General features: G+C 47.9%; 118 protein-coding genes, 2 tRNA genes and 1 riboswitch (1 of these 121 only partly in view). Of the genes, 49 read left to right on the forward strand and 71 right to left on the reverse strand.

All coding sequences use genetic code 11. The annotated features are described in order from the left end of the window. Positions 1-103 precede the first annotated feature (103 nt). The 3 genes from GM173_RS05900 to GM173_RS05910 all read right to left on the reverse strand — a co-directional run bounded on the left by GM173_RS05900 (position 104) and on the right by GM173_RS05910 (position 5106). On the reverse strand, positions 104-1408 hold the full coding sequence (locus GM173_RS05900) for an McrC family protein (protein ID WP_203570444.1): 1305 nt from the start codon (positions 1406-1408) through the stop codon (positions 104-106). Beyond that, positions 1408-3984, reverse strand: a complete 2577-nt coding sequence (locus GM173_RS15935) for a DUF8426 domain-containing protein (protein ID WP_239078402.1) — start codon at positions 3982-3984, stop codon at positions 1408-1410. Before GM173_RS15935 ends, GM173_RS05900 begins: the two co-directional genes overlap by 1 nt. Positions 3985-4068: 84 nt before the next feature. Next, the gene (locus GM173_RS05910; protein ID WP_203570445.1) at positions 4069-5106 is read right to left on the reverse strand and encodes a DUF4917 family protein; all 1038 of its coding nucleotides are present in this window, start codon (positions 5104-5106) and stop codon (positions 4069-4071) included. A 984-nt stretch (positions 5107-6090) separates the two neighbouring features. Between GM173_RS05910 and GM173_RS05915 the strand changes: the two genes are divergently transcribed. Next, entirely contained in the window at positions 6091-6543 is a 453-nt protein-coding gene (locus GM173_RS05915) for a DUF6998 domain-containing protein (protein WP_203570446.1), read from the forward strand. Between the two features lie 33 nt (positions 6544-6576). Here GM173_RS05915 and GM173_RS05920 read toward each other — a convergent pair whose 3' ends face one another. From GM173_RS05920 to GM173_RS05940, 5 genes are all read right to left on the reverse strand, one after another. Continuing rightward, on the reverse strand, positions 6577-7797 hold the full coding sequence (locus tag GM173_RS05920) for a hypothetical protein (protein WP_203570447.1): 1221 nt from the start codon (positions 7795-7797) through the stop codon (positions 6577-6579). Positions 7798-8276: 479 nt separating this feature from the next. Next, positions 8277-9473: an NnrS family protein gene (locus tag GM173_RS05925; RefSeq protein WP_203570448.1), complete on the reverse strand. Its 1197-nt coding sequence runs from the start codon at positions 9471-9473 to the stop codon at positions 8277-8279. Positions 9474-9500: 27 nt separating this feature from the next. Continuing rightward, on the reverse strand, positions 9501-9785 hold the full coding sequence (locus tag GM173_RS05930) for a DUF2249 domain-containing protein (protein WP_203570449.1): 285 nt from the start codon (positions 9783-9785) through the stop codon (positions 9501-9503). A 231-nt stretch (positions 9786-10016) separates the two neighbouring features. Next, the gene (locus tag GM173_RS05935) at positions 10017-10469 is read right to left on the reverse strand and encodes an RrF2 family transcriptional regulator (protein WP_203570450.1); all 453 of its coding nucleotides are present in this window, start codon (positions 10467-10469) and stop codon (positions 10017-10019) included. 203 nt (positions 10470-10672) lie between these two features. Next, positions 10673-11572, reverse strand: a complete 900-nt coding sequence (locus GM173_RS05940) for a LysR family transcriptional regulator (RefSeq protein WP_203570451.1) — start codon at positions 11570-11572, stop codon at positions 10673-10675. Positions 11573-11700: 128 nt separating this feature from the next. Between GM173_RS05940 and GM173_RS05945 the strand changes: the two genes are divergently transcribed. From GM173_RS05945 to GM173_RS05970, 6 genes are all read left to right on the forward strand, one after another. Further along, on the forward strand, positions 11701-12237 hold the full coding sequence (locus GM173_RS05945) for a carboxymuconolactone decarboxylase family protein (RefSeq protein ID WP_203570452.1): 537 nt from the start codon (positions 11701-11703) through the stop codon (positions 12235-12237). 84 nt (positions 12238-12321) lie between these two features. Next, positions 12322-12819: a YHS domain-containing (seleno)protein gene (locus GM173_RS05950; protein ID WP_203570453.1), complete on the forward strand. Its 498-nt coding sequence runs from the start codon at positions 12322-12324 to the stop codon at positions 12817-12819. Between the two features lie 91 nt (positions 12820-12910). Beyond that, positions 12911-13186 (forward strand): glutaredoxin 3, encoded by a 276-nt coding sequence (grxC, locus tag GM173_RS05955; RefSeq protein ID WP_203570454.1) that lies wholly within the window; start codon positions 12911-12913, stop codon positions 13184-13186. Positions 13187-13243: 57 nt separating this feature from the next. Continuing rightward, positions 13244-13492 (forward strand): BufA1 family periplasmic bufferin-type metallophore, encoded by a 249-nt coding sequence (locus GM173_RS05960; protein ID WP_203570455.1) that lies wholly within the window; start codon positions 13244-13246, stop codon positions 13490-13492. Positions 13493-13767: 275 nt separating this feature from the next. Continuing rightward, positions 13768-14217 (forward strand): DoxX family protein, encoded by a 450-nt coding sequence (locus GM173_RS05965; RefSeq protein ID WP_203570456.1) that lies wholly within the window; start codon positions 13768-13770, stop codon positions 14215-14217. A 226-nt stretch (positions 14218-14443) separates the two neighbouring features. Next, a complete protein-coding gene (locus GM173_RS05970; protein ID WP_203570457.1) occupies positions 14444-15508 on the forward strand; it encodes a hypothetical protein in 1065 nt (354 codons plus the stop codon). 324 nt (positions 15509-15832) lie between these two features. Here GM173_RS05970 and GM173_RS05975 read toward each other — a convergent pair whose 3' ends face one another. After that, the gene (locus GM173_RS05975; protein ID WP_203570458.1) at positions 15833-16726 is read right to left on the reverse strand and encodes a LysR family transcriptional regulator; all 894 of its coding nucleotides are present in this window, start codon (positions 16724-16726) and stop codon (positions 15833-15835) included. A 97-nt stretch (positions 16727-16823) separates the two neighbouring features. Between GM173_RS05975 and GM173_RS05980 the strand changes: the two genes are divergently transcribed. The 4 genes from GM173_RS05980 to GM173_RS05995 all read left to right on the forward strand — a co-directional run bounded on the left by GM173_RS05980 (position 16824) and on the right by GM173_RS05995 (position 19411). Continuing rightward, a complete protein-coding gene (locus GM173_RS05980; RefSeq protein WP_203570459.1) occupies positions 16824-17588 on the forward strand; it encodes an SDR family NAD(P)-dependent oxidoreductase in 765 nt (254 codons plus the stop codon). Positions 17589-17656: 68 nt separating this feature from the next. After that, positions 17657-17947 carry a putative quinol monooxygenase gene (locus tag GM173_RS05985; protein WP_203570460.1) on the forward strand — a complete coding sequence of 97 codons (291 nt, stop codon included), beginning with the start codon at positions 17657-17659 and terminating at the stop codon, positions 17945-17947. Between the two features lie 135 nt (positions 17948-18082). Further along, the gene (locus GM173_RS05990) at positions 18083-18682 is read left to right on the forward strand and encodes a hypothetical protein (RefSeq protein WP_203570461.1); all 600 of its coding nucleotides are present in this window, start codon (positions 18083-18085) and stop codon (positions 18680-18682) included. Between the two features lie 39 nt (positions 18683-18721). Beyond that, on the forward strand, positions 18722-19411 hold the full coding sequence (locus GM173_RS05995; RefSeq protein ID WP_203570462.1) for a helix-turn-helix transcriptional regulator: 690 nt from the start codon (positions 18722-18724) through the stop codon (positions 19409-19411). 83 nt (positions 19412-19494) lie between these two features. Here the strand turns inward: GM173_RS05995 and GM173_RS06000 are convergent, their stop codons facing one another. Further along, complete coding sequence (locus GM173_RS06000) at positions 19495-20379, reverse strand: LysR family transcriptional regulator (protein ID WP_203570463.1); 885 nt, start codon at positions 20377-20379, stop codon at positions 19495-19497. Between the two features lie 78 nt (positions 20380-20457). Between GM173_RS06000 and GM173_RS06005 the strand changes: the two genes are divergently transcribed. From GM173_RS06005 to GM173_RS06020, 4 genes are all read left to right on the forward strand, one after another. Continuing rightward, positions 20458-21141 (forward strand): glutathione S-transferase family protein, encoded by a 684-nt coding sequence (locus tag GM173_RS06005; RefSeq protein ID WP_203570464.1) that lies wholly within the window; start codon positions 20458-20460, stop codon positions 21139-21141. 230 nt (positions 21142-21371) lie between these two features. After that, positions 21372-22949 carry a 2Fe-2S iron-sulfur cluster-binding protein gene (locus GM173_RS06010; RefSeq protein WP_203570465.1) on the forward strand — a complete coding sequence of 526 codons (1578 nt, stop codon included), beginning with the start codon at positions 21372-21374 and terminating at the stop codon, positions 22947-22949. Positions 22950-22977: 28 nt separating this feature from the next. Continuing rightward, positions 22978-23592: a glutathione S-transferase family protein gene (locus GM173_RS06015; protein ID WP_203570466.1), complete on the forward strand. Its 615-nt coding sequence runs from the start codon at positions 22978-22980 to the stop codon at positions 23590-23592. Between the two features lie 19 nt (positions 23593-23611). Further along, the gene (locus GM173_RS06020; RefSeq protein ID WP_203570467.1) at positions 23612-24085 is read left to right on the forward strand and encodes a nuclear transport factor 2 family protein; all 474 of its coding nucleotides are present in this window, start codon (positions 23612-23614) and stop codon (positions 24083-24085) included. Between the two features lie 209 nt (positions 24086-24294). Here GM173_RS06020 and GM173_RS06025 read toward each other — a convergent pair whose 3' ends face one another. From GM173_RS06025 to GM173_RS06075, 11 genes are all read right to left on the reverse strand, one after another. Then, entirely contained in the window at positions 24295-24657 is a 363-nt protein-coding gene (locus tag GM173_RS06025; RefSeq protein ID WP_203570468.1) for a hypothetical protein, read from the reverse strand. A gap of 151 nt (positions 24658-24808) precedes the next feature. Then, the gene (locus tag GM173_RS06030; RefSeq protein ID WP_203570469.1) at positions 24809-25576 is read right to left on the reverse strand and encodes an ABC transporter ATP-binding protein; all 768 of its coding nucleotides are present in this window, start codon (positions 25574-25576) and stop codon (positions 24809-24811) included. Beyond that, entirely contained in the window at positions 25573-26568 is a 996-nt protein-coding gene (locus tag GM173_RS06035; RefSeq protein ID WP_203570470.1) for a FecCD family ABC transporter permease, read from the reverse strand. The genes GM173_RS06030 and GM173_RS06035 overlap by 4 nt, the downstream gene beginning before the upstream one ends. Next, the gene (locus GM173_RS06040) at positions 26565-27437 is read right to left on the reverse strand and encodes a cobalamin-binding protein (protein WP_203570471.1); all 873 of its coding nucleotides are present in this window, start codon (positions 27435-27437) and stop codon (positions 26565-26567) included. Before GM173_RS06040 ends, GM173_RS06035 begins: the two co-directional genes overlap by 4 nt. A gap of 14 nt (positions 27438-27451) precedes the next feature. Next, a complete protein-coding gene (locus tag GM173_RS06045; protein WP_203570472.1) occupies positions 27452-28726 on the reverse strand; it encodes a cobyrinic acid a,c-diamide synthase CobB in 1275 nt (424 codons plus the stop codon). Continuing rightward, positions 28727-29572, reverse strand: a complete 846-nt coding sequence (locus GM173_RS06050; RefSeq protein ID WP_203570473.1) for an NYN domain-containing protein — start codon at positions 29570-29572, stop codon at positions 28727-28729. It abuts the gene before it with no gap. 362 nt (positions 29573-29934) lie between these two features. Then, a complete protein-coding gene (gene cobO, locus GM173_RS06055; protein WP_203570474.1) occupies positions 29935-30531 on the reverse strand; it encodes a cob(I)yrinic acid a,c-diamide adenosyltransferase in 597 nt (198 codons plus the stop codon). 1 nt (position 30532) lies between these two features. Further along, positions 30533-31318, reverse strand: a complete 786-nt coding sequence (locus GM173_RS06060; protein WP_203570475.1) for an ABC transporter substrate-binding protein — start codon at positions 31316-31318, stop codon at positions 30533-30535. A 13-nt stretch (positions 31319-31331) separates the two neighbouring features. Next, a complete protein-coding gene (gene cobD, locus GM173_RS06065; RefSeq protein WP_203570476.1) occupies positions 31332-32351 on the reverse strand; it encodes a threonine-phosphate decarboxylase CobD in 1020 nt (339 codons plus the stop codon). Next, positions 32348-33292 carry an adenosylcobinamide-phosphate synthase CbiB gene (gene cbiB / locus GM173_RS06070; protein ID WP_308439581.1) on the reverse strand — a complete coding sequence of 315 codons (945 nt, stop codon included), beginning with the start codon at positions 33290-33292 and terminating at the stop codon, positions 32348-32350. Before cbiB ends, cobD begins: the two co-directional genes overlap by 4 nt. Positions 33293-33307: 15 nt before the next feature. After that, positions 33308-35191, reverse strand: a complete 1884-nt coding sequence (locus GM173_RS06075; protein WP_203570477.1) for a TonB-dependent receptor domain-containing protein — start codon at positions 35189-35191, stop codon at positions 33308-33310. 153 nt (positions 35192-35344) lie between these two features. Then, positions 35345-35732, reverse strand: a riboswitch (cobalamin riboswitch). Between the two features lie 188 nt (positions 35733-35920). On the opposite strand from GM173_RS06075, the gene GM173_RS06080 reads away from it, so the two are divergent. The 6 genes from GM173_RS06080 to GM173_RS06105 all read left to right on the forward strand — a co-directional run bounded on the left by GM173_RS06080 (position 35921) and on the right by GM173_RS06105 (position 43173). Beyond that, complete coding sequence (locus GM173_RS06080; RefSeq protein ID WP_203570478.1) at positions 35921-36481, forward strand: GbsR/MarR family transcriptional regulator; 561 nt, start codon at positions 35921-35923, stop codon at positions 36479-36481. Between the two features lie 4 nt (positions 36482-36485). Further along, the gene (locus GM173_RS06085; protein ID WP_203570479.1) at positions 36486-37820 is read left to right on the forward strand and encodes a cytochrome ubiquinol oxidase subunit I; all 1335 of its coding nucleotides are present in this window, start codon (positions 36486-36488) and stop codon (positions 37818-37820) included. A 1-nt stretch (position 37821) separates the two neighbouring features. Further along, complete coding sequence (locus tag GM173_RS06090; protein WP_239078403.1) at positions 37822-38847, forward strand: cytochrome d ubiquinol oxidase subunit II; 1026 nt, start codon at positions 37822-37824, stop codon at positions 38845-38847. 172 nt (positions 38848-39019) lie between these two features. Further along, complete coding sequence (locus GM173_RS06095; RefSeq protein ID WP_203570480.1) at positions 39020-39499, forward strand: DUF4231 domain-containing protein; 480 nt, start codon at positions 39020-39022, stop codon at positions 39497-39499. Further along, positions 39500-39961 carry a DUF1353 domain-containing protein gene (locus GM173_RS06100; RefSeq protein WP_203570481.1) on the forward strand — a complete coding sequence of 154 codons (462 nt, stop codon included), beginning with the start codon at positions 39500-39502 and terminating at the stop codon, positions 39959-39961. 497 nt (positions 39962-40458) lie between these two features. Next, positions 40459-43173, forward strand: coding sequence for an HAD-IC family P-type ATPase (locus GM173_RS06105; protein WP_203570482.1), 2715 nt, complete (start codon positions 40459-40461; stop codon positions 43171-43173). A gap of 156 nt (positions 43174-43329) precedes the next feature. Here the strand turns inward: GM173_RS06105 and GM173_RS06110 are convergent. The 27 genes from GM173_RS06110 to tpiA all read right to left on the reverse strand — a co-directional run bounded on the left by GM173_RS06110 (position 43330) and on the right by tpiA (position 67190). Continuing rightward, positions 43330-43406 (reverse strand) — tRNA-Pro (locus GM173_RS06110). Positions 43407-43433: 27 nt separating this feature from the next. Beyond that, a complete protein-coding gene (locus tag GM173_RS06115) occupies positions 43434-43802 on the reverse strand; it encodes a MerR family transcriptional regulator (protein ID WP_203570483.1) in 369 nt (122 codons plus the stop codon). Next, positions 43768-44106 carry an integration host factor subunit alpha gene (locus GM173_RS06120; RefSeq protein ID WP_239078404.1) on the reverse strand — a complete coding sequence of 113 codons (339 nt, stop codon included), beginning with the start codon at positions 44104-44106 and terminating at the stop codon, positions 43768-43770. The genes GM173_RS06115 and GM173_RS06120 overlap by 35 nt, the downstream gene beginning before the upstream one ends. Then, positions 44106-46460, reverse strand: coding sequence for a phenylalanine--tRNA ligase subunit beta (gene pheT / locus GM173_RS06125; RefSeq protein ID WP_203570485.1), 2355 nt, complete (start codon positions 46458-46460; stop codon positions 44106-44108). The genes GM173_RS06120 and pheT overlap by 1 nt, the downstream gene beginning before the upstream one ends. Positions 46461-46474: 14 nt before the next feature. Continuing rightward, on the reverse strand, positions 46475-47470 hold the full coding sequence (gene pheS, locus GM173_RS06130) for a phenylalanine--tRNA ligase subunit alpha (RefSeq protein WP_203570486.1): 996 nt from the start codon (positions 47468-47470) through the stop codon (positions 46475-46477). Positions 47471-47606: 136 nt separating this feature from the next. Then, positions 47607-47966 (reverse strand): 50S ribosomal protein L20, encoded by a 360-nt coding sequence (gene rplT, locus GM173_RS06135; RefSeq protein WP_203570487.1) that lies wholly within the window; start codon positions 47964-47966, stop codon positions 47607-47609. Positions 47967-47981: 15 nt separating this feature from the next. After that, on the reverse strand, positions 47982-48179 hold the full coding sequence (gene rpmI, locus GM173_RS06140; RefSeq protein WP_203570488.1) for a 50S ribosomal protein L35: 198 nt from the start codon (positions 48177-48179) through the stop codon (positions 47982-47984). A 148-nt stretch (positions 48180-48327) separates the two neighbouring features. Then, on the reverse strand, positions 48328-48858 hold the full coding sequence (gene infC, locus GM173_RS06145) for a translation initiation factor IF-3 (RefSeq protein WP_314900860.1): 531 nt from the start codon (positions 48856-48858) through the stop codon (positions 48328-48330). Between the two features lie 42 nt (positions 48859-48900). Next, entirely contained in the window at positions 48901-50805 is a 1905-nt protein-coding gene (gene thrS / locus GM173_RS06150; RefSeq protein ID WP_203570489.1) for a threonine--tRNA ligase, read from the reverse strand. A 169-nt stretch (positions 50806-50974) separates the two neighbouring features. Beyond that, a tRNA-Val gene (locus GM173_RS06155) sits at positions 50975-51051 on the reverse strand. A 63-nt stretch (positions 51052-51114) separates the two neighbouring features. Beyond that, positions 51115-51414, reverse strand: coding sequence for a DUF2818 family protein (locus GM173_RS06160; RefSeq protein WP_203570490.1), 300 nt, complete (start codon positions 51412-51414; stop codon positions 51115-51117). 4 nt (positions 51415-51418) lie between these two features. Further along, complete coding sequence (nuoN, locus tag GM173_RS06165) at positions 51419-52879, reverse strand: NADH-quinone oxidoreductase subunit NuoN (RefSeq protein ID WP_203570491.1); 1461 nt, start codon at positions 52877-52879, stop codon at positions 51419-51421. Positions 52880-52907: 28 nt separating this feature from the next. Next, the gene (locus GM173_RS06170; RefSeq protein WP_203570492.1) at positions 52908-54413 is read right to left on the reverse strand and encodes an NADH-quinone oxidoreductase subunit M; all 1506 of its coding nucleotides are present in this window, start codon (positions 54411-54413) and stop codon (positions 52908-52910) included. Positions 54414-54476: 63 nt separating this feature from the next. Further along, positions 54477-56507 (reverse strand): NADH-quinone oxidoreductase subunit L, encoded by a 2031-nt coding sequence (gene nuoL / locus GM173_RS06175; RefSeq protein ID WP_203570493.1) that lies wholly within the window; start codon positions 56505-56507, stop codon positions 54477-54479. Between the two features lie 32 nt (positions 56508-56539). Beyond that, entirely contained in the window at positions 56540-56845 is a 306-nt protein-coding gene (nuoK, locus tag GM173_RS06180) for an NADH-quinone oxidoreductase subunit NuoK (RefSeq protein WP_203570494.1), read from the reverse strand. 29 nt (positions 56846-56874) lie between these two features. Beyond that, complete coding sequence (locus GM173_RS06185; RefSeq protein WP_203570495.1) at positions 56875-57513, reverse strand: NADH-quinone oxidoreductase subunit J; 639 nt, start codon at positions 57511-57513, stop codon at positions 56875-56877. A gap of 9 nt (positions 57514-57522) precedes the next feature. Next, positions 57523-58014: an NADH-quinone oxidoreductase subunit NuoI gene (nuoI, locus tag GM173_RS06190; RefSeq protein ID WP_173533770.1), complete on the reverse strand. Its 492-nt coding sequence runs from the start codon at positions 58012-58014 to the stop codon at positions 57523-57525. 18 nt (positions 58015-58032) lie between these two features. Further along, positions 58033-59103 (reverse strand): NADH-quinone oxidoreductase subunit NuoH, encoded by a 1071-nt coding sequence (gene nuoH, locus GM173_RS06195; RefSeq protein ID WP_373309357.1) that lies wholly within the window; start codon positions 59101-59103, stop codon positions 58033-58035. Positions 59104-59110: 7 nt separating this feature from the next. Further along, on the reverse strand, positions 59111-61420 hold the full coding sequence (gene nuoG / locus GM173_RS06200; protein ID WP_203570497.1) for an NADH-quinone oxidoreductase subunit NuoG: 2310 nt from the start codon (positions 61418-61420) through the stop codon (positions 59111-59113). A 62-nt stretch (positions 61421-61482) separates the two neighbouring features. Continuing rightward, the gene (gene nuoF, locus GM173_RS06205; protein ID WP_203570498.1) at positions 61483-62769 is read right to left on the reverse strand and encodes an NADH-quinone oxidoreductase subunit NuoF; all 1287 of its coding nucleotides are present in this window, start codon (positions 62767-62769) and stop codon (positions 61483-61485) included. Then, positions 62769-63257, reverse strand: coding sequence for an NADH-quinone oxidoreductase subunit NuoE (nuoE, locus tag GM173_RS06210; RefSeq protein WP_203570499.1), 489 nt, complete (start codon positions 63255-63257; stop codon positions 62769-62771). Before nuoE ends, nuoF begins: the two co-directional genes overlap by 1 nt. Next, the gene (locus GM173_RS06215; protein WP_203570500.1) at positions 63257-64510 is read right to left on the reverse strand and encodes an NADH-quinone oxidoreductase subunit D; all 1254 of its coding nucleotides are present in this window, start codon (positions 64508-64510) and stop codon (positions 63257-63259) included. Before GM173_RS06215 ends, nuoE begins: the two co-directional genes overlap by 1 nt. After that, positions 64503-65099, reverse strand: a complete 597-nt coding sequence (locus tag GM173_RS06220) for an NADH-quinone oxidoreductase subunit C (protein ID WP_203570501.1) — start codon at positions 65097-65099, stop codon at positions 64503-64505. The genes GM173_RS06215 and GM173_RS06220 overlap by 8 nt, the downstream gene beginning before the upstream one ends. A 9-nt stretch (positions 65100-65108) precedes the next feature. Then, positions 65109-65579, reverse strand: a complete 471-nt coding sequence (locus GM173_RS06225) for a NuoB/complex I 20 kDa subunit family protein (protein ID WP_027467718.1) — start codon at positions 65577-65579, stop codon at positions 65109-65111. A gap of 5 nt (positions 65580-65584) precedes the next feature. Next, the gene (locus GM173_RS06230) at positions 65585-65953 is read right to left on the reverse strand and encodes an NADH-quinone oxidoreductase subunit A (RefSeq protein WP_203570503.1); all 369 of its coding nucleotides are present in this window, start codon (positions 65951-65953) and stop codon (positions 65585-65587) included. A gap of 169 nt (positions 65954-66122) precedes the next feature. Further along, a complete protein-coding gene (secG, locus tag GM173_RS06235; RefSeq protein ID WP_203570504.1) occupies positions 66123-66443 on the reverse strand; it encodes a preprotein translocase subunit SecG in 321 nt (106 codons plus the stop codon). A gap of 36 nt (positions 66444-66479) precedes the next feature. Beyond that, on the reverse strand, positions 66480-67190 hold the full coding sequence (gene tpiA / locus GM173_RS06240; protein WP_203570505.1) for a triose-phosphate isomerase: 711 nt from the start codon (positions 67188-67190) through the stop codon (positions 66480-66482). Positions 67191-67456: 266 nt separating this feature from the next. On the opposite strand from tpiA, the gene pstS reads away from it, so the two are divergent. The 5 genes from pstS to GM173_RS06265 all read left to right on the forward strand — a co-directional run bounded on the left by pstS (position 67457) and on the right by GM173_RS06265 (position 72994). Then, positions 67457-68497 (forward strand): phosphate ABC transporter substrate-binding protein PstS, encoded by a 1041-nt coding sequence (gene pstS, locus GM173_RS06245; RefSeq protein ID WP_239078408.1) that lies wholly within the window; start codon positions 67457-67459, stop codon positions 68495-68497. Between the two features lie 111 nt (positions 68498-68608). Next, positions 68609-69565 carry a phosphate ABC transporter permease subunit PstC gene (gene pstC / locus GM173_RS06250; RefSeq protein ID WP_203570506.1) on the forward strand — a complete coding sequence of 319 codons (957 nt, stop codon included), beginning with the start codon at positions 68609-68611 and terminating at the stop codon, positions 69563-69565. A 21-nt stretch (positions 69566-69586) separates the two neighbouring features. Beyond that, complete coding sequence (pstA, locus tag GM173_RS06255; protein WP_203570828.1) at positions 69587-70429, forward strand: phosphate ABC transporter permease PstA; 843 nt, start codon at positions 69587-69589, stop codon at positions 70427-70429. A gap of 26 nt (positions 70430-70455) precedes the next feature. Then, entirely contained in the window at positions 70456-71223 is a 768-nt protein-coding gene (gene pstB, locus GM173_RS06260; protein WP_203570507.1) for a phosphate ABC transporter ATP-binding protein PstB, read from the forward strand. 193 nt (positions 71224-71416) lie between these two features. Next, the gene (locus tag GM173_RS06265) at positions 71417-72994 is read left to right on the forward strand and encodes a methyl-accepting chemotaxis protein (RefSeq protein WP_203570508.1); all 1578 of its coding nucleotides are present in this window, start codon (positions 71417-71419) and stop codon (positions 72992-72994) included. Between the two features lie 63 nt (positions 72995-73057). Here GM173_RS06265 and glmM read toward each other — a convergent pair whose 3' ends face one another. From glmM to rlmE, 4 genes are all read right to left on the reverse strand, one after another. Continuing rightward, positions 73058-74416 carry a phosphoglucosamine mutase gene (gene glmM, locus GM173_RS06270; protein WP_203570509.1) on the reverse strand — a complete coding sequence of 453 codons (1359 nt, stop codon included), beginning with the start codon at positions 74414-74416 and terminating at the stop codon, positions 73058-73060. Positions 74417-74443: 27 nt separating this feature from the next. Further along, the gene (folP, locus tag GM173_RS06275; protein ID WP_203570510.1) at positions 74444-75268 is read right to left on the reverse strand and encodes a dihydropteroate synthase; all 825 of its coding nucleotides are present in this window, start codon (positions 75266-75268) and stop codon (positions 74444-74446) included. Positions 75269-75329: 61 nt separating this feature from the next. After that, complete coding sequence (gene ftsH / locus GM173_RS06280; protein ID WP_203570511.1) at positions 75330-77246, reverse strand: ATP-dependent zinc metalloprotease FtsH; 1917 nt, start codon at positions 77244-77246, stop codon at positions 75330-75332. A 48-nt stretch (positions 77247-77294) separates the two neighbouring features. Further along, a complete protein-coding gene (gene rlmE / locus GM173_RS06285; RefSeq protein ID WP_203570829.1) occupies positions 77295-77918 on the reverse strand; it encodes a 23S rRNA (uridine(2552)-2'-O)-methyltransferase RlmE in 624 nt (207 codons plus the stop codon). Between the two features lie 42 nt (positions 77919-77960). On the opposite strand from rlmE, the gene yhbY reads away from it, so the two are divergent. Further along, the gene (gene yhbY / locus GM173_RS06290; protein WP_203570512.1) at positions 77961-78281 is read left to right on the forward strand and encodes a ribosome assembly RNA-binding protein YhbY; all 321 of its coding nucleotides are present in this window, start codon (positions 77961-77963) and stop codon (positions 78279-78281) included. Between the two features lie 90 nt (positions 78282-78371). On the opposite strand, the gene GM173_RS06295 is transcribed toward yhbY, so the two are convergent. The 5 genes from GM173_RS06295 to GM173_RS06315 form a co-directional block, all read right to left on the reverse strand. Further along, positions 78372-78824, reverse strand: a complete 453-nt coding sequence (locus GM173_RS06295; protein ID WP_239078409.1) for a DUF4149 domain-containing protein — start codon at positions 78822-78824, stop codon at positions 78372-78374. A 43-nt stretch (positions 78825-78867) separates the two neighbouring features. Further along, positions 78868-79350 (reverse strand): transcription elongation factor GreA, encoded by a 483-nt coding sequence (gene greA / locus GM173_RS06300; RefSeq protein ID WP_203570513.1) that lies wholly within the window; start codon positions 79348-79350, stop codon positions 78868-78870. Between the two features lie 97 nt (positions 79351-79447). Then, positions 79448-82669 carry a carbamoyl-phosphate synthase large subunit gene (gene carB, locus GM173_RS06305; RefSeq protein WP_203570514.1) on the reverse strand — a complete coding sequence of 1074 codons (3222 nt, stop codon included), beginning with the start codon at positions 82667-82669 and terminating at the stop codon, positions 79448-79450. A gap of 141 nt (positions 82670-82810) precedes the next feature. Continuing rightward, on the reverse strand, positions 82811-83968 hold the full coding sequence (gene carA / locus GM173_RS06310; RefSeq protein WP_308439582.1) for a glutamine-hydrolyzing carbamoyl-phosphate synthase small subunit: 1158 nt from the start codon (positions 83966-83968) through the stop codon (positions 82811-82813). 153 nt (positions 83969-84121) lie between these two features. After that, the gene (locus GM173_RS06315; RefSeq protein ID WP_203570515.1) at positions 84122-84610 is read right to left on the reverse strand and encodes a glutathione peroxidase; all 489 of its coding nucleotides are present in this window, start codon (positions 84608-84610) and stop codon (positions 84122-84124) included. Positions 84611-84675: 65 nt separating this feature from the next. Between GM173_RS06315 and GM173_RS06320 the strand changes: the two genes are divergently transcribed. Together GM173_RS06320 and GM173_RS06325 are read left to right on the forward strand one after the other, a co-directional pair. Beyond that, complete coding sequence (locus tag GM173_RS06320; RefSeq protein WP_203570516.1) at positions 84676-85689, forward strand: FIST N-terminal domain-containing protein; 1014 nt, start codon at positions 84676-84678, stop codon at positions 85687-85689. Between the two features lie 163 nt (positions 85690-85852). Continuing rightward, entirely contained in the window at positions 85853-86287 is a 435-nt protein-coding gene (locus GM173_RS06325) for a DUF1841 family protein (RefSeq protein ID WP_203570517.1), read from the forward strand. A 53-nt stretch (positions 86288-86340) separates the two neighbouring features. Here GM173_RS06325 and GM173_RS06330 read toward each other — a convergent pair whose 3' ends face one another. Together GM173_RS06330 and GM173_RS06335 are read right to left on the reverse strand one after the other, a co-directional pair. Beyond that, the gene (locus GM173_RS06330; protein ID WP_203570518.1) at positions 86341-86940 is read right to left on the reverse strand and encodes a DUF1294 domain-containing protein; all 600 of its coding nucleotides are present in this window, start codon (positions 86938-86940) and stop codon (positions 86341-86343) included. Between the two features lie 95 nt (positions 86941-87035). Continuing rightward, positions 87036-87278: a DUF1289 domain-containing protein gene (locus tag GM173_RS06335; protein ID WP_203570519.1), complete on the reverse strand. Its 243-nt coding sequence runs from the start codon at positions 87276-87278 to the stop codon at positions 87036-87038. Between the two features lie 131 nt (positions 87279-87409). Here GM173_RS06335 and GM173_RS06340 point away from each other — a divergent pair, with 131 nt between their 5' ends. Together GM173_RS06340 and GM173_RS06345 are read left to right on the forward strand one after the other, a co-directional pair. Further along, the gene (locus GM173_RS06340) at positions 87410-88216 is read left to right on the forward strand and encodes a UDP-2,3-diacylglucosamine diphosphatase (RefSeq protein ID WP_203570520.1); all 807 of its coding nucleotides are present in this window, start codon (positions 87410-87412) and stop codon (positions 88214-88216) included. A gap of 63 nt (positions 88217-88279) precedes the next feature. Next, positions 88280-89338, forward strand: coding sequence for a glycosyltransferase family 4 protein (locus tag GM173_RS06345; protein ID WP_203570521.1), 1059 nt, complete (start codon positions 88280-88282; stop codon positions 89336-89338). Positions 89339-89399: 61 nt separating this feature from the next. On the opposite strand, the gene GM173_RS06350 is transcribed toward GM173_RS06345, so the two are convergent. The 4 genes from GM173_RS06350 to GM173_RS06365 form a co-directional block, all read right to left on the reverse strand. Further along, complete coding sequence (locus GM173_RS06350; protein WP_203570522.1) at positions 89400-89825, reverse strand: DUF411 domain-containing protein; 426 nt, start codon at positions 89823-89825, stop codon at positions 89400-89402. A 109-nt stretch (positions 89826-89934) separates the two neighbouring features. Then, entirely contained in the window at positions 89935-90192 is a 258-nt protein-coding gene (locus GM173_RS16375; protein WP_203570523.1) for a multicopper oxidase domain-containing protein, read from the reverse strand. 58 nt (positions 90193-90250) lie between these two features. Further along, on the reverse strand, positions 90251-90610 hold the full coding sequence (locus GM173_RS06360) for a hypothetical protein (protein ID WP_203570524.1): 360 nt from the start codon (positions 90608-90610) through the stop codon (positions 90251-90253). A 121-nt stretch (positions 90611-90731) separates the two neighbouring features. Further along, positions 90732-93071 carry an extracellular solute-binding protein gene (locus GM173_RS06365; RefSeq protein WP_203570525.1) on the reverse strand — a complete coding sequence of 780 codons (2340 nt, stop codon included), beginning with the start codon at positions 93069-93071 and terminating at the stop codon, positions 90732-90734. A gap of 238 nt (positions 93072-93309) precedes the next feature. On the opposite strand from GM173_RS06365, the gene GM173_RS06370 reads away from it, so the two are divergent. The 8 genes from GM173_RS06370 (at position 93310) to GM173_RS06405 (ending at position 100756) form a co-directional block, all read left to right on the forward strand. Beyond that, positions 93310-94122 (forward strand): M90 family metallopeptidase, encoded by an 813-nt coding sequence (locus GM173_RS06370; RefSeq protein ID WP_203570526.1) that lies wholly within the window; start codon positions 93310-93312, stop codon positions 94120-94122. Next, positions 94119-94901, forward strand: a complete 783-nt coding sequence (locus GM173_RS06375; RefSeq protein WP_203570527.1) for a class I SAM-dependent methyltransferase — start codon at positions 94119-94121, stop codon at positions 94899-94901. Before GM173_RS06370 ends, GM173_RS06375 begins: the two co-directional genes overlap by 4 nt. A 155-nt stretch (positions 94902-95056) precedes the next feature. Then, entirely contained in the window at positions 95057-95737 is a 681-nt protein-coding gene (locus GM173_RS06380) for a DUF3313 domain-containing protein (RefSeq protein WP_203570528.1), read from the forward strand. 219 nt (positions 95738-95956) lie between these two features. Beyond that, on the forward strand, positions 95957-96547 hold the full coding sequence (locus GM173_RS06385) for a TetR/AcrR family transcriptional regulator (protein WP_203570529.1): 591 nt from the start codon (positions 95957-95959) through the stop codon (positions 96545-96547). Between the two features lie 150 nt (positions 96548-96697). Then, positions 96698-97855: an iron-containing alcohol dehydrogenase gene (locus GM173_RS06390; protein WP_203570530.1), complete on the forward strand. Its 1158-nt coding sequence runs from the start codon at positions 96698-96700 to the stop codon at positions 97853-97855. A 149-nt stretch (positions 97856-98004) separates the two neighbouring features. Continuing rightward, positions 98005-98559 (forward strand): isochorismatase family protein, encoded by a 555-nt coding sequence (locus GM173_RS06395; RefSeq protein ID WP_203570531.1) that lies wholly within the window; start codon positions 98005-98007, stop codon positions 98557-98559. Between the two features lie 36 nt (positions 98560-98595). After that, positions 98596-99498: an EamA family transporter gene (locus tag GM173_RS06400; RefSeq protein ID WP_203570532.1), complete on the forward strand. Its 903-nt coding sequence runs from the start codon at positions 98596-98598 to the stop codon at positions 99496-99498. A gap of 313 nt (positions 99499-99811) precedes the next feature. Then, on the forward strand, positions 99812-100756 hold the full coding sequence (locus tag GM173_RS06405; protein WP_203570533.1) for a GlxA family transcriptional regulator: 945 nt from the start codon (positions 99812-99814) through the stop codon (positions 100754-100756). An 89-nt stretch (positions 100757-100845) separates the two neighbouring features. Here GM173_RS06405 and GM173_RS06410 read toward each other — a convergent pair whose 3' ends face one another. From GM173_RS06410 to GM173_RS06420, 3 genes are all read right to left on the reverse strand, one after another. Beyond that, positions 100846-101061, reverse strand: coding sequence for a hypothetical protein (locus GM173_RS06410; RefSeq protein WP_203570534.1), 216 nt, complete (start codon positions 101059-101061; stop codon positions 100846-100848). A gap of 80 nt (positions 101062-101141) precedes the next feature. Beyond that, positions 101142-101618 carry an LEA/WHy family protein gene (locus GM173_RS06415; protein WP_203570535.1) on the reverse strand — a complete coding sequence of 159 codons (477 nt, stop codon included), beginning with the start codon at positions 101616-101618 and terminating at the stop codon, positions 101142-101144. Then, on the reverse strand, positions 101619-102038 hold the full coding sequence (locus GM173_RS06420) for an acyl-CoA thioesterase (RefSeq protein ID WP_203570536.1): 420 nt from the start codon (positions 102036-102038) through the stop codon (positions 101619-101621). It lies immediately after the preceding gene. Positions 102039-102237: 199 nt separating this feature from the next. Here GM173_RS06420 and GM173_RS06425 point away from each other — a divergent pair, with 199 nt between their 5' ends. From GM173_RS06425 to GM173_RS06450, 6 genes are all read left to right on the forward strand, one after another. Next, positions 102238-104553: an AsmA family protein gene (locus GM173_RS06425; RefSeq protein ID WP_203570537.1), complete on the forward strand. Its 2316-nt coding sequence runs from the start codon at positions 102238-102240 to the stop codon at positions 104551-104553. Continuing rightward, on the forward strand, positions 104553-105608 hold the full coding sequence (gene mutY, locus GM173_RS06430; RefSeq protein WP_203570538.1) for an A/G-specific adenine glycosylase: 1056 nt from the start codon (positions 104553-104555) through the stop codon (positions 105606-105608). Before GM173_RS06425 ends, mutY begins: the two co-directional genes overlap by 1 nt. 221 nt (positions 105609-105829) lie before the next feature. Further along, positions 105830-106729 carry a glutamate/aspartate ABC transporter substrate-binding protein gene (locus tag GM173_RS06435; protein WP_203570539.1) on the forward strand — a complete coding sequence of 300 codons (900 nt, stop codon included), beginning with the start codon at positions 105830-105832 and terminating at the stop codon, positions 106727-106729. Positions 106730-106851: 122 nt separating this feature from the next. Beyond that, entirely contained in the window at positions 106852-107598 is a 747-nt protein-coding gene (locus tag GM173_RS06440; RefSeq protein WP_203570540.1) for an amino acid ABC transporter permease, read from the forward strand. Further along, complete coding sequence (locus GM173_RS06445) at positions 107598-108263, forward strand: amino acid ABC transporter permease (protein WP_203570541.1); 666 nt, start codon at positions 107598-107600, stop codon at positions 108261-108263. Before GM173_RS06440 ends, GM173_RS06445 begins: the two co-directional genes overlap by 1 nt. Next, positions 108260-108988: an amino acid ABC transporter ATP-binding protein gene (locus GM173_RS06450; protein WP_203570542.1), complete on the forward strand. Its 729-nt coding sequence runs from the start codon at positions 108260-108262 to the stop codon at positions 108986-108988. The genes GM173_RS06445 and GM173_RS06450 overlap by 4 nt, the downstream gene beginning before the upstream one ends. A gap of 122 nt (positions 108989-109110) precedes the next feature. On the opposite strand, the gene GM173_RS06455 is transcribed toward GM173_RS06450, so the two are convergent. Next, a complete protein-coding gene (locus GM173_RS06455) occupies positions 109111-109443 on the reverse strand; it encodes a DUF2325 domain-containing protein (protein ID WP_203570543.1) in 333 nt (110 codons plus the stop codon). A 226-nt stretch (positions 109444-109669) separates the two neighbouring features. Here GM173_RS06455 and GM173_RS06460 point away from each other — a divergent pair, with 226 nt between their 5' ends. From GM173_RS06460 to GM173_RS06475, 4 genes are all read left to right on the forward strand, one after another. Continuing rightward, positions 109670-110866: a Re/Si-specific NAD(P)(+) transhydrogenase subunit alpha gene (locus GM173_RS06460; RefSeq protein WP_203570544.1), complete on the forward strand. Its 1197-nt coding sequence runs from the start codon at positions 109670-109672 to the stop codon at positions 110864-110866. A gap of 75 nt (positions 110867-110941) precedes the next feature. Continuing rightward, positions 110942-111250, forward strand: coding sequence for a proton-translocating transhydrogenase family protein (locus GM173_RS06465; protein WP_203570832.1), 309 nt, complete (start codon positions 110942-110944; stop codon positions 111248-111250). Then, positions 111243-112610, forward strand: coding sequence for an NAD(P)(+) transhydrogenase (Re/Si-specific) subunit beta (locus GM173_RS06470; protein ID WP_203570545.1), 1368 nt, complete (start codon positions 111243-111245; stop codon positions 112608-112610). The genes GM173_RS06465 and GM173_RS06470 overlap by 8 nt, the downstream gene beginning before the upstream one ends. Positions 112611-112736: 126 nt before the next feature. After that, positions 112737-112946 carry a Lar family restriction alleviation protein gene (locus GM173_RS06475; RefSeq protein ID WP_203570546.1) on the forward strand — a complete coding sequence of 70 codons (210 nt, stop codon included), beginning with the start codon at positions 112737-112739 and terminating at the stop codon, positions 112944-112946. Positions 112947-112992: 46 nt separating this feature from the next. Here the strand turns inward: GM173_RS06475 and GM173_RS06480 are convergent, their stop codons facing one another. From GM173_RS06480 to GM173_RS06495, 4 genes are all read right to left on the reverse strand, one after another. Continuing rightward, positions 112993-113469, reverse strand: coding sequence for a DUF3592 domain-containing protein (locus GM173_RS06480; protein ID WP_203570547.1), 477 nt, complete (start codon positions 113467-113469; stop codon positions 112993-112995). Positions 113470-113504: 35 nt separating this feature from the next. Next, complete coding sequence (locus tag GM173_RS06485) at positions 113505-114011, reverse strand: DinB family protein (protein WP_203570548.1); 507 nt, start codon at positions 114009-114011, stop codon at positions 113505-113507. Positions 114012-114023: 12 nt separating this feature from the next. Next, positions 114024-114989 (reverse strand): NAD(P)H-quinone oxidoreductase, encoded by a 966-nt coding sequence (locus tag GM173_RS06490; RefSeq protein WP_203570549.1) that lies wholly within the window; start codon positions 114987-114989, stop codon positions 114024-114026. A gap of 238 nt (positions 114990-115227) precedes the next feature. After that, a protein-coding gene (locus GM173_RS06495) for a GNAT family N-acetyltransferase (RefSeq protein ID WP_203570550.1) crosses the window boundary here: on the reverse strand, positions 115228-115343 show its 3' portion. 340 nt of this gene lie beyond the right edge of the window; 116 of the gene's 456 nt are visible here — the last part of the coding sequence; its start codon lies beyond the right edge, outside the window; the stop codon is at positions 115228-115230.

The raw sequence follows: 115343 nt of genomic DNA on the forward strand, positions 1-115343 counted from the left end.
ATTCTCATTGTCTAAGTCATTCACCAGCAGCTCGTCGGCAGCTCGGCCAAAAAACCACATATATTTCAAATTGGTACTCGTCTATCGCGCCAAATTAGTTGCGTTAAGCTGCCTCGGCAATTGTTGCATTACTTGGCTTCATCAGTTGAGCAATTAATTTTTTTGCGGCCTCTGCATCATCCAAATCAAAAGGCAGTACACGCAGGTTCATCTTTGCATCAAACTTAAAATCAGCAATCGGCTGTGATGCATCAAACTTGGCCCATGCCGGATAAATCAGCACCAGCTCGCCACTTCCACCCAAATACTTATGCCCATAGGCATAGAGCTGATAAAAATCCGCTTGGCTCAAGCCGTATTTATTGCTGCGGTCTGCCGCATCCAATAATTTCCACTTGGTATCCAGCACAATGGTTTGCCCAGCGTGATTCAGTAGCAAGTCTGGTTTTAATTGGAAAATACGTTCGCTACCGTGATTGCAAAGGTATTCAGACTGCACCTGACTGCGCAATGAAGCACCTTTGGGCAGCGCCATCCGCAACTGCTGCTCAACGTAGCTTTCAAATAGCTTTTCCATCGGAAACAGCATGCTAATGCCGCGATACTCCCCAGCCACCGCCAAGGGCATTTGCTGGTGCAAAATCAATTCACACCACGGCTTAATGCCTTGATAGTGGGCCATCAACCTATCATTGCGCCAGAGCCGGAAATCCTGCTCAACATCACGACTGGCCGGTAAATCATGCAACAGCCCCATCAACTCATGCGCAAGCCGCCAGTTTTCAGCCTGTTGCGCAGTGCGAGCCACCAGCGCTAGTGCCGATTTCAATAAGCGATTTTCAGGTCGGTCGGGCAAAAACACATCGTGGCGAATCTGGAAAAAATGCGCGCGCCCCGGCGGTTGGCGCATCTGTTTCACCACATCGAGCTGCCCGCGCAAATAGCGCTGCTCTTCCTCAATGCGCAGATAATCAAAGCGCAGACCACGCTTAAACAGATAATCAAGCTCGGATAAAAACTGCTGCATCACCCATTCAGCCAGTGGCGCATCGTAAAGCTCTAAACTGGCCACCTCGGTCTGCCGAGCTGACATTTGCAACGCTGAGCTAATCAGCTTTTGCATCAAGCGACGCGCCTCAAGCACGCAATCGCCTTCGTTTCGATGCTTGGGCAGGACTTCAATCACCTGCCCACATGGGCTTTCCAGTACGCCAACAAAGTTATCCAGTTTCAGCCAGCGTCGACCATCGACTTGCAGCAACGATGCGCCCGAGGCACGAAAACGCCCAGCCAGCTCGCATAGCCAGTCAAAAGCGGTTTCGCTCACTTGGGCCTCATCAAGCGTTGGATGGGGCACCTCACTGGTTGTTAGCCGCGCATATTCGCGCACGATAATCGGAGCCTGCATCAAGCCAGCCCCAGTTCATCCGCTGTTGCTTCAGCTCTGCCAATACCACGGAAAGCCTCGATGGACTCGAAGGCCTTACGATTCACCCTCCATCGTGGTATTGGGCGCAATTTATCCGGTACATTGGTAAAAAGCTGGCTCACGTTCAGTTCTTTATCTTCGACGATAAATGCCCCATCACCCTTGTTCTGGTCGTTTAGCACCCAGCGGATACGCTCCCAATCCTCAAAGAAACACTCTTGCAGCAGCGGGATAATATTTTGTTCGAAAATCTCCGCCAGCTTCGCCAAGGTATTACCACCCTCAGCCGCCAACGGCATAAAGTAGGCATGGCCTAAGCAATGGTCGCGGTCGAGTAGCACGGCAATACGCTGATTCATCACACGCAGCATCGCGCCAATATCAATGCCCTCCACCAATATGCCATCCAGTAGCACGGGCTTTGGTGGCATTTCTTTGAAGGTAAAACGGCGGCGCAATGCAATATCCAATCCTGCCAACGAACGGTCGGCGGTATTCATGGTGCCAATGAGGTAAACATTATTTGGTACGCTAAATGGTTCTTTGGAATACGGCAGAATCACTGATAGCTCTTCATCAGCACCAGCGCGTTTGCTTGGCTCAATCAGCGTAATCAGCTCACCAAAGATACGCGAAATATTGCCTCGGTTAATTTCATCAATAATCAACACATATGGCAAATGGGCTGCTGCGCTCGAAATTTCTGCACCAACTTCGGTTTTGGCTCCGCTTTTCAAAATTGCATCTAGCAAAATTGGCCACTTGAAACGATGCAGTTCGTAAACCGTTTTTTGGGTAAAAATCTTGCCATCGTTCAATGCACGCGCGGGTAAGGCGAGGTCTTTGTAGAGCCAATCTACCCCAATCGCATGGGGGTAGTGATTATCTGCCACCTCGGGCAACTCAGCGTAAAAATACGGCTCGGTGACTACACCAATAGCACCAATCGCATCCTGACCATTGATGCTCACAATGACATCACCCACTGCAATTTCTTTGGCAAAGGCCATTGCTGTATTTCGGTCATTGCTGCCCAGCGAATCAAGATACTGGCGGCCATGCTCATCCAATTTGCGCATATCACCCAATTCAGACCAGCCGATACGTGCTTGACCATGTCGCAAGCAATAGTCTTTCAGCGGAGAATTGCCCGTGCCACCTATTGATACTTTCCAGATGCGCGCATCGTCAGACACATTGATAGTCGAGCGTCCTGCTACCTCGATATGGCTGGCATCGCGTGCGAGCTGTTTCAGCACCCCGTTTTCAACTTTGTAACGTAAGTGCCCACTATCATCAGGCTCAGCGCGCAGCCCTTCGACGAAATCTTCGTAGCTAAAACTCTGGTGGAAAGTCACAAAACGAATCCGCTTCTCTTCCACTAATTCATCAAAACGGCACTTTAATTTTGTACGCGATTCTGGCTCTGAATTGGCCAGCAGAAAATCAGGCTCAAGAATTCGCAGCGCTTCGTTAATCGTGTGATAGGTTTTGCCGGTACCCGGCGGCCCGAAGAGAATCTGATTCAAGGGGGAAGTAGTCTGCTCACTCTGGTTCATTGCAACCTCGGTATTGTCTTGGGGCGTCAGTACAAGCTGCTCGTTAGCACGGACAAAGCGCAGGCGATATGACCCATCATCCAGTAAAGAGATAATCGCCCGGTCATTTTCAACCAGCTGTTCAGTGGCAAACAGGCTGTTAAAGCGCTTTTGCAGACGCTTTCTGTTGCGGAGTACCTGCGTTTGCACTGCACTACCATCTGGCAGATGTAGGGTCAGTAGTTTGGAGGCGGGCTTATCTTCCTCACCCAAATACTCTTCGCCAAAAACTTGCTGTGTTTTCGGAATGGCCAAATAACCGTTACGAATAGCGCCATCGGTAAGCGTAATCACCAAATGCCCGCGCATGTGTTCATAATCATCGGGCCAATAGGCAGCGCGGTTCACTAACTTGCTTAAACGGGGGTCACTGCCCAAGCGCTCTACCAGAGTTGAAGCAGCCTCAGCACTCAATGGTAGCCAAGTCACATCTTCTCCGGTATTGAGGCGATAGACTAAGCCCTGATGTGCCAGCTTCATTTCCAGCACCACGGCACTGGCCCATATCATCGGGTGCTCAGTTCGCCCAGCTCGAATTTCCCCATTTCCAACAATCCACCAATCCGCACTGCATTGATGCAAATCCTCAGCCAGCGCGCAGAACAACGCCGTTTGTCCATGCTCATTCAGCTGCTTGGCAAGTTCTGGTACGGAAGCAAAGTGCGCCAGCACAGACTCATAACCGGCCTCAAGGCTCACAACATAATCACGCCAGTGGCGCAGCGCATTACTGGCCGCCCAATTGCCATACTTGCCATGCTCTTCATCTGCACCGCCTTGGATGTAGCGCGCCAGCAAGGCATTGAGCTGCTGAACGTCCGTTAGAGCAAAGAGGTCTTGCCCACAATGGCTCGACAAATGGTTCAAGCCCGAGCAATAGCTGTTAATTGTGTTGTCGGCCAACTTTTGCTGCTGCGCGAGATAAGTGCGAAACCCGTCCTTAGATGCAAGGCTCATGCGCAGGACTCCATAATCCATACTTTGAACTGCCAGCATCCACCGGAGAATTGTCTGGGCAAACCGTTATCCGATTGAATGTGTTCAAACGACATCAGCGACAACCTCCTCAGCAACAGGATTATTCCAACTTCCAGCACTTCTGGAGTCAAAAAAGACAATATTCTGAATACCAAGCTGATTTAGCTGTTGCTCTATGTTCTGGGCAATTTGCATATGCAGCTCTTCACCGGTGTAAACAGATACAGCTACGCGAGCAGGCGCAGCACGCTTAATTTGGTCGAGGATGTGCTGTTCTTGCTCACCCATTCTCCAGCCATAAATTACCAATGAGTCACCAATATCAGTGACTGCATTGAAGTAAATATCAGATAAGTAGCTAGAGGAGCGAATCGCATCGCGTTTTTGTGGGCTTGTACCTTCGCTAACAAAAATCGGAATTACATCGTCACGCTGCCATTCAGCAATAATCCCTTCCAGCAAAGTCGCTCCATCATTCGCGTGAACTTTTCGCTCAAGCTGAGAAGGTGTTCGAACTAAAGCGAGGTTCCCATGTGGATAAAAGAACATCGTTACTGTTTGGTTTGCCCTCAGAGGTTGGCGCAACCTTGGCCAATCGTCGTCGAGTACACCACCAATCAACCCATCTTTAAAACGATGATTTCCATCTAACTCATTATTTCCAAGCATTGCCGCCCAATACACAATCAAATCATAATTGAGCGACAGTACGGTTTTGAAGCGCTTCATGAATTGATAAATTGGCGTGAGCTGGCCTAGAACTTCATCGCGTGTAACATGCGTCGCTTGAACCGTTTTTATCAGCGCTAACCGTACTTGCGCATAAGCTTCTTCAACTGCGCCAGCCTCAACCCCCAGGGCCTCATTCACTAGTTTTGCCTGCCAGAGCTTGCGAAGGACATACTCAAAATCTGTGGAATTACTAAAGCGGGCAAAAATTTCCTGCACTGGCTGCGTCAGACTACCTGCATCTCTTGCTGCAGCAAACAAGGATGAATAGTTAAAACGGCCATCGACAGCAATACTCGCGCCATTACCTAGCAATAAGCTATCAGTAAACTGTTCCTTAATATCATGCCATTGGCGAATTTCAATCGGCATCACACAACCTCCACCAGCGCTGCTTCGGATTGGCGGAGCTGACGGAGATGAGGCGTGGCAGCGTGGTTTCGGCAGCGACCCTGAGATTTTTTTTGATGTCTTGGAGCATTATTATTGGTGTTGTCATCTGAAAGAGGTTTGTCAGATTATACGTAGATTATCAAATACCCAGCTCATCCTTGTTGAGAAATACCTATCCAAGCAACTCAATATTTCAATATTTTTCCAGAGTCTGCATTGGCACTTAGCGCGCCACCAAAGACAATGGTTTTGATATGTATGGCATGAATAGCGCAAGATTTAAACCAACATGCCAGCGCGAATTTGTATCAAAAAAAGCGGGGATTAGAGTACGCACCCGCGAAAGTAGCCTAGGGGTGCGTAGTGCTGTAAGTGTACGCAATTAAAGAACTGCCAACGAAACAGTAATTTAGAACCTGGGCAAGATGGCGGCCCCTCAGCGGGCTGTTTTTTACAATCGGCTATGAATGCAACAAAACTAATACCTTCACATTATTTCGTGCGGTGTCGTCTCCTCATTCATTCTTATGCAAAAAGTAATTCTTTCAAGTGCTCCATCAATCATGCGATATGTCTAGCCTATACTTTATGCGAGCCTTGTTATTAAGGTGCGCCGCATGATTGGTCGGTTTGAAAACGGCAGCATTCATGGGAAACCTCAGACTGTGGGATAGTCTTTAGAACTGAGGCAGAGTGGCGAAGCTAGCGCTCTGAGACGAAAGGCTCGCGGGTGAACGCCGGCTCGGAGTGGCATGACCGAGTGGGTGAGCTGAAGGCCTCTAATCAAGTGATTGGGAAGGCTGGGCTCATCCTCTCAAAATAGCATGTATGAGCATATGCTCAGGTTTTCAAACTTGAGCGTATTAAACAAGCAGGATAATCCATCTGTTTTTTGGATTATCCAAATAAAAATTATTTTTATAAAATGCAATAAAGGAAAAATTCGCACTAGCGAAAGATGATATGAGTTCTAGCACAATCAGTAACTATCGCGTATCTGCCGACTTAATCAAAGCTTCAAGAGATGCAGTCTTAAATATGACTGGTAAACGACTAAATCTTTTAGCAGACTATGCCGAGCTTGATTTGTGTGCACGTTTCAATATGGAGCTGTGCCTAAAAACGAATAATCCCGGTTACGATGCGGTCGACAGCAGTGGAAAATGCGTACAAATAAAGGCTCGAGCCCAAGGCAAGTCCACAAAGCCCCATACAATCAATAGCACACCTGACCATCAAGAATTCGATTACTACTTATTTGCGTTTTATGACAACGAGTACAACCTGGTAGAGGTATGGAAAATGGCACGTGATAAACAATCTGAAGTTTTTCCTGATGGAGCAAAACATGGGAATAGAAACCGAATGGAACAGGTTTCAGAGTGTTTATTTAGCATCAGCAGCCCTACACATTGAAAAAGCCCGCGTTTGCGGGCTTTTTCATTCGTACTATTCTTGACTCTTCTGGATGTTGGCAAACATAACTTCTGCTGCCTCGAGCGCTTGTTTGTTCAGTTCCTCCTCAATACTCGGCATGTAAACGCCCTCGTCGCCTGCAACATAAAGTGCGCCGCCGTAGTCATCATCATATTCTTGACCATCGTACATGCCACCATCGTGATAGGCTCTAAGCGTAGACTCAGTAAAATCTGTACCAAGCAGCAACGCTAAATGGTGCCAAGTCCAAGCTTCTTGGTGGTTCGCGTCAAGCTCACGCTCAATTAAAGCCCGGATTGCCGCCAAATCACCCAGCTCCCCAAGTCTTTTTAAGGCCCAATATTCACCTGACTCAGCCAGCTCTTCAAGAGCATCATAAGAGCCTTCTTCAGCCGCTTTTTTGAGCCAAACTTGGCTTGATTCGTAAAACCCTAAGCTGGCGGCAACTTCTGACATTCGCAATGCGTTTATGTCGCCATCCATCTTCTCTGCAAGAATATAAAACTCGTCGTCATCAAATGTTGTTGCATATTCAAGTGCAGCCGCACGGCAACCATTCAGTGCAGCAACTTTCAAATGATGCTGATATTTTTCGTAAATTGGTTTTTGCACCAAGTATTCATCAACCCATTGGCGCTCTATAGATGTAAGTTTTCTACCCCGCAATGACTCTTCATACAAGTAGCTAGTAGGCTCGGGAATACGATAGATGATTGCCAGCGCATAATTGGCATCAGGATGACTCTGCGACGCTAATTGTTGCAAACTCTCCATCAAAATTGGTGAATTAGCAAAATCAATGTCGGTATCGACTTCTACTTGGGCGTCTTCCTCATCAATATCGTCATAGAAGTCATCATCTTCATACTCGTCGTAATATGGGTCTCTAGATTTCTCAGCCTTAGGAGGGGCAAGCAGAGCAAGCAAATCTCGTATTTTAATAAACGTGATGCTGCACTCGGCTAGTTTGTCGGCAAAGCACTTTGCAACGTTAGATGCGTGCTCACCTGGATAACCTAGTTGAATAACTCGGCCAACGAGGTCAGCAGTATTGTTATTTGCAGCACTGCCAATTTTCGAGTCCACAAAAATAGCTTCGGAGCTAAAAGCAGCAAATGATTTGTAACCGAACGAAGCAGAAATCAGCTCATAGATATGAGCACGTTTGAACTGGGAACTTGTGGTGGTTTGGATGTGTTGCTGGGTAGTGAATGCAAACTCTTTGATAGTCATAGTTACTTCCTAAAATAAGCCCCGTCGATTCGAGTTAAGGCACACGTTTAAGACCTCGACGATGAGGCTCCAAAAGGAGAGTAATTTATGCAAATAGGATGCAGATAGAATTTGGTAATGCAGGCCGTTTTTTACTCGTGTGCAAGTAGGGTGGGCACCAGAGCAAAATTTACTCTATCGACATGAAGGAAGTCAAGATGCGTGAACTTCACGTCCAGGCTTACGCGCAGTGATGAGTCTGATTAGGATTTGGGTTCAACTCCTTCTGCGCTGGACGTGAATGAGGGCTCAAGTGCCTTTTTATGACAAAAAGTCCGCTTAAAATATGACCATATTTTAATGACACTTTATGCTTTATTTTTTATCGTTCTGCCACTTTATGCTTTATTGCCTATCACATCCCATGCCGTCCTGCCCAATACCATTGTTTTAGGGATACGTTTAGGGGTACATTATGCAAATACCCCAAAATAAACAACTTATCCAGCCGCCCCATCGACCCTCGCCTGCCAATACATCGGCAAATACACACGGCTCCACGCGAATAAAGCCAGCAAAGCCAACAGTACAGCCAGCGCATACGCGGCAGCCTGATTCACCGGCAAGACCTCACCCAGCACGCGCGCTAATGCCACGCCGTGCATAGCCCAATAACAAGTCCACACCATGCCGCCCGCAATCAAAGGGCGCCCCGAATGCCCCAGCGTCACGCGTGTCACAAACGCCAGCAACATGCAGCAGAAAAAACCCAAGGTCAGCGCGTGCAGCGGTGCAAAGCCTAAACCATGGTGGCCAAATAGCTTGAGCGCCTCGCTCATCGTAGCAAGCAACATCGCCACGCCCGCCCACGCAAAAGCGGCGTGCAACATTGCCAGCAGTTTGACTCTAAATGATTGATGCAAATCCCAACGCCAGGTTGTATACAGTAAAACACCCGCCATAATGGCATCAACCAAAACCGTATTGATCTGCAAGCCAATCAATACAATGCGCAACAATGAACACCCCACTAATGTATATAGCCACCAGCTTGGCCGCCACGGGCGATATGGCTGCAGTACACTGCCGGAGAAAAACGGAATCATTCGGTGACTCACCGCCAAAAATACCGGCAATAGCAAGCCCCAAACGCCAATCTGCACCGACCACAACCACGCCATTGTATTTCCCGTTACCGCCCAAAGCAGCGCAAGGAGCATGCCAATCCATCCCAGCGCAAACGCCAAGGCGATCAATCGCGCATGCAATTGATCTTTCACATGGCTGTGCTTGATCGCCAGCAACCAAACGCAAAGCGCTGCCAGCCAAGCCACCGCCTGTACACTCACACCCAACATCAACATTGATGTATTAAATGCTGAAGCAATGACAGCAATACCGCCAAGTAAATACCCTAGCATAATTGGCAAATATCGATGCAGCCTAGGGCTAGGCACACTCAGCCAGCGCGGCCCAGCGGTGTAAATAAACCCCAGCATAAACAGCGGGAAAAAGCAGTACGTCATGCTGTAGCCATGCAAAAACATCGGCAGCACCGCACTAGGCAACACCACACCTTGCCAGCGCCCCAGCATGTGCGCTCCCCACCAAATAAAGCACAATAACAGCAACCCGCTCCCGGCCAAAAAGCCCAGTCGATGCGGTGCGGCAATGCTTTGTTTTAACGCTGTTTTCATAGCGAGCTCCTTCTGTATCAATCTCGATTAGCCGTTGCAATGCCCGCAACATGGCGCGCCGATTGTGATGGCTGCGACCTTATCGATCTTGACCTGCCACTGCAGCGGCCCCTCTTGCAGATAAACCCAAGCAAAAGCCCCCGCAAATCGCGCGGCAAATTGCGCCTGTAAAGGACTTGGCCGATGCTCTGTCAGCAACTCGATCGCTTCACCGACTTGCAGCGACTCAAACGTTTTGAAAATCAGCGCATGCCGATCTGCTGGTGCAATAGTACGAACGTCAATGCGGCTAATCGTGTTGGCTACTTTCATCTGGTAATCCTTGCTGAGCTTGAATATGTAAATTATATACATATTAAAATGCCGCGACGGGTAAATCAATCCTTTCGAAGTTGCTTTGCAACGATGCTGAGCCAGATCAAAAACGCTTAATCAAAGAAAAACCGCGATGCCTGCACCACAGACACAATCAATAATAGGCTTTCAGCGGCGTGCCTTCGCTCAACAATCAGCAAACACCACCAATTTGCGCGGCGTAATTATTTAACGGCGACGCTCTGGAACAGGAATACGGAACACGGCATTCAGTTCAACTGGGTTACTGATTAAATCTGCCAAGCTATAGCGATCCAGCACCAGATACAAAGCCTGCATCGCTTCATTCAAAATCCCTTTCAATCGGCAGACCGCAACAATACTACAGGTCGAATGCTCACGATCAAAACACTCCACGATTGGACTATCCGCTTCGCTCAAACGAACCAAAGCACCGACACTGATATCGTTCGCAGCACGCGCCAAGCGCATGCCGCCACCTTTTCCCCGCGCCGTTTCAATAAAACCATTGCGCGATAAAAAATTCACAACTTTCATCAAATGATTGTCAGAAATATCATACGCGCTGGCAATCTCACTGCGTGTGACGATACCACCGTCTTGCACGCCGACATAAATCAGCGTCCGCAGACAATAATCAGTAAATACATTCAAGCGCATCGCCAGAGGCTCCCTTCATCATTTGTGCAGCGTCGGTCTATTCAGAATGAACTCATCGTTATTTGGTTCAGACCACGAATTTAAAAACTTAATGGCACAATCATCAGATTCACCTAAAGTATATTTTATGGGTATATTATCAATCAGCTTACTTTTAAAGGTCTACAAAGAAATACCTTACTTTTTTGATTTTATACCCCTACTCAATTGAGGGCGCTATTTTCTTTTAAGGCTTGCGCCATAAAATCGACAAAAGCGCGAATCTTGGCTGAACCGTGCCGTCCTTCTCGATGCACAATATGGATCGGTAATGGTTTAGGCTCAAATTCACCCAATACGGTTTTTAATTCGCCAGTTTGCAATAAACCCGCCACTTGATACGACAACAAGCGTGTGATTCCTCCGCCGTGGCGCACTGCGGCAATCGCACCGTCATTGCTGGTTACAGTCATTCGGGGTTTGATACGAATCGCCTTGGCGGTTTCGTCATCGCCAAACTTCCATTCAATATTGGGACTGATGCTGCTCGCAGCCACAATTTGATGTTGCAGTAAATCACTCGGTGTTTGGGGTATGCCATATTTTGCCAAATAGGCAGGTGATGCGCACAGCACTCTACGTACCTGACCAACCCGTATTGCTCGCATTGAGCTATCTGGCAAAGCGCCGATACGAATACCTACATCAACCCCCTCTTCCAGCATATTCACCACGCGATCTAAAAACAGAGCCGATACATCGACATCGGGATAACGCTGCAAAAATCCAACCACACTGGGCATCACAAATAAATGACCAAATAACACCGGCGCGGTCACGACCAAATGCCCGCGTGGCTCGGCATTGACGCCAGCGGCGACTTCATCAGCCTCTTGCACTTCAGCCAAAATCCGCCGCGCATCATCCAGATACCGCAATCCGGCATCAGTGGCGCGTACGTAACGCGTGGTGCGATTAAGTAATTTCACGCCCAGTTCTTCTTCCAGCGCAGCCACGGCTCGGGTTACTGCCGGTGGCGACATGCCGAGTTTGCGCGCGCCTGCGGCAAAGCTTTCTGTTTCTGCGACCGCAACATACACGCTCATTTGATGAAATCGATCCATGGCTTTTATTCCAAATTTAGCAACAATCTATTGTGATGCATGAGTATTCTTCTTTCAAGTGGTGTTCGGCACAATGCACTCATTCGCTCAACACCGAGTGAACTTCTTAAATCAAAAAGGAAAACATCATGAGCCGCATTAACGTCGTTACTACCGAAACTGCCACTGCCGAACAGCAAGCATTGTTCAACGCAATTCACGCACAACTGGGCGTGGTGCCCAATTTCTTGAAAGTATTTGCCAACTCACCCGTGGCTCTACGTTCATTCCTTGGTCTTCATGGTATCGCCAACGGCGGTAGCTTGGATTTACAAACTCGTGAACGTATCGCCTTGGCTTTGGCGCAGCAAAATTCTTGCGAATATTGCCTCTCTGCCCATACCGCGATTGGCAGTAAAGCGGGCCTAAATGGCGATGAAATCGCGGCCAATCGTGCCGGTACCAGCCAAGATGCCAAAGCTGCGATTGCTGTGAAATTAGCCCGCTCACTGGCAGAGCACAATGGTGACATCACTACCGCTGAATTGATCGAGGCACGCAATGCCGGCTTTAGTGATGGCGACATCGTTGAAATCATCACTCACGTTGGTATGAATATTCTGACCAATATTTTGGGCAAAGCGTCGCGCCTTGAAATCGACTTTCCAAAAGTGACTTTGGCTTAATTAATTTACCGAACTCTGTGCGGCGCAAGGCAAGTGCAGGCGCCGCCGAACTACAACTCCATCAAACTAAAAAGGAACTACACCATGTTTAACTTTCGCAAATCGATCGTCTCTATCGCTCTAATTTCAGGCTTTGCCACTTTCGCTGCCTTGCCAAGCACAGCGATGGCCTACGACGAAAACTCAACGGCAGCCATCAACGTGGATGCGCAAGGCGTGGGCTTGCAAGGCTTTGACCCTGTTGCTTATTTCACCGTCAAAGCACCGACATTAGGCAACGCAGCATATACCGCGAGCCACAACGGCGTGACATATCACTTTGCCAGCAAGGCCAACCGCGACCAATTCACCGCGAATCCTGCCCAGTACGCTCCGCAATTTGGCGGTTTCTGCGCGATGGGCGTGGCACTCGACAAGAAACTCGATGGTGATCCACAAGCGTGGAAAGTAGTCGACGGCAAGTTGTACTTGAACGTGAACAAAGAAGTGCAGAAAAAATGGTCTGAAGACATTGCTGGTAATTTGAAAAAGGCCAATATGCAATGGCCGACCATTAAAGATAAAGCCCCAAAAGACCTCTAATTAAATCAATGGGTATATTGATCTACCTGTTTTATAAAAATAGCTAGAACGATATACCCAAACACATCCTGAAAAGGAAAAGGATTTAGCAATGTCAACCATCACCATGTATAGCACTCGCTCTTGCCCATTTTGTGTGCAAGCCGAAAACCTGTTGCAGCGCAAAGGCTTGGCTGTGAATAAGATTTTGGTCGATCAAAATCAGGATGACTTTGTCACGATGGTCGAACGGACGGCACGTCGTTCGGTGCCACAGATTTTTGTAGGCAATCGGCATGTCGGTGGTTTTACCGATCTGGTGGCACTTGAGCAATCAGGGCAGCTCGATGAATGGCTGAAAGTGGTGGAACAGCATGAATCCGTGTAATACCCCACTCGTACCCTTGGAAGCGCTTTTACTCGAACACGCATTAAAGGACTAAACATGAACACTCAATCATTGATATTAGCCAGTGCAATAACTGCCGTACTTGCGCTGGCCGCTCAACCTACGTTGGCTGCGGACGCCAGCAAAGAGAAGTGTTTTGGCATCAGTAAAATCGCTGGCAACGATTGCGCTGCCAACGGTCACTCTTGTGCTGGTATGGCGAAAACAGCCAACGATGGCAAAGAGTGGAAGCTCGTCGCCAAAGGCACCTGCCTTGATTTAAAAGGCTCGCTAACAGCCCGTTAAAAAACAACTGCGAGACTCAAATTCTGCGTTAAAAAATGGCTCAAAATCCTCATTTACGACCTGTAAACTCCGGTTTTTCGCCATTTCTTGCCTTGCCTTTGAGCCTCTCGCTACCTTTTTCAACGGACTGCTCACTGCCCGATAAATCTCGTTTTATGTTGTGAGTTCTCCTCCTGTGGTATTGCCCCTGCAATTGATTTTGCAGGGGATTTTTTTAGCTTTTAAAAGTATCAATTTTTCAACAACGCACTCAAATCATTCTAAGGATCCTTGCTATGTCTCTATTGCTGCGTCTGCAACGCCTTGCAGAAGTAAAGCCGCTGAATGCGCTCGCGCCCAGTGCCGATTTACTTGTGCGCCTTTATATTGCCAAGATATTTTTTCTCTCCGGTCTAAGCAAGATATCCAATTGGGAAAACACGCTCTATTTGTTTAGCGATGAGTATCATGTTCCGCTGTTGTCTCCACAGCTGGCTGCTATCGCGGGCACAGCGGGTGAGCTCATCTTGCCGATTTTACTGGTACTGGGTTTGTTTACCCGTTTGTCAGCCGTCGGGCTCTTTGCGCTCAATCTGGTTGCGGTGGCCGCGTATTACCATGTACTCAAAGACATGCCCGCTGCGCTACAAGACCATCTGGAGTGGGGCTTGATTATTTTTAGCTTGGCGGTTATCCCACTGCGTCGCTGGGGACTAGACACGCTGCTATTGCGTCGCAGCGTTTAAAGTGAAAACACGCAATTGCAATGAACAAAGCATCGTTTTGCCGCCAGCCTTCGCGCTGGCAGCCTGCATGGTGGCTGTTCTCAGAAGTGCTGTGATTGCTAGCCTATAGCAATAGGCAAACCATAATTGCAAATATTGAAACAATAAATTGCAAAATATCGATATTCTTTCTTTTTTTATTCATAGGCAAAATGTCATCAATCTAATCATTTCACTGCCCATCACCATGACTCTGCACGCTCAGCCTCCCTCCCAAGCTCAACTCGGTGAACTCGTCATGCCATTGGCACCGAGTGTTGTTCTGAACAATGGCCAGCAATATATTCCGCAGCACTATCTGCGCTATCAACACACGCTAAAGAGCATTACGCAAATTGTTAGCCAAATCGATTTTGACGATCACACACCCATTTTTGCCGGGCAAGATCACAGTGGCCTGTATATTCAGATTGGTTTAATTGGCCGAGAAAATTATGACCGCAGCAATACCCTTAGGCCGCATAAGCTGGTATACGGCCGTAAATGGCGCATTGATACCGATACCCCTACATCAGAGATTATTCAGACGGTTTTTCTCGCCATTAAAAAAGCCCGCGAACACGAAGTGCGCGAGCTGCTCACATTACGCAATGCCGAAGGGAAAACCAGTGTGGTGTTGAGCAATCATCACGACTTGCCACTGATGGCGCAACAGCGCGAACAGCTCCTTAGCGAAAAACCAGTGATCAGCGATCCGCATGGTTATCTGCGCAAGCAGCTGGCCAGTCTGCGTTTTGCCCAACGGCAGATTAAACTCTTCAGCATCGAACAGCGAGCCAATCAAAGCTACTTAATTGATCTGCAACTCGGCGCAGCACCACTGGCTCGCCAATTAGAAGGCGATTTTAGCGAGTTTGATCAGCTGGCCATCACGCTGATTCTGCGGCACGATCAATTACATCAGTTGGCCTATGCACTGATGGACGAATTAATTGCCCACAGCGATCGCCATGTAGAGGAGCAATTTCGCTTTCAAGCTTATCCCCGTTTCAGCCGCAACAACGATTTAATGGCCATCGCCAATCTCTCAATCCAAACACGACCGTATGCGCGAGATATGGCGAACACATCATTCGAGCGCGTTTTTCGTGCTAGCAATTACGATGTCGATGCTTCCCGCGCACCAGCGCTAGGGTACGGTGAATTGGGGCAAAAAAATCGCCAGTTAATTGATGGATTTACCGATCTGCTTGGCCATTTACCGCAAGGCTATTTAGCAGCATCACCTGCTCAGGCAGTAAAAACGGCATAGACTATTGTTATCTTTTGACCTGCCGCCGAGGATATAGGCAGTGAAAAAAACGATTCACCTCCTCGCCATCTTTGGCAGCCTGCGCGCAGCATTCACTGAGTGTGCTGAGCGGCAAATCGTGACGAGCAGTTAAGCAACTAATGGGTATACTGATAAAAGCAATTTCAATAAATAGCCACTATCAAATACCCCTATAAAGTGACTTAGATTGATTCCGCTCTGACGCCTGCAAAATCTCGGCTATCCGCAGCAAAACTGCGGCTGTTCGCTCAGATTTGATGTTCTAACAAACTGCGTTCTTCTAGATTGAAATTCACTCACCAATTAGCGCTGATGTTTTGCGGAAAAGAAATCAATCACCGCGCGCAATGCGGCCGGCATATTACGATTACTTGGATAATACAAGTAAAAATATTCAGGCGCGGGCTGCCAAGCGCTGAGCACGTATTGCAATTTCCCAGTTTGCACTAACGGTGCCAGCATCTCATCGTAGCAATAACAAATCCCTGCGCCATCCACCGCCGCCCGCAATAGCACAGATAAATCATCGCTCACCAGTGCACCTTGCGTTGCAACAGTGATGTTTTGCTCGCCTTGGGCAAATTCCCATTGGTACTGCACACCACTCGGAAAACGAATTTGCAAACACTGATGCGCTAGCAAATCTGCAGGCCTCTCAGGCTCACCTGCTGCCGCCAAATAAGCTGGCGCTGCCGCCACGGTGAAATGAATCGCGGCGCCGATGCGCACTGCAATCATGTCTTGCTGCACTTGCTCACCAAAACGAATTCCAGCATCAAAGCGTTCAGCGACAATATCAACCAACGCATCGTTGCAGACAATTTCCAGCTCAATATCGGGATATTGCCGTCTAAACTCAGCTAACTTAGGCGCTAAGCGCAATTGCGCGGCGGCGCGCGGCACATTTAGTCGCACTCGCCCAGCGGGACGTTGGCGAGCGTCATTTAACCCTTCCATCGCCTGCGCAATCTCGCCTAAAGCAGGACTTAAACGCAATAACAATTGTGCTCCAGCCTGAGTAGGACTCACGCTGCGCGTGGTGCGATTGAGTAAGCGTACACCCAAAGCCTGTTCTAATTTACGCAAGGTATGACTCAATGCCGATGGTGTGAGCTGTAATTCTTGCGCCGCTTGGCGAAAACTACCGCATCGTGCCACATGCACAAAAGCGTTTAAATCATTCAGATCAGTCTTCATTGATGAATAATATTCAATAGTTTAGTGAACATTGGCTAGATTGTTGCATTAATCAAAAATTGCAATACTGCTGTTTCTACTTTTCGAGGACCACCTCATGAACTCAGCACAATCTTTCCATAATAAAGTCATTCTCGTCACTGGCGCATCCTCTGGGATTGGTTTTGCCAGCGCGCAAGCCTTTTTGGCTCAAGGCGCTCGGCGCGTGTACATGACGGGACGCGATGCCAGTAAGCTCGCCACGGCTGTTGCCACCTTGGGTGAAAACGCGATTGGCGTAGTGGCCGACGTAGCCGATTTAGCGCAAATCGAATACCTCAAAACGGCAATTACGGAGCGAGGCGACACCCTCGACATTATTTTTGCTAACGCTGGCGTGGCGCATCACAACATCATGGGCACCAGCAGCGAAGCCGATTTCAATACGATTTTTGACATCAATGTTAAAGGCGTCTTTTTTACCGTACAAACCTTACTACCGCTGCTCAACCACGGCGGCAATATCGTGCTCAACGCCTCAGTGGCAAGCAGCAAAGGTCTGCCTAATCTGAGTTTGTACAGCGCATCTAAAGCAGCGGTGCGCTCGTTTGCTCGCTCATGGGCAAATGACTTAAAAGGCCAACAAATTCGCGTCAATGCAATTAGTCCTGGGGTTACTAGAACCCCGATTATGGAAAATGGCTTACAAATGAACGAAGAACAAATCGCTCAATTTGCCGCCTATTTAGTCGATGCAGCACCAGCCGGACGGATGGCACAAACCGATGAAATTGCAGCTGCAGTCTTATTTTTAGCCTCAAGTGCCGCAAGCTATATCAACGGCATTGAGCTCAGTGTCGATGGAGGATTTACCCAAATTTAAAGCGCGCAGCCATCCGGTTCATTTCAACGCTAAGCAAGCTCTATGACCCAAACAAAGGAAAAACAAGCATGTTCACCAGTGGGTACTACATCACCGCAGAGTTGAGAGTTAAAAACAGCAGTCAAATTCAAACGGCAAAACACGCGCTGATGATGCTTTGTGAAAAAACGTTAACTGAACCGGGCTGCTCGATCTTCACTCTGCACCACGACCCAGCAACGCCAACTCGCTTCCTACTCTGGGAGCGTTTTGATGATGAAACGGCATTCAAAAACCACTTTGACATGCCTCACACGCAGGACTATTTCTCGCAAAACTTGACCGAACTAGTCCAGTTTTTTCAAACCAACATCGACTAACAAATCATTACCGCAGGCTAGATAAGATGCGGCAACTTTGCTTTCTGATTCAATCCTACTGACATCCGCTGACATTGAGTGCACTCAAAATAGATCGCGTGCATAACCGCACGTTATCTACCTAGGGAGTTCACTATGAGCCAAGTGATGGAATTAGTTGTTTTTCAATTAAAAACAGGTGTAAATCACGCAACATTTTTGCAAGCCAATGAACAAGTCAATGATTGGGTTAAAACTCAGCCCGGCTTTGTTTCGCGAACACTAACGCACAATGAGGCAGTTTGGTATGACGTGGTTTTTTGGCAAGATGAGACCAGTGCTCATTCAGCGGCTAAGCAATTTATGCACGATTTATGCAGTAGTGATTTTATGGCAATGATAGAGCCGAGTAGCGTTGAAATGTCACATAGCATGGTACAAACCACCTGCCCTGCTCCCAATTTTAATGGTTGTGAATTTTCAACCTTCCGCGCCAAAGAGGGCGTTTCCGATGAGCAATTGATTGCTGCGAGCCTAAAAATGGAACAAGAATTTTTAAAAACAGAGTCAGGCTTTATTCATCATACCTTACTAAAAGGGGATCATGGCGCATGGGCAGATACAGTTTTTACACATTCCAAAAGCGCCGCCGAGCAAATCTGCCAAAACTTTATGAGCAATCCAGCTTGCCTTGAATATTTGCAGCTAATTGAAGATGGCAGTGCCAGCCTGACATTCTGGAGTCGTGCGCATTAGCTAATGTTGCGGGGAATTCTGTCCGTGTAAACTACCGCAATGAATAAAGCCGAACGCCTTTTTAACTTAGTCAATTTGCTGCATGGGCGGCGGACTGCGCTCACCGCGCAGCAAATGGCCGAACAGATGCAAGTCTCGGTACGCACGATTTATCGCGACATTCAAGCCTTGGTCGCTGCCGGTGTGCAAATCGAGGGTGATGCTGGTGTCGGTTATTTACTGCGCCCCCACTCCCACTTACCTCCATTAATGTTCAGTGCCGATGAGGCGCTGGCTTTATTGCTGGGCAGCCAGATGGTGCGCGCCTTTACCGAGCCGCAATTGGCCGCCGCCGCACAATTAGCCGAACAAAAAATCCGCGCTATTTTGCCGCCTAGCTTACAGCGCCAAGCCGAGCAACAAGTCTATCGTATCCCCGTTACCGAAAAAGATCAGCCCCTGCGTGAACGGCATGGTTTGATTCGCTGGGCATGTGAACAGCATTTCAAAATTAATCTGAGCTATTCCGACCATGCAGGACAAGCCAGTCATCGCATCATTTGGCCGCTAGGGATTATTGGCCTACATGGCACGTGGTTATTATTGGCGTGGTGTGAGTTACGGCAAGACTACCGAATGTTTCGCTTTGACCGAATTATTGAGTTATCGATTTGTGAGCAAACCTTCCAAACAGCAAAAGGCCTCAATCTGCAACACTATCTTAGTAATATATTGGGTATCCAAAACTAACAGCCACAGAAATCATATTGCTTAAGCTAGAACCCAACCCGCGTGATTCATAAACAAAACGCGCAAGAAAATAGAGCCCCCACTTAATCCAACTGAATGCTGTGTGCCAAGTGCCCAAACACCGTGGCAACTCGGCGTAGATGGCGTGATTCTGGATGAGTCAATAGCCACAAATCGGTCGTACATTCATCCAATACATGAGTCAGCGCGCGCAAATTGGGTCGCGTCGCGGCTAAAAATGTTGGCACCATACCAACCCCCATGCCGCGCTCAATTAATTCCACTACAGTCAAGATGCTGTTCACCCGATACCGCGGCATGATCTTAGGAAAATTCTTCTTCCGCCATATGACGGTCGGGTGGTCAGGCAAAGCATCGTCAGGCGCAATCCACGGCGCGTGAAATTCAATCACCGCAGGCAAATCGCGCCAAGAACTGTTTTGCGCGGCATACAGCGCCACTTTGATACTGCCAAGGTGTTTGCCAACCAAATGCTGTGGCGGCTTGCGAGTGGCTCGCACTGCAATATCCGCGTCGCGACGAGTTAAATTCGCTAACTCATTTCCGGTGTGCAAATCAAAACTCAGCTGCGGATGCTGCGTAGAGAGGACATCGAGTTCGGGAGCGACCAGACCGTGCAAAATAGAATCAGTGGTCGTGATCCGTACGCTACCAGCCACGTCTTCGGGCTGTAATTGTGCAGCCGAGCGAGCTGATTCCAGCGCAAGTTCTACTTGTTCAGCATGAATAGCCAAAGTCTGCGCCATTTCCGTAGGGAAGTAACCCGCTTTGCTGCGCTCGAACAAGCGCTGCCCTAGCCCTTTTTCGAGGCGTTGGATACTGCGAAATACCGTTGACGCATCCACACCCAAGCGTTCCGCTGCCGCAGCCAAAGTACCACTTCGCGTAATTGCCAACAGAAACTCTAGGTCTTGACTACCCAAATGATATTGCGTTTTTGCATTCATAGTCTGCAACTCTGCTTATGTTTATTGCAATAAAGCAAGTCTACACTAACTCAAATTGCAACCAAGCGAGAAAACAACATGTCGCAGCCCATCGTCCTAGTGAGTCATTTACTTTGCCCTTACGTGCAACGAGCCGCCATTGTATTACTGGAAAAAGGCGTGCCATTTGAGCGAAGAAACATCGATTTAGCCAACAAACCGGACTGGTTTCTAGCCATATCACCGCTAGGCAAAGTGCCAATCTTGCAAGTAGGTAAGACCGCTATTTTTGAATCAGCAGTGATTTGTGAATATCTGGATGAAACGCTGCCGCCTCCACTGCATCCACCACACCCACTGCAGCGTGCACAACACCGCGGCTGGATGGAATTGGGCTCGGCTATTTTGGCGGATATTGCGAGTTTTTATTCGGCGAAGGATGAAGCCACGCTAGAGCAAAAAGCGCTACAGTTGCAGCACAAATTCGCGCAAATCAATGCCGTCCTCGGCGAAGGCCCTTATTTTGCAGGGAAGCAATTCACACTAGTCGATGCGGTGTTTGCGCCTATTTTCAGATACCTCGATGCCTTTGATGCGATAGCTGATTTTGGCCTGTTAGCCCAATCGCCAGCAGTTCAGGCTTGGCGGCAAGCCTTGGCTCAGCGGCCATCAGTGCAACGGGCCGTGGTCATAGAATATCCTCAGCTTTTGAACGCATTTCTCAGTAGTCGAAATTCTGCGCTCAGCCTGCACATGCAAGAACATACGCCAAGGTTCTCCTAGCTTTTTTAGACACGTATATAGCCGTAAGCATTAAATAAATTGATACCTAACCTCATACCCTTCCTTATTGAAAAGAAAGCATTGAATTTCAATAGGAATTGAATCGGAACGAGTCAATTTATTCCATTTTACGGAATATTCAATTCAAGCGCATGGTGATTCTCTAGTCTGCCTGAGGCAGACATACTGCTGGCATCAGATCGAGTTTGCCTACGTTGAGGAGCTTCACCATGCCACGCGCTTTTGCCGCTATTAGTTTTACCGACAGTGTCAAAGCTGCCCAAACCCGTTACCACAGCCGCGATAGCAACCGCGGTTTTGAGTTGGCCGAAGATACACGCAGTGAGATGACGGAGCGCGAAGCGGAGTTTATTGCGGCACGTGATAGTTTTTATATGGCAACCGTCGCTGAAAATGGCTGGCCGTATGTGCAACACCGCGGCGGACCTGCGGGCTTTTTGAAAGTGCTCGACGCCAATACGCTGGGCTTTGCCGATTTTCGCGGCAATGTGCAGTATTTATCGGTTGGTAATCTGAATGCCAACGATAAAATCTCAATTATCCTGATGGACTATACCAACCGTCGCCGCCTCAAAATTTGGGGGCGAGTGCGGATCGTGCATGAGTTGGAAAACCCCGAGTTAATCGCCGCGCTAGAAGACCCTACCTACCGTGCCCGCATCGAACGCGCGATGGTGATTACCGTCGAGGCTTGGGATTGGAATTGCCCACAGCACATCACCCCGCGCTATACCGACGCCGATATCGAACAACTAATCGCGCCATTACACGCCGAACTCAAAGCGTTGCAGGCCAAACCCTTAGCATCTGCGCCAATCACAGCACTAGGTGAAGGTCCGCTGGAACTGGTCATTAGCGGCATTCGCCAGCTCACGCCGCAAGTGCGGGCGTATGAGTTACGCCACCCTGCTGGCAAAGATTTGCCCATCGTTACGGCGGGCTCACATCTGAAAGTGCCAGTCATATTGAAAAATGGCCAAACCGACGTACGCAATTATTCCATCGCATCAAACCCGGCTCGGCGCGATATTTATGAAATCGCAGTGCTGCGCCAAGATGAAGGCGACGGCGGCTCCAGCTTTGTGCATCAACATTATCAACTCGGTATGACACTACATTGCGGCCTACCGCAAAATGATTTTGCGCTCATTGACAGCGACGCTCCGGTCATTCTGATTGCAGGTGGCATCGGCATTACGCCGATCAAGGCCATGGCGCAAACGCTAAAAGCGCAAGGGCGCGCATTTCATTTGCACTACGCCGCGCGCAGTCAGCGTGATATGGCGTATGGCGATCGCTTGCAACGTGATTTGGTCGGGCAAATGACGAGCTATTTCAACTCAGAGGGACAACAACTCGATCTTGCCTCTGTTCTACGCCATGCTGGCAATACGTCCGAGGTGTATGTGTGTGGACCCTCCGGTTTAATTAGTGCAGTGCAAGATACTGCAAAAGAACTCAATATCAGCGCCGAACAGATTCATTTTGAACGTTTCTCCGCTGCACCCCATGGCGAGGACGTTGCTTTTGAAGTGGTGCTACGCAGATCGCAAAAGATTATTCCAATTGCTGCTGATCAAACCGTTTTGGCCGCAGTGCAAGCGGCAGGTATTGATACGCTATCGGATTGTGGCGTGGGCAATTGCGGCACCTGTGCGGTGAAAGTGCTCGCGGGTGAAGTTGAGCATCGCGATAGCGCGCTCAATCAAAATGAGCGTGAACGCGCTGGGCTGATGTGCATCTGTGTATCGCGCGCCAAATCGGCGCGGATTGAACTCGATTTGTAATGTCATTGAATTCATCTAGGAAAAAATCATGATCCAACTCTATGAATTTGCTGCATCAGGTAATTGCCACAAAGTAAGAATGATGCTGTCTTTGCTTGATATACCCTATCAATCCATCATGGTGAACGGCGCGACACGCGAACATAAGTCAGCGGACTATCTAGCGATGAATCCGCTTGGCCAAGTACCGGTATTAGTCGATGGCGACGTGGTCTTGCGTGATAGCCAAGCGATTTTGGTCTATTTAGCGCGGCAATATGGTGCGGAGCAAGCGGATTTCTGGTTACCCAATGAGCCAGCAAATTTAGCACAAGTGGTCGCGTGGCTAGCGACTGCCGCGAATGAAGTGACTCGCGGGCCAAATGCATTGCGTTTACATCATAAATGGGGCCGTGCGATTCATCTCGCCGAAGCCGAAACCATTACCGAACAACTACTCACGATGCTCAATCAACACTTAACACAATCAGCATGGTTAGCAGCAGCGCATATCACCATCGCCGATATCGCCATCTACCCCTATATCGCTCTCGCAACCGAAGGCAAAGTTGATTTGCACGGCTACCCAGCTGTTGTAGCTTGGATAAAGCAAATCCAAAGCTTGCACGGTTACGTCAGCATGGCTGGCATTGATACTTATTAAATTCAAGCAAGGATTAACGATGAAGCCCGAACTACGCCCACCACTCCCCCCATTTACCCGCGAAACAGCAGTGCAAAAAGTACGCCTAGCCGAAGACGGCTGGAATTCACGCGACCCACAGCGCGTCGCACTGGCCTATACGCCCGATACGATTTGGCGCAATCGCGATCAATTTCCGCGTGGCCGTGAACAAGTGATTGAATTTCTCACTCGCAAGTGGCAACGCGAGGTGGAATATCGCCTAATCAAAGAGCTTTGGGCACACGACGACCATCGGATTGCAGTGCGTTTTGCCTATGAATGGCTAGACCAAAACGGCCAGTGGTATCGCTCATACGGCAATGAAAATTGGGAGTTTGATGCCCAGGGCTTGATGCATCGCCGCTTTGCCAGTATCAACGATTTAGCTATCGCCGAATCCGAACGACTATTTCATTGGCCACAAGGCCGCAGGCCAGATAATCACCCAAGCTTGAGCGAACTCGGTTTGTGATCATGGTTTCAATTGTGATCAAACAAAATAACTCTACTATCGGCGGCTATTGGTAATACTGGCATCACACCAAAGATATAAAAACTGCAAATAGCGCCCAAACTTAATACAAAAATAAAGCCACTTAGACTTTCCAAGTGGCTTTATTGCTCGAGTTCAATACGACAAGCTAATACTGATTTCAAACTGCTTCAAAAAAATTGACCGAACTACTTAAGAAAAAAAGATCGAATACGTTTAAACATCGAGAGCACACATGATTCGGGCTGACTATTTTTTATTCTTCGCATGGCATCATCGATATTGATATCCGCCTCAGAAAAGCTATATGCGACATAGTGTTTGGTTCTGATATGCAGGTATTTATTACGCGGTGACTTATTTTTCCTACTTCGCAAAAATGAACTCACTAGCCCTGCAGAGAACAAAGAAAACACGCTCCCTAAATAATGATGATCTTGATAGTAGTATCTGATTTTCTTTTCTTCAGGAGACTCGGAGTCAATCCAAAATTGCTGTATATCCAAAGCATTAAAATTAACGCCGCCAATTTCAATTTGGTTTTTATTCATTTGCACACCTTAAAGATGACTTTAGATCCGAGTTTAGGCGCGCACAGTCAAAATAAACATCAACTTTAATCGAAAGCAGCCTCAGCCTTAAACTGATGCTGCGAATCAGTAGCATGAATCAAATTTCATTCGAAATATATCACAGTAAAATCTAGGACAAAGGAACAAACCAGCGATGACCCTCTTGCTGCATCTCAAATACAGGGTAATGGTATAGCTTGCTAAGCATTTCTGCATTGAGCACATCAGCTAATACCCCAGTCCTCCATTGGCCATTCCCGAATAAAAGCAAGGCATGCGTGGCAAATTGTCTGGCGTGATTTGGATCATGACTAACCATGACGATGCTACGACCTTGTTGCAGTTCTTCACGGAGCACGCCTAGCGCTTGCTGCTGATGGCGCAGATCGAGTTGCGATAGCGGCTCGTCGAGCAAGAGCAGCGGCGCTTGCTGAGTCAGCGCGGTGGCAAGCGACACGCGGCGGCGCTCGCCGCCCGATAAACTGGCCAAATCGCGCGCGCCAAAATCGGCCAAATCAAGCCGCGCCAATTGCTGCTGCGCCAGCGTCACATCAGCGCCGCTTTCCCACTGCCAACGACTCAAATACGGATGGCGACCGGTGAGTGTTTTTTCAAGTACGGTCATTGGAAATGGACATTCGTCTTGCTGAACTTGCCACGCCATCACACGAGCGCGCTGTGCAGGAGCGAGCTGCGTAATAGCTTGGCCGCCAAGTAAAACGGTTCCAGCACTTGGCTTAAACCAAGCTGCCAAGCTAGCGAGCAGAGTACTTTTTCCGCAGCCATTTTCGCCTAACACAATCCACGCTTCACCCGCGCCGATCGTTAGATTCAGATCAGTAATCAGTACGCGATCACCTTGTTTGAGGCTCAAATTTTGGGTTTGTAATAGACTCATCGCTGCGCCCTTTTACTGAGTAGAAACAAGAATACCGGCACACCGAGCAAGGCCATCACCACGCCCACAGGCAATTGCTGCGGCGCAATCAATGTGCGCGCCAGAATATCGGCAATCAACAACACAATCCCGCCAGCCAAACTCGCGGCGGGCAGTAAGAGCCGCAAATCTTGACCGATCAACAATCGCAATGCATGTGGCACGATCAAACCAACAAAACCGATCATCCCCGCTGTGGTCACAGCTAGAGCACAAGCAATCGCTGAAGCAAAATACAGCGCCCAGCGTAGATGTATATGACTCAAGCCAAGACCATGCGCTGATTCAGCAGCCATACCCATGACATTGAGCTCACGCGTCAACGGCCAAATCACGCACAGTAAAATCAATAATGTCACCGTAGCCGATTGCCAATGCGCGCCCGCCAAATCACCCATCAGCCAAAATATCATCCCGCGCAACAAGCCATCGGGCGCCATGCTCAGTAGCAACGACGATAAGGCACCACAAAATGCCGCCAGTGCCACGCCAGTGAGTAACAGTCGAGTTTGCGTGGCCGAGTGATCGCGCCCTGCTAATAAAAACACAATCACAATACTCAGTAAGGCCCCTATTCCTGCCGCCGCATTGACGCCCAAAGTACCTACCCCCAGTAATAGCGCGGAAAGCGCACCAACACTTGCTCCGCCAGACGTACCCAGGATGTATGGATCAGCTAATGGATTTCTAAGTAGCACTTGTTGCAGTGTGCCCGCCAAAGCCAGCAAGCCACCGACCGCCAACGCAGCAAAAGTACGCGGCAAGCGCAATTCAAGCACCACATCCCGCGCGAGCGCTGCCTCGGCGCTACCATTCCACAATTGCCACGGGCGATAATTGGTACTGCCAAAACACAAGCTGGCCGCCACCGCGAGCAGCATCAGCAACACGAGCGCAGCCAGCGTCAAGATCACTTTTTGCGGCGTTAAGCGAGGAGCACTAGGCAAACTCATCGGCGCACCTGATCCACCGCCTCACACATCGCCCGCGCGCCGTCCACCAAGCGCGGCCCCATTCGGTTGACCGAGTCTTTGGGCAACACAAAGAAATGACTATTCTTGCTCGCTTTTAAATTTTTCCATTTTTGCCAAGACGCCAACCAATCGGTTTTTACCCCCGGCTCGCCGCTGGTCATAATCGCATCCGGATTGGCCGCCAACACCGCTTCGACATCAACGGTAGGCGTCAAATCAGGCAAATGGCCAAACACATTCACCGCGCCACAGGCACGCATCGCATCAGAGATGATTTGCGTGTTATTGATCGTCATCAGCGGTCTATCCCAGATTTGGTAAAACACCCGCACCGGCTTGCGATGCGCGTAGGTTTTTTCCAAAAGCGCCAATTGATCGCGAAAGCTTTTTGCCGCCACCGCTGCACCCGCCTGATGAGCGGTCAACTCACCCAAACGCTCCAATACGCCTGGCACATCGCTCATTTTTTTAGAGAAGGTTAAAAACACCGGAATACCCAATGATTTGATTTGATCGAGTTGCCGCTGCGGATTGCCCGTGGCCCAGCCGATGATTAAATCAGGTTTCAACGCACGAATTCGCTCCAAATCAAAGCCGTTGTAACCGCCAATGCGCTCGATTTGATTGGCTTCGGGCGGATAATCACTGTAATTGACCGCCCCGACAATCAATTTACCCGCGCCAATAGCGAATAAATCCTCGGTCACATGCGGAGCAAGACTGATAATGCGCTTGGCGGGCTGCGCCAAGGTAATCGTGCTGCCAACATCATCTTTAACGCTAACGGCTGCCTGCGCTAGCGAACCCACGCATGCCAGCAACAAAGCTAGTTTTAATTTCAAATCCATCGTGATTCCAATTTTTAAACCGCACCAAACAAAGCAGCCGTCGCCACTGGATGACTCATAAACCAAGCATGAATATACGACGCCTTGATATACCCATGCTGGTATAGTGCTTCACCGCCTGATCCTAAGCGGCATGGCGAGCCATACCCAACGGGCATCAATTCTGTCGTCAGTTTTGAATAATGAAACGTATGCCCGCGAATCTGACCCGACCCCAAATCAAAACTTTGTGCGCCCAGCGCAGCCAAGCGCGTTTGCATCGCTGCTTGTGCGGGCAGCAAGCCCCACATCGGTGCAACAGAACCATCGAGCAAAGTCAGGCTCTCGCAGAGGGCCAGCATGCCACCGCATTCAGCCCAAATGACTTTTCCTACCGCCACATGCGCCGCCAACTCAGCTCGAATACTCGGATGCGATGCGAGTTTTTCAGCATGCAGCTCTGGATAGCCCCCCGGCAACCAAAGGGCGTCGCACTCGGGCAATGGCTCATGCGCCAGTGGGGAGAAAAACTGCAGCTCCGCCCCCAAGGCAATCAAGCACGTCAAATTAGCGGGATAAATAAAGCAAAACGCCGAATCGCGCGCGATGGCAATCCGTTTACCCGCCAGCAAAGGCTGAATATCACTAGCAATCGGCGCAGTGAATTGAACAGAATTGGCCAAATTGGCAATCGGCTGAGTCTCCAGCGCATCAGCCACCGCATCGAGCTTGGCGGCTAAATCGGGGATTTCTTCGGGCAGCGCCAAGCCCAAATGCCGTTCGGGTAGCGGTTCAACTTTGCCAACCCAACCCATCCAGTGTTCGGCGGGAGCAGATTCCTGCAACATCTGCGCATGCCGCTCGCCCGCCACTTTATTGGCCAGCACACCATAAAAAGGCAAATCAGCACGGTAATGCGCCAGGCCAAACGCCAGCGCGCCAAAGGTCTGCGCCATCGCGCCTGCATCAATCACCGCCAATACAGGCAAGCCAAACTTCACCGCCAAATCAGCGGTGCTCGGCTCGCCATCAAACAGCCCCATTACCGATTCGATCAAAATCACATCAAAATCACGCGCCGCCTCAGCGAGCATTTGGCGACATAAATCTTCGCCAACCAGCCATAAATCCAAATTATCAACGGGAGCGCCGCTAGCAAAACCCAGCATCAAGGGATCAAGAAAATCAGGGCCACATTTAAACACTTTAACGCGTTTGCCTTGACGACGATATAGCCAAGCTAGACCCGCAGTGATGGTGGTTTTGCCAGAACCGGATGAAGGGGCTGCAATGAGAAGTACAGAAGCCAATTACTTTCCTTTATTCTTCACGTATAAAACTTTTGGGCTTCCAACTCTAATTTCACGCTCGTCAATTAAAAATCTATTTGCATGGGCTTTAATTAAATCACTCAGCTTTTTATGTCCATATTTTCTTGAGTCAAAATCAGGCTGCTGGCGTGTTAGATATGAACCGATATCAGAAACACGTGTAAATCCTTGATCGTCTGAAATTTCATCAATTGCAGATTTAAGCAAGGCAACAATATCTGGATTTACTTGTACTGGTACCGTCACAGCAGGAGCGATTTCTTCTTTGACACTCACTAGTTCTTTCTTTAATGGAGGCTTATCAACAACCTTGACCTCTTTAGGAAAATCAACGTCAACATCTGTATCAACAGCCAAGTAATCTGTCTCAATAAACTTGTCACATGCAGCCTTGAATGGAGTCGGAGTTGTTGCACGCCCAATTCCGTATACAGTTAGACCCGACTCACGAATTCTTGCTGCCAGTCTTGTAAAATCGCTATCACTTGAAACGAGGCAAAATGCATCAAATCGTCCTGTATGAAGTAAATCCATTGCATCAATAATTAATGCGCTATCAGTAGCATTTTTACCTGTTGTATATGCATACTGCTGCATAGGTAAAATTGAATGCTCCAAAAGAACAGCTTTCCATGAACTCAAATTCGGCTTTGTAAAATCCCCATAAATGCGCTTTACAGTCGCCACACCAAATTTACCAATTTCAGCCAAAATCGGCCTAACAAGTTTTGCTTGTGCATTATCTGCATCAATCAATACTGCAATTCTTTGGTGATTATTTTCAGGTTCAAATTTAAACTCAAACTTCGGATTTAGTTTGCTCATTTCTCGTCATTTTTTATGTTAATCGTGAATCACATAATACCCGCGAAAATTCACTACGACACCCTGCTGCGTAATGACCTCACATCGAGCGCAATCCGCCCTCGTCCTTTCCGGCTAAATTTTGTGCCTTCGGCACAGCTATTTTCAGTCGCAATCCGCGACGGGGACTTCCTTTCTTTGCTTCACCAAAGAAAGGAAGCAAAGAAAGGCGACCCGGGCGAAAAGCGCTCCGCGCTGCCCTTGCCGCGTCGTGAGCCAAACGATGAAACTGTTTGTCTCTCTCCTTGCTGCGGTTTTCGCTACACGGGGTATAAAACCCCAAATCAGCCAGCGCACTTCGTATTGAAGTGTATTTGCCTATCTCACCACTCCAAGCCTTTTTGTGCGCGAATACCGGCCTTATACGCATGCTTTTCATCGTTCAATTCGGTAATCGTATCGGCAATCTCGCGCAATTCGGGCACTGCGGCGCGGCCGGTAACGACAACGTGTTGCATCTCGGGGCGGGATTCGAGATCGCGCAAGATGATTTCTTTGTCCAAGTAGCCGTACGACAGGCAATACGTCAGCTCGTCGAGCACCACCACATCAAAACTAGGGTCGTTCAGCATTTTGGCAGCCATCGCCCACGCCTCTTCCGAGCGCGCTTTGTCGGCCTCAAAGTTTTGCGTTTCCCACGTAAAACCATCGCCCATCACATGCCATTCACAGTGCTTGCCCAAAAAGGCTTCTTCGCCGGTGTCGGTGCGATTTTTGATAAATTGCACCACTCCGACTTTCATACCGTGACCAATGCTGCGCGCCACCATACCAAACGCCGACGATGATTTACCTTTGCCGTTGCCAGTCAGCAAAATCATGATGCCAGTGTCGATATTCGCTTCGGCGATATGCGCGTCGATAATGGCTTTTTTACGCGCCATGCGGGCGGCGTGACGGGCGTTTTTTTCTGCGTTCATGTTATTGAAAACTCCGAATATAAGATTGAATCAGCGGCAGGCCGCGCGTGATGGCGGTAATGCCAGGCACCAGCAAGTCTTCGCTGGCGATTTCATGGACTTGATTGTGCTGTACGGCAGGGATAGTTTGCCAATCGGCACGCGCTTTGACGACTTCAGTTTCAAATTTCTGCCCGCACCAGCTTCCCAAAATCAAATCTGGCGCAGCGGCAATGACCTGCTCAGATGTTACGGTGCGATCCTTGGCCCGCGTCGCTTTTGAAATAGCTTCAAACACGTCGACTCCGCCAGCGATCTCGATTAATTCTGAGACCCAGCGAATTCCGCTATACAGCGGCGTATGCCATTCTTCGAAATACACTTTCGGCCGCACCGTATAAGTCGCGGCTTCAGCGCGCGCGGCGATGATGTTGGCCTGCAAATCGGCAATCAGCGCATCGGCGCGCTCAACACAGTCGAGCATCCGCCCCAGCAGGGCAATCATGTCAAAAATCCCAGCGATCGATTTTTGATTGAAAAAATGCACTTGATAGCCAGCCAAAATGCATTCCTTGACTATTTCACCTTGCAAGCTCGAATACGCCAAAATCAGGTCGGGCTCTACCGCGAATATTTTCTCGACTTTTGCGCTAGAAAACCCACAAATAATCGGATGATTTTTGGTCACGCCCGCCGGATGGCGCGCAAATGCGGTAATCCCTGCGATGCGGTGTTCTTGCCCCAAGGCATAAAGTACTTCAACCGTTTCACTACTTAAACAAGCAATTCGCAGCGGCCCTTTCATCATCGATCCTCTAAAATTATGCTCTTGGATTCACTTGCTGCGCAGCGCTGCGTAAACGACACTCAAACTCATCGCGCTGCGAGACCGCCACCGCGCCAAAACGAATGGCATCGACACCGATATCTTGGGTATTAAATGGGCGACTATAAATACGATTGCTTGCCAATGCATACCCCCATTGATCGATTTGCTCTGCCGGGCAAAACTGCATCAAAGGATGACTGCTACTGGGTGGCAAACCAACGTCGGTTAGCAAAGCAGTCAACCACACAGCATCTTGTGCCAAGCGTGCGCGCTGTTCGTTCTGCCATTGGGTATCGGCCAGCGCCAACTCCCCTGCCCACAGCGCAGGGCCACTCACAGTCCATGGGCCGATGATTTTTGCCAGTTGCTCACGCACAGCCAACTCGGCAAACACAAAGCCCAAACGCATACCCGCTAAACCAAAGAACTTACCCACCGAGCGCAGTACAATCAAACCCGCAACGCCCACATCAGCGCACAGACTTTGGCTAGGTTCGACGTCGATAAACGCTTCATCGACAATCAGCCAGCCTCCACGCGGGGCAAGCGACTTATGCAGCACTCGCAATTGTTCCCGCGACCAAAGCAGTCCGGTCGGATTATTGGGATTAACCAGAATCAGCACATCGAGCTGCGTTGCTGCTGACTCCACTTCGCTGACGTCCAGCAGCACTACGGTGTGCCCTGCCAATTGCCAACGCCAAGCGTGCTCAGCATAAGCTGCGCGCAATACGCCGACTTTGCAGCGCGTACGCAGCAGCGGCAATGCCACAATTGCGGCTTGCGAGCCGGCGACGGTCAGAAATTGCTCGCTGCCGTAGTAAATCGCGGCAATGCTTAGAAATTCAGGCGTCGGATGCGGCAAGCGCTGCGCGATTTGCACCGGCATGGTCGGTAAAGGAAATGCATACGGCGCGATGCCGGTTGAGCAATCGATCCAATCGGCGAGCGTGCCGCCAAAATTGCGCATTAGATTTTGCAGATTGCCGCCGTGGCGTGGAGCTTGATTCATAGCCAACCCTGAAATAACAACATCAATCCCGGCAAGGCTACGCAAGAAAGCAGCCATAAAGCCAGAGTTTTTTGCACCAAGCGCAAACTACGTTCGATATCCGGCGCTTGCGGTGCAGGGCCAAAACCAAGTGGCGTTCGCATCTCGACTTGGCCGTGATAGATCGCATTGCCACCCAAAGTCAGATTGAGCGCGCCAGCACCAGCGGCCATCACGGGGCCTGCGTTGGGGCTGTCCCACAGCGGCGCTTGGGTACGCCAAGCGGTCAGTGCCAAGCGTGTATTGCCAAGTAGTGCGTACGAAAGCGCGACTAATCGGGCGGGAAGGTAATTAAGCACATCATCGAGCCGCGCGGCGAAACGGCCAAATTCATTAAAGCGTGGCGTACGGTAGCCCCACATTGCGTCCAGCGTATTACTCAATCGATGCAGCAACGCGCCAGCACCACCGAGTAGTGCAAACCAAAACAGCGTGGCAAAAATCGCATCGGCGCCATTTTCTAAATTCGATTCAATTGCGCCTTTGGCGACTTCGGTTTCAGTCAGTTGCGCACAATCGCGGCTGACAATCATGCTCAATGCTATTCGTGCAGCAGGCAAATCACCGAGCATCAAAGGCTGCGCAATCGCCCGCACATGCGTAAACAGACTTTTTGCGCCCAGTGCAAACCACAGTGCCAATCCATCGAAAACCCAAGCCCAACTCTGAGCATGCGTTCGCAACACCATAAAAGCAAAAATAGGTATTGCCACCAAGGCCATTACAGAAATAGCCCCTATCGCAATACCCATTCTGCCTTTGTTCAAGCAACATTCCATCGCATTCGCAAGTCGGCCAAAACCAAGCAGCAAATGCCAACACCGTGGCTCGCCGAACAGACATTCGATGGCCAGCCCGAACATCAGGGCGGCTAAAAAATCGAAGGGGCTCAGCAAGATCACGGCGTCTGCGTCCGATTACTTCGGTGACCAGCGCACGCTGAGCAAACCATTCACGCCCAAAGTGCCATAATCAGTGACGGTTTGATATTCCTTGTCAAACAAGTTATTCACCCGAGCATGTAAAGACCAATCTTTAGCAAACTGCCAACTTGCTGCGATATTGGTCAAGCCGTAGCCAGGTAATACCTGCTTATTGGCGGCATCGTTATAACGCTGCCCTTGCGCCTCCACTTCAATGCGTGCCGTCCAAACCGCAGTTTGCAGGCCGGCGTACACCAAGCCTGAATTTTTCGCGCGGCGTGCCAATTGCTTGCCATTGGTTTTGCTGCCTGTGGTCGTGTCTTCGGCATTCAAATAATCGTAGCTAAAACCCGCGGTATAAATATCAGCCTGCCAATCGCTGGTGAGCGTGATCCCTTTAAGCTGTGCTTCGCCAATATTGCTTGGCAACCATTCGCCCGTTGAAGTCGGTGCCCACGCGATCAAATTATTGACCTTGTTGTAATAGCCAGTCAGCGAGGCCTTGAAGTTGTTATTCGCAAAGCGAATAAACGCCTCTTTGCTATTAGAGTCTTCGGGCTTCAGATTAGGATTGCCTTGTTTTGGCCAATACAAATCATTAAACGATGGCGCTTTAAACGCCGTTCCCATCGTCGAGCCGATCACCCAATCGTCATTGAGTTGATAAGACAAACCCACCGTGCCAGTGTTTTGCCGACCGTACTGCGAGTTGTCATCGCTGCGACCATTCAATTGCACCGTGAAATCAGCGTAATGCAGCAAATACCCAGCCAGTGCGCTGTTGATACGGCGTTGATCTACGGCAAACTGCGTATCGCCGCTCACTTCTTGCTCTAGTGTCTCTAAACCCAATTGCACATTACCGCCGAGCAATTGCAAATCATTCATCCATGACAGCTGATTTTGCTGGGTTTTGATTTTGTTAGTCACATCGGCGAAGTTTTTCTCTGAAACCGGCGTAAAACTCTTGCCGTCATCCACACTTAAACCCGCTTGCAATTTACTTTGCCAAATCGGAGTGAACTGACTTTTGAGCCAAACATTACCGCTGCCATTAAAGCTTTCATCACGATAGTCATAGCTTTGTGCAACATTGTTATATGACTTAGTCAGAATGCTGCCGTCGTAATGATTTTCACCCCAAGCGCCCAAAGCGCTTAAACCGACTTGATGATCTTGATTAATTTTATGTTGGGCAGAAAACGACAGACTGGTATTGGTATAACCATCATCATCGGCATAAAAGCTCGTGTGTTTCGGATTCACAATCGCATTGGTACCATCCGTTTGGAAATGCGCGACGGTCAAGGCATAGCTGCTGCTGTCATTACCACCGCCGACCGATGCTTTAGCATCAAGCGTATTGTAATTGCCGTAACCGACTTCGATGCTTGGCTTAAATCCTGCCGAACCTTGGCGGGTAAAAATCTGAATCACCCCACCAATTGCCCCACTGCCGTACAAGCTCGCCGCTGGGCCGCGTAAAATCTCAATGCGATCAATTTGATTGAGTGGAATATTTTGCAATGATGCACTACCCAAGGTCGCGGAGCCAAAAGCAATCCCGTCAATCAACACCAAAGTTTGGCCGTTATTAGTACCACGCATAAAAATAGATGTTGCCTTGCCAGGGCCACCTGAGTTGCTGATTTGAATGCCGGGCTGACGCGCTAAGACGTCTGGCAAACTCGACACACCTTGCGCGGCAATCTCTTGGCGATCTAATACGGTCACATCGCCAATCACTTCACGTGCAGGTTGCGCAATGCGCGTCGCAGTAACGATGACATCATCAAGCTGAGTCACTGCCGCTAATGCTGGCATCGTGGCTAATGCAGATAAAACAAATAGGTATGATTTGGTAAAACAGGTGTTCATTGGGTTCTCCAGCAATACGCCCGTTGCGTATTGCGATTAAAGCTGGAAACCGCGCAGAACAATCGACATTGATTAAGCGATGCAAGGCATCGAATTAAACGATACAGACTTATCCGCCACGGCCTCCCTGCCATGCGTAAAAACTCAACTCGAAGTATGAGTTGATACAAGGCCGGTATCCGGACTGATCAGACTTGATTGATCGCCTTCCCATCTTCGAGCGTATTTTTAAAGTGCTGCGCGTCCCGTGATGACCACTCGGGCGGTGCTCACAATCCTCATGTACCTCAGTACATTCCGGTGGCTGCGCTCCGGCCGTCATTGTCCTGACGGGCGCTCGCAACTTTTAAAACACACTCTTTTGACAGTGGCTAAAAATAAAATTTAAAACTCACTCAGCACGATGTGCCGCATTTTTAAACTTATTTTTTGTGATCAACCCACACTGATACACCGTTGCAGGGGCAGTACAGGATTTGAACCTGTTTCCCGTTTAAATTTACCGCTCACGCGGCAAATCACCTTGAATAGCGCGCATTGTAGCCTAAAGCAAACCGCGCTACCTGTCTTGAATATGACTAGGTCATCAAAAGCATGTAATTAGTTTTAATCAATTAAGCAGATAGAAAAATACAATCGGCGCAAACGAGCATCGCCAATTGCAGCTCACGCCCAGTAAGAATATGATCTATATCAAATTTCACAAATTACTGAAAATTCAAAACTTCCATGAACCTCACACCACTCGTTCAATCTTTTGTGCTGCACTTTGGCGAAATGGGCAGCCATTGGGGCATTAATCGCACTGTAGGTCAGATGTACGCACTACTGTATGTCAGTGAAAAACCGCTGAACGCCGACGAAATGGCCGAGACACTGGGTTTTTCGCGCTCGAATGTCAGTATGGGGCTCAAAGAGCTGACCTCATGGCGACTGGTGAAGTTGCAACACTTACCCGGTGATCGCCGCGAATACTATTCAACGCCCGAAGACGTGTGGGCGATTTTCCAAACACTGGCCGAAGAGCGAAAAAAACGCGAAGTCGACCCAACACTGACGATGCTACGCGGCGCGCTGCTCGAAAAACCGAGCAATGAGGCCGATCAGCACGCGCAAGCGCGCATGGCTGAAATGCACGATTTGATTGACCTAACTACCAGCTGGTTTACCGATATGCAGCGTTTGGATGTCGATACCCTAAAAACCTTGATGAAGCTGGGTTCGCAAGTGCAAAAAATTTTAGAGTTTAAACAAAAGCTGTCTTTTAGCCGTTCCGACGATAAGGAATAACCTCATGACCCCCGATGTCGCCAGCACCGTACTCGACCCCATTGTTTTGGCGCGGATTCAGTTCGCCGCCAATATCACCTTCCACATTTTATTTCCAACTATCAGCATCGCGATGGGTTGGATTTTGCTGTTTTTCAAACTGCGTTTTAACGCCACTGGCGAGCAAAAATGGCAAGAAGCGTATGGCTTTTGGGTGAAGATTTTCGCGCTGACATTTGCGCTAGGCGTGGTCAGTGGCATTACGATGAGTTTCCAGTTTGGTACCAACTGGCCGGGCTATATGCAAACCGTTGGCAATATCGCCGGTCCTTTACTCGCTTATGAAGTGTTAACCGCCTTTTTCTTAGAAGCGACTTTTCTCGGCATCATGCTGTTTGGGCAAAAAAAGGTTAGCAATCGCGTCCACACCTTGGCGACTTTACTGGTTGCCGGCGGCACGACCTTGTCGGCGTTCTGGATTATTGTGCTGAATTCTTGGATGCAAACCCCTAGCGGTTTTGAAATGATTAATGGTCAAGCACATGTGACGAGCTGGCTGGAAGTCATTTTTAATCCATCGATGCCCTACCGTTTAACCCATATGCTGCTGGCTTCGGGTTTAACGGCGGCATTTTTGGTTGCAGGGGTTTCAGCCTACCGCTGGTTCATCGGTCAACGTACTAATGCCGTACTAGCGGCGATGAAAACTGGCGTGGCTTTAGCCGCAGTGCTGATTCCTTTGCAAATTTTGATCGGCGATATGCACGGCTTAAACACCTTTAAACATCAACCGGCCAAAATCGCCGCGATTGAGGGCATTTGGGAAACTGAGCGTGGCGCACCGCTCTTGCTATTTGCGCTACCGAATGCCGAAACACGCAGCAATGATTTTGCGATTGGCATTCCGAAAGTGACTAGCTTGATCTTGACGCACGATTTGAATGGCGAAATTCGCGGCCTCAATGAATTTGCCGAGCATCCCCCTGTGGCCAAGGTCTTTTGGAGTTTCCGCGTGATGGTTGGCGTTGGCATGTTGATGCTGCTAACCAGCTGGCTCGCCGCATGGCAATTGCGCCGTACCAATACCTTGTCGCCTTTGGTGAATAAAGTATTGATTGGCATGACATTTAGCGGCTGGGTGGCGACCGTTGCGGGCTGGTATGTCACCGAAATCGGGCGACAGCCCTGGCTGGTGCAAGGCGTATTGCTGACTAAAGACGCCGCTTCACATGTCGGCAGCGGGATGATTTTGAGTACCTTACTGATGTATCTGGCGCTATATGTGTTCTTGCTGGTTTCTTATGTTTCAGTGGTGTTTTATCTAGCCAAAAAAGCAGGCCAGCCTGCTGCGGAGCACTAAAATGTTCAATGACATAGATTTAGCCTACTGGCTACCAGTGATTTTTGCTGCGCTCATGGTGGTATCGATGTTCGCCTACGTCATTCTCGATGGGTATGACCTTGGTGTCGGTATTTTACTTGAGCTAGAGAAAGATACATCAGAGAAAGATAAAATGATCGCCTCGATTGGGCCATTTTGGGATGCGAATGAAACATGGCTAGTGCTGGGAGTTGGCCTATTGCTGGTTGCCTTCCCTCTGGCGCATGGCATCATTTTGGGCGAATTGTATTTGCCCGTCGCGCTGATGTTGCTCGGACTCATTTTACGCGGCGTTGCGTTTGATTTTCGCGTCAAAGCCAAAGCGCATCACCAAGCAATGTGGAATACGCTGTTTTTCGTCGGCTCACTCCTTGCTGCCGTATCGCAAGGCGTAATGCTCGGTCGCTACATCACGGGCTTTGCCGAGGGCTGGGGCGCATGGGCGTTTGCGCTCTTGGTGGGTTTAAGTTTAGCCGCTGCCTACGCGCTGCTCGGTGCGGGTTGGTTAATGATCAAATCGACCGGTGCACTACAAATGCGTGCCGTGCGCTGGGCGCAGTTTAGCCTTGGCTTCGCCGCGCTAGCTACGGTGCTGGTATCGGTCGCTACGCCATGGATCAGCCCTAGGGTATTTGAGTTATGGTTTTCAGTGCCGAATGTCTTTTTACTTGCGCCAGTGCCGATTTTTACCGCCGTTTTATTTGTCGTCATCGCTTATAGCCTGCCGCGAATTGCCGCGCGCCAAGCACAAGGCAATGATCGCTGGTGCTGGCTACCGTTCGCTGCGACTGTCGGCATCGTGTTACTAGCGTTTTTTGGCTTGGTATTCAGTATTTTTCCGCATCTGGTCATCGACCAGCTCACTATCTGGCAAGCGGCTAGCAGCCCAGAGGCTTTATCAATTATCTTGGCTGGTGCAGCGATTGTGCTGCCAACGATTTTCGCTTACACAATTTACTCTTACCGAGTGTTCTGGGGTAAGGCGGGTGAATTGAGCTATCAATAGTCGTGTGCAATCTTTGATTTTTAAAAGGCGATCTCTGATCGCCTTTTTTGCGCACTCTTTTGAAGCAGACGCAATAGACTGACACGTTGCGTTGATGCGACGTGAGCAATGCGTAAACATTCAGGATGATTCAACGGCTGATATGATGACTTTTTATTGAACTGACCGCGCTATGGATCACGAAATCACACAAACCGTACTGCAGCAGCACCCCAATTTAAAAGTACGTTTCTTGCTCAGTAAAATTTTGAAATACCAGCAGTACAGCCAAACCAAGAGCAAAAATCTCAAACGCACCACTTATTGCCTCAAATTCTCGATGCTGGCACTGGCCACGGCGACCACGATTGTACTGGGCTTGGATGTCGCCGGACTGCAACCGCACGCCAAAAACATTGCGCTGGTGCTTGGTGCGATCATGACGTTTCTAGGTGGAATTGCTAGCTTTTTAAATATCGAAGAATATTGGATGCGCAATAACGCGACCAATCTACGCTTGAAGTCAATTCGTGATCGACTGATTTATCTTACTGGCGATCTGCAAGAGATTGAAGACGCGACCTTACAATCCATCATCAACGACTATCACGCGATTACAGAAAGCAATATTCACTATTGGTACGAAGCGATCAGCGAACGGCAAGGTGCCTAAATGCAGCTGCTCTATAAAAAACGCCGCACATACAAATACACTTTAGCCGCACCGTATTGCTTTGAAACCAAATGGAAAGAAGTACCAGAGCTAAATACCCCATATATCGAGCTCAAAGCTAATGGCTCACTGCAAATTAAAACGGCGTATTCTTGGGATGGCGCAAGTGGCCCGATGCCGGATTTAGCCAGCATTATGCGGGCATCCTTGATTCATGATGCGCTCTACCAACTCATGCGTGAACAACATTTACCTGCCAGCTACCGTAAAGCGGCTGATCGACTGTTGCTCAATACTTGCCTCGCCGATGGCATGAATTCAGTGTTGGCGCATTGGGTATATGCATGCGTTCGCTGCTTTGCCCAGCGCTATATCAAAAATGAGGTCATTGCGTTCACACCGCCAACGACCTACCCTAGCCCATCCACAACCGAACAATGCACGCTGACTCAGTCAGAGTAAATAAGTCATGTCCGCGCAGTAAAGTTAAATCGTAAGATGAACTCAGATCGATTGAGGTTTGCTTGGTCTACCGGGTTTGTGCGAATTTTGTCCTAAGACAAAGTACACAGCGTGCCCATTAATTATGCAAAGTGAACATTGGCTAACGCAGCAGCAAACCCTAGGGAGTACCCATACTCAGTTTTATGCCAATTTGCTTTAGCAAGATGACTAAATTACGCGAAAATTAATCCAAGTTAAGTCAAACTCCCCCACACCAGTCATAATCTTCAGTACGATTGAAGCAGGCTTGTTCGCTGCCTTTGGTATTAATCTTGGAAGAAAACAAGACATAAAATGGTAGTTTAGCTTATTCTCAGCGAGAGCGTTGTCTCATAGCAGCAGGCTCAAAATATGCGCCTCTCAGCGCAGTTAAATACCAAGCATCAACAGCATCTGGTACACAGTTCAACAAAATTTGAATCATTTTTCATCATCTCGCCCGTAAAGGAATTGAAATGGATCAGACTCCTCCCTCTGCTAAGGATGCCGTTGCTTGGCACGCACTGCCTTGTGACGATGCGCTCAAACAACTCAATAGCAATAGCGAACAAGGCCTGAGCGCAAATGAAGCAGCCAGCCGACTCAAAACCCACGGCCTTAATTTATTACCTACCGGTAAAAAACAAAGCGCATTCATGCGGTTTGTACTGCAATTTAATAATGTGTTGGTCTACGTGCTGCTCGGCGCGGCCATTCTCAAGTTTGCCTTGGGATTGTGGCTCGATGCATCGATTATTTTAGCCGTGGTCTTTCTAAATTCATTGCTTGGCTTTTTACAGGAAGGCAAGGCAGCGCAAGCGCTCGAATCGATTAGCAAAATGCTCTCTGCCGATGCGCGCACCTTGCGCGATGGTGATGCGCGGATGATTCCAGCCGAAACGCTGGTGCCTGGCGATATCGTCTTGCTTGAATCCGGCGATAAAGTGCCAGCCGATTTGCGCTTGATCGATGTAAAAAACCTACGCACCGAAGAGGCCGCACTGACTGGCGAATCGGTTCCTGCCGATAAAACATCCGATGCCGTTGCCGCCAATGCGACCGTAGGCGACCGAGAAAGCATGGTATTTTCGGGCACAATGGTCGTTTCAGGCCGCGCCACTGGCGTAGTGGTAGCAACCGGTAGTAATACCGAACTGGGCCGGATTAATCAGCTACTGGCCAACGTCAACACATTAGAGACTCCCCTCATTCGTCAAATTGAAAACTTTGGCTACAAAATCACCGCCACCATCGCGGTGATTGCAGTGTTTGTTTTTATTTTTGCATTTTGGATCCGCGAGATGGCCTTGGTCGACGTCTTCCAAGCCGTGATTGGTATAGCCGTTTCTGTGATTCCTGAAGGTTTACCTGCCATCATCACGATTACGCTGGCGATTGGTGTACAGCGTATGGCGCAGCGCAACTCAATCATTCGCCGACTGCCTGCAGTGGAAACATTGGGCTCGGTATCGCGGATTTGTTCGGATAAAACGGGTACGCTAACCCTAATGGAAATGATGGTAGTGTCCGCAGTCACTGCCGAAGCCAAATACAAAGTGAGTGGGAATGGCTACGCGCCAGAAGGTCAAATTACTAAAGACGGCACAACACTAAGCCAAGACAGCGTACTTGATCTGGTCGGCCGCGTTTCGATGCTGTGTAACGATGCTGAAATTCATCAAGTTGATGGCTCCTGGAAAGTGGAAGGCGATCCAACCGAAGGTGCACTATACCCATTTGCCAATAAAATTGGCCTGACTCGCGCGACTGAGCAAGCCAACTACAAGCGCGTTGATTCGATTCCATTTGAATCAGAACATCGCTTTATGGCAACGCTCAATGAAGATGCTAACGGCCAGCAAATGCTATTGGTCAAAGGCGCACCCGAAGTGATTCTGGCGCATTGTAGTCATCAACAACTGCAAAGTGGCGAGATTGTACCGCTCGATTTGGCCTACTTTAGCGCAGCATCTGATGAGCTCGCGGGTCAAGGCGAGCGCGTCTTGGGCTTGGCTTGGATTCAGCAACCACAAGGGCTGAATGTGGGTAGCCTAAGCGCTGCTGATCTACCGAAAAACTTGGTCTTACTTAGCCTAATTGGTTTACTCGATCCGCCACGCAAAGAAGCCATCGAGGCGATTAAAGAATGCCACGCTGGTGGTATCCGCGTGACGATGATTACCGGTGACCATAAAATCACTGCCGCAGCGATTGCCAAAATGCTCGGCATTGGCGATGGCAAAACGGCGATGGAAGGCATTGAAGTCGAAAAACTCAGCGCCGAAGAGCTGCGTGAGCGCGTTAAAACCGTCGATGTGTTTGCCCGATCTAGCCCAGAGCACAAGCTGCGCTTAGTGGAGGCAATTCAAGCCAATGGCCAAATTGTGGCGATGACCGGTGATGGCGTGAACGATGCACCCGCACTGAAAAAAGCCGACATTGGCGTTGCAATGGGGATTAAAGGCACTGAAGTCACCAAAGAAGCCGCCGAAATGGTGCTGGCAGATGACAACTTTGCCTCGATCAGCGCCGCAGTCAAAGAAGGCCGTACGGTCTACAACAATATCGAAAAAGCGATTTTGTTCTTGCTGCCGACCAACTTTGCGCAAGGCGCCGTCATTATGGCCGCCATTTTCTTGGGCTTCACGATGCCAATCACCACGCCACAAATTTTGTGGGTGAATATGATTACGTCGGTGGCACTCGGTTTGGTGTGTGCCTTCGAGCCGCATGAAAAAGGTGTGATGCTGCAACAACCACGCGCAGTGGATCGCCCACTATTGAATGCGTTTGGCTTGTGGCGTGTGATTTTTATTGGCTCTTCCCTCGTCGCCTACACACTGTGGGCTTTCTTCTGGATGAAAGGCCAAGGCGCATCAGATCCACTGGCGCGCACAGTTGCGGTCAATGCCATCACGATAGGCCAGTGTTTCTATCTGCTCAACAGCCGTTATTTGATCGACAGCTCAATTTCAATCAAAGCGCATCTCGAAAACCAATATCTACCGATGGGGATTGGTGCGGTGCTGGTCTTGCAATTGCTGTTTACGTATTTCGCGCCACTGCAAGCGATCTTTGATACTGAAGCGATGCCGATGTATGCGTGGCCGATGTTGTTCGCAGGCGGATTGGTATTCTTCTTCTTTGTTGAAGCAGAAAAACTGATTATGCGGCTCAAGCGTAAAGCCTAATTACTCCACTCAAAATCTTATAGGTTCATCTTACACACGAAAAGTAAGATCAGCGTTTTTTTACACGCTCTTTTCTGTGTGTCGTAGCAAAAAACTATTTCTCGAAAAGAATAAAAAATGGGTTACAACCGTTAAGCTGTAACCCATTGATTTTATTGGTCGGAATAGCGGGATTCGAACTCGCGACCCCTTGCACCCCATGCAAGTGCGCTACCAGGCTGCGCCATATTCCGAGAGGGTAAATTCTATCCTAAAGCAGCTTACTGTTCAAGCCAAGAAAGTAAGTCTTCTAGCTCGTGGCGCAATTCCGTCAGACTCACTTCACCATCAGCATATTCGCCCATCGTGACAGCGCTACTGCCTAGTTGATTACGTGCACCACTAATAGTAAAACCTTGCTCGTACAACAAACCTCGAATTCGCCGCACCAGCAACACTTCATGGTGCTGATAGTAGCGACGATTGCCGCGTCGTTTTACTGGCTTTAACTGTGTAAATTCTTGCTCCCAATAACGTAAAACATGCGGTTTTACGCCGCACAAATCGCTCACTTCACCGATGGTGAAGTAGCGTTTTGCGGGGATTGAGGGCAGTTCACTGGTTGGAATAACGCTGCTGGAGTTTTGCATAGTGAATTTCAACCATTCCCTTCAGCTTTTGACTTGCGTGAAATGTAACCACTCGACGGGCAGAGATTGGAATCTCTTCACCTGTTTTTGGGTTACGACCCGGACGCTGCGGTTTGTCGCGCAACTGAAAGTTACCAAAGCCAGATAGTTTTACTGTATCGCCTTCAGCTAAAGAGAGACGGACTTCGTCAAAAAATGACTCAACCATATCTTTTGCTTCACGTTTATTCAAACCCACTTTGTCGAACAACATATCGGCAAGGTCAGCTTTTGTTAATGTTAATGTGCTAGTTTCGTACTGCATTATGCTCTCAAGATCGCGCCGCATTCCTCTGCCTTCTGGAGTAATTTTGTTACTGCTTCATCGACTTCTACGTCAGTCAAAGTTTTGAGAGTATCTTGCATTAAGACTTTGAATGCAAGGCTCTTTTTACCTTCTGGCAGACCTTTACCACGGTATACATCAAAAACTTCGATACTGTCTACTACTGCTAAATTTGCGCTTGCAAATGCCGCCTGCAAGGTATTAACAGACACGGATTCATCCATCAGCAAGGCCAAGTCACGTCGCACAGCCTGAAATTTTGACACTGGTGCTGATTGCAATTTTTCAACTTGCACTAACGCGGCAATATCCAATTCAAGCACAACTGGAGCGTGCGTCAAGTCGTACGCTTGTACCCATTTTGGATGCAATTCACCAACAACACCGATAATTTCCCCATCCAAAACGACTTCTGCTGAGCGGCCTGGATGTAATGCGGGGTGATTGGCGCGCCGATATTCTGCTACTCGCGGAGCCAACAGCGCCTCAACATCAGCTTTAACATCAAAGAAATCAATACGTTCTTTGCTGGTGCCCCACTGTTCAGCAAAACGACCACCCCATGCTAATGCAGCAATACGTTCTGGTTGTTGATCTGCGGCAACCCCGTTGAAGACACGGGCCACTTCAAATAAGCGCACTCGATCTTGCTTACGATTCAAATTATGTTGCAAACCTGCGACTAGGCCCCCGATCAAAGTGGAGCGCATCACACTCATTTGGCTAGCAATTGGGTTGATCAAGCGAATTGGATTAGCGTTAGCGGCAAAATCACTTTCCCACTTTTCTTCAACAAAAGCATAAGATATCGTTTCTTGGTAATTCCGTGCAGCTAAAATCGATTTAAGAACGTTCTTGCTGCGGCGATTACCTGCCTGCGGCAACATACTCATCCGCGCTAACGATGGGCTCACCGGAATATTATCGTAGCCAAAGACGCGAGCTACTTCTTCAATCAAATCTTCTTCAATTTCAATATCAAAGCGATACGACGGTGGAGTAACCGTAATCACTTCTGCAGATAACTCACATGCTAAACCCAAGCCTTGCAGCATGGCCATGATTTCTGCAGCTGGCAAAGTCAGGCCAAGCACTTTGGCGACACGGCTCACGCGCAGTTGAACTGGCTTACGTGTGGGTAAAGAGTCAATTTGTTCGGTGATCGGCCCAACTTGACCACCACAAATTTCAACGACTAATTGTGTTGCACGCTCAAGAGCCTCACGCACATTACCAAAATCGATACCACGCTCAAAGCGGTGGCTTGAATCAGAGGAGAAGCCGAAACGACGTGCTTTCCCAGCAATCACTTCTGGCGCAAAAAAGGCCGATTCGAGGAAAACGTCAGTCGTTGAATCAGTCACACTCGACGCGAGACCGCCCATGATACCGGCTAAGGCCAAAGCAGAGCGTTCGTCAGCAATTACCAAAACATCATTGCTCAGCGTTAATTCTTTTTCATTGAGCAAGGTGATCGTTTCGCCAGCTTGCGCAAAACGAACTTGCACGCTACCCGACAATTTTGCCGCGTCAAACGCGTGCATCGGTTGACCGAGCTCGAGCAATACGTAGTTCGTAATATCAACAATCGCTGAAATTGAACGAATACCCGAACGCTCTAAGCGCTGCTTCATCCAGTCAGGCGTTGCTGCAGCCTGATTAATCCCTTTCACTACACGACCCGCGTAGCGTGGGCAGGCATCACCAGCATTCAAGGCAACGGCAATCGCTGACTCTGTATTCTGTGCAACAGCTTGAATCGCAATTGGATTTAACGGAGATTTTGTTAATGCAGAAACCTCGCGCGCAATCCCACGGATTGACAAGCAATCGGTACGATTCGGTGTGAGTTTCAATGTCAGTAAACGATCATCAAGTGCTAAATACTCACGAATTGACATGCCTACTGGGGCATTGCTCGGCAGCACATATAAACCATCTATGTCCGAGGCTATACCCATCTCATCACCTGAGCACAACATACCCGATGATTCGATGCCACGTACTTTGGCTTTCTTGATTTTAAAATCGCCTGGTAGAACTGCACCGATGCGCGCACAAGGCACTTTCAAACCAGCAGCAACATTCGGCGCGCCGCACACGATTTGCAGTGGCTCAGCCTCGCCAACATTCACTGTACATACATTGAGACGATCAGCATCTGGATGTTTGGTAACAGTCAAAACTTCAGCCACAAACACATCAGTGAATGCAGGTGCTGCCGCTTCATTTTCTTCTACTTCCAATCCCGCCATTGTTAGCAAATGAGCGAGTTCATCTGAAGTCAGCGCTGGATTAACCCAGCTACGTAACCATTGTTCTGAAAATTGCATGGTTGATGCTCCGCTTATTTGAATTGAGACAAGAAAGACACGTCGTTTTCAAAAAACAGCCGTAAATCATTCACGCCGTAATACAACATTGCGAAACGATCCAAGCCAATACCGAAGGCAAAGCCTGTATATTTTTCTGAATCGATGTTTACGCTTTTCAATACGTTCGGGTGAACCATGCCACAACCGCCGACTTCCATCCAACCTTTGGACCACTTCACGTCAATTTCAGCCGATGGCTCAGTAAATGGGAAGAATGATGGACGGAAGCGAACTTCCAAATCATCGCGCTCGAAAAAGCGACGTAAAAAATCAACGATAACGCTCTTCAAGTCAGCAAAAGACACCCCCTCTTCAACCCATAATCCTTCCATCTGATGGAACATCGGCGAATGAGTGGCATCTGAATCAACACGGTAAACGCGACCCGGAGCAATAATTTTGATCGGAGGTTCGTTATCAAGCATGTAACGCACCTGGATAGGACTCGTATGCGTGCGAAGCACTAAGGGCTCACCCTCATTTTGCACATAAAACGTGTCTTGCATCGCTCGTGCGGGATGGTTTTTCGGGATATTGAGTGCTTCAAAATTATGAAAGTCATTCTCAATTTCTGGGCCATCAGCGACGGCAAAACCCATGCTAGCAAATAAAGCTTCAATACGCTGCTGCACTAATGTGACGGGATGCAAGCCACCTTTAGCATGACCGCGGCCTGGCAATGAAATATCCAAAGCTTCAGCGGCCAATTGAGCCGCTAATTTTTCTGCCGCCATCGCTTCACGTTTCGCGTTCAGCGCATTTTCAAAGGCTTGCTTAGTCAGATTAACTTGCGCACCAAAGGCTTTTTTTTCTTCAGGCGGCATCGCCGCCAACAGTTTCATCAGTGCAGTGATCGAACCCTGTTTTCCGATATAGCTTGCTTTGACAATTTCGAGCTCAACGGGGTCGTCAGTCGCATTCAACGCCGCTAAACCCGCGTCAAGCAAGGTCTGCATATTTGCATCCATGTTTGTATGCCCGATAAGGAGAGTAAAGAAAAAACTAAATAAAGCTCAGACAAAAATCTGCGCTTGATTTAATTTTCTGATGTTTTCTGAATAAAAAAGGGAGGCTAAAAGCCTCCCTTATGACCGGCAAAACCGATTAAGCAGTCAGCTGAGCTTTTGCTTTTTCAACAAACGCAGCAAATGCTGGTTTATCAAATACAGCAAGATCAGCCAATACTTTACGGTCAACTTCAATGCCAGCTTTTTTCAAGCCGTTCATGAAGCGGCTGTAAGCCAGACCACACTCACGTGACGCTGCGTTGATACGAGCGATCCAGAGTTGACGGAATTGACGTTTTTTCTGACGACGGTCACGGTACGCGTATTGACCTGCCTTCATTACCGCTTGTTTAGCGATACGATAGACATTTTTACGACGACCACGATAGCCTTTAGCCAGAGCTAAGACTTTCTTATGACGAGCGCGAGCTGTGACACCACGTTTAACGCGAGGCATATTTTATCTCCTTAGTTAAGCGTATGGCATCATTGCACGAACAGACTTCATATTGGTTGCATCAACCATTGAAGTACCGCGCAACTGGCGTTTAGTTTTAGTCGTTTTCTTAGTCAAGATGTGACGTTTAAAAGCGTGACTACGCTTTACACCACCACCGCCAAGAACAGTGAAGCGCTTTTTAGCGCTGCTTTTGGTTTTCATTTTAGGCATTACTTACTCCAGCTAGCCTTGGCCACAAGGGCCTATTAGTTTAGGCAAAAGGGCGTCTGATGTTGCCATTAGAACTTAATACCCTTCACCCCACCACGACTACTGACCAATAACTTCCTTGGTCTTAACAGATGTAGTCGCCAACCCGTTATGCTTTTTTCTTTGGACCGAGCATCATCACCATTTGGCGACCTTCTAGCTTAGGATATTGCTCTACCACTGCTAGTTCAGCCAAATCAGCTTCAACACGTTTGAGTTGCGCCATACCAATCTCTTGGTGAGCCATCTCACGACCACGGAAACGCAAAGTAAATTTGCACTTATCACCATCATTCAAGAAACGGATAGCACCACGTAATTTAACTTGGTAGTCATTTTCATCCGTACCAGGACGCAGCTTAATTTCTTTAACCTGTACCTGTTTTTGCTTGAGCTTGGCAGCGTGCTTTTTCTTGGCCTCTTCGTACCGGAATTTGCCGTAATCCATCAATCGACAAACTGGCGGTTCTGCATTCGGGGCGATCTCTACCAGATCTACCTCAGCATCTTCCGCTAATTGGAGGGCCTGATTTAGGGAGACGATACCAAGTTGTTCGCCTTCCACACCTTGCAAACGAATTTCTCGCGCGGTGATTTCACCGTTAATACGCGGGCCTTTATCTTGAGCAGCTATTGTTATTACTCCAAGTCATTCAAAAACAAAACCGTGCACCTGCCAGTGTTAAACTTTTGGCAAATCAGCTTTTACCAGCGCAATCAGCGCTTCCACTGTCATTTGCCCTAAGTCTTCACCACTGCGGTTACGCACGGCCACCAAACCTGCATCGCGCTCTTTATCACCAACAATCAATTGGTAAGGAAGGCGTTGCAAGCTATGTTCGCGGATTTTATAGGTAATTTTCTCATTTCTCAAGTCCGTTGATGCACGAAGTCCACTTTGATTCAATAAATCAGCAGTTTTTTGCGCATATTCCCGTTGTGACTCAGAAATATTCATCACCACCAACTGAACTGGAGCCAACCATACTGGGAAAGCACCGGCATGATTTTCAATCAAAATACCGATAAAACGCTCTAGCGAACCCAATACAGCACGGTGCAGCATAATTGGACGGTGCTTTGCGTTATCTTCACCAACGTACTCAGCACCTAATCGCTCTGGCAAGTTTGGATCAATTTGCAAAGTGCCACATTGCCACAAACGCCCTAAGCAATCTTTGAGGGTGAACTCAATTTTCGGACCATAAAACGCGCCTTCACCCGGCAAGTATTCAAACGCTAGGCCTTTAGAATCCAATGCCGCAGCCAAAGCCGCCTCTGCGCGATCCCATGCCTCTTCGGTACCAATCCGTTTTTCAGGGCGAGTTGACAGCTTGACCAAAATTTCTTCAAAGCCAAAGTCGGTATACACTTCTTTCAGTAAATCAATGAAAGCGGCTGCTTCTTGCTGCACTTGATCTTCGGTACAGAAGATATGCGCATCATCTTGAACAAAGCCACGCACCCGCATAATGCCATGCAATGAACCCGATGGTTCATTACGATGGCAAGAGCCAAACTCTGCATAACGTACTGGTAAGTCTCGGTATGAACGCAAACCTTGGTTAAACACTTGAATATGACCAGGGCAATTCATCGGCTTCACGGCATAATCACGTTTTTCTGATTCCGTCGTGAACATACCGTCATGGTAATTTTCCCAGTGACCTGATTTCTCCCACAGAGTGCGATCCATGACCATCGGCGTACGAATTTCTTGGTAGCCATGCTTATTCAATTTGGCACGCATGTATTGCTCAATGGTTTGCCAGAGCGTCCAGCCCTTAGGGTGCCAAAACACCATACCTGGAGCTTCTTCCTGCATATGGAACAAGTCGAGCTGACGCCCTAATTTACGATGATCTCGTTTTTCAGCCTCTTCAATCATATGCAGGTATTGCGCTAGATCCTCCTTTTTAGCAAAGGCTGTTCCATATACCCTAGTCAGCATTTCATTTTTACTATCGCCGCGCCAATACGCACCAGCGACCTTCATCAATTTGAAGACTTTCAATTTGCCCGTCGAAGGTACGTGTGGGCCTCGACAGAGATCAGTGAACTCACCTTCACGATACAAGCTTAAAACTTGATCAGCTGGAATTGACTCAATAATTTCGGCCTTATAGTTCTCGCCAATGCCTTTAAAGTAGCTGACCGCTTCATCACGGCTCAACTCATAACGCTCAACTGGAATATCTTTTTTAGCCAGCTCAGTCATTTTCTTTTCAATGGCAGCCAAGTCTTCCAAGGTAAAGGGGCGCTCGTAAGAAAAGTCGTAGTAAAAGCCATTTTCAATCACTGGGCCAATCGTGACTTGTGCAGTCGGATAAAGCTGCTTAACGGCATAGGCCAACAAATGCGCGGTAGAGTGACGAATAACCTCTAAGCCTTCGGCGTCTTTATCGGTAATAATTTGTAGTGTCGCATCACTTGCCATCACGTAGCGAGTATCAACGAGTTGGCCATTGACCTTGCCCGCTAACGCAGCCTTAGCCAAGCCAGGAGAGATACTGTGTGCAACATCATACACTGACACTGCTGCGTCAAATTGACGCACTGAACCATCGGGAAGCGTAATCGCGGGCATAGTCATCGCCTAAATCAAATTGTCGGGTTGCCCCTGACAAAACAGCATTTAAAAAACAAAAAAAAAGTGCGGACTAGCCGCACTTTTCTATCAAACTCGCGTACGACTAGCCTGAGATAATCAAGGTGGTCGTATCAGTTTTTAGCATGAGTTTGATTCCTAAATTGTTTGGTAGGCACGATTGGATTCGAACCAACTACCTCTTCCATGTCAAGGAAGCGCTCTGACCAGATGAGCTACGCGCCTAAAGATGCAATATATTAAATATCAATCCTCACTTTGGCAAGCAAAGAAAGCAAGGATTTATCACTATATGCCAGGTTTGCGCCAAAAATAACGCCAGACAAAGCCAGGCCATGCGAAAACAACAAACAACGCAAAAGTCGTCGCATAAAAAGGCCAATTCTGCTGATGAACAGGGCTAAAACGGCCTTCTTGCCAATATGCAATCAAACCCACAATAAAATAAAGCAATAGCAACTCTGCAAAGCGAAATGCAAATGCTTTATTTTCTTGTTTGGGTTTAAAAAAGAAAAAAACTTTCTCAGAAAAAAAAGGCAGGTTGGCTGCGAAAACAGCCAACCCAACAATAAATACAAAGTTTTGCATTTAGTTAGAACGGTAACGTGTTAAATGATTGAGACACTGCGTCTGACAACAAGTTCATCAAACGATCAGGCATAAAACCTAATACCAGCAATAGCAAACAGTTAACAGAAAGAACCAATTTCGCATCACTACCAGCTTCGATTGGAGACTTATCAGTCGGCTCATCAAAATACATCACTTTGACAACTCGTAAGTAATAGAACGCGCCGATCAAAGAGAAAACAACTGCAATGATAGCTAGGCCAACATAACCAATGTAAACAACCGCTTTTAATACCGCCAGCTTAGCGAAAAAGCCGACAAAAATCGGAATGCCCGCCATTGAAAACATGGTTAATAACATCATTGCCGCAAACCATGGACTGCGCTGATTTAGACCTTTTAAATCTGCAATCTGATCAGCCTCAAAGCCTTTGCGCGACAAAAGCATAAGCACACCAAATGCGGCAGCACTCATCAAGATATAAGCAAACACATAGAACAGTGCAGCAGAATAACCGACTGGCTGTGCAACTAAAATACCAAGCAATACAAAGCCCATGTGTGAAATCGTTGAGTAACCTAACATCCGCTTGATATTCGTTTGCGAAATCGCTGTGATATTACCCAAGCCCATCGACAACACAGCCAATACCATCAACATACCGCGCCAATCAGGAGCAAACCCATCTAAAGCTTGCGCCAAAATACGCAGCGTAAATACAAACACAGCTGCCTTTGGTGCTGAAGAAATCAATTGTGTAATTGGTGTTGGCGCTCCTTGGTATACATCAGGCACCCACATATGGAACGGAACCGCGCCAAATTTAAAGCCCAAGCCAGTCACAACAAAAACGATACCAAATACAGCTAACAGAGTGTTTGCTTCGCCAGATTTGATCGTTTTAGAAACTTCAAAAATATCCAAAGAACCTGTTGCACCGTACAGCATAGAAATACCATACAACAGCATACCTGAAGCCAAAGCGCCCAAGATAAAGTATTTCATAGCCGCTTCTGTTGACTGAGTTGATTCACGATTCAGAGCAACTAAAGCATAAACCGACAGCGACATTAACTCCAAACCAACGTACAAGGCTAAGAAGTTAGAAGCCGATGCCATTACCATCATCCCCAACAATGAGAACAGTGATAAGGTAAACAATTCTCCACGGAACAAGCCACGCTCGGTCGCGTAACTACGTCCATAAATGAGCACTAAAGCAACACCAACAATCATGGCTAACTTGGCGTAACTAGCAATAGGATCAGCCAAGAAGAGTCCACTAAACGCCAAGCGTGAATGAGCTTCATAACCATTCAACACCAACGCCGCTGTGGCAGCCAAAGTGAGTAAAGTAAGTACATAAGTGATGTAACGCTTAGCATCACTAATAAAAAGGTCAAGCAATAGAATGGCGCAAGTTGCACACAGAAGAAAAATCTCTGGTGCTGCCACCCATGCATTAAGACTGGTCCAGGTCATGGTTCTAGCCTATTTCTTATAATAAGGATTAATTAAGCTTGGTCTGTGAAACTTGCCAAATCAGATCGTTCACAGATTGATGCATCACTTCGGTGAACGGCGCTGGGTACAAACCCATCCCCAAAACAGCAATCGCTAAGATCGCCAAAATCAGGAATTCACGTTTATTCACGTCTTTCAGCTCAGCAACATTCTCATTGGCCACTTCACCAAAAATAACGCGCTTATACATCCATAGCGTATACGCAGCGCCAAAGATCAAGGTGGTAGCACCCGCAAGGGCATACCAGAAATTGATTTGAACCGCACCTAAGATCACCATAAACTCGCCGACAAAACCCGAAGTTGCTGGCAGGCCAGAATTAGCCATCGCAAACAACATCATAAATGCAGCAAAGATTGGCATTTTATTAGCAACACCACCGTAATCAGCAATCTTGCGGCTGTGCAAACGGTCATACATTACACCGATACAGAAGAACATTGCGGCAGAAACAAAACCGTGAGAAACCATCTGCACCAAGGCACCTTCAACGGCCCAAGAATTCAATTCACGGCCGGTGGCACCACCAAACATAAAGAAGCCTAACGTAACAAAGCCCATATGTGAAATGGATGAGTACGCCACCAATTTTTTCATATCAGTTTGAACCAGAGCCACCATACCGATGTATACGACTGCAACCAGTGATAATGCAACCATTACCCACGCATACTCACGAGAAGCATCTGGTGCGATTGGCAGTACGAATCGCAGGAAGCCATACGCACCCAACTTCAACGTGATGGCGGCCAACACCATCGAACCACCTGTTGGCGCTTCAACGTGAGCATCTGGCAACCAAGTATGAACTGGCCACATTGGCACTTTCACCGCGAAGGCAAAGAAGAATGCAATCAATAGCAGCGTTTGTGCACCCATCGTCAACGGTAAACGTTGGAAAGCAGCGATCTCAAAGCTACCGCCACTTTGATAATACAAGTAGATGAACGCAACTAAGGTCAACAATGAACCCATCAAGGTATACAGGAAGAACTTCACCGATGCATACACACGGTTAGCACCACCCCAAACACCAATAATCAAATACATCGGGATTAACATCGCCTCAAAGAATGCGTAAAACAAAATCGCATCCAATGCGGCAAACGCGCCATTAATCAAACCCGACATAATCAAGAATGCAGCCATGTATTGCGCTACACGCTTTTCGATGACTTGCCATCCAGCCAATACCACCAATAAAGTGGTAAAGCTATTCAAAATTACAAACAGCATAGACAAACCGTCTACACCCAGATGGTAATTAATATTAAAGCTCTCAACCCACGGTTTCATTTCCGTGAATTGCATGCCGCCGTGAAACGTATCAAAACCGGTGTAAAGCGGAATTGTTACTAAAAAAGAAACCAAAGCGCCAGCTAGCGCCAGCCAGCGCGCTGCGGGAGCATTTTTATCGCCACCCGTCGCGAGCACAACCAAGCCTGCCACGATTGGCAGCCAGATTGCAAGGCTGAGGAGATTACCCGTCATAAGTTAACCTACTTGTTATGTATTAAATCTGGATCTGTATTAAATGGTTTGTTCAATCAACAATTAATACAAATGCTTTACCAACCAAGTCAACATCAGCAACAAGCCAATGATCATCGCGAATGCATAGTGGTAAATGTAACCTGTCTGAATACGTCGGATAATGGCTGAGAAGAAGCCAACAACTTTCGCCGCTCCATTCACGACCAAACCGTCGATCAGCAAGGTATCACCTACTTTCCACAGCACAGTACCCAGTGCACGTGCACCAGCGGTAAAGACATTAATATAGAGATGATCCATGTAATACTTTTCTTCGAGTAACTTTCTAACACCAATCGAAGTAAAGAATCGATCAAATGCAGCAGGAATTGCTGGTTTAACCATATAGAAAACATAAGCGCAAACAACACCAGCAACAGCAAGCCAGAACGGCAGCGTTACAAAAGCATGCATACCCATATGAAGCCAATCATGCGCGTGCTCTGCAACTACTTCCATTGCGCCATGAGTTTCATGATTAATGAAAATCACATTTTTGAAAAAATCACCCGCCAACATAGGGCCAATCGCAATTGCACCAATAACTAATGAAGGCACAGCTAACAAAGCTAATGGCAAGGTAACAACCCAAGGCGACTCATGCGGTTTGTCATTTGGCCCCAAACCATGATGATGATCGTGATCATCGTGTGTATCGTGACCATGGTGGTGATCTTTCTTTTGCATCCACTGCTCTTTACCGTGGAATACCAAGAAGTACATCCGGAATGAATAGAACGCAGTTACAAAGACGCCAGCAACAACCGCAAAGTAGGCAAATCCAGCACCTGGCAATTTAGACGCTTCTACAGCCAAAATAATCGAGTCTTTCGAATAAAAACCAGATAAGAAAGGCGTGCCAATCAATGCCAGAGAACCAATCAGTGAAGTGATCCACGTGATCTTCATGTATTTACGCAAGCCACCCATATTACGGATATCTTGATCATGGTGCATACCCATGATCACCGAACCCGCAGCAAGGAATAGCAAGGCCTTAAAAAACGCATGCGTCATTAAATGGAACACAGCAACAGAGTACGCTGAAGCACCTAATGCAACAGTCATGTAACCCAGCTGAGACAACGTTGAGTAGGCCACAACACGTTTAATATCGTTTTGGATAATCCCGAGGAAGCCCATAAACAATGCCGTGATCGCACCAATCACCAATACAAAATTCAGTGCAGTCTCAGACATCTCGAACAATGGTGACATCCGCGATACCATAAAGATACCGGCAGTCACCATCGTTGCCGCATGAATCAGTGCTGAGATTGGAGTTGGGCCTTCCATTGAATCTGGCAGCCACACATGGAGTGGAAATTGTGCAGATTTACCCATTGCACCAATAAACAACAAGATGCAAGTAACGGTGATTAATGACCAATTAGCACCGGCAAACAAGCTAATCGTGGCATCTTTCAATTCTGGCGCTTTGGCAAAAACGGCTGCGTAGTCCAAGCTGCCAAAGTGAGCCAAAACTAAACCAATCCCTAGCAAGAAGCCTAAGTCACCAACACGGTTTACCAAAAAGGCTTTCAAGTTCGCAAAAGTCGCCGTTGGACGTTTAAACCAAAAACCAATCAATAGATAAGACACCAAACCTACCGCTTCCCAGCCAAAGAATAGCTGAACAAAATTGTTACTCATCACGAGCATCAACATTGAGAAGGTAAACAGTGAAATATAACTAAAGAAACGTTGATAGCCAGGATCTTCATGCATGTAGCCAATGGTGTAGATATGCACCATCAACGATACAAAAGTCACCACACACATCATCATGGCAGTCAAATTATCGACCCAAAAGCCGATATTTAAATCTACGCCATTGACCGATAGCCATGTGTAGAGATTGCCATTAAATGATTCGCCACCGTTGAGCAAATAATTCAATGTGTAAGCTGATAAGGCAAAAGACACCGCAACGCCCGAAATGGTCGCCACATGCGCCGCGCGCCGCCCAATCGCCCAGCCGAACAAACCGGCGATGAGCGAGCCCAGTAATGGCGCTAGCGGTATAAGCAGATAAATCGATTTCATATCCATTGGTATTCGTATCCGATTCTATGTTGTCCGGTTTAACCCTTCATGCTATCCAAATCTTCGACGTTGATCGTCCGTAAATTACGGAAGAGCACCACCAAGATAGCGAGGCCAATAGCCGATTCGGCTGCGGCAACGGTAAGGATAAAGAAGACGAAAATCTGGCCACCGGTATCGCCCAAAAACTGCGAAAACGCGATGAAATTCATATTCACCGACAACAACATCAGTTCGATTGCCATCAGCAATACGATCAGATTTTTGCGGTTCATGAAAATGCCAAACACACTGGTCGCAAACATAATTGCACCCAGCAAAAGGTAATGAGTCAGTGTAAGCACATATCCTCCTAAGCTCTTATCTAGGCCAATTAGGCTGCGGGTTGATCGGAAGACGCTGCGGAATCATCAGCGACATTTTTTGGCTCAGAAGCCATTTTTACAATCCGCAAACGATCTTCACGTTTAACACGAACTTGTTCGCCTGGATTGATATACTTCGTATTCTTACGTTTACGCAATGTCAAAGCAATCGCAGCAACCATGCCCACTAAGAGCAACACAGCAGAGAGCTGGAATGGCAAGAAGTATTGGGTGTAAATCAATTTACCCAATGTTTCTGCAGATGCTGTGTTAAAACTTGGTTCGAGCAAGCGTGACTCATCAATTTGCGCAGCACGATGCGACAGAATCATCACCATCTCAATCAACATGATGATTGCGACAGTGCCGGCAACTGGCAAGAATTTCCAAAAGCTCTTGCGTAACGCTTCGAAGTTGATATCCAGCATCATCACGACAAACAAGAACAACACCATCACTGCACCGACATAAATCACAATCAGTGAAACTGCTAAAAACTCAGCTTTAATGAGCATCCACAAAACGGCACTATTAAAGAAGGCCAACACCAAATACAACACGGCATGGACTGGATTTTTTGCGGTAATCACACGGAACGCGGCAAAAATCAGTACCGCAGCAAAAACATAAAAAAGCGCTAAAGTCATGTTCGTTTCCTAGCGGTATTTAGCATCAGCAGCTTTACGTTCTGCGATTTCAGCTTCGTACTTATCACCCACCGCCAACAGCATTGGCTTGGTGTAATACAAATCGCCACGTTTTTCACCGTGATATTCATAAATATGCGTTTCGACAATCGCATCAACTGGACAGGCTTCTTCACAGAAACCGCAGAAAATGCATTTTGTCAGATCGATATCATAGCGGCTGGTACGACGAGTTTTGTCGTCCGGGCGAGCTTCTGATTCGATTGTAATCGCCATCGCAGGACAAACAGCTTCGCACAATTTACAAGCAATACAACGTTCCTCACCATTAGCATAACGACGCTGTGCATGCAGACCACGAAAACGTGGGCTGTATGGTGTCTTTTCCTCAGGAAATTGCACTGTAATCTTGCGTTGGAAGAAATGGCGACCTGTTAATAACAAGCCTTTTACCAATTCCACCAACAAGAAGGTTTTAAAGAAATAAAGAATTTTATCCATGGTCTCAGTCCTTATCCATTACCAGATTGACCAAGGGGTCATCATCCAAGCACCCACCAAGACAATCCAAACCAAAGTCACTGGAATAAAAATCTTCCAACCAAGGCGCATTAATTGGTCATAACGGTAGCGTGGGAATGTCGCGCGGAACCACAAGAAGCAGAATAATAAAAACGCAACTTTGAGTACCCACCACAATGGGCTTGCAGCGCCCAGCACAGGGATCGATGCAGGAAAAGGCGATAACCACCCACCCAAGAACATCACCGAAGCCATGGCGGAAATCAGGATCATATTGGCGTATTCAGCCAAGAAGAACAGCGCAAAGCTCATGCCTGAATATTCAACCATATGACCCGCAACAATCTCAGATTCGCCTTCAGTCACGTCAAACGGAGCGCGGTTAGTTTCTGCAACACCAGCGATAAAGTAAACCACAAATAATGGGAACAGAGGGATCAAGTTCCAAGACAAGATAGAACCAGCGCCCATCCCCTGCCCTTGCTGCTCTACGATTGCAGTTAGATTCAAACTACCTGAAACCATAATCACGCCAACCAGAGCGAAACCCATTGCAAGCTCATAAGAGATCACCTGAGCCGCAGCACGCATACCGCCAAGGAAAGCGTATTTCGAGTTCGATGCCCAGCCAGCGAGAATCACACCATAAACACCCATCGAAGTAATCGCCATCACGTAGAGCAAGCCCACGTTCACATCAGCCAATACATACCCAGGGTAAAACGGCACAACAGCCCAAGCAGCTAGTGCAGGAACCAATACCATGATGGGAGCTAAAAAGAAAAGCTTTTTGTCGGCCGCGCTTGGTGCAATAATTTCTTTTAGAAGAAGTTTTACACCGTCAGCAACAGGCTGCAGCAAACCAAATGGACCAACGCGATTTGGACCAACGCGAATCTGCATAAAACCAATCACTTTACGTTCCGCCAAAGTGAGGTAAGCAACCCCCCCCATAATTGGCGCAACAATCAGGATAATTTTGAGCAAAGTCCACAAGAAAAAAGCACCTTGGTAAGCTGCTTCTGCACCCATAAAGCCAGCGAGGATATTTTGTATAAATTCCATAATCTCCCCCTTAACCTTTGAGCACTTCAACAGCGCCGACCATATCACCCAAGTTGCGGGTTAATGGGTGCGAAGTTGCGGCACGAATCACGTCATCAACAAGACCATCATCAACCGCGACGGTCAATTCAGCACTACCCTGTCCTTGCTTCACAATCGCCTTATCACCGGCAACTAATGATAACTTTGCAAGTGTTGCTGAATTAGCGCGCAATGTAGATGCCTGTGCGGCGTCTGCAGTCGCTTGCAAACTCGGAGCACGGCGAACCACTGAATCAGCTTGATACAAAGGCACTTCACCCAAGCGCACCAAGCCTTGAGCAGTTTGCGCATTTACAGCAATCGGCTGAACAAGTGCATTATTCAAGCGAGTTGAAATTTCACCAGCCAGTGCTTCATCACGGATTTCTTCAGATGAATTGTAATCAAAGCCATTAAAGCCAAGGATATTGCCAAGAACACGGAATACTTTCCAAGCAGGACGAGTCTCGCCCAATGGACGCACCACACCATTGAAGCTTTGTGCCTTACCTTCCATATTCACAAACGTGCCAGATGTTTCGCTAAATGGAGAAACCGGCAAGATTACATCGGCATAATCCATTGCACAGCTTTGGAATGGAGACATCATAACAACCATCTCAGCATTCTTAGCCGCAGCCAATGCTTGAGCACCGTTGTGCGCATCGTACTCAGGCTCTACCCCCAAGAATACATAGGCTTTTTTACCAGACTCAAAGACATTCCCGCCGATATCTGCACCAATCAACTCAGCACCAACGCTATTCGCGCTAATCGCTGGCACGCCTAATTTAGCGCCAGTCAATGTCGCCAACGCTTCTGCCACTGCATAGATTTCAGCAAAACGGGCTGATTGTTGTGCGATATTGCCAAGCAAGATGGCTGATTTTTCTTTACCATCAAAGCTCTTAGCAATCGCACGAGCAGCATCAGTAACTTCAACACTAGCCAACTCAATGCCAGCAGGTGCGCTAGTTGATTTCAACTCAACAAGAGCCTTAACAACTTGCAACAAACCTTCAACTAATTGATCTGGGCGAACAATCACTTCACCAGCCAACTTGGTTAGCAATTCATCGCCATGCACATTCACCAGCGACAAGCCCAAGCCTTTTTTCACTGATTGGCGTAAGCGTTGTGCTAACAAAGGTTGTTCTTTACGAATCGTTGAACCAACAAGCAAAACGGCTTCATTTTGTGCCAACTCTTCAATTGATTGACCAAGCCATTTCGCGCCTTGTGTTTTGGCAGAAAAGTCAGCTTGACGAGCGAAAGCTTGAACCGCATCAACGCCCAAACCCGCCATCAATTTACGCAACGAGAATAATTCTTCTACAGTACTGTTTGGCGATGCAACGGCAGCAACGCTGTCTTTACCATGTTCAGCAACAACTTGTTTCAAGCCGTTGGCAACATACTCCAGTGCTGTTTGCCAATCAGTCGTTTGCCAAACACCGCCTTGTTTCAACATCGGCTGAGTGAGGCGCTCTTCAGAATTCAAAGCTTCATAAGAATAGCGGTCACGATCTGACAACCAGCACTCATTAATGGCTTCATTCTCAAGTGGCAGAACCCGCATTACTTTATTGTTCTTAACCTGAACAACTAAATTCGAACCTAGGCCATCATGCGGAGCTACCGATTTACGGCGTGATAACTCCCAAGTACGCGCGGTGTAGCGGAATGGCTTGCTAGTTAATGCGCCAACCGGACACAAATCAATCACATTACCTGAGATTTCAGAGTTAACCGTTTTGCCAATAAATGGCATCACTTCGGTAAACTCACCACGATTGGCCATGCCTAACTCTTGGAAACCCGCAATTTCTTCGGTAAACCGCACGCAGCGGCTGCAATGAATACAGCGCGTCATATCCGTAGAAATTAAAGAGCCAAAATCTTTATTGGCAACAACTCGCTTTTCTTCACTGTATACCGAGCCAGTTTGGCCATAACCTACGGCCAAATCTTGCAAAGTACACTCACCACCTTGATCGCAAATAGGGCAATCTAGTGGGTGATTAATCAGCAAAAACTCCATCACCCCTTTCTGAGCTGTGACTGCTTGATCAGAATGAGTGAAGACTTTCATACCATCAGTAACAGGTGTGGCACAGGCCGGTAAAGGCTTAGGTGCTTTTTCGACCTGAACTAAACACATACGGCAGTTTGCGGCAATTGATAGCTTTTTGTGATAGCAAAAATGTGGAATGTGCACGCCAATTGAATTGGCTGCGTCCATCACAGTGCTACCACCAGGGACTGTCAATTTTTTACCGTCGATTTCGATTTCCAACATGCTCGACTCGATTCAAAGGCAATAATTCAAAAGAAAACTCGACTAATTTACTAATCAACTAATTACAGCGCTTTAGCGGATTGTGATTCTTTAATCAAATCTTCGAATTCATGGCGGAAGTGTTTCAACATTCCACGCACAGGGAATACAGCAGCATCACCCAAAGCACAAATAGTGCGACCGGCAATATTGTCACCAACGCGTGACAATAAATCCAAGTCTTCCATTTTGCCTTCACCGTGAGCGATACGATGGACAACACGATACAACCAGCCAGTACCTTCACGACATGGCGTGCATTGACCGCATGACTCTTCGTGATAAAAATACGAGAGTCGCTCCAAGGCACTCACCATGCTGACTGTTTCATCCATCACAATCACCGCACCAGAACCCAACATCGAGCCTGCTTTCGCAATCGAATCGTAGTCCATCGTGCATTGCATCATGATGTCCGCTGGCAGCACAGGTGCAGAAGAACCACCTGGAATGACAGCTTTTAATTTTTTGCCATCGCGCATGCCACCGCACATTTCTAACAACTCAGAAAACGGCGTGCCCAGCGGAATTTCATAATTGCCTGGACGATTTACATGCCCAGAAACCGAGAACAATTTGGTACCACCGTTATTAGGTTTACCTAGCTCAAGGAATTTCTGACCGCCTTCGCGGATAATGTAAGGTACGGAGGCAAACGTCTCGGTATTATTGATCGTTGTTGGCTTGCCATATAAACCAAAAGAAGCAGGGAACGGCGGTTTGAAGCGCGGCTGTCCTTTTTTGCCTTCTAGTGATTCAAGCAAGGCAGTTTCTTCACCACAAATATATGCACCGTAACCATGGTGAGCATGCAGCTGGAAGCTAAAATCTGAGCCTAAAATATTATCACCCAAGAAACCAGCGGCACGTGCTTGTTCAAGTGCAACTTCAAATCGCTCATACGCTTCAAAGATTTCCCCATGGATATAGTTATATCCAACGGTGATACCCATCGCATATGCACCAATAATCATGCCTTCAATCAAAGCATGTGGGTTATACATTTGAATATCGAGATCTTTAAAGGTACCTGGCTCGCCTTCATCCGTATTACAAACCAAATATTTCTGGCCTGGAAAACTACGTGGCATAAACGACCATTTCAAGCCAGTTGGAAAACCTGCACCACCACGACCACGTAGGCCAGAGGTTTTCATTTCTGCAATCACTTCATCTTGAGTGATTTTGTCATTCAGAATTTTTTTCAAAGCCGCATAACCACCACGCTTAACGTATTCGTCTAAGTGCCAGCAGTTAGGGTTTTCAAATTCGACGCCTTCGAATACGACGCCTTTCACGTAGACAGTCATTATTCAAGCTCCGCCAGTTTTTTATCAACAGCTTCAGGAGTCATGTGATTGCACATGCTGTGATTATTAACCAGCATTACCGGTGCGTACCCACAAGCCCCCATGCACTCACCTTCTTTCAAAGTGAATTTGCCATCAGCAGTTGTTTCATTAAAACCAATACCGAGCTTTTTCTTCAAATAATCAGCTGTGGTATAGCCACCTGATAAAGCACAGGGTAAATTCGTACAAACAGTGAGTTTATACTTACCTACCGGCTTCAAATCGAACATATTGTAGAAAGTCGCAACTTCATACGCAGCTAAAGGCGCGATATTTAAATAAAGTGCGATCTGTTCAATCAAATCATTCGTTAAAGACCGTTTCTCAACCTGAGCAATACGAAGTGCACTCATCACAGCTGAACGAGATTGCTCAGCAGGATATTTAGCCACTTCGCGATCAATTTGCTTGATTGAATCAGCGGACAGAAGATTGTGTAAAGACATTAGCGGTCAATCTCCCCGAAAACGATATCTTGTGTACCAATAATGGCCACTACGTCTGAAATCATATGCCCACGCGACATTTCATCAAGTGCAGACAAATGGACATAGCCTGGTGCACGAATCTTCATCCGATATGGTTTATTCGCCCCATCAGACACCATGTAAATACCAAACTCACCCTTTGGATGCTCAACTGCTGCATACGCCTGACCTTCTGGTACATGCATACCTTCAGTAAAGAGTTTAAAGTGATGAATCAGGTCTTCCATATTGGACTTCATTCCTTCACGAGAAGGCGGAGCCACTTTGTGGTTGGAGGTAATTACAGGACCAGGATTAGCTTTTAGCCATTGAACACATTGCTTGATAATCCGATTTGATTGACGCATTTCTTCAACACGAACCAAGTAGCGATCATAACAATCGCCGTTTTTCCCAACAGGAATATCAAAATCTAATTTATCGTAAACTTCATACGGCTGTTTCTTACGCAGATCCCACTCTACGCCTGAACCACGCAACATAGCACCAGTAAAACCAAGCGCTAAAGCACGCTCTGGCGATACCACGCCAATACCGACAGTACGCTGCTTCCAAATACGATTGTCAGTTAGTAGTGTTTCATACTCATCGACATAGGTAGGAAAGCGATTCGTGAAGTCCTCGATAAAATCGAGCAAGCCGCCTTCACGATTTGAATTCATCTTTTTGATTGCTGCAGCATTGCGAATTTTCGATGCCTGATATTTTGGCATCTCATCCGGCAAGTCACGATACACACCACCTGGGCGATAATACGCCGCATGCATCCGCGCACCTGAAACCGCTTCATAACAATCCATTAGATCTTCACGCTCACGGAACGCATAAAGAAAAATAGTCATTGCACCACAGTCAATACCGTGGGCACCAATCCACAATAAATGGTTCAGCACACGCGTGATTTCATCAAACATCACACGAATATATTGCGCGCGGATTGGCACATCTAAATTGAGCAACTTCTCAATTGCCATGCAATACGCATGCTCATTGGACATCATGGACACATAGTCAAGACGATCCATATAAGGCAAAGACTGAATGTATGTTTTGTTTTCTGCTAACTTCTCAGTACCACGATGCAATAAACCGATATGCGGGTCAGCGCGCTCAACAACCTCACCATCCAATTCCAACACCAAACGCAAAACGCCGTGTGCTGCAGGATGTTGTGGACCAAAATTTAGGGTGTAATTACGGATTTCAGCCACCGTAGTTCTCCTCACGGATAATGCGCGGCGTAATTTCACGCGGATCGATAGTCACTGGCTGGTAAATCACACGTGCCTGATCTGCGTCGTAGCGCATTTCGACATATCCAGACAATGGGAAATCTTTGCGGAAAGGATGACCAACAAAGCCATAGTCAGTCAATAAGCGACGCAAATCTGGATGACCGAGGTAAACAATGCCAAACAGATCAAATGATTCACGCTCAAACCAATTTACCGCAGGCCAAACATCTACTACAGATGCAAGTACAGGAAACGAGTCATCGACGCAAAATACGCGTACACGTAAACGAACATTGAATTTATAAGAGAGGAAATGATACACCGTCGCAAAGCGATTACCTTCCCATACACCGTCTTTGTATGTGCTGTAATCCATACCGCATGCATCAATAAGCTGCTCAAATTGCAATTGAGCATTGTCACGTAATTGCAAAGCCACTTCTGGCCAATTTGCAGCAGAAACTTCCAGTGTAACTTCGTCTAGCGCAGTTTCCAAAGAAACAATCTTACTTTCACCCAAAACAGAGCGCAGACTTTCCATGAGCGTTTCTAACTTAGTCGCCATAGTTCAACCTCACGAACGCGCAATGGTATTGGTGCGCTTAATCTTGTTTTGCAATTGGATAATGCCATACAAGAGCGCTTCAGCTGTCGGAGGACAGCCAGGAACATATACGTCAACTGGAACAATTCGATCACAGCCGCGCACAACGGAATAGGAATAATGATAATAGCCACCACCATTCGCACAGGAGCCCATTGAGATTACCCAACGTGGCTCAGGCATTTGGTCGTAAACTTTACGCAACGCTGGCGCCATTTTATTGCACAATGTGCCAGCAACAATCATTAAGTCTGACTGACGAGGCGACGGACGAAACACGACGCCAAAACGATCTAAGTCATAACGAGCGGCACCAGCGTGCATCATCTCAACCGCACAACAGGCCAGACCAAATGTCATGGGCCATAAAGAACCTGTGCGGGCACTGTTAATTACAGCGTCCACCGTCGTCGTAATAAAACCTTTATCTTGGGCTTCCATTTGCTTTACTCCCACTCTAGAGCGCCCTTCTTCCATTCATAGATGAAACCAACCACCAAAATGGTCAAAAAAATCATCATTGACAAAAAGCCGAACATTCCCAGTTCTTTAAGCACAACAGCCCAAGGAACTAAAAATGCAACCTCTAAGTCAAACAAGATAAACAAAATTGCCACAAGATAATAGCGCACATCAAATTGCATGCGCGCATCTTCGAATGCCTCAAAACCACATTCGTAAGGCGAGTTTTTTGCAGTATCTGGTCGAACTGTACCCATTACCTTGCCGATACCATAGCCCATCACCAGCGGTGCAACACCTACTAGCAATCCGACAAATAGAAACAACAGGATTGGGAAATAGTTTTCCAGCATAAAAATCCCCCAGCGCAGAACATTTACGAAAAAACAAACAGCTTAATTATTATTTTTATCACACAGAAACGCTGGGTTACCCCAGCGCATTTTGAAGCACTAGATTTATCCACCTATTGCAAAGCTTCCAAACCTAGTTTTACACCGACAAGCTTACAAAAACGCAAACTTAATCAGGAATTTTTTGACCCGAAACCTGTGAGGCGACAGCAGGAGTCACAATAGTCATAATTGATTTTGCTTGTTTTGGTGCCGTTAAAAACACCAAAGACATTGAAGTTACAAAAAACAGAGTCGCCGCTATTGCCGTTGCGCGACTCAAAAAATTAGCAGAGCCCGAAGCGCCAAATACACTACCGGCAGAACCGCCGCCACTACCAAAAGCAGCTCCCATATCAGCACCTTTACCGTGCTGCATCAAGACCAACACAATCACAGCAATCGCTGAAATTACATTTACTACAAGCACCAAACTGGTAACGAAGTCCATTTTTTTCTCATTTCAATAGCGGCGTGAATTGTACCATCAGCGCGCTGCTTTGCAAATCTCAACAAACTCGAAGGCAGATAGCGCTGCGCCACCTACCAACACCCCATCGACATGCTTCACACCTAAAATTGATTCCGCATTATTCGACTTAACACTACCACCGTAGAGAACCTTAACCCGTTCATCCAATTGACTTTTAATCAAAGCGTGCATTGGTGATATTTGCTCGCTGGATGCAACCATGCCGCTCCCTACTGCCCAAGATGGTTCATACGCGACGGCATACAAACCGATTGGCAACTGCTGCAAAACCTGTAACTGTGCCGCAACAACTTCTTCAGCTCGCCCCTCTCGGCGCTGCTCCGCAGACTCACCCACACAGTAAATTCCGAACAGACCCGCATCTAAGGCCGCACGCATTTTAACACCAGCTTGCTCTGTCGTCTCACCAAATAATCGACGGCGTTCTGAATGACCGACAATCACCATTTCACACCCGATATCAGCGAGCATCCCAGAAGAAACTTCACCGGTATAAGCCCCAATATGATACTGACTTAGGTCTTGAGCGCCACACTGCACATGGGTATTGTGCAAAAGCTGCTTCGCAAGCATCAAATAAGGAAATGGTACACAGACACCCACATTGGACTGTAATTTAGCCTGTGCAATTTCACCCAGCACCGACTTAATTTGACCAATACTTCCATGCAACTTCCAATTACCCACTACCAGTTGCTTAGCCATACCAATATTGACTCCTCATTGAGTTTGAAATGGTAACGCCCACAGAGAATGGTAGTCAAACGCTAATGATCGATACCACCAAAGAAAACCAGTCGCCCCTATCTCTACGGTCACAATAACAGCACAGATTCAACGTGCTTTTTTCAATAGCACTCAGAAGCGGCATTAGATGATAATTTTGTAATATTACGGAAACAATTAGTGTTTACGATGCGTGCTGTTCAAAAAATTCTTACCCCTGATTATTTCTAGGAACCCAAAATATCATGACTTTAGTTCATAAAATGCTGATTACTGCTGGCTTAGCTGCTGGCTTGTTCACACAAGCTATTGCTGCTGACATTACAGGCGCTGGAGCGACATTCCCGTACCCTTTGTACGCAAAATGGGCTGAAATGTATAAAGCAAAAACTGGCACTGGCATGAACTACCAATCTATTGGTTCAGGCGGTGGCATCAAGCAAATCTCAGCGAAGACTGTTGATTTTGGCGCTTCTGACATGCCGCTAAAACCTGCTGACTTGGATAAAGATGGCTTGATGCAATTTCCAACGGTACTGGGTGGCGTGGTTCCAGTAGTTAATATTCCAGGCATACAACAAGGTCAACTGAAATTAAGCTCATCCGTATTGAGTGATATTTACCTAGGTAAAATCAAAAAATGGAATGATCCTGTAATCGTTGCACTCAATCCTGGCGTAACACTACCTGATTTGAACATCACTGTAGTTCGTCGCTCAGACGGTTCTGGCACGACATTCCTCTTTACTGACTACCTGTCTAAAGTTTCACCAGAGTGGAAAGAAAAAGTTGGTGCCAATACCTCTGTTCAATGGCCAGCTGGTGTTGGTGGTAAAGGTAATGAAGGTGTTGCCAACTACGTACAGCGTATTAAAGGCGCTATCGGCTACGTTGAATTTGCTTATGCAAAACAAAACAAATTGTCATACACACAATTGAATAACTCAACAGGTACTTTTGTTAAGCCATCAGAAGAATCGTTTATCGCTGCTGCCGCTAGCGCTGATTGGAAGAACGCACCTGGTATGTTCTTGGTAACAACAAATGCGCCAGGTAAAGAAGCATGGCCAATCGCTAGCCCTACTTTCATTTTGATGCACAAAAAACAAGACAAACCAGCACAAGCAGTAGAAGTGTTGAAATTCTTTGATTGGGCTTACGGTGCTGATGCCGACAAAGTAGCGCTCGATTTAGATTACATTCCAATGCCAGACAATGTTGTTTCTATGATCAAAGCCAACTGGAAGTCACAAATGACTGATGGTAAAGCACCAGTCTGGAAATAATTAACACACTAATTGAGCGCAGAGTTAAACTTCGCGCCCAAAACGAAGCACACAGACAACGATGTCTGTGTGCTTATTAGTTTGTAGCAATGTAGGTCTGGAGAATTTCCGATGTCAAATTTGTCGCAACGGATGAAGATACAAAGATTGCAAGATACAATTTTTGTTAATAGCACCCGTTTCTTTGCTTTCTTCGTATTAGCACTACTCAGCGCCATTATCATTTCATTGCTGTATGGTGCGCTACCCAGCATCAAAGCATTTGGCTTTGGATTTATTACCTCTACAGATTGGAACCCAGTGACCGAGCAATTCGGGGCTTGGCCTTCAATTCGCGGCACCATCATTTCATCAGCGATTGCACTTTTATTTGCGGTACCAATTAGCTTTGGTATTGCCATCTTTCTCACTGAGCTGTCTCCCGTTTGGTTACGCCGCCCTCTTGGTATCTGCATCGAACTACTCGCGGGTGTGCCCTCCATTATTTACGGTATGTGGGGTTTGTTCGTTTTTGCTCCGCTATTTTCAGAGCATGTACAACCTTGGCTTACAGAAGCAACCGCAGGAATTCCTGTATTAGGCGCACTATTTGATGGCCCCCCCATGGGTATTGGCATGTTTACCGGCGGCTTGATCTTAGCAATCATGGTAATTCCATTTGTGACCTCAGTGATGCGCGACGTGTTTGAAGTCGTACCACCTCTACTTAAAGAATCTGCCTACGGTCTAGGAAGCACTACGTGGGAAGTAGTGCGTCACGTCGTAGTGCCATACACCAAAACCGGCATTATCGGCGGGATCATGCTGGGTTTAGGTCGTGCGCTAGGTGAAACAATGGCAATTACGTTTGTGATTGGTAACTCAATGAATGAAATGAATTCATTGTTTGATCCTGCCACGACCATTTCAGCAACACTAGCCAATGAATTTACAGAAGCACACGGTGAACTTTACACCGCATCACTGATTCAACTGGGTCTGATTCTATTCTTTATTACTTTTGTAGTATTGGTGCTTTCTAAACTGCTTCTCTTGCGTTTAAACCGCAATGAAGGCTCACATTCTTAATCGGTGGCCATCATGATGACAATGAATAAAAATCTGTACTTACGCCGCCGCTTGATTAATCGAACATGCTTGATTTTATCCATGCTCGCCATGGGCTTTGGCTTGTTCTGGTTATTTTGGATTATGTACACCCTCTTTTCGCATGGTTTAGCTGGATTAACTTTGCAAACCTTAACGCAAAGCACGCCTGCGCCAGGCAGCCAAGGTGGCTTATCCAATGCCATTTTGGGCAGTTTGAAAATGACGGCGGTTGGTGTAGTGATTGGTACACCGATTGGAATTTTAGCTGGCACCTATCTAGCAGAATTTGGCGCAAAAGGCTGGCTAGCACCGGCAACGCGTTTTATTAACGATATTTTGCTTTCTGCGCCTTCTATCGTAATTGGTCTTTTTATCTTTACCGTTTATGTTGCACAAGTTGGGCATTTTTCTGGCTGGGCAGGCTCTTTTGCACTAGCGATTCTGGTCATTCCTGTGGTGCTGCGCACGACTGAAAACATGCTGTTACTAGTACCAACAGCGATGCGTGAAGCAGCGTACGCCCTTGGTGCTCCGAAATGGAAAATGGTCACTCAAGTAACGTTACGAGCTGCCAAATCTGGGGTAGCGACTGGTATCTTGCTCGCCATCGCCCGTATTTTGGGTGAAACCGCACCGCTGCTATTTACCGCATTGAATAATCAATTCTATTCAAATATGAATCAACCCACTGCCAACTTACCAGTGGTGATTTTCCAATTTGCAATGAGTCCATACGACGATTGGCATCAACTCGCTTGGGCAGGCGCACTCATGATTGGCCTGTTTGTACTCGGCATGAATATTATTGCGCGCGTATTGTTACGCCAGCCTAATCAACACTAATTATCGACTTTGCGACGGAACAAATTATGAGCAATCAAAACAAATCAGGCTTGGCCATTAAAAATCTTAATTTTTACTATGGCAATTTTCATGCGCTAAAAAACATCAATCTGAATATTTTAGCTGGCCATGTCACCGCCTTTATTGGCCCGTCTGGCTGCGGCAAATCTACGCTGCTCCGCACCTTCAATCGCATGTACGATCTTTATCCTAAGCTGCGTGCTGAAGGTGAAATCATCTTAAACGGCAAAAACATCCTAGATTCAGATGTTGACCTAAATATGTTGCGTGCCAAAGTCGGGATGGTGTTCCAAAAGCCAACCCCATTCCCGATGTCAATTTACGATAATGTCGCATTTGGTGTGAAGTTGTACGAAACCCTCAGCAAATCTGAAATGGATGATCGTGTTGAGTGGGCGTTAACCAAAGCCGCCTTATGGAATGAAGTAAAAGACAAACTCAAGCAATCAGGTTTAGGCCTCTCAGGTGGTCAGCAACAACGTTTATGTATTGCGCGCGCTGTCGCGGTCAAACCGGAAATCTTATTGCTCGATGAGCCAACGTCAGCACTCGATCCAATTTCCACTGCGCACGTTGAAGAATTGATTCATGAGCTGAAAAAAGACTACACCATCGCGATCGTAACGCACAATATGCAACAAGCGGCACGGATTTCTGATTACACCGCGTACATGTACTTAGGTGAAATGATCGAGATGGACGAAACCGATACGATCTTTACGGCCCCCAAAGTCAAAGCGACCGAAGACTACATTACTGGTAAATTTGGCTAATTAGCTGATGATGTCCACTGAATCAAAAAAGCCGCTTTTGCGGCTTTTTTATTAGGTATCACCACCAAGACAATGAAAAACAATAACCTCAAACCAATACCCAATTAATTACAGTAGGAGCATTAGTTGTAACACAGCTGCAATATGGCTGATCTATGCTGCAAATTCATTCTTTTATATTTGCCAGCAACCTATGAAAATATCCTCTCAGCTCAAATTGGTCAGTGCCATCACCGTCGGTGCACTTTTTATCGCCGTCTTGATTTGCAGCTGGAAACTCTCCGTTCTCACCAAAAATTTCACTGCCAACCAGCAAATGCAAACCAGCCTCAATCAACTGGCGCAAATGAAATCCACCATGCTCACTATTTCTCGGCTCGACGTAATGTCGCCCGACATTTCAAAACAGCTACAGGATGGCGAGGCTCAGATTGCAGATATCCAAAAACAACTGAGCAACTCTTTAACTGACGAGCAAGCTACCGTACTCAATCAAGTCTTAAATCAGAGTTGGCAGCGGTATTTAAAGCAATTTAGTAATGCAGTTCAAATTGCGGAAACAAGCCCAGAAGATGCGATTGCCATTCCTGAGCAGTTATTTCGCAATGATCTAACCCCAGTAATCGGTCAAATTAGTGAAACGTCGCAAGCGATTACCCTCGAGGCCAACCAAGCTAAAACGGTAATTGAAACAGATATCAAGCAACTTATTTGGGGCGTGATTATTCCGATTATTTTTGCAGGCTTAATCATTGTTTTTTCACAATTGGGTTTTGCAAAACGACTTCAACACTCGCTCAACGCAATGGGGGCCGTAGCAAATCAACTGCGTGAAGGTCAAATGTCGATGCGCATGCCAGAAAGCCAAGATGAACTTGGTCAACTGGGTGTCGCCATCAACCAATTTTTACAACAACTACACCGAGTCTTGAACCAGACAAGTCGAGCGGCGCTAGAAAGTCGCGCTGATGCACAGCGGATCACGGAATTGAGTACCGCGGTAAGCCACAACACCGATTCACAAGCACAGCAATTAAATGAAATCGGCCAGGGTAGTGAAACGCTCAGTTCTGCAATTGCCTACGTCGGTCAATTGGCTTCGCAAGCGGCTAGCACTGCGCAATCATCATTACATGCGACGATCGATGCCGATCAAGCTGGGCAAACGACACTACAAAATTTAGCGTCATTCTCTAGCCACTTTCAGCAAGTAGAAACTGAAATGCAAACATTATCACTCTCGTTTGCCGATATCGTCGCAGTGAGCAGTACCATCAAAGACATTGCAGACCAAACCAACTTACTGGCTCTCAATGCTGCAATCGAGGCTGCCCGTGCAGGTGAGTCTGGGCGTGGTTTTGCGGTTGTAGCCGACGAAGTGCGAAAACTCGCGCAACACACCACGGAATCAACCAAAAAAATTCAAGACATTCTGCAAAAGACGCAAAACAATACCAAAGTCACCACCAAAGCGATTCAAGCTGCAGCCATTCATTTACGAGAATTTAACGAACACGGGCAAATTGTTTCTAAATCGCTCAGTCAGATTCGAATTGAAAGTGAGGAAGTGGCAGAAAAAATGGCGTCTATCGCCGCAGCGGTAGACCAGCAAACTGCAGCAGCGCAATCCATCGCTGAGCAAGTGAGCCGAATTAGTCATGGCCTCAATAAAACCAACACGGATAGCCGTGCGATGAAGCAAGAAATGGAAGGTTTAACCATCGTCGCCAACGACCTTGAAAAATCAATGTCCGCGTTTCGATTTAGTTAATAATTAAAATAAAAGCAGAAAATCCAGCTTGCCAGATTGTGCAAGCTGGATTACTACAAGATTTTATTCTTCAGCTTCTAACTGCACCACTGAAGCAATTTTCTCCGCCCATTCTCGCGCGGCACTCGGATCCGTATGCTCAACCATGACCCGCACAACTGGCTCAGTACCAGACGGTCTGAGCAAGACGCGGCCAGCATTACCCATAACAGCTTCGGCTTGTTTTACCACGACAGAAATTTTTTCTGATCCATGGCAATCAAACCCTTTAGCAATCCGCACATTTTTTAGCACTTGCTTGGACAAAACTAAGTCTTTGCAAAAACCAGCTAAGGTTTGATTGCTTTCCTGCAAGGCCTGTAACACTTGCAACGCAGAAATAATACCATCGCCAGTTGAATGCTTATCTAAGCACAATAAGTGACCAGAACCTTCCCCACCCACCAACCAGTCATTGGCACGGAGTTGTTCCATCACATAGCGATCACCGACTTTCGCCCGCACGAAGCCGATGCCTTTTGCTGTTAATGCATTTTCAACGCCCAAATTGGTCATTAACGTGCCAACAACACCAGCACCTAGATTGCCTTTATTCTGGCGATGACTAGCCAACACATAAAGTAACTGATCACCATCAACAATCGTGCCGTCACGGTCAACCATAATCAAGCGATCACCATCGCCGTCTAAAGCAATACCGAAATTGGCGCCTTCAGAGAGCACTTTCAACCGCAAAGTTTCAGGATGAGTGGCCCCCACGTCTTCATTGATATTAAATCCATTTGGATTTACGCCAATACTAACAACCTCGGCACCTAATTCATGAAAAACGTGGGGTGCAATATGGTAGGTCGCACCATGAGCGCAATCCACAACGAGTTTCAAACCACTCAGATCCAGCTCACTTGGAAAGGTGGATTTGCAAAATTCAATATACCGCCCTGCCGCATCGTCTATGCGTTTTGATTTACCGATCTGTTTAGACTGAACACAAGGTTGTGCTTCTTCAATAGCAGCTTCAATGGCAATTTCAATCTCATCCGGTAACTTTTGACCACTGGCACCAAAAAACTTGATCCCATTATCGTGATAAGGATTATGCGATGCAGAAATCACCACGCCTGCCGACAAGCGCAGAGCACGCGTCAAATACGCAATGCCCGGTGTTGGCAATGGGCCCGTCAAATAAACGTCTACACCCGCCGCATTAAATCCAGCTTGTAGCGCAGCTTCCAGCATATAACCAGAGACGCGGGTGTCTTTGCCAATCAAAACTGCCGCATGCTCACCATTCTTGCGTAATTTAGTTGCAGCTAAAACTTTACCAGCAGCATAGCCAAGCTTCATCGCAAACTCAGGTGTGATCGGAGACTCCCCCACCAAACCACGAACGCCATCGGTACCAAAATACTTACGTGCCATTATTCAATTCCCTATCCTGTTATGCAGCTATTTTAATACTTTCCACAACTTTAATGCATCCACCGTTTCCCTGACATCATGAACCCGCACAATGGAAGCACCTTTTTGTACGGCCAACACTGCCGCAACCACACTGCTTAACATTCTTTCACGTAATTCCTGCCCAGTTATTTCGCCTAGCATTTTTTTTCGTGATACACCAACTAAAATAGGAAGCCCTAATCGCTCGCCAAGTAAATCAATCGATTGAAATAACGCAATATTGTGCTCCAAGCACTTCCCAAAACCAAAACCTGGATCGGCAACAATTCGTTGTGCAGCAACACCTGAATTTAATGCAAGCTCAATTCGCTTCGCCAAATACTGGCCAACTTCTAACACTACATCCTGATAAGTCGGCGCGATTTGCATCGTTTGCGGATCACCTTGCTTGTGCATTAAACAAATACCAACTTGGGTAGATGCTAATAAATCAATAGCACCTTGCCCTTCCAGCGCTGAAATGTCATTGACCAAATCAACCCCTGCCTCAATTGCGGCTCTCATCACCTCGGGTTTACGGGTATCAATTGACAAAGGTACATTTAAGCTAGAAAGCGCTTGGATTACAGGGATAACGCGGCGAATTTCTTCATCAATAGCGACTACTGCTGCCCCTGGCCGAGTTGACTCTCCACCCACATCTAATATATCAGCCCCATCTTTCAGCAGTTTTTCTGCATGAGCGACTGCGTGTACCAGCGTGTCATGCTGCCCACCGTCAGAGAACGAATCTGGGGTCACATTCACAATCCCCATCACTTTTGGCTGACTCAAATCAAGCTGAAACCTACCGCACGAAAATAAAGACATACTAATCCTAGTCGTGAAAAAAGGCGGCCAAGGCCGCCTTTTTAAATCAAATCTACTGTTTTCAAACTTCTGTAGCTGGCGTAGTTGACGCTTCCGCACCACCCGTCGGCAAGTTGCCCACATCAACCGAAGGGACACTTACATTTACAGGCGTACCTTTTGGCGGACGAGGTTCACGCCCTGCCATGATATCTAGCACTTGCTCGCGATCAATCGTTTCCCATTCCATCAAAGCGGCAGTCATCGCTTCAACTTTGTCACGATTTTCTTCCAAGATTTTCTCTGCAACCGCGTATTGTTCATCGATAATACGGCGAATTTCAGCATCAACTTGTTGCATTGTTGCTTCAGACATATTTTTATGAGTAGTGACCGAGCGACCAAGGAAAACTTCACCCTCATTCTCGCCGTAAACCATCGGACCCAACTTTTCCGTCATGCCATAGCGCGTTACCATATCGCGTGCCATTCCAGTTGCACGCTCAAAATCATTTGAGGCACCAGTTGAAATTCGGTGAATAAATAGATCTTCAGCAACTCGGCCACCAAACAAAATCGCTAAGCGATTGAGCATTTGGTCTTTGTACAAAGAGAAGCTATCACGCTCAGGCAACTGCCAAGTTAATCCAAGTGCTCGACCACGCGGCATGATGGTAACCTTGTGCACGGGATCAGTGCCTGGCAGCATTTCGGCGACCACCGCATGACCAGACTCATGATAAGCCGTCGCACGACGCTCATCTTCTGTCATTACCATACTACGGCGTTCAGGGCCCATGTAAATTTTATCTTTGGCCGATTCAAAATCATCCATATCGACTAAGCGTTTATTACGACGCGCGGCAAACAGAGCTGCCTCATTCACCAAGTTTGCCAAATCGGCACCCGACATACCGGGTGTACCACGAGCAATGATCGGTGCATCCACATCATTAGCGATAGGCACTTTGCGCATATGCACAGCCAAAATCTGTTCACGGCCACGAATATCTGGCAATGCCACGGTGACTTGACGGTCAAAACGACCTGGGCGAAGTAGCGCAGGGTCAAGTACGTCTGGACGGTTGGTCGCTGCGATCACAATAATCCCAGAGTTACCTTCAAAGCCATCCATTTCAACCAGCATTTGATTCAAAGTTTGCTCACGTTCGTCGTTGCCGCCACCCATACCGGCACCACGTTGACGACCAACAGCATCAATTTCATCGATGAAAATAATGCAAGGCGCATTCTTTTTCGCGTTTTCAAACATATCGCGAACACGTGCTGCACCAACACCGACAAACATTTCTACGAAATCAGAACCCGAAATCGAGAAAAACGGTACTTTGGCTTCACCAGCAATCGCTTTGGCCAGCAAGGTTTTACCAGTACCCGGAGAACCGACCAGCAAAATACCACAAGGCATACGCCCACCAAGGCTTTGATATTTGCTTGGATCACGGAGGTAATCCACAATCTCAGCCACTTCAGCTTTTGCTTCATCACAACCAGCTACATCAGCAAAAGTCACCGAGTTATTATTTTCGTCGAGCATCTTTGCTTTAGACTTACCAAAACTAAATGCACCACCTTTACCGCCGCCCTGCATCTTGTTCATAAAGAAGATCCAAACCCCGATCAACAACAACATCGGAGCCCAGTTCACCAGCAGACTCATCAAGAAGCCTTGCTCTTCTTCAGCTTTCGCAGCAAATTTAACATTGTGCTTAATCAGCGTATCCACCAAGCGAAAATCAAACGGTGCTAAGGTTGTATAGTTTGAGCCATCCGTTTTCTTACCGCGAATCAATTGACCACGCAAAGGATTGCCTTGAATTTCAGCACTCGCGATTTTTCCTTGTTCTACATCCACCATAAATTGTGAATATGGCAATTGGCTTGCGCTGTCTTGACGCTGTGCAAACTGATTAAAGACCGTCATGAGCACTAAGCCAACGATCAGCCAAATGGCGATATTTTTGCCGAGATTATTCAAGGCTTTACTCCTGAGTTTCTAAAACGGGTATTAATCTATTTTACTCGTTTAAGATTTTTTTTGTTTACCCAATAAATAAACTTCTGGGCTACGATCACGTGATGCTTTTGGTTTTCGAGTCACAACCGACGCAAAAGTTTCCCGCATCGCCGCCATATACTCATTAAAACCATATCCTTGAAAGACTTTGACCAAGAAATTACCGCCCGGTTTTAGCTGCTCACGTGCGAATTCTAAGCCTAGCTCACATAAATACATACTGCGCGCCTGATCTGTTACTGCATTACCCGATATATTGGGGGCGATATCGCAAATGACAAGGTCTATTTGTCGACCATTAAGCAGACTACTAAATTCGGCCAAAACTTCTTCATCACGAAAATCGCCCTGCACAAACTCAACCCCACGAATCGGGTCCATTTCCAAAATATCCAAAGCAAACACACGACCGCTTGCGCCTACTTTTTGTACTGCAACCTGACACCAACTACCCGGCGCCGCTCCCAAGTCAGCGACCCACATTCCTTGCTTAATTAATTTATCTTTTTCATCGATTTCGAGCAGCTTATACGCTGCACGTGCACGGTAGCCATCTTTTTTAGCCATCTGCACGTAATGATCATTTACATGCTCTTGCAGCCATACATTACTGGAATTAGAACGAGCCATCAGGTACACTATCCGGTTATATCAAGGTTTTTAAGGTTTATTCTCATGTTACAACTTAGCGCAGATCAATGCCGCCACTTGCGTAGCTTAGCGCACCATCTAAATCCTGTCGTGATGATTGGTAGTAATGGCTTGACTGACTCAGTGATGCGCGAAATTGCCGTTAACTTAGATGCCCATGAATTAATTAAAATTCGCGTACTTGGCGATGATCGCGAAGCGCGTGTTCAATTTATGGAACAAATATGTGCGGAGCTTGGTGCATGTCCAGTACAGCATCTCGGCAAATTACTACTCATTTTCCGTCCTAGCAATACGGACAAACCGAAGATTATTCTGCCGAAGCAAAAGAAAGCAGCGAAATAAATAACGGGCGGCTCAGCCGCCCTTTTTATTGCCCGCCGTTAATGCAATCGACTGAGTACACCGGGCTAAGGCAATTCGATTGATTCAGCCTTATTCAGCAGACCAAATATAGATTAAGCCCATTACGCTCTGCAGTAAATAAATCAAACTAGAAATGGTATGCCACTGCGCTAATCCACCACCAAACATCCCTTCAGCCGCATTACTTACTACGGGCTTGAGCTCGGCAATCAGTGGAAAAATTGCAAATTGATTCACCAAGGTACAGCCCAACATGCCAAGAATTAGCCATAAACGCAATCCTTGAAATGCACGTAAGCCATCCTTCCATATCCACCAAATCGCCAGAAAAATCCCAGCAACAATCCCGATCCAGCCGATCGCATGAAATAATTTTCCGGCGACCATCCCAGCAACGGCCTTATCTAAACTGGCAAACAACGCCGGAGTAACCACAACGCCGATAATCCACATCCCACCAATCCATAGCGTGGTGAGCACATTCTTTAGACCGTTACCCATAATGTATATAACTGGAGCCATTGCACATGAATAATTTCACGCCAATACCCCTACCCCGCCAATGTTAGATATATTGAACTTCCAAAATTTCATACTCACGAATACCACCCGGTGCCATCACTTCGGCAACATCTTCGGCGTACTTACCAATCAAAGCACGCGCAATCGGGCTTGATACTGAAATCTTGCCTTCTTTAATATCCGCCTCATCATCACCGACGATTTGGTATTTTACTTCCGCTTCGGTTTCTAAATCTTGTAACAAAATCGTTGCGCCAAATACCACGCGGCCTTCAGCCGTTTCTGCTAAATCTTTTGGGTCAATAATTTGTCCATTCGATAATTTACCTTCCAACTCAGCAATACGGCCTTCAACAAAACCTTGTTTCTCTTTGGCGGCATCGTACTCTGCATTTTCAGATAAATCACCATGCGAGCGGGCTTCGGCAATCGCCGCAATCACTGTTGGGCGCTCAACGCTTTTCAAATGAGCCAACTCGGCCTTTAATTTTTCAGCGCCAACCACAGTCAGTGGGACTTTAATCATGCTATTTCTCCAATTAGCAGGAATCGTCCTGCCAATAAAAAACAAGAGCCGCCACTCCAGACGGAGCAGCGGCTTGAACTTTAAGTGCAATACGTTATCAGTTATTCAGCTGTAAATGCAAGTCCTGCAAGCTGTAAACGTTCAATTCTTTCATATCACGAATACCTACGCAGGCCGCTTTAGCACCCGCAATCGTCGTGAAAACTGGCAGTTTAGCTTTCAATGCTTCATGACGAATTGAGTAGCTGTCTTGAATCGCTTGGCGACGCTCATCCACGGTATTGAAAATCATACCCACTTCACCGTTCACAATCATGTCAACGATATGAGGACGACCTTCAGTCACTTTATTCACCGCAGTAACCGCTACACCCGCTGCATCAATCGCGGCGGCAGTGCCTTTGGTCGCCAATATCTTAAAGCCTAATGCGGCCATGATGGTCGCGCATTCAACCGCGGCAGCTTTATCACCTTCACGTACAGAAATGAATACGCTACCTTGCGTTGGCAACACGACACCCGCTGCCAATTGTGATTTCACAAAGGCTTCAGCAAATGACGTACCCACGCCCATCACTTCACCGGTCGACTTCATTTCAGGGCCTAAAATTGAATCCACGCCCGGGAATTTCGCAAATGGGAATACCGCTTCTTTCACCGAGTAATACGGTGGAATCACTTCTGCGGTCACGCCCTGTTGCGCCAAAGACTGGCCAACCATGCAACGTGCAGCCACTTTGGCCAGTGGAATGCTAGTTGCTTTAGAGACATACGGCACCGTCCGTGATGCACGTGGATTGACTTCCAACACGTACACCTTCGCGTCGCTGCCTTTACCTTGAATCGCGAACTGCACGTTCATCAAGCCAACGACGTTCAAGCCTTTCGCCATCAATACCGTTTGACGACGCAATTCATCTTGCAGCTCTTTGCTCAATGAGTACGGTGGCAATGAGCAGGCTGAGTCACCTGAGTGAACACCCGCTTGCTCAATGTGCTCCATAATGCCGCCGATGATCACATCAGTACCATCAGAAATCGCATCCACGTCAACTTCAATCGCGTCGTTCAAGAAACGATCCAGCAATACTGGCGAATCATTCGACACTTTTACCGCTTCGCGCATATAGCGTTCGAGGTCTTTATCTGAATGGACGATTTCCATCGCGCGGCCACCTAATACATACGATGGACGAACAACCAGCGGGTAACCCAATTCACGTGCCAAATGCAGTGCATCTTGCTCATTACGCGCAGTCGCATTTGGCGGCTGACGTAGTGCCAAATCTTGCAATAATTTTTGGAAGCGTTCACGATCTTCTGCTGCGTCGATCATGTCTGGGCTAGTACCGACAATTGGTACACCGTTGGCTTCGAGAGCACGCGCCAATTTCAGTGGCGTTTGGCCACCGTATTGCACGATCACGCCGAATGGTTTTTCTACCGCCACGATTTCCAATACGTCTTCCAACGTTAATGGCTCGAAGTACAGACGATCCGAGGTATCGTAATCGGTTGAAACTGTTTCTGGATTGCAGTTGACCATGATGGTTTCGTAACCATCGTCACGCAGCGCCAATGCAGCATGCACGCAGCAATAGTCAAACTCGATACCTTGACCGATGCGGTTCGGGCCACCGCCCAAGATCATGACTTTCTTTTTATCTGTTGGCGCTGCTTCGCATTCTTCTTCATAAGTCGAATACATATAAGCAGTATCGCTCGCAAACTCAGCTGCGCAGGTGTCTACACGCTTATACACCGGGCGAACACCGAATGCATGACGTGCTTTACGCACTGCATTTTGATCGCAACCGAGCAATGTACCCAAACGACGATCCGAGAACCCTTTGCGTTTCAATTTGCGGAATTCAGCTTTGCTGATGCTATCAACTGAACGACCGCGCAAGGCCGCTTCATCATTCAAAATATCTTGAATCAGCACCAAGAACCATGGATCGATTTTCGAAATATTGTGCACTTCATCCAGCGTCAAGCCAACACGGAACGCATCAGCCACATACCACAAGCGCTCTGGACCTGGCGTAGCGATTTCTGATTCGATCTTGGTACGATCAGAACAGATCTCATCAAAACCAGACATACCGGTTTCAAGGCCACGCAGCGCTTTTTGCAAAGACTCTTGCTGAGTGCGGCCAATCGCCATCACTTCGCCGACCGACTTCATTTGCGTCGTTAGGCGGTCATTCGCTTGCGGGAATTTCTCAAAGGCGAAACGTGGGATTTTCGTTACCACGTAGTCAATCGAAGGCTCGAACGACGCTGGCGTTTTGCCGCCAGTAATTTCGTTTTTCAGTTCATCCAGCGTGTAACCCACTGCCAATTTGGCTGCGACTTTCGCAATCGGAAAACCAGTCGCTTTGGATGCCAAAGCCGATGAGCGAGAAACACGTGGGTTCATCTCGATAACGATCAAACGACCGTCTTTTGGATTCACTGAGAATTGAACGTTAGAACCACCAGTATCGACACCAATCTCGCGCAATACCGCGATCGATGCGTTACGCATGATTTGATATTCTTTATCAGTCAGCGTTTGCGCTGGCGCCACAGTGATCGAATCACCGGTATGTACGCCCATCGGATCTAAGTTTTCAATCGAGCAGATAATAATGCAGTTGTCGTTGCGATCACGCACGACTTCCATTTCGTACTCTTTCCAACCCAACAATGATTCTTCAATCAACAATTCATTGGTTGGCGACAAATCCAGACCGCGGGTGCAGATCTCGATGAATTCTTGCATATTGTAGGCAATACCACCACCCGAGCCGCCCATCGTAAACGACGGGCGAATAATCGTCGGAAAGCCCACTTGTGCTTGCACAGCTAAAGACTCTTCAAGGCTATGCGCAATCCCTGAGCGCGCAGAACCCAGACCAATTTTATCCATCGCGGCTTTAAATTTCTGACGGTCTTCGGCCTTATCAATGGCTTCTGGCGTAGCACCAATCAATTCAACACTGTATTTGTCCAATACACCGTTGCGCCACAAATCCAGCGCACAGTTCAGAGCGGTTTGACCGCCCATCGTTGGCAGAATCGCATCCGGGCGTTCTTTTTCAATAATTTTTTCAACGACTTGCCACGTGATCGGCTCAACATAAGTGACATCGGCCATATTTGGATCAGTCATGATGGTGGCAGGATTGCTGTTCACCAAAATAACTTTGTAACCCTCTTCACGTAGCGCTTTACAAGCTTGCGCACCAGAGTAGTCAAATTCACACGCTTGGCCGATCACAATCGGGCCAGCGCCAATAATCAAAATGCTTTTTAGGTCGGTACGTTTTGGCATATTACTGTGAGGGGTGAGGAGTGAGGAGTGAGGGGAAAACCCTCATCCACTCATCCATCTACGCCCAACTCCTTAATGATTAATTTGCAATTCAGTGCGGGTATAAAAAATGACCGCGCACCGCGCCTCACACCTAACGCCTTACCCCTCACGGGCGGACGCCAATTGCGCAATGAACTTATCAAACAAATACGCTACATCGTGAGGACCTGGGCTCGCTTCCGGGTGGCCTTGGAACGAGAACGCAGGCGTATCGGTCAATTCGATGCCTTGCACCGTACCGTCAAACAATGAACGATGTGTCACGCGCACATTAGCAGGCAAACTAGTTTCATCGACTTGGAAGCCATGGTTTTGGCTGGTAATCATCACATGCTTGCTATCCAAATCTTGCACAGGATGGTTCGCTCCGTGATGACCAAACTTCATCTTGCTGGTTTTGCCACCCGCAGCTAAACCGAGCAATTGATGCCCCAAACAGATACCAAAAATCGGAAGTTTTTTCGCCAGTAATTGTTGAATTGCGCTAATTGCGTAATCACATGGCTCTGGATCGCCAGGGCCATTCGACAAAAACACGCCATCCGGATTAAGAGCCAACACGTCAGCCGCCGATGTTTGCGCAGGCACTACAGTTAATTTGCAGCCACGCTCTGCCAGCATGCGCAAAATATTGTATTTCACGCCAAAATCGTAAGCGACAACATGGAATTTTGGATTGGATTGCACGGTGTAACCCACGCCCAACTTCCATTCTGCCGTAGTCCATTCATATGATTTTTCGCAGCTCACCACTTTAGCCAAATCTTGGCCAGCCATCGAACCAAACGATTTTGCTTTGGCGACTGCAGCAGCTTCATCGATATTTTCACCACTGATGATGCAACCAGGCTGAGCGCCTTTTTCACGCAAAATACGAGTCAACTTACGGGTATCAATTTCTGCAATAGCAACGACGTTGTTTTGCTTGAGATACTCCCCCAAACTCATCGTAGAGCGAAAGTTAGAATGCAAGAGTGGCAAATCACGGATAATCAAGCCTTCCGCAAATACAGCGCGGCTTTCAGTATCTTCTGCATTCACACCATAATTACCCACATGCGGGTAAGTCAGCGTAACGATTTGCTTGGTATAAGAAGGGTCAGTCAAAATTTCTTGGTAACCGGTCATCGAGGTATTGAAAACCACCTCGCCAATGGTTTCACCATCGGCACCAATAGAAATACCATGAAAAATTGTACCGTCGGCAAGTGCCAAGATGGCAGGGGTTGTGGCTGGCGTGGGAACTGTCGTGGACACGGGGCGGCTCCAGGGCATTGCGCCCAATAAGTCAAAATCTGTGGGGTAGGCGTACAAAAACGGAGTTAGCTTAGCCAACCCCGTTTCATAGCTACAAAATTGACCGAATTCTACCGCAAAAGCCCTTTGCTATCAATGCAAATCCGTATTGACTCAAGCCGCAGCCAGCAACTTTTCAATGACAGGCTGCAAATCAGCAATTTTTCGATACGGCGCAAATCGCTTTACTACATGACCTTCTTTATCAATGACAAACTTCGTAAAATTCCACTTAATCCGCCGTGAACCGAGAAAGCCGCGCTGCTGCTGCTTCAAAAAACGGAACAAAGGCTCGGCGTTTGGGCCGTTCACTTCAATCTTGGCAAAAATAGGAAAATCGACACCAAAATGCAGCTGGCAAAACTGCATGATTTCCGTATTACTACCCGGCTCTTGCCCACCAAACTGATTACAAGGAAACGCTAAAATTACCAAACCTTGCGCTCGATAGCGTTCATATAGTGCTTGCAACTGCACATACTGGGTGGTGAAAACACACTGGCTCGCCACATTGACAATCACAAGAACTTGTCCCTGATATTGCGCCAAGCTCTGCTGCTCGCCAGTGAGCGTTGTCACTGAAAAGTCATAAATCGTCGGCATACCATTGCTCCTCTAGCGCTGTTTTGTGTATTGTCGCAGAGACTCATCTTCTTCAGGCGAATTCAATGCAAGTAGCGAGCGGCTATGCTTATGGGCCCCGCGCCACACCCCAAGTGGCGATTGCGGCAGTCAGCTCGGCAATGGCACGCGGTGGTTTAAGTCACGCAGGGCGGATTTTTCTATTTCTTTCAACGCACTTTCAGTACGAAATCAATACGACCTTGCGCGCCGTAACTCAAGTGACCGGCAGCTTTGATATTTTTGGCGCGAGTGCTGCGGGTGTTTTTAGTGACCAAGACTGGTCGCTCGATGCGCCTGCCGCGGCGGCGATTGTATTGCCCGCGCAGATGCCTGCCAGCAGTACCCCTAATAGCCATTTTGCGTTAGCCGCGCCCAATGCCATCAATCAGCAATGGCTCAATCGGGGTGGACAGCGTTTTGGCGGTATCGCGGGTGACGCCACCGGCAACGGTGCGTATGCCATTTGGCAAAATGGTCGTCAGCACGCCGATTTTGTCGAAATTGAGCTAACACCACGTGACATTATCCTCTCACAAGGATTTCACGCGCTGAGCCCTCAATACCGGATTAGCGCCAGCAATGGCCTGATGCTGGAATCGCTCAACGATGCCGCCGCCTACCCCACTTTGCGCCCGTGGCTACATCAATATGATTTGCATAATTTAATGGCTGGCATCGGGGATTCAGTGAGCGATATGCTATGGATTCCGGTAATCGGGGTCGATGAACACAAACAAGCGATTATGCTGGCGCATGAAATTCCGGTTGGCATGTCTTTGTGCTGGGGACATTTTGATAGCACAGCGGCTAGCCAAGATTTGGGGCTGCAACTAATGAATCAACTGGCTGGGCGCGCGCAACCTAAATGGGGACTGGCCTTTTCCGGCCATCGTCGCGCGATGGCGGGTAGCGGCCTCACCGAGCCCGACTGGAATGTGCTGCGTAGCGCACTGCCCGGTGTGCCGTTTGCCGGATTTTATGGTAACGGCCAGATCGCGCCCCTCGCCAAAAGTAATCAAGTCGTCGACAATAGCGTCCTAGTCGCGCTTTTCGACTGAAAACATCAAATTCATCAGTCCACGAAAAGCACGAAAGCCACAAACAAAAGCATAAAAGCTCAAAGTAACTACAAACTAAGATTTTCGTGCTTTTCGAGTCTTTCGTGGACTCAATCATTTTCGTATATAAAATACATCGCCAACTTATTAAGACTCATCACCCATGCTATTTAACCCCAGCCGCGATGAAGCGCGCCGCTTTTTTATTCAGACTTGGCAAAAACATCAACAAGCGCAGCCGCTAGCCGATTTGGAAGCGATTCTAGTCGATGTATTGATAGCCCATCCGGAATACCATCAATTTCTGAGCAATGATTATCTCGATCACGATTGGCCACCCGAGCACGGCGACACCAATCCATTTTTGCATCTCAGTTTGCATCTGGCGCTAGCGGAACAATTATCGATTGACCAACCCGCCGGCGTGCGTGCGCTCTACCAGCAATTGCACGCCAAACACAACGATGCCCATCGCGCACTGCACGATATGCTCGATTGCCTCGCCGAAATGATTTGGCAAGCGCAGCGCAACCAAAGCCAACCCAACCCGCAGCTTTATTTGGACGGAATTCGCCAGCGTTTAGGGATCATTCAATAGCACTATAGGTATATGACTGAAGCCATTATTCTTCAATAGCTAGCCAGATATACCTAGCTAACAAGAAATAAATAAGCCAAGATCAATACATTAAGCAGCGCGCAGATCGCAAAAATAATGCGAAATGTGCCTTTTTGCGTTTTATGCCGCAAACGACGCTGCGCAAGCAAAGCGCCGGGCCAGCCGCCCAATATTGCCAAGCCATGCAAAGTCGCCTCAGGAACGCGCCAAGCATTTTTCTGCGCCTGAGTTTTGTCGAAGGCATACAGCACATAGCTTGCTGCACTCAACATTGTCATCGCGACCAATATAAGCCCACGTATCGGCGAAACCGCGGCTAACAGTAGCGCCACGGGCAACAGGCAGAAGGCCGCATAATCAATCCAATCAAAACGCGGCTGAGCATTGGCTTGGCGGTATGCTGCACGGCGCGCGTTGGCTTTTTCGAGCTGTTCTGGATTGCGCCCTGCAGTTTGTGCGCGGGCACGGCCTTGTTTGTCTTTACCGAGCGTAAAATAAATCGTATCGCCTATGCGGGGTTGATGAATACCGCCACGCTTTAAGGTGCTGATATGCACAAAAAAACGCTCGCCATTTTCAATTTGAATAAAACCAAAATCTTTTTTCCATTGCTTGAGTACTCCGTGCAGCATCTTTTCTCCAAAGCGTTGAACGCCTTTATCTAATTTTTATTCAGCTATTTTTATCATGCAGCTTTTCCACCACACTGATTCGTCGTAAAAAAACGTCACTTTCCGCGTTTTAACCACGGCGGCGTTTTCCCTTGGTCGGCCCAATATTGTTCCAATCGTTGCCAAATTACTTCTTTTTCGGCCTCGCTCAGCATGACCCAATGCGCCACTTCCAACATCGTGCGCTGACAGCCTTTACAGATGTCATCGCCCATTCCAGTTGAACAAACCGCTATACACGGTGTATCAGGGCGCTCATTTACCGGCATCGTTGACTCTCTTTGTTTTAAAAACTGCATTCAATTTAATCTGCTCACGCAAAACACAGCGCAGGAAAAAAATCATTTTTGTCTTATTTGCTTCATTTTACTGTCGCACCATTGTCATAAAGCCGCTGCATGATGGCCGCAAGCCCTTAGCGGAGTGGTCGATGATGGCATCTGAATTGCGTTTTCGAAGCATCTGGATTTCTGATATTCATTTGGGCACGGCAGGTTGCCAAGCCGATTATCTCTTAGATTTCTTAAAACACACCGAATCAGAGCAATTATATCTAGTTGGCGACATTATTGACGGCTGGGCTATGAAGCGCAGTTGGTACTGGCAGCAAAGTCATAATGATGTGATTCAAAAAATCCTTCGCAAAGCCCGCAAAGGCACGCAAGTCACCTATATCCCCGGCAATCACGACGAAGGTGCTCGTCAATTTATTGGCCTAATGTTTGGGGAAATCAAAATCGAAGACGAAGTCATCCATACGATGGCCAACGGCAAAAAATATCTGGTCATTCACGGTGACCAATTTGACGGCGTGATTCAATGCGCGCGCTGGTTAGCCGTGGTTGGCGACCAAGCTTATGAACTGACATTGAAACTCAATCGCTGGTTTAACCGTGCCCGCGCCCGCATGGGCTTGGGTTATTGGTCGCTGTCGCAATACCTGAAACATAAAGTCAAAAAGGCAGTCAGTTTCGTCTCTGATTTTGAAGAGGCGGTCGCGGCTGAAGCTAAAAAACGCGATTTAGACGGCGTGATTTGCGGCCATATCCACAAAGCCGAAATGCGCATGATTGATGGCATTGAATATTGCAACGATGGCGATTGGGTGGAAAGTCTAAGTGCCTTAGTCGAAATGCCTAATGGCGAGTTACGCATTCTAACTTGGCAAAAAATGTACGACGCACAAACCGCCAATATTCATAAATTACTCAGCCCGATTGAACCGCAAACAGTTTGAGCGATTTGTTTGACATTTAATTCTTCGCACTATGTTGTTGACTACTTTGAAAGGATAGCTCGCATGAAGATTTTAATCGTTACCGATGCTTGGGAACCGCAAGTAAATGGCGTTGTTCGCACCTTGAAACAAACCAGTGCCGAACTCAGAAAAATGGGACACACGGTGGAGTTGCTCACGCCGCTCGAATTCAAAACTGTACCTTGCCCAACGTATCCCGACATCCGTTTGTCGCTATTTCCAGGCAACAAAGTCAATCAACGCATCCGTGAATTTGCACCCGATGCGATCCACATCGCCACCGAAGGCCCGCTGGGCTTGGCGGCGCGCTCGTACAGTTTAAAAAACAAACTCCCGTACACCACGGCGTATCACTCACGTTTTCCAGAATATGTGCAATTGCGCTTTGCAATTCCGCTGAGCGTCACTTACGCATGGTTGCGCCGCTTTCATAATTCAGCCCAAGCCGTGATGGCACCGACCAAAGTCGTCGTTAAGGATTTAACCGACCGCGGCATTAACAATGTCGTCATGTGGTCACGCGGGGTGGATTTAGAGATTTTCAAACCGGGTCGCCGCGACAAACTTAACTCGCGCAGCCCGATTTTTGTCTACGTTGGCCGTGTCGCTGTAGAGAAAAACGTCGAAGCCTTCTTAGAATTAGATTTACCCGGCAGCAAGTGGGTGGTCGGTGATGGCCCAGCAGCGGCAGGGCTCAAAGCCAAGTACGGTGAGCAAAAAAATATTCACTGGTTGGGCGTCTTAAATCAAACTGAACTGGCCGAAGTCTACAGCAGCGCCGATGTATTTGTGTTCCCGAGCAAAACCGATACGTTTGGTCTAGTATTGCTCGAAGCCATGGCATGCGGCTGCCCTGTAGCTGCATACCCCGTAACTGGACCGATTGACGTGATTGGTAGCGACGGCCCTGGCGCGCTCAATGAAGACCTGCGTGAAGCGTGTATCGCCGCACTACGCATCGACCGCGACGAAGTTCGCCGCTTTGCTGAGCGTTATTCTTGGGGCGCAGCGAGCCGCCAATTTTTATCTCATTTGCACCCGTTCACGCCAACAGCGCAAGCCGAGTTGCGCTTGATTGAGCAAAGCGCTGGCGGCGAATAAATCGACTTGAACGCGGTCAATCAAAATGAGCTTGCGGCATGGCAAGCTCATTTTTTATCGCTTAAAAATTGCCAAATGGCTTCACACTGCCGTCTTTGCCAATCAACACCACTGCAATCGTGCCCGGCTTGTAATCACCCATACCCGGTGAAGTGGCTGGCATTCCCGGCACCGCAATCCCTTTCGCATTCGGTTTTTCTTTCAATAGTTTCGTAATGGCCGCTGCAGGCACATGCCCTTCCACCGCATAGCCACCAATCACAATGGTGTGGCAACTGGATGCGACATCGGTGCCGTATTTTTGTTTAATCGCGCTCATATTGTCGCTGGGCTGCTCCTTGATCTGAAAACCCGCCGCGCGCAAATGTTTGGCGTGTTCGCCGCAGCAACCGCAGTTCGGGTCTTTATACATCGTAGCGGCAGGCGCGGCAGCCAGCACCAGCGTCGGGGCGAAACAAAGTACCGTCAATAGTTGGTTTAATTTCATTTTTATTCCTTCTTTATATTTAGGTATATCTCTATACTCATTCTTTAATATTGCTTAGAGATAAATACCCTAAGAATACGGCAGGCTGATTTTCAATCAGTGGCGTACGCTATTTCACCAACAGCTGTGCCATCATGCCCTGCACCTCATACTCTAAAATATGGCAATGGAACATCCGCAAACCAATATCCTGCTGCACGGTTTTAATGCGGATGGTTTCATAAGGGCGAAGATTGATCGTGTCGTGTCGCGCGCGATACGGCGCATCCCGTTCAGTTTGGCATCCAACGCAATATATTGCGTACCGTGGATATGAAATGGATATCCATATGCGAGTGATTGAATACCTCTCAGACTTCCACCTCATGCCCCATTACCGTAAGGGTCGCGAAAAATCGCTATGGCTGGTCACAGATAAGATCTGATCAAACCAGTTGTAGCGGAGGATGCAGCGGCGGCGGGAAATGAATGCTTCGCAGCACGATAGTCGGCGCTGCGACAAATATCGCAGGCGCAGGTGACACCAGCATCAATGGGATTGACACTGCCAAGCCACTCAAGCACGCGCCACAATGATTGCTGGCCATGCTTTGGCTAGCACAATGATGTTTGCAATTTAGACTGTCTGTAGTCTGTGAATCAACGTGATGCGTAGCATGAAATTCATGCAACTGTTCAGTAGTCAGCGCTTGAACTGAAATTGGCGCGCGCTCGGAAGCGATCGCCACATTCAGTGACAATAACCCCGACAAAAGTATAAAAATAAACGCGCGAAGATAAAGCATGATTTCGATCTTACACCCGCGTTGCGATTAAACACAATTCAAAAAATCACACTTACAACGAGAGTGATAGCAATAAAAAAAGCACGCATTTGAGCGTGCTTTTGACTCAATATAGAGCAGCTTAACGGCGTGCGGCATCGGCAAAACGGCGCGCTGCGTCTTGGGCGCTCATATTGCCATTTTTCCAGAATGCATCCACCGCATCGTAGAAGGCCAATTTCACCTCATCTTGCACCGCCATATTATGCGCCCATGATGGTACCAGCACTTGCTTATTCGCAGCATTGGCAAAATCACGTGAGGATTGTTTGGCGTAATCGTCATAGCGATTCATATTCACATCGGTGCGAGCTGGAATATTGCCTTTGTATAAATTGAACACTTCTTGACCTTCGGTACTCATTAACAAGCTGACAAAATCGCGTTGTGCTGCGATTAAACGTGGCTCGGTTTGTTTGAACATCGTCAGCGTATCGGCCGCAAAACTATATTCACCGTTTTGTGTTGGCGATGGCACGCATAAATAATCCACGCCTTGTGTTTTACCCGCTTGCGCAAATTCGCCTTTGGCCCAATCGCCCATCAATTGCATCGCAGCGCGACCATTGATGACGTCCGCAGTCGCCAAATTCCATTCACGACCAGCAGCGTCGGGGGTGCAATACGGCTTCATTTGGCGCAAGGTTTCTAAGCAGCGAATCATCACCGGACCATTGAGCGTGGCTTGATCAAGCTTGCTAAACGCGGCGTTATAAAATGCTGCGCCACCCAAACCACAGGTAATCGCCTCAAACATCGTTGCAATTTGCCAAGCTTGTTCACCTACCGCCAGCATTGGCGTCCCCATTTGCTTGAGTTTTTCGGCAATCACAAAAAAATCATCCCAAGATTTGGGTGCATTCACTCCAGCGCGGCGCAGCACTGCGGCATTAATCCAAAACATATTGACGCGCGCCACGCCCAACGGCACTGCAACATACTGACCATTGGCCTTCATCATCGTATCGAGCACGGCAGGTAACACTCGGCTCCAACCTTGAGCATTGGCAACCTCATTCAAATCAGCCAATACACCTTCTTTGGCCCAGTTTTGAATTTTTACCCCGCCAATTGCCGCTGCAGTTGGCGCATTACCTGCCAAGACACGCGCACGCAAGGCTGATGGTGAATTATCACCCTGAGCATCAGCCCAATGATGTCCTTGTGCATTCAGTAGCGCTTTGATTTCGGATACGGCACGCGCCTCACTCGAAGCAGCCCAACCGTGCACTACTTCAATATCTGCCAGCTTGAAACTACCGACTGATTTTAATAAGCGCTTTGCGCGCTCATCCAGATTCTTCAGCGTATTGGTCGCTTGTTGCAACGCCGAATCCGTCGCTTGCGTCATTACATCGAGTTGCTCAGCAGAGCTTGCCAGAGTATGTGTCGCCGCTGATTGCTCTTGCGTTGACTCGGCAATTTGCCGAACCGCCGACACCACACTGCCCATATGTTCACGAATTCCCAGCATATGACCACGCGCATCTTCGGCCATCGTGACACTGTGCGCCACACGCTCAGCAGTAATCGACATATTGCCGACGGCATTTTGGGTTTCACGACCAACGGATTCAATTTTGTGCGCAATTTCAACGGTAGCACTGCTGGTGCGTTCAGCCAATTTACGGACTTCATCGGCCACCACCGCAAAGCCACGCCCCATTTCACCTGCGCGCGCGGCTTCAATCGCGGCATTGAGTGCCAATAAATTCGTTTGACCTGCGATATCTTTAATCACGCCAATAATGCTGCTGATTTCTTCGGAGCGCGCGCCTAGGCCATCCATGGTTTGCGTTAAGGCAACGACCGCCTCAGACACCTTGCCCACTTCCTCTGAAACACGCAGTACCGAATCGGCGCTATTGCTCGATAAACGCTGGGTTTCTTCAACCACATGATCCATATCACGCGCGCTGTCGGCGATATGATTGATGCTCACGGTAATTTCTTCGACCGTTGCTGCTGACGACGCGGCATGATCAGATTGCATATGCGTATCTTTGGCCATTTGCCCCGTCACAGCAGTGAGCTCAGACAAACCCAAGGCAAGCCCTTCCATTTCGCGCTGCACATCGCGCAAAATGTTTTGCACTTTATCGGTTGACTCATTATAAGCGCGGGAAATATCGGCAATGTCGCCGTAACCATTGACAGGTAAGCGAGTCATCAAATCACCACGGTCAGTCGCTTGCAAGCGCATCAAATCACGCATTTGCGTTAGTGGCTTAAAGAGTTGATTGATACCAAATACAAGACCAGCCAACAAAGCGCCCAAACCGACAATACCAATCAATAAAATCGTAATGAATAAATCATTGACAGCCGCAACTGAACTATTACTGACCACTACCAATAGCACAATCAGCACCAGCGAATAAATCGCGCTAATCATTGCAATGACCTGATTACGACTTAGCATGTAAAGCACTCCCAAATAAACTGCTACAGAACTATTGATATCGGCTCAAACAACAAAATCAATAGGGATATTCATGTAATTATTAGTAATCAATGATACAGCATGCAATCTAACGTGCTCTGTGACAAGTTGATGACTGTTGCATCCTTCCCTCAAGCCCACTGATCATAACTTCACACGGCTCGCTTGAATTGCACTGCGACAGACCCATCTGCTTCATACTGATCCAGGAAAAATTATGTTCAATTATTTTCGCCGCAAACGTCGTGACCGTTGGCTAGCACAACATCCAATTGCAAATGAATTATGGCTGCCTGTGACCACAATGCCAGTACTGAAAAACCTTAGTCCCAGTGAGTTGGCGCGTTTGCGTGAATTGGCGGCGTGGTTTTTGCATACCAAAGCCATTAGTCCGAAAGGCGAACTAATTTTTTCAGATCCAATGCGAGTGGTTCTTGCCGCGCAAGCCGTGTTACCGATATTAAATTTAGGACACGATGCTTATGACGATTGGCAGGAAATTATCATTTATCCCAGCCAATTTCTCGCGCCCACCCGCCACGTCGATCATATTGGCGTAGTGCACGAAGGCGAGCATGCGCTCGCAGGGCAAGCGCGTGGCGATGGGCCTGTCATTTTTTCTTGGCACGATGTGATGGAAGGGCCGTGGCTGGATGGCTGGAATGTCGTCATTCACGAATTGGCGCACAAACTCGATATGCGCAATGGCGGGCACGCCAACGGTTACCCGATTTTGCACGCTGGAATGAATCACGACGACTGGAAAACCGCCTTCAGTGCCGCTTTTGCGCACTTGCAGTCTTTAACGTATTCTGACGAACATAGTCCAATCGATTTGTACGCCGCGACCAATCCAGCCGAATGTTTTGCAGTGCTGAGCGAAGTTTTCTTTGAACGCCCACTAGTATTGCAAGAAGTCTACCCAGACGTCTACGAGCAGCTCAAACAATTTTACCAACAAGATCCGGTTGAACGCCTACATCCACAGCGCTATCGTCCGGTGCAAACCCAGTACGGCGCGCTGCAATGATCGGTTTACTTCAACACAACGCCCCGCAAGAATTGATCGATCAAGCTTCACAACTGGGTATTGCCATCTGGGCTAAGCCAAGCGAGAGCGCTACGCATATACTCCAATGGAATGAAGATCGCCTTGAATTAGTTTCTATCGCTGAAAAAGCCACAGTTTGCGTCGATTTCGTCAGTGGCGCGGCGGCGCATCGGCGGCAATTTGGCGGTGGTCGCGGTCAACCCGTTGCCAAAGCGGTCGGCATCAAAGGTGATTACATTCCCCGCGTGCTAGACGCAACGGCGGGCTTGGGTGGCGACGCATTTGTGTTAGCCAGTTTGGGCTGCACGATGACCTTGATAGAGCGTACCCCTATTGCGTATTTACTGCTAAGCGATGGTTTAAAACGCGCAGCGGCAGATACCCACACCAAAGAAATTGCAGCCAGAATGTCGCTGCATTTTGGAGATGGCCGTAAATGGCTCACTGAGCGCGCGGCAGGAATCGGTCCATTCGCTCAGCAAGAGTTTGACGTGGTCTATCTTGACCCCATGTTTCCCGAGCCGGGCAAGCGTGCCAAATCGAAAAAAAACATGGCGGCGTTTCAAACGCTGATTGGTGGCGACGAAGATGCCGATGCGCTGCTCGCTCCTGCCCGCCTGATTGCCAAAAAACGCATTATCGTCAAACGCCCCCGCCATGCTCCTTTGCTGGCAAATGCACGGCCTGATTTTGTGTTCGATGGCGAAAGTACGCGCTTTGATGGCTATTTACCAAGTAATGGCATACAAAAAGACTGAGTGCCAAGCCCCGTGTAACCTGAATGCAACTGCTGGTGGACGCCCTCTGCAAATCTGAGCTCGACATGGTAATTTTGACACTAGACTTTCAAAGTTTTGTCTCAATTTACAGGTTTGGCGCAGCACCTAGCTAAATACTCATCAAAGGATATGCAATGAAAAAACTGCTTCGCTCCACTTTCATCGGGCTTTGCCTGCTAGGCGGACAAGCCGCTTGGGCGACTACCGAGGTAGATGCTGTCAAAGACAATCTATTTACACTTCCACTCTCGGCTTATCAGCTCAATGCAAAAAACCCGCAACAAAAACTTTATATCAAGCCGGGCGTCAAGCTGAGCCAATATCAAAAAGTGATAGTCGAAGCGCCACTCTTTTTGCATCAAAATGCCAATCATGAGTGGGAATTACTGCAAGCAGCAGAAGAAAGCAAAATTGCCCAGTACTTCAAAACTAGATTCAGTACTGAATTACAAAAGCAAGGCATCACCGTCGTTGAGCAGGCAGAAGCCGACACCCTACGCTTACGGATTGCGGTCACGGGTTTAGCGCAGACACGGCCAGATTTAGATGTGATCGATGTATTACCCGCCAAAGCGGCGATTAATATTGCAAAAATGGCGATCGGCAAAGAACCCTATCTATTGCGTGTCGGCACAATGGCACAGCTAGAAGATGCCAGCACCGGCGAGTTTCTCGCGGGCGCAGTCAACCTCAAAGAAACCCGCAAAACCAAGGTCAAAGATAAAGCCGTCACTTTGGAATACTTAGAGCGGGAAATCGATAAATTGGCACAAAAAAGTGCTGCCCAATTAGCAAACACGCTTAGCAAGCATTAAGCCCGCTTTTTCCGCACTCAACAAAACAAACAAGCACTGCGAACTAAGTTAATCGCAGTGCTTGTTTATTTTGCAAGGCATTGCGTCACGCTTATAGCCGCAATCCATGTCGTTTTTGCCTGCGCCAAGCAACTGATTCCTGCATCAGAATAGATGCCGTGCAAAATTAACCACCACGAACGCTAGACGACTGGTCTAATAAACAGTATGATCCAGCCTATGAACTCAGAGCATATCGATGTACGTCAGCATATTTTAGATACCGCCAAGCCAATTATTTTAGGCAAAGGCTTCTCTGCGGTTGGACTAAATGAAATTTTGACGGCGGCCAATGTACCCAAAGGCTCGTTTTACCATTACTTCAAATCCAAAGAAGCATTTGGTGAGGCCTTGCTGGAACACTATTTCGCTAATTATTGCGAACGTCTTGATTCAATTTTTAATACCCAAGATGCTACAGCGGGCGAGCGGATGCTTGCGTATTGGGCAAGTTGGCTAGAAACGCAAAGCTGCGACGATCGCGACGGGCAGTGCCTCACGGTCAAACTCGCTGCTGAAGTTTCAGATTTATCCGAAAGTATGCGTGGCAGTTTATTGCGTGGCACAGAGCAATTATTAGCACGTATTGCGCTGTGCTTAAGTGAAGGCGAGCGTGATGGCTCATTACCCCACTACGCAAACTGCGAACAGACAGCTCTACAGCTGTACGAAATGTGGCTAGGTGCCACGCTACTGACTAAAATTCGCCGCGACCGCAGCGCACTGGAAGCAGCGATGCAAAGTACGCGGTTCATATTAAAAATGAACTGAACCAGACTGTTTACCTGACCCACAATGCGGCTCATATATTGGCCGTATTGGCTGTAAGATTTTTTGATTTCATTTGTATTTTAATTGATCGCATGCGCGATCTTATTTTTAACCCGCAACTAGACGACTGGTCTAATAAAGGATTAAGCAATGACTCACTTTGAATTTTTCAATCCCACTAAAATCGTTTTCGGCACCGACACCATCGCCAAACTCGACCAATTAGTGCCAACGAACTCCCGCGTGATGATTTTATTGGGTGGTGAAAGCGCGCGTAAAAACGGCACACTCGCCGAAGTTCGCGCCGCGCTGGGCGCACGTGAAGTGCATGAATTTAACGGCATTGAGCCCAATCCCACTTACGAAACCTTGATGCAAGCGGTCGAAATCATCCGTGCCGAAAAACTCGATTTCCTGTTAGCTGTCGGTGGAGGTTCCGTCATTGATGGCACCAAATTTATCTCCGCCGCAGTGCCATTTGTAGGTGAGCCGTGGGATATTTTGACCACATTCGGCCAAACCATCACCAGTGCATTGCCTTTTGGAACGGTACTGACGCTACCAGCAACTGGCTCCGAGATGAACCACGGCGCAGTGATTACACAAAAAGCCACGCAAACCAAATTGCCATTTATGAATCCGCTGGTATTCCCGCAATTTTCGATTTTGGACCCCAGCAAAACCTTCACTTTGCCAACTCGGCAAATCGCCAACGGCGTGGTCGATGCTTTTGTTCACACGGTCGAACAATACCTCACTTACCCTGCGGGCGGCATGGTGCAAGATCGCTACGCAGAGGGTTTGCTCAATATCTTGATTGAGATCGGCCCGAAAGTGCTAGCTAATCCGCAAGACTACGATCTGCGCGCCAATTTAATGTGGGCGGCAACGCAAGCATTGAATGGCTTGATCGGCGCGGGTGTACCGCAAGATTGGTCAACGCATATGATTGGTCATGAACTCACCGCACTTTTTGATATCGACCACGCCCGCACGCTGGCAATTGTATTGCCTGCCAACTTGGCGCTGCGCTCTGAGAGCAAGCGCGAGAAATTGCTGCAATACGCCGATCGTGTTTGGCAGATAACCGCAGGCACAGAAGAAGAACGCATCACCGCCGCGATTAACAAAACCCGAGAGTTCTTTGAAGCAATGGGAATTAAAACGCGCCTTGCCGATTACCATCTGGATGCCACTGCGATTGATGCCGTCATTGCCAAACTGGAAGCGCACGGCATGACGGCATTGGGCGAACGCCAAGATGTGACATTGGCAATGAGCCGCCAGATTTTAGAGAATACACTTTAATTTCAATTTTTGTTCTGCTTAATAAAAAGCTCTGCCAAATCAGGCAGGGCTTTTGTCTTTATTTGTCCGCTAAGTCGTCCACGTACCGCCTCTACCCTATTCAAATAAAAACCTAAACTGGCTTTACATTATTCAATAGGGAAAACAAAATGTCTCATTCACAATCTGCATTGCTCGTAATTGATGTACAAGATTCGTTTTTTCATCGACCATACTTTAGCGACGCTGACTTTCCCGCATTTCAAACTCAGCTGATTAAACTAATTAATGTCTGCCAAGCCAACTCGATTCCTGTCGTCACCGTACTGCATGTCGAGCCAGAAGGTCCATTTGCTAAAGCGTCCACTTGGGTAAAACCGATGGATTTCTTGCCGCCATTGACTGGACCTGTGTTTGAAAAAACTGTGCACAACGCGCTGATTGGTTCGGGTCTACATGAATGGCTGCAAGCGCAAGGCATCACGCATTTGATTATCTGCGGTATTCGTACCGAGCAATGCTGTGAAACCACGACGCGAGTCGCCTCCGATTTAGCTTATATCGTTGATTTTGTAACTGAAGCGACACTGACGTTTGCGATGCAACATCCAAACGGCAATCTCTACAGCGCAGCAGAAATCAAAGAGCGTACCGAATTGGTACTGAATGAACGCTTTGCCAGAATTTGTACCGTGAATGACATCGTGCAGCGTTTTGCTGCCTAGGCTATCGCCGCATCATTCAATAAATAAGGACTCTCCATGCCAATTCGTGACCTTGCGCTCGCCCTGATTGTCGTTTTGGCATGGGGATTTAATTTTGTCGTGATCAAATGGGGTTTGGTCGGTGTGCCGCCGCTACTACTGGCAACGTTACGCTTTGCAGCAACGGTGTTTCCAGCGATTTTTTTGTTGCGCCGCCCCAATTTACCGTGGAAATACTTACTCGGCTATGGCCTGACATGGGGCGTTTGCCATTTTGCATTTTTATTTTCAGCAATGGCCAATGGCATGCCAGCCGGATTGGCATCGGTCGTCTTGCAATCGCAAGCCTTTTTTACGCTGATTTTTGCCGCAGTTTGGCTCAAAGAATCCTGGAAAACCAGCCAATTGATCGGCTTAGTTGTCGCCGGAATCGGGCTATGGCTGATTGGCAGCAGTCATGGGCAAAGCATGACTTTGCTCGGCTTCGTGATGACGCTACTCGGTGCAGCTGGCTGGGCGATGGGCAATATTGTGATGAAACAATGCGCCAAGCAAGGCATTCAATTTAGCGTGCCAGCGTTTATGGTGTGGACATCACTAGCGCCAATGTTTGTGTTTGCCGCACTCAGTATGATGATTGAAGGCCCTGAACAAATTAGCACTGCGCTCAAGCACTTCACCTTGCAATCAACACTAGCCGTTCTCTACTTAGCCTTTATCGCCACCCTACTCGGCACCAGTTTATGGAATGTGTTACTTAAACGTCATCCTAGCAACCGCGTCGCTCCGTTTAGCCTCTTAGTGCCGTGGGTTGGTTTATCCGCTTCAGCCGTCTTGCTCGACGAAATGTTGCTCGCACAGCAATGGTGGGGCGCAGCTTTACTGATGTCGGGTTTATTTCTCAATTTATTTGGCGAGTCTGTATTACAGCGCTGGGCCAATCGTCGGCAAGTGGCTTAGGGTCTATTGACGTTTGGTTTACCAGCCGCGTTTGCGCGGATTTTGGCCTGAGGCAAGGCACGAAGCGCGATACTTAGTCATTCTAAGTCAGCGCTTTGTAACGCAGCATCAGGCTGATGTTATTAACAAAAGCCGCCGCCAAACCGCTTTTTGATATTTAACATCCGGCTGGGCGCTTTTCGCGGCGACTCTGCGTTGTAGCAAGCTCACGTAGAATGACTATGCAGCGCTTACTACGCCTTGATTCGCCGCGAAAATCGCGTAAGCAGCGGCGGGAAACCAAACGTCAACAGACCCTAAGTAGGAAGTAGCAATGACAGATCTTTATTTTGTGCTGACGCCCAATTTTATGCTGCTCGATTTAGCTGGGCCAGCCGAAGCGTTTCAAATCGCCGCTAATCACGGCGCGCCTTATCGCTTACATCACGTTGCACCTGTTCGTGAATTAACTTGTTCAATTGGCCTCAAACAGCACCAACTCGCTCTATTGCCAACGCCGATCCCGCACGGCGCGACCATTGTGCTGATCGGCACGCAAAACTCCAAAGTCAATTTGCTACTGCCCGAAGCGCAGCAAGTGGTAGCGTGGCTACGTGAACATTTTGACGCCACACAGCATCAACTCGCCTGCGTTTGCTCGGGAACCATGCTGGCGGCTTATGCGGGTTTACTCGATCATCGCGAATGCACTACACATCATGAGATTTTAGAACGGCTACGCATCGCAGCTCCGCTTGCCAAAGTGCTTGATGACCGGATTTTTGTGCAAGACGGCAATATTGCTACCAGCGCCGGAATTTGTTCTGGCATCGATTTAGCATTGCAATTGATTGAACAAGACGCTGGGCCCTTAATCGCACAAGCCGTCGCACGGGAAATGGTCGTTTGGCTGCGCCGTAGTGGGCAAGATCCACAACTTTCGCCGTGGCTGGCGCATCGCAATCACTTGCATCCAATGGTGCACAAGGCGCAAGACCTGATCAGCCGCGCGCCACGCGAACGCTGGACACTCGATAGAGTCGCAGCGCAAGTTCATACCAGTGGCCGTAATCTGGCACGGTTGTTTCAACAACATTGCGGCGTATCGCTGCATCAGTATCATCTGGCCATTCGGATTGCCACAGCCAAGCAATTGCTCAATCATCCACAACTGAGCATCGAACACATCGCCGAACAAGCAGGATTCGCATCAGCAAGGGATTTTCGCCGCGTGTGGCAAAAAGAGACGGGGCTTTTGCCAAGTGCGAGTCGTCAATAGCTGATAGGTATAAACAGCTACGCTATTTAGTTCAATACCTACCAACAGATACATCTAACAATACACATAAAGCAGTCAACGTAAGTGAATTACTTCTGCTTAGCTTTACGTTTTAATGCTTCCAGCTCTGCTTTTTCAATATGCCGCTGCGCGGCAGCCTCGCGGTCGGCAATGGCATTGTTCTTTTTGCGTAGCATCAGCGCATCGCGGCGCTCGCGCTCGGTATTGGCGTCTTCGATATGCCCAGCCGCTTGATGATCTTGCTTAATTCGTTTCGCTTCTTGCTTTGCCGAATTGATGCCCATAATTTGCTCCAAGTTCATCTACCACGCTAACGATGTATTTAATTGCAGCCATTAAATAACAATGGCTACAATCAAATACCCTACTGTATTGTTTTAATCTCGGCAGGTAAAAACTCCCCCAATCCGGGCAACTCGCCTTTGCGATTAAACGAAACCCCACCAGGCACCATTGGAACAAACAATTTGCCACTGACTGCATACGCCAGCGCTTGGTCTTTTTGCAGCGTTTTAATTTGCTTCCAAATCGATGACAAATTGGTCGTAATATGCATTTTCACCACGGTTTCGCCCAATTTCGGTAGCGTCACTTTTTCATTGCTAACACCAGTGGCAAAGGCTTGGCCATTCACATCCAGTTTTAAGTTTAGCCCATCAATCGGCACGCTGATGTCGTTCGGATTAGTCACCCGCAAGGACACAATAAATTTTTGTTCCAGCAAACCCAGCTCAGCAACTTGCAAACCAGCTAAATTGACCTGTGGTTTTTCAAAATGACTCGGAATCCCAGTACATGCACTCAGTAGCACCAAGATCGCAATAGTCAGAATTTTCTTCATTTAAGCGTCCTTCATCGTTGCCAACATTGGGCTAAATTTAGCCAAAATCTCGCCTTCCAATTTTTGCGCCCCACGCTGCTCAGGATGAATCACAGCAAAAGTCACATCGGCTTCGGCGACCACTTTGCCATTGTCCTTACGAATAATTCGCTGATGAATACGCCCTTCGCGCGGCAATAGCTCGGCCAACTGCGTTTCAATCACTAATTGATCACCCATCGTCGCCGAGCGTAAATAACGAATATCAATCCGGCTCACCACCAAGGCCAATTTTTGCGCCATAAACCAGCTCAAATCGCCATACTCTTCCATTAGTCCCCAGCGCGCTTCTTCGAGAAACTCTAAATAGCGCGCATTATTCACATGCCCATACAAATCAAGATGAAAGCCTTGAACTTTAATGGGTGTCAAATGCACCATACACGACTCCTGATTTTAACTCTGAGGCATAGCCCAGCGAGATATCGCCGAGTAAAGCAGCGATTGTGTACTTTTATCAACGGCGAATACAGACCAAGTAATCACATTGCTACCGCTATTTTACCCATAGTGCTTTTGTTCAGCGCGGTTCTTGTGGATAATCGCGCAATCTCTATATTAGTAGCGGCTTTTTAACGAAATGGATTGGCGTCACTCCCGCCCCTTGCGTATTAGCTTCTTGCTGATCGTTACGCTCATCGCCTTGCTCGGCATTTTGCCGTACTTTTTATCGTCGGACTTAGTTCGCGATCAATTAATCATGGCGGTGCAGCGCGATACGCAGCGTAAACTCGATATTCGCGGCAGTGCCCATGTGGTGCTGCTGCCGCGCCCTGCCGTGCTGATCAAAAATGCAACGCTCACCGAACCCAACGACAGCACGGTCTTTGCTCATGCCGATACCATCAAAATGGTATTTCGACTCTGGCCACTGTTGAGTGAACAAAAAGCAGTCGCGCGCAGCATTGAAATCGAACGCCCTGAACTGACCATTATCCGCCATGAAGACGGTAGCTATAACTTTGAAGACCTGCTGCAAAATAAAGGTCAATTGATTCAAGTTGCGTTAGATCGGCTCACTTTTTCGGATGCTCAGTTTTCTTGGCACGACGAATTTCTCAATCAAACGCTCAATTTCCAGCAGTTTGATTTGGAAATGAACGATTTAACCGATCCCAAAAAAGGCGCGCTGGATTTAAACGGCGAAATTTTTATCGGCAATAAAGGTGAATCAACGCTCTGGCGTGGTCAAATCCACGGCAGTGGCGCGATGCGCTACATCGAGCAAGAGCGTCGACTGCACATCGCCAATATTAAAATGGCGATTAATCAGAACGGTCAAAGTGACGATCAAGTCAAAATCAATAATCTTGCATTACAAATCACTGGGAATCTGAACTATGGTTGGGATCCGCTGCGTCTCACCGGCGGTGATTTGAAATTAGTCGGCTCAGGCCGTCGTAGCGGTCAAAATTGGCAAACCACACTCGATATCCCAGAGATTAAACTCACCAGTACCTCGCTGATCTTGCATCGCTTAAAAGTGGATGTAGAGATGCAAGATAAAAATACAAAGTTTATCGCCTCAGCCAGTATTCCCACCTTAAGTGGCGCACACAGCCAGCTATTACAAAGCAATGCGGCGAAAATCAGCGTCAAATACACCAGTCCCGAACAAAACTTGGACGTGCTGTTTAGCACGCCACTAATTATTGAGCGCGGCACGATTACCCGTCTGCCCAACTACCGACTTACCGGTAGCTATACCAACCGCAGCTTACCTCGCGGAGCGGTTCGCTTAGACCTCACCGGCAAGGGTGATTTGGACCTGCATAATGAACTGATCAACCTCGATAGCAATGGCACTTTGGACTACGAAGCGCTTCGCGCACAAATTGGCATGGAAAGCTTTTTAGACCCGCATTTCCGCGTCAATATCGACTTAGCCAAACTTGATTTAACCCCCTATCTACCCGCGGTTGCCGCTGGAGCCAAAAATATCAATGAAAAAAATCAATTCGATTTTTGGTGGTTGAATCAACTATCAGCAATCGGCTCGATCAAGGTGGGCGAGCTGGTATTAAATAACCTACATATTGATGACATTGATGCAACGCTGATTGCACGCAAAAATCGCTTGGTACTCGACCCGCTCAAAGCCACGCTCTATGAAGGACAACTGTCTGGGCGTATCGAAATTAACGCCAGCAAAGACATACCGTATTTCCGCGTAGAGCAGACGCTAAGCAATATGAACATCAATACCCTGCTTACCGACACATTTGATACCAGTCGATTTGAAGGCCGCAGCAACCTCACGCTGGACGTCACCGCCACCGGCAATAACATCACCGCTCTGCGAAAATCTGCCAACGGTAAAATCAAGGCTAGCCTCAAAGAAGGCGCCATTCGCGGCATCGACATTAGCGGCCTACTCAGTGCCGCTAGTCAGCAAATCAAACTAATGAATGGCGAAATCAAAAAAATCGACCACAGTGCAGGGAAAACCAACTTCTCCGAGCTCAATGCCACGTTAATTCTCAAAAATGGGGTGGCAGTGAATGATGATTTGATCGTCAGCGCCGATGTATTAAAGCTCAAAGGCGGCGGTACGCTCAATTTAAACGCGGGCACAATCGACTATGCCATGCTAGCCAGTGCCAATCCCAAGGTACCAGAGCTCTCAGGGCTATTGGGTTTAAGCTTGCCACTGACTTTCCGTGGCCCTCTGAACAATCCGGTCTTTAACGCCGATACCGCCAACTTGAAAGAACAAATTATTGCCCGCCAACAAGCCGAAGCAGCGGCGAAAACGGCAAAAATTCAAGCAGCAGAAGCAGCAAAAAAAGCTGCCGCTCAAGCCGCAGCAAAGAAGAAATCGGCCCCCGTCAAAAAATCAACCACACCCAACAAAACCGCGCCAACGAAGAAAACCAGCCCACAGAAAGCGAAATAATGAATGATTTTTCAAGCCGTTTAACACAATGGCAGCGGGAACACGGTCGCCATCATTTACCGTGGCAAGTCGATGACGCCTACCGCGTCTGGCTATCAGAAATCATGTTGCAGCAAACGCAAGTCACCACCGTACTTGATTATTACGCACGGTTTTTAGAGCGTTTTCCAACTCTGACCGACCTCGCCGCGGCACCACTCGATGATGTATTGGCCCTGTGGAGTGGGCTCGGTTATTACACTCGCGCCCGTAATTTGCATGCCTGCGCACAAGCCGTCGTACGTGATTTTGGCGGGCACTTTCCCAGCGACCCAGCGCTGATTGCCACCCTGCCTGGCATTGGCCGCAGCACTGCTGCGGCGATTGCGGCATTTGCTTATGGCACGCGCGCAGCCATTTTGGACGGCAACGTCAAGCGCGTACTGAGCCGCTGGGCGGGAATCGAAGGGTTTACAGGCGTAAAAGCCATTGAAAACCAATTATGGGAATTAGCCGAAAGCTTATTGCCTGAGCCAAGCAGCGATCAAAACATCGCCGCGGCAGCGATCAAAGCCCATACCCAAGGTTTGATGGATTTGGGGGCAACGATTTGCACGCCCAAAAATCCAACTTGCCTGACCTGCCCACTCAGCGCCGATTGCCAAGCCCGCCTAAGCGGTCGCCAAGCTGAATTACCCACCAAAAAACCTAAAAAAACCGTCCCTGAAAAATCAACGGTGATGGTATTGCTACGTAACGCAAATGGTGAAATTTTATTAGAACGCCGCCCTCCAACAGGTATTTGGGGCGGACTGTGGAGCTTGCCCGAAGTCGCCAGCACGCTCACCGCCGCAACAGCAATCGATCAACGGTTTGGCCTGACAATTGAAATTGAACCAGCCCTGCCTGAGTTCGTGCATGTGTTTACTCATTACCGCTTAACCATCACCCCGCAACCGGCCTACCTCATCGGCAACAGCACACTGCGCGAAAATCATACGGCATGGTTTTCTAAAACGGCCGCTTTAACTGCGGGAATTCCTAGCCCCTTACGCAAAATCATCAACGCATTGTAATACGAAAAATAGCTCATTTCTCACCAAGCGCAGTGGTTTTCAGTAAACCTATCTATAGGGGTATATATTTATAGACCTTATCTATAAATATTTATATTGATATACCCACCAATTAGATCACAGCATCATAATCAAATTCCCTTAGGGGCTAATTCCTATATATCGTTGCAAGTATCTTTACCTATACTTCAAGCCAACCCTTAGCTTGGAGTCACACTGCAATGAAAGCTCACTACGCACTTACCCTTGCCGTTTCCCTCGTTTGCACTGGCCAAGTTGGCGCAGAAGAACTCAGTGGCACCTTAAAAAAAATCAAAGACAGCGGTGTCATCGTCGTCGGCCATCGTGACTCTTCGATTCCCTTTTCATACCTCGCCAACGACAGCAAACCGATTGGCTACTCAGCCGACCTCGCCAGCAAAATTGTTGACGCAGTAAAACAAGAACTCAAAATGCCCAATTTGACGGTGCGCTACAATTTAGTCACCTCGCAGACACGCATCCCGCTAGTACAAAACGGCACCGTAGATTTTGAATGTGGCTCAACGACCAATAATCTCGAGCGCCAAAAACAAGTCGCCTTTTCTTTAGGCATTTTTGAAATTGGTACCCGCCTTTTAGTAAGAAAAGACAGTCCCTTTAAAGACTTCGCCGACCTTGCGGGCAAAAATGTAGTGACCACCGCTGGCACGACCTCGGAGCGCATTTTGAAAAAAATGAACGACGAGAAAAAAATGGGTATGAACATCATCAGTGCTAAAGACCATGGCGAATCATTCCTGATGCTCGAATCAGGCCGTGCGGTGGCATTTATGATGGACGACGCACTACTTGCTGGTGAAATGGCTAAAGCGAAAAAGCCAAGCGACTGGGCCATTGTAGGCAAAGCACAATCGAATGAAATTTACGGTTGTATGCTGCGTAAAGACGATCCAGCTTTTAAAAAGGTGGTCGATAACGCATTAGCGAATACCTTTAAATCCGGTGAAATCAACACGATTTATAAACGCTGGTTCTTAAGCCCTATTCCACCTAAAGGCTTAAACCTCAATTTCCCAATGTCAGATGAATTAAAAGAATTGATCGCTAAGCCAACAGATAAATCTGCCGAGCAAATGTAAAGTATATGCAGCAATTTTCTGTTTAATTTCAAACCAATCACATTACATCGCGATAATTAAATTATTATGGAGAGAGATAGCGCCAGATCATCATCTGGCGCTATGCGTTGGGAGTATCGAGCATGAATTATCATTGGGATTGGGGCGTTTTTTTCAAGCCAACGGGTATTGGCACTGAAATTTATTTAAATTGGTTTATTAGCGGCCTAGGCTGGACAATTGCATTAGCGCTATCTAGCTGGATTATTGCGCTCGCTTTAGGCACAGTGCTAGGCGTAGCACGTACACTACCTAGTGTATTTTTAGCGCGACTAGCTGCTGGCTATATTGCTCTATTTCGTAATGTGCCACTCTTAGTGCAATTATTTATCTGGTACTTTATGGTGCCGGACTATTTGCCAGAAAATCTGCAAATGTGGTTTAAACAAGATTTAAATCCGGCGACCAGTGCTTTTATTAGTACGGTCATTTGCTTAGGGCTTTTTACCGCTGCTCGCGTGGCCGAGCAAGTGCGTACCGGAATTCAAGCACTATCGAAAGGGCAAACGAATGCAGCGCTCGCATTGGGTTTACGATTACCGCAGCTATATAAAGATGTTTTATTACCGCAAGCATTTCGAATTATCATTCCACCAATGACGAGCGAATTTCTTAATGTGTTTAAAAATTCATCCGTCGCCTCACTAATTGGTTTAATGGAATTACTCGCACAAACTAAACAAACCGCTGAATTCACGGCCAATTTATTTGAAGCATTCACGCTAGCGACATTGATTTACTTCACACTGAATATGAGCTTGATGCTACTGATGCGCTGGGTAGAAAAACGTGTGCAAGTGCCTGGCCTGATTGCATTGGGAGGCAAATAATGGATTTCTCAAATATTCTGCCAGCCTTACCCAGTATGATGGAAGGCTTATGGCTTACCATTAAACTAACGATTATGGCGATTCTGGGTGGTGTGGCAATTGGTACTGTATTAGCCTTAGCACGCCTCTCTAAAAATAAAATTCTTTCTAATCTAGCCGGACTTTATGTAAATTACTTTCGATCAATTCCGCTACTATTAGTCATTACATGGTTTTATTTCATGGTGCCATTTATTATCGGCTGGCTAACTGGTACAAATCGCCCCATAGGCGCGCTCACCTCTTGCTTAATTGCATTTATGCTGTTTGAAGCAGCTTATTTTTGCGAGATTGTGCGTGCTGGCATTCAGTCAATCGGTAAAGGACAAATCAATGCCGCGTACGCTTTAGGTATGAATTATCGTCAAGCAATGCAATTAATTGTATTGCCACAGGCGTTTCGAAAAATGATGCCGTTATTACTACAGCAATCGATTATTTTATTTCAAGACACATCGTTGGTTTATGCCGTTGGTATTATGGACTTTCTCAATACGGCGCGTTCCCGTGGCGATATTATTGGCCAACCGCATGAGTTCTTACTTTTTGCTGGATTAATTTATTTCCTAATTAGCTTTAGCGCATCGACATTAGTCGCGCGTTTGAATAAGAGGCTTAGCGTATGATTGCAATTAAAAATGTCAGTAAGTGGTATGGCGATTTTCAAGTTTTAACCAATTGCAGTGCTGAGATTCAAAAAGGTGAAGTCGTCGTCGTTTGTGGGCCATCTGGCTCAGGTAAATCAACGCTGATTAAATGCGTCAATGCGCTAGAACCGTTTCAGAAAGGCGAGATCATTTTTAACGGCACCTCTGTCGGCTTGCCGACGACTGACTTACCACAATTACGCTCAAAAATCGGTATGGTATTTCAAAATTTTGAATTGTTTCCGCACCTTTCAATAAGCGAAAATCTGATGCTGGCGCAACAACGCGTACTCGGCCGCAGTGCAGATGAGGCGCGTAAAAAAGGCCTGCAACTGCTTGATCGAGTCGGCTTAAGTGCACATGCCGCGAAATTTCCCGGCCAACTTTCTGGCGGTCAGCAGCAGCGTGTCGCGATTGCACGCGCTTTGGCGATGGATCCAATTGCCATGCTGTTTGATGAGCCAACCAGCGCGCTCGATCCCGAAATGGTCAATGAAGTACTTGATGTGATGACTGAGCTAGCTCGCGAAGGGATGACGATGATGTGCGTTACGCATGAAATGGGCTTTGCGAAGCGTGTTGCGAATCGGGTCATTTTTATGGATGGTGGCAAGATTGAAGAAGATTGCAGCAAAGAAGACTTCTTTGGTACGCCGCGCGGCGAGCGTGCTCAGCATTTCTTATCCAAAATTCTACAGCATTAATTTTCTTAGGGTATATGGCTAGAAGCTAATTATTTAAATTGCTAAAGCCATATACCTATTAAATACAAATCAATCATCTAACTCAGCATCACACTGCACTTCTGCCGCTACTTACGCTGGCACTAGCGGCATTTCTTCGATTTTTGGTTTGGACACTGCGTGCAATCACGCACTTCACCAATTTTTTCTAAGCTTTGGCTCAGGGCACAGACCGAACGGCGGCAGGCAACAAAACGAACGTTTTCTTCATTGGCTAATTCACGATACGCCTTCATCACGTTGTGACTCAAAAAATCAGTAAATAAAATTAATAAATCTGCCCCATTGAGACTAGGTGGTTTGCGCTGATGCGCGACATTACGACCACTCACATGTTTTTGTACCGATATGCCGTGTTCGGCAAGTAGTTGCGGAATGTTTCCCAAGGCATCGGCACCGACCAAATATGCATTCATGACCATTCATCCGTAAGCTTTGATTAAGATGAGAATGATTATCATGCAAATGCGAATTATTATCAATACCGTTTGTGTTAAATTTTTGTTGAGCCGTAAAAATATTGCGCTAGCGCAAACGGATATGTCCTAGGGTTTTTACCTAGATTGCGTTGTATCAAAAAGTGGTCTATCGACATAGGGCTAAATATCAAGCTCTTCCACCGCGCATAGGGCTGAGCTAAAGATGTTGATCGTGATCCCAAAAGAAAGTCGGCAAGGCGAAACTCGGGTCGCCGCATCCCCAGAAACGGTCAAAAAACTGATTAAGCAAGGGCATCAAGTTCGAGTGCAAAGTGGCGCTGGCTTTGCCGCGCACTGGCATGATGCCGATTACCTCGCCGCTGGCGCGACCATCGGTATCGACTCTGCCAGCACGTATATTGATGCAAGCCTTATTCTTAAAGTTCAAGCGCCCGATACATCAGAAATCGAGCTTATTCCGCAACACGCTGCGCTAGTCTGCCAATTTGATATTTACCGCTATCCGCATTTAGCTGCGCTAGCAGCTAAACAAGTCGATGCCTACGCATTAGAGCTGATTCCACGCATTACGCGTGGGCAGAGCATGGACATTTTATCCAGCCAAGCCAATATCGCCGGCTACCGCGCAGTGCTACTGGCAGCGCAATATTTCCCACGCTTTATGCCGATGTTTATGACGGCGGCGGGCTCAGTAAAACCGGCGCGGGTGTTGATTTTGGGTGCTGGTGTGGCGGGTTTGCAAGCAATTGCCACCGCCAAACGAATGGGAGCAATTGTTGAAGTCTTTGATGTGCGCCCCGCTACCCGCGAGCAAGTTGAGTCGCTCGGGGCGAAATTTATCGAAGTCGAACTCAACGATGAAGAACGCGCCGCATTTGAGCACACTGGCGGCTACGCCAAAGAAATGTCGGACGATTATCGTCAACGCCAAAGTACACTGATTGCCCAACAAGCGGCCCAAGCCGACATCATCATCACGACTGCGCTGATTCCGGGCAAGGCAGCGCCAGTTTTAATTAGCACCGAGACCGTCGCAACGATGAAATCGGGTAGCGTAATTATCGACATGGCAGCGAGCTACGGTGGAAATTGCCAGCTCTCCAAAGCCGATGAAGTCGTCACTAGCGACAATGGTGTAACCATTGTCGGGCATAGCAATCTAGCGGCCTTGGTGGCAACTGATGCATCCAGTATGTTTGCCCGCAATGTACTGACCTTTTTAGGACTGCTGACCAACAAAGAAGGCCAATACGTTCCGCAATCGGAAGATGAAATTATTCAAGCGACCCGCGTCACCCACGCAGGCAGCATCTATTTCGGCGAGGCCGCAACGCCCCCAACGAAGACGGCCATCAGCAGTACTGCTGAAGCCCCCATCATCGACCCCATCCCAGCCTAAGGAAAATCAATGTCTACACTTGCCCTTGCCGCTTCAGCGGTGGATTCAGCCGCAGTTGTGCCGACTGAGGCCATGATGAATGATCCATTTATGGCCAGTTTAACGATTTTTGTGTTGGCGATTTTTGTCGGCTACCACGTGGTTTGGAATGTCACCCCCGCGCTACACACACCTTTGATGGCCGTGACCAACGCCATTTCCGGCATCATCGTCGTCGGCGCGATGCTGCAGGTGGTCGATATCAATGCGCAGCAAATCACGCTGACCAGCGTTTTGGGCGCGATTGCGATTTTCCTTGCCAGCATTAATATCTTTGGTGGTTTTTTAGTCACCCAGCGCATGCTCGATATGTTCAAATCAAAAAAAGGAGCGGCAAATGACTAATCTGACTGGCTTGCTTTATCTAGTCGCCGCGGTTTTATTCATCCTGTCTTTACGCGGTCTTTCATCCCCAAAAACCGCCTTGCGCGGCAATTTGTACGGCATGGTCGGTATGACCATCGCAGTGGTAACGACCTTCTTTGTTGCAAACGGTCCTGTCGTATGGCTGATTGTAGCGGCGATGGCGGCAGGCGCTGTGGTCGGCGCTTATAAAGCCCGCACCGTTGCAATGACGGCAATGCCTGAGTTGGTTGCCGCGATGCATTCTTTGGTGGGCTTGTCTGCCGTGCTGATCGCTGTGGCGGCGGTGTTTCATACCGGCATGAGCCACACTGGCGCGCAACAAATCGAGCTTTTTTTAGGCGCGTTTATCGGCGCGATCACGTTTACCGCTTCAGTCGTCGCCTACGGTAAGTTATCAGGCAAGTTCGGTGCGCGGGCGATTAACTTTAAAGGCCAGCACCTTATCAATTTAATCTTTGCCTTGGCGATGTTAGCTCTCGGGATCACATTTTACGCCACGGGTAGTACGCTCGCCTTTTTAGTGATGCTCGCAATTGCGCTAGCTTTGGGCGTACTGCTGATTATTCCGATTGGCGGCGCCGATATGCCCGTAGTAGTGTCGATGCTGAACTCCTACTCCGGCTGGGCAGCGGCGGGGATTGGTTTTACGCTCAACAATCCCGTGTTGATTATTGCCGGCGCTTGCGTTGGCGCATCGGGGGCGATTCTGTCCTACATCATGTGTAAGGCGATGAACCGCTCGATTGTATCGGTGCTGCTCGGTGGCTTTGGTGCCGAAGTGGCCGCTAGCGGCCCAGCGGGCAGCGCACAGAAAAATTATCGCTCCGGCTCGGCAGATGACGCAGCATTCCTAATGGAAAATGCCGAACGCGTCATCATCATCCCGGGTTATGGCCTCGCCGTGTCGCGCGCGCAGCATGCACTGCAAGAACTGACCGATTTACTCACTGAGCGCGGCGTTGATGTTCGCTATGCGATTCACCCTGTAGCAGGACGTATGCCCGGCCATATGAATGTACTGTTGGCGGAGGCCGAAGTACCCTACGATAAAGTCGTTGAGATGGAAGAAATCAATAGCGACTTTTCCAGTACCGATGTGGTACTCGTCATCGGCGCGAATGACGTGGTGAATCCAGCCGCCAAAAACGATCCAAACAGCAGCATTTACGGCATGCCGATTTTGGACGCCTACAAAGCGCGCACCGTGATGGTGGTGAAACGCTCGATGAGCGCCGGCTACGCAGGGCTGGATAATGAGCTATTTTATATGGATAAAACCATGATGGTGTTTGGCGACGCGAAGAAAGTCGTCGAAGGCATGCTGCAAGCGGTGCATTAATCAGCAGCCGTAACACAACAAGGGCGCTCAAAAAGAGCGCCCTTTTGTCATCTCTTATTACAATTTTAAGCAGTCAAAATCAGGCGAACAGAGTAAGCTTACGTTTTAGCGTAGACAATCATCACCATGATCACCACTTCCAGCACAGACCAAACTGGCCGCGCCACGCCAAAACCTTGTCCAAAATGCGGTGCCATCGCCGAGCAACACAAAGCCGGTTCGAATCGATTTTGGGTTCAATGCAGCAAACTCGGTAAAAATGGCAATTGCAGCGCCATTGCGCCGCAAGGCAGCAATAAAAAAGAAGCTATCGACAACTGGAATAAACTTAAGTAGGTATTACCCTGTAGCCATTCATTATCAAGGCTTTCTCCGCAATACATCATGAATTTTTCGGCGTATTGCTTTGTCGAACCAAGCCAAGCAAACCGACGATCAGCAAAAACACACCCAGCACGGCAAATGGTGCCCAAGGCATCCAATCTAAAACATTGCCACGGCGTATCATCGCCTGGCTGGGCTGCTGCGGATCAAACAGCACCACCACCTCTTGTGGCACACCCGACGCGTATTCGCGGCTGTTCCAATCGGCAAATTCAATCTGCTGACCGTTATGTTCGTAAACCACCATCGCCTTAAACCACACAGACTCGCTAAAACGAACAGGCTCCACTTCAATATAACGAACGATCTGCCCCGCAGCGCGTTGTCCGTCCCAAAGTAAAGCCAACCGTTCCAAGCCAGTCTGCTGGGCAAAACCCAGTAGCAACAAACCCAAGCCGATCTGCAAATACACCGCCACGCTCAGGTAGGCACGACCCCAGCATTGAATCTGGCTAGCGAAATGATGAGTGGTCATGCAAACCTCAGCAAAATGATAAGCACCCGCGCCGCTTAAACCTCATGAAGCATTGGCAACAGCGGCAAATCAGTAATACCAACATCAATACCGTATTGCTTCAGCAAAGTGCCGACTTGCCCACGGTGATGCGTTTGATGGTTAAAAAAGTGCTGCACTTGCACCCAACGGGGAATCGTTTGGGTGAAGCCGTAGATTTTACTCGTCCAAGTCACTGGCTCATTGAGCCAGGCCTCAGTGACGCTATCCGCCCACGCAATCAAACGCGCATCCAGCGCCACGCGCGCCGCGTGCAGCTCAGCAAAATCAGCGTATACATCTTCCCCGGATGGCGAACTAATTAGCGTTTCGCCAATAAAACGCGATAGCCACATCAAGTCGCCCCACAGGATATGATTGAGTGTGCTATGAATCGACTTAAAAAAGGCGCCGCGATCGGCTTTGCGCTGTTCATCACTGAGCTGCAAAGCGGCTGTGTAAACTTGTTCGTTTTGCCACTGATTATAAGCCGCCATCAATTGCGGCAGATTGCCTTGAAACATCTTGCCTCCTTGCTAATTTGCCAAATTCAGCAGCACCACTTTGCCACAATTTCGATTTTGCGCCACATAATCATGCGCCGCTTGCGCATTGACCATGGCAAAAGTGCGATCCAAAGTCACTTTAAATTCACCGCTGGCGATGCGTGGTATGACTTCATTTCGCAATGCCTGCGTGAGTTTTGCCTTGACCGCCAAAGCTTGACTGCGCAGCGCCGAGCCTTGAATACGCTGACGTTTGACCAGCATCAGCCCAAGATTAAGCTGCGCCTCAATGCCGCCTAGCAAGCCGATCACGATGATCAATCCATCGCTACTCAGACATCGTTGATTACCCGCCAGATAATTGCCGCCGACGGTATCCAAAATCAGATCCACGCCGCCAGCGGCTTTGATTTCAGTAGAAAAATCTTGTGTGCGATAGTCAATCACCAAATCCGCGCCCAACTCACGGCAGAACGCTTGTTTTTCTGGTTTACTGGTCGTGACCGCGACCCAAGCGCCGACTGACTTAGCGAGTTGAATCGCCGCCGAACCCACGCCGCTGGCACCAGCATGAATCAGCACGCGCTGCCCCGCTTTCAATTGCCCGATGTCGATTAAATTCAACCACGCCGTCATCCAGACTTCCGGCAAACTCGCCGCTTCAGCATGCGACAATGTATCGGGCTGTAGGCAACACAATGATTGGTCTACCAAGCAATACTCGGCATACGCTCCACCGCCAACCAAAGCCAAGACCGCATCACCGACCTGCCAACCGGTAACCCCCTCGCCCAACGCCAAAATCGTCCCTGCGACTTCCAAACCCAGAATCTCCGACTCGCCTGCTGGCGGCGGATATTTGCCCTGCGCCTGCATCAAATCGGCGCGATTCACACCCGCCGCAGCGACTTTGAGCAAAATTTGCCCTACAGCGGGCTGCGGAATTGGTTGCTCAGTCATGGCGAGTTGATGATTGTGAGAAATAATGGCGAGCATGGTGACCTTGGATTGAGTTGCGTGAAAGTCGAAACAAAGCAAGGGTATTGCTTTATAGGCTTTTAAAATCAATATCTACAATCAAATACATCCTATGTAGCGCTGTAGGTGCGAATAGCGCAGCGTATTCGCACGCATGAAATTGTTGAGATCGTCATTATTGACACCTCCGATCCCGCCCTTGCTCGTACGATTACGCATGCGGCTAATCGTACCTACAGTTCTACCCACTTACGAATTACAGCGCTTTACTCATAAACAGGCTGAAATCATTTTCACGGTAATCGGCAAACGGCGCGCATTCCGTAAAGCCGTGCAACCGATACAGATGGTGAGCAGGATCAAAATCTGGAG

The organism is Deefgea chitinilytica, from assembly GCF_016881405.1.
GTDB classification, from domain to species: Bacteria; Pseudomonadota; Gammaproteobacteria; order Burkholderiales; family Chitinibacteraceae; genus Deefgea; species Deefgea chitinilytica.

What these genes read in the sequence shown, in the direction of transcription:
- GM173_RS06325 (WP_203570517.1), top strand. Translation starts at nt 85,853, where the DNA reads ATGCTATTTAACCCCAGCCGCGATGAAGCGCGCCGCTTTTTTATTCAG.
- GM173_RS06350 (WP_203570522.1), bottom strand. Translation starts at nt 89,825, where the DNA reads ATGAAATTAAACCAACTATTGACGGTACTTTGTTTCGCCCCGACGCTG.
- secG (WP_203570504.1), bottom strand. Translation starts at nt 66,443, where the DNA reads ATGGACTTCGTTACCAGTTTGGTGCTTGTAGTAAATGTAATTTCAGCG.
- GM173_RS06100 (WP_203570481.1), top strand. Translation starts at nt 39,500, where the DNA reads ATGCAGCTGCTCTATAAAAAACGCCGCACATACAAATACACTTTAGCC.
- GM173_RS06320 (WP_203570516.1), top strand. Translation starts at nt 84,676, where the DNA reads ATGCAAGTAGCGAGCGGCTATGCTTATGGGCCCCGCGCCACACCCCAA.
- GM173_RS05965 (WP_203570456.1), top strand. Translation starts at nt 13,768, where the DNA reads ATGTCTCTATTGCTGCGTCTGCAACGCCTTGCAGAAGTAAAGCCGCTG.
- GM173_RS06400 (WP_203570532.1), top strand. Translation starts at nt 98,596, where the DNA reads ATGCCAATTCGTGACCTTGCGCTCGCCCTGATTGTCGTTTTGGCATGG.
- rpmI (WP_203570488.1), bottom strand. Translation starts at nt 48,179, where the DNA reads ATGCCTAAAATGAAAACCAAAAGCAGCGCTAAAAAGCGCTTCACTGTT.
- yhbY (WP_203570512.1), top strand. Translation starts at nt 77,961, where the DNA reads ATGTTACAACTTAGCGCAGATCAATGCCGCCACTTGCGTAGCTTAGCG.
- GM173_RS06010 (WP_203570465.1), top strand. Translation starts at nt 21,372, where the DNA reads ATGCCACGCGCTTTTGCCGCTATTAGTTTTACCGACAGTGTCAAAGCT.
- GM173_RS06490 (WP_203570549.1), bottom strand. Translation starts at nt 114,989, where the DNA reads ATGCTCGCCATTATTTCTCACAATCATCAACTCGCCATGACTGAGCAA.
- GM173_RS05985 (WP_203570460.1), top strand. Translation starts at nt 17,657, where the DNA reads ATGTTCACCAGTGGGTACTACATCACCGCAGAGTTGAGAGTTAAAAAC.
- GM173_RS15935 (WP_239078402.1), bottom strand. Translation starts at nt 3,984, where the DNA reads ATGAGCCTTGCATCTAAGGACGGGTTTCGCACTTATCTCGCGCAGCAG.
- GM173_RS06360 (WP_203570524.1), bottom strand. Translation starts at nt 90,610, where the DNA reads ATGCTTTATCTTCGCGCGTTTATTTTTATACTTTTGTCGGGGTTATTG.
- GM173_RS06345 (WP_203570521.1), top strand. Translation starts at nt 88,280, where the DNA reads ATGAAGATTTTAATCGTTACCGATGCTTGGGAACCGCAAGTAAATGGC.
- cobD (WP_203570476.1), bottom strand. Translation starts at nt 32,351, where the DNA reads ATGAATCAAGCTCCACGCCACGGCGGCAATCTGCAAAATCTAATGCGC.
- GM173_RS06315 (WP_203570515.1), bottom strand. Translation starts at nt 84,610, where the DNA reads ATGCCGACGATTTATGACTTTTCAGTGACAACGCTCACTGGCGAGCAG.
- GM173_RS06415 (WP_203570535.1), bottom strand. Translation starts at nt 101,618, where the DNA reads ATGAAGAAAATTCTGACTATTGCGATCTTGGTGCTACTGAGTGCATGT.
- GM173_RS06410 (WP_203570534.1), bottom strand. Translation starts at nt 101,061, where the DNA reads ATGGGCATCAATTCGGCAAAGCAAGAAGCGAAACGAATTAAGCAAGAT.
- cobO (WP_203570474.1), bottom strand. Translation starts at nt 30,531, where the DNA reads ATGAACGCAGAAAAAAACGCCCGTCACGCCGCCCGCATGGCGCGTAAA.
- GM173_RS05960 (WP_203570455.1), top strand. Translation starts at nt 13,244, where the DNA reads ATGAACACTCAATCATTGATATTAGCCAGTGCAATAACTGCCGTACTT.
- GM173_RS06225 (WP_027467718.1), bottom strand. Translation starts at nt 65,579, where the DNA reads ATGGAAGCCCAAGATAAAGGTTTTATTACGACGACGGTGGACGCTGTA.
- GM173_RS06120 (WP_239078404.1), bottom strand. Translation starts at nt 44,106, where the DNA reads ATGCAGTACGAAACTAGCACATTAACATTAACAAAAGCTGACCTTGCC.
- GM173_RS06105 (WP_203570482.1), top strand. Translation starts at nt 40,459, where the DNA reads ATGGATCAGACTCCTCCCTCTGCTAAGGATGCCGTTGCTTGGCACGCA.
- GM173_RS06000 (WP_203570463.1), bottom strand. Translation starts at nt 20,379, where the DNA reads ATGAATGCAAAAACGCAATATCATTTGGGTAGTCAAGACCTAGAGTTT.
- GM173_RS06385 (WP_203570529.1), top strand. Translation starts at nt 95,957, where the DNA reads ATGAACTCAGAGCATATCGATGTACGTCAGCATATTTTAGATACCGCC.
- GM173_RS06435 (WP_203570539.1), top strand. Translation starts at nt 105,830, where the DNA reads ATGAAAGCTCACTACGCACTTACCCTTGCCGTTTCCCTCGTTTGCACT.
- GM173_RS06060 (WP_203570475.1), bottom strand. Translation starts at nt 31,318, where the DNA reads ATGATGAAAGGGCCGCTGCGAATTGCTTGTTTAAGTAGTGAAACGGTT.
- GM173_RS06115 (WP_203570483.1), bottom strand. Translation starts at nt 43,802, where the DNA reads ATGCAAAACTCCAGCAGCGTTATTCCAACCAGTGAACTGCCCTCAATC.
- GM173_RS06220 (WP_203570501.1), bottom strand. Translation starts at nt 65,099, where the DNA reads ATGGCGACTAAGTTAGAAACGCTCATGGAAAGTCTGCGCTCTGTTTTG.
- GM173_RS06265 (WP_203570508.1), top strand. Translation starts at nt 71,417, where the DNA reads ATGAAAATATCCTCTCAGCTCAAATTGGTCAGTGCCATCACCGTCGGT.
- nuoE (WP_203570499.1), bottom strand. Translation starts at nt 63,257, where the DNA reads ATGTCTTTACACAATCTTCTGTCCGCTGATTCAATCAAGCAAATTGAT.
- GM173_RS06340 (WP_203570520.1), top strand. Translation starts at nt 87,410, where the DNA reads ATGATGGCATCTGAATTGCGTTTTCGAAGCATCTGGATTTCTGATATT.
- GM173_RS06030 (WP_203570469.1), bottom strand. Translation starts at nt 25,576, where the DNA reads ATGAGTCTATTACAAACCCAAAATTTGAGCCTCAAACAAGGTGATCGC.
- GM173_RS05915 (WP_203570446.1), top strand. Translation starts at nt 6,091, where the DNA reads ATGAGTTCTAGCACAATCAGTAACTATCGCGTATCTGCCGACTTAATC.
- GM173_RS06095 (WP_203570480.1), top strand. Translation starts at nt 39,020, where the DNA reads ATGGATCACGAAATCACACAAACCGTACTGCAGCAGCACCCCAATTTA.
- GM173_RS05935 (WP_203570450.1), bottom strand. Translation starts at nt 10,469, where the DNA reads ATGCGCTTGAATGTATTTACTGATTATTGTCTGCGGACGCTGATTTAT.
- GM173_RS06375 (WP_203570527.1), top strand. Translation starts at nt 94,119, where the DNA reads ATGATCGGTTTACTTCAACACAACGCCCCGCAAGAATTGATCGATCAA.
- GM173_RS06090 (WP_239078403.1), top strand. Translation starts at nt 37,822, where the DNA reads ATGTTCAATGACATAGATTTAGCCTACTGGCTACCAGTGATTTTTGCT.
- GM173_RS05940 (WP_203570451.1), bottom strand. Translation starts at nt 11,572, where the DNA reads ATGGATCGATTTCATCAAATGAGCGTGTATGTTGCGGTCGCAGAAACA.
- GM173_RS06480 (WP_203570547.1), bottom strand. Translation starts at nt 113,469, where the DNA reads ATGACCACTCATCATTTCGCTAGCCAGATTCAATGCTGGGGTCGTGCC.
- GM173_RS06330 (WP_203570518.1), bottom strand. Translation starts at nt 86,940, where the DNA reads ATGCTGCACGGAGTACTCAAGCAATGGAAAAAAGATTTTGGTTTTATT.
- GM173_RS06160 (WP_203570490.1), bottom strand. Translation starts at nt 51,414, where the DNA reads ATGCAAAACTTTGTATTTATTGTTGGGTTGGCTGTTTTCGCAGCCAAC.
- thrS (WP_203570489.1), bottom strand. Translation starts at nt 50,805, where the DNA reads ATGCCCGCGATTACGCTTCCCGATGGTTCAGTGCGTCAATTTGACGCA.
- GM173_RS06455 (WP_203570543.1), bottom strand. Translation starts at nt 109,443, where the DNA reads ATGAATGCATATTTGGTCGGTGCCGATGCCTTGGGAAACATTCCGCAA.
- pstS (WP_239078408.1), top strand. Translation starts at nt 67,457, where the DNA reads ATGACTTTAGTTCATAAAATGCTGATTACTGCTGGCTTAGCTGCTGGC.
- GM173_RS06405 (WP_203570533.1), top strand. Translation starts at nt 99,812, where the DNA reads ATGACAGATCTTTATTTTGTGCTGACGCCCAATTTTATGCTGCTCGAT.
- GM173_RS06485 (WP_203570548.1), bottom strand. Translation starts at nt 114,011, where the DNA reads ATGTTTCAAGGCAATCTGCCGCAATTGATGGCGGCTTATAATCAGTGG.
- rplT (WP_203570487.1), bottom strand. Translation starts at nt 47,966, where the DNA reads ATGCCTCGCGTTAAACGTGGTGTCACAGCTCGCGCTCGTCATAAGAAA.
- nuoI (WP_173533770.1), bottom strand. Translation starts at nt 58,014, where the DNA reads ATGGATAAAATTCTTTATTTCTTTAAAACCTTCTTGTTGGTGGAATTG.
- GM173_RS06080 (WP_203570478.1), top strand. Translation starts at nt 35,921, where the DNA reads ATGAACCTCACACCACTCGTTCAATCTTTTGTGCTGCACTTTGGCGAA.
- GM173_RS06025 (WP_203570468.1), bottom strand. Translation starts at nt 24,657, where the DNA reads ATGAATAAAAACCAAATTGAAATTGGCGGCGTTAATTTTAATGCTTTG.
- grxC (WP_203570454.1), top strand. Translation starts at nt 12,911, where the DNA reads ATGTCAACCATCACCATGTATAGCACTCGCTCTTGCCCATTTTGTGTG.
- GM173_RS05950 (WP_203570453.1), top strand. Translation starts at nt 12,322, where the DNA reads ATGTTTAACTTTCGCAAATCGATCGTCTCTATCGCTCTAATTTCAGGC.
- GM173_RS06465 (WP_203570832.1), top strand. Translation starts at nt 110,942, where the DNA reads ATGAATGATCCATTTATGGCCAGTTTAACGATTTTTGTGTTGGCGATT.
- GM173_RS05995 (WP_203570462.1), top strand. Translation starts at nt 18,722, where the DNA reads ATGAATAAAGCCGAACGCCTTTTTAACTTAGTCAATTTGCTGCATGGG.
- GM173_RS06295 (WP_239078409.1), bottom strand. Translation starts at nt 78,824, where the DNA reads ATGGCTCCAGTTATATACATTATGGGTAACGGTCTAAAGAATGTGCTC.
- GM173_RS06470 (WP_203570545.1), top strand. Translation starts at nt 111,243, where the DNA reads ATGACTAATCTGACTGGCTTGCTTTATCTAGTCGCCGCGGTTTTATTC.
- GM173_RS05990 (WP_203570461.1), top strand. Translation starts at nt 18,083, where the DNA reads ATGAGCCAAGTGATGGAATTAGTTGTTTTTCAATTAAAAACAGGTGTA.
- carB (WP_203570514.1), bottom strand. Translation starts at nt 82,669, where the DNA reads ATGCCAAAACGTACCGACCTAAAAAGCATTTTGATTATTGGCGCTGGC.
- GM173_RS05925 (WP_203570448.1), bottom strand. Translation starts at nt 9,473, where the DNA reads ATGAAAACAGCGTTAAAACAAAGCATTGCCGCACCGCATCGACTGGGC.
- GM173_RS05980 (WP_203570459.1), top strand. Translation starts at nt 16,824, where the DNA reads ATGAACTCAGCACAATCTTTCCATAATAAAGTCATTCTCGTCACTGGC.
- GM173_RS16375 (WP_203570523.1), bottom strand. Translation starts at nt 90,192, where the DNA reads ATGAGGTGGAAGTCTGAGAGGTATTCAATCACTCGCATATGGATATCC.
- pheS (WP_203570486.1), bottom strand. Translation starts at nt 47,470, where the DNA reads ATGGATGCAAATATGCAGACCTTGCTTGACGCGGGTTTAGCGGCGTTG.
- GM173_RS06185 (WP_203570495.1), bottom strand. Translation starts at nt 57,513, where the DNA reads ATGACTTTAGCGCTTTTTTATGTTTTTGCTGCGGTACTGATTTTTGCC.
- GM173_RS05910 (WP_203570445.1), bottom strand. Translation starts at nt 5,106, where the DNA reads ATGCCGATTGAAATTCGCCAATGGCATGATATTAAGGAACAGTTTACT.
- GM173_RS05900 (WP_203570444.1), bottom strand. Translation starts at nt 1,408, where the DNA reads ATGCAGGCTCCGATTATCGTGCGCGAATATGCGCGGCTAACAACCAGT.
- GM173_RS06395 (WP_203570531.1), top strand. Translation starts at nt 98,005, where the DNA reads ATGTCTCATTCACAATCTGCATTGCTCGTAATTGATGTACAAGATTCG.
- pstC (WP_203570506.1), top strand. Translation starts at nt 68,609, where the DNA reads ATGTCAAATTTGTCGCAACGGATGAAGATACAAAGATTGCAAGATACA.
- GM173_RS05975 (WP_203570458.1), bottom strand. Translation starts at nt 16,726, where the DNA reads ATGAAGACTGATCTGAATGATTTAAACGCTTTTGTGCATGTGGCACGA.
- GM173_RS06040 (WP_203570471.1), bottom strand. Translation starts at nt 27,437, where the DNA reads ATGGATTTGAAATTAAAACTAGCTTTGTTGCTGGCATGCGTGGGTTCG.
- nuoF (WP_203570498.1), bottom strand. Translation starts at nt 62,769, where the DNA reads ATGACTGTCTACGTGAAAGGCGTCGTATTCGAAGGCGTCGAATTTGAA.
- GM173_RS06460 (WP_203570544.1), top strand. Translation starts at nt 109,670, where the DNA reads ATGTTGATCGTGATCCCAAAAGAAAGTCGGCAAGGCGAAACTCGGGTC.
- GM173_RS06380 (WP_203570528.1), top strand. Translation starts at nt 95,057, where the DNA reads ATGAAAAAACTGCTTCGCTCCACTTTCATCGGGCTTTGCCTGCTAGGC.
- mutY (WP_203570538.1), top strand. Translation starts at nt 104,553, where the DNA reads ATGAATGATTTTTCAAGCCGTTTAACACAATGGCAGCGGGAACACGGT.
- GM173_RS06020 (WP_203570467.1), top strand. Translation starts at nt 23,612, where the DNA reads ATGAAGCCCGAACTACGCCCACCACTCCCCCCATTTACCCGCGAAACA.
- GM173_RS06420 (WP_203570536.1), bottom strand. Translation starts at nt 102,038, where the DNA reads ATGGTGCATTTGACACCCATTAAAGTTCAAGGCTTTCATCTTGATTTG.
- GM173_RS06370 (WP_203570526.1), top strand. Translation starts at nt 93,310, where the DNA reads ATGTTCAATTATTTTCGCCGCAAACGTCGTGACCGTTGGCTAGCACAA.
- GM173_RS05970 (WP_203570457.1), top strand. Translation starts at nt 14,444, where the DNA reads ATGACTCTGCACGCTCAGCCTCCCTCCCAAGCTCAACTCGGTGAACTC.
- GM173_RS06475 (WP_203570546.1), top strand. Translation starts at nt 112,737, where the DNA reads ATGATCACCACTTCCAGCACAGACCAAACTGGCCGCGCCACGCCAAAA.
- folP (WP_203570510.1), bottom strand. Translation starts at nt 75,268, where the DNA reads ATGTCTTTATTTTCGTGCGGTAGGTTTCAGCTTGATTTGAGTCAGCCA.
- GM173_RS05945 (WP_203570452.1), top strand. Translation starts at nt 11,701, where the DNA reads ATGAGCCGCATTAACGTCGTTACTACCGAAACTGCCACTGCCGAACAG.
- GM173_RS05930 (WP_203570449.1), bottom strand. Translation starts at nt 9,785, where the DNA reads ATGAAAGTAGCCAACACGATTAGCCGCATTGACGTTCGTACTATTGCA.
- GM173_RS06440 (WP_203570540.1), top strand. Translation starts at nt 106,852, where the DNA reads ATGAATTATCATTGGGATTGGGGCGTTTTTTTCAAGCCAACGGGTATT.
- GM173_RS06230 (WP_203570503.1), bottom strand. Translation starts at nt 65,953, where the DNA reads ATGCTGGAAAACTATTTCCCAATCCTGTTGTTTCTATTTGTCGGATTG.
- GM173_RS06170 (WP_203570492.1), bottom strand. Translation starts at nt 54,413, where the DNA reads ATGACGGGTAATCTCCTCAGCCTTGCAATCTGGCTGCCAATCGTGGCA.
- GM173_RS06365 (WP_203570525.1), bottom strand. Translation starts at nt 93,071, where the DNA reads ATGCTAAGTCGTAATCAGGTCATTGCAATGATTAGCGCGATTTATTCG.
- GM173_RS06450 (WP_203570542.1), top strand. Translation starts at nt 108,260, where the DNA reads ATGATTGCAATTAAAAATGTCAGTAAGTGGTATGGCGATTTTCAAGTT.
- GM173_RS06445 (WP_203570541.1), top strand. Translation starts at nt 107,598, where the DNA reads ATGGATTTCTCAAATATTCTGCCAGCCTTACCCAGTATGATGGAAGGC.
- pstB (WP_203570507.1), top strand. Translation starts at nt 70,456, where the DNA reads ATGAGCAATCAAAACAAATCAGGCTTGGCCATTAAAAATCTTAATTTT.
- nuoL (WP_203570493.1), bottom strand. Translation starts at nt 56,507, where the DNA reads ATGGATATGAAATCGATTTATCTGCTTATACCGCTAGCGCCATTACTG.
- GM173_RS06005 (WP_203570464.1), top strand. Translation starts at nt 20,458, where the DNA reads ATGTCGCAGCCCATCGTCCTAGTGAGTCATTTACTTTGCCCTTACGTG.
- pstA (WP_203570828.1), top strand. Translation starts at nt 69,587, where the DNA reads ATGAATAAAAATCTGTACTTACGCCGCCGCTTGATTAATCGAACATGC.
- GM173_RS06050 (WP_203570473.1), bottom strand. Translation starts at nt 29,572, where the DNA reads ATGAGCAAACTAAATCCGAAGTTTGAGTTTAAATTTGAACCTGAAAAT.
- GM173_RS06015 (WP_203570466.1), top strand. Translation starts at nt 22,978, where the DNA reads ATGATCCAACTCTATGAATTTGCTGCATCAGGTAATTGCCACAAAGTA.
- GM173_RS06425 (WP_203570537.1), top strand. Translation starts at nt 102,238, where the DNA reads ATGGATTGGCGTCACTCCCGCCCCTTGCGTATTAGCTTCTTGCTGATC.
- GM173_RS06035 (WP_203570470.1), bottom strand. Translation starts at nt 26,568, where the DNA reads ATGAGTTTGCCTAGTGCTCCTCGCTTAACGCCGCAAAAAGTGATCTTG.
- greA (WP_203570513.1), bottom strand. Translation starts at nt 79,350, where the DNA reads ATGATTAAAGTCCCACTGACTGTGGTTGGCGCTGAAAAATTAAAGGCC.
- GM173_RS05920 (WP_203570447.1), bottom strand. Translation starts at nt 7,797, where the DNA reads ATGACTATCAAAGAGTTTGCATTCACTACCCAGCAACACATCCAAACC.
- GM173_RS06085 (WP_203570479.1), top strand. Translation starts at nt 36,486, where the DNA reads ATGACCCCCGATGTCGCCAGCACCGTACTCGACCCCATTGTTTTGGCG.
- pheT (WP_203570485.1), bottom strand. Translation starts at nt 46,460, where the DNA reads ATGCAATTTTCAGAACAATGGTTACGTAGCTGGGTTAATCCAGCGCTG.
- nuoG (WP_203570497.1), bottom strand. Translation starts at nt 61,420, where the DNA reads ATGTTGGAAATCGAAATCGACGGTAAAAAATTGACAGTCCCTGGTGGT.
- glmM (WP_203570509.1), bottom strand. Translation starts at nt 74,416, where the DNA reads ATGGCACGTAAGTATTTTGGTACCGATGGCGTTCGTGGTTTGGTGGGG.
- tpiA (WP_203570505.1), bottom strand. Translation starts at nt 67,190, where the DNA reads ATGGCTAAGCAACTGGTAGTGGGTAATTGGAAGTTGCATGGAAGTATT.
- nuoN (WP_203570491.1), bottom strand. Translation starts at nt 52,879, where the DNA reads ATGACCTGGACCAGTCTTAATGCATGGGTGGCAGCACCAGAGATTTTT.
- GM173_RS06390 (WP_203570530.1), top strand. Translation starts at nt 96,698, where the DNA reads ATGACTCACTTTGAATTTTTCAATCCCACTAAAATCGTTTTCGGCACC.
- GM173_RS06335 (WP_203570519.1), bottom strand. Translation starts at nt 87,278, where the DNA reads ATGCAGTTTTTAAAACAAAGAGAGTCAACGATGCCGGTAAATGAGCGC.
- GM173_RS06075 (WP_203570477.1), bottom strand. Translation starts at nt 35,191, where the DNA reads ATGAACACCTGTTTTACCAAATCATACCTATTTGTTTTATCTGCATTA.